The sequence below is a fragment of the Nocardioides sp. NBC_00368 genome (assembly GCF_036090055.1).
Lineage (GTDB): Bacteria > Actinomycetota > Actinomycetes > Propionibacteriales > Nocardioidaceae > Nocardioides.
This window is the reverse complement of record NZ_CP107970.1, coordinates 4253551-4365838: the sequence shown is the minus strand read 5'-3', so window position 1 is coordinate 4365838 and position 112288 is coordinate 4253551. Positions and strand designations below refer to the sequence as shown.

The window sequence follows — 112288 nt, the reverse complement described above, 5'->3', positions numbered from 1 at the left end:
CGCGACGATGCCGAGATCACCTACAAACCGGTGGTCGAGCTTGTCGAGACCACCACCCCGAGCGTCGAGTCCCTTCGCGAGGCGATCCTCGCCGAGCTCGCCCGCCGCCAGAAGGACGAGCTCGACCGCGGCATCAGCCTGGTCGGTCCCCACCGTGACGACCTGCTCCTCCACATCAGCGCCGGTGCCGAGCGCCTCCCGGTGAAGGGCTATGCCAGCCACGGCGAGTCCTGGTCGTTCGCGTTGGCTCTCCGGTTGGCGGCGTACGACCTGCTACGGGCCGACGGCGACGATCCGATCCTCATCCTCGACGACGTCTTCGCCGAGCTCGACAGCCAGCGCCGGGTGCAGCTGGCCGAGCTGGTCGCCGACGCCGAGCAGGTCCTGGTCACCGCCGCGGTCCCCGAGGACGTACCCGCTGCTCTGGCCGGTGCCCGCTACCACGTCAAGGCCGGCGAGGTGACCCGCGGTGAGTGACGAGCCGGTGGTCGAGCCGGTGGTCGAGCCGGTGGTCGAGCCTGTCGAGACCACCGCGGAGGAAGAGGAGCCCGAGAAGCGCCCCGACGGCCTGGATCTCGCCCGGTCCCTGACCCGGGCGACCGCGAAGATGCCCGCGCCCAAGGCAGGGATGCGGAAGAAGCGGCGTCCGCCCGACGGCGCGACGCGACGCGGCATGGTCTCCGGCGCCCGCCCCGACGACCGCGACCCCCAGCTCATCGACTCGGTGGTCAGCCGGATGGTCAACGACCACGGCTGGGACACCTCGCTCCGGGTCCACGGCGTGATGGCCCGCTGGCCGGACATCGTCGGCGAGGAGATCGCCGACCACACCACCCCGGAGTCGTACGCCGACGGCAAGCTGTCCGTCCGCACCGACTCGACCGCATGGGCCACCCAGCTGAAGCTGCTGGCGCCCAACCTGGTCAAGCGGCTCAACGAGGAACTCGGGCACGGAACCGTCCTCGTCATCGAGGTGCTCGGCCCGCACCTGCCCTCGTGGAAGAAGGGTCCACGCGGCGTACGGGACGGCCGCGGACCACGCGACACCTACGGCTGAGGGCAGCGTCGGAGCGGGCCATGAACAGGTGTTCGAGGCTCATCGCATGAGCCGCGATCTGCCGCTCTGAGCGCCCCGTGGACGTATAGGGACTCACCGAGCCCCCTGCTGAGGGCGCAGAGACACCGTCAGGAGACGTACAGACGGCTATTTCGGTCACAGTTGCCCCTCAGGACAGGCCGCGTGCGTGGAATCCGGGGTTCTACGGGGTAACATAGAGGTTGGGTCGATCGTCCTGGGTTTTACTTCCGCGGCGCTGGTCGGCCCGTTGCATGCCCGACCGACACCACGTCCGTATCCGGACCGAAATGACAGGTGGATCGCACCGGTGACCGCTGCCGACCAGACGACTCCCATGCCGGACGACCAGACCGCAGACGGAGTCGCATACGACGCGTCTGCCATCCAGGTTCTCGAAGGACTCGAAGCGGTCCGCAAACGACCGGGTATGTACATCGGGTCGACCGGGGCCCGCGGCCTGCACCACCTGATCTGGGAGATCGTGGACAACGCGGTCGACGAGGCGCTCGCCGGCTACTGCGACACCATCAAGGTGACGCTGCGTGAGGACGGCTGGGTGAGCGTCGCCGACAACGGCCGAGGCATCCCGACCGACACCGCGGCCGGGCAGGAGATCCCCGCGGCGACCCTGGCGCTGACCGTGCTGCACGCCGGCGGCAAGTTCGGCGGTGGCGGCTACAAGGTCTCCGGTGGTCTGCACGGTGTCGGCTCCTCCGTGGTGAACGCGCTCTCGACCAACCTCCACATGGAGATCAAGAACCGCGGTCGCCTGTGGGAGCAGGAGTTCACCCGCGGCGTCCCCGACTACGACCTGCGCGAGGTCCGTGAGCTCGAGGAGGGTGAGCGCACCGGCACCACGATCTCGTGGAACGCCTCCGCCGAGATCTTCGAGTCGACCGACTACAACCTCGAGACCATCTCGAGCCACTTCCGCGAGACCGCGTTCCTCAACAAGGGCCTCCGGATCGAGCTGCGCGACGAGCGTCCGCAGGCCTCCGCGATCGCCGAGGCCGTCGAGGACGGCACCGTCGAGCAGGACACCGACGGCGCCGACGAGCTGCACAGCTCCGGCAACGGTGAGCGGGTCCTGGAGCAGTCCTTCTACTACGAGCGCGGTCTGGCCGACTACGTCGACCACCTCAACAAGCGCAAGACCCCGGTCTCCAGCATCATCGCCTTCGAGGCCGAGACCGACGACAAGGCGCCCAACCCGATGAGCGTCGAGATCGCGATGCAGTGGCAGGCCTCCTCCTACAACGAGTCGGTCCACACCTTCGCCAACACGGTCAACACCCCGGGCGGCGGCACCCACGAGGAGGGCTTCCGCGCCGCGCTCACCACCCTGGTCAACCGCTGGGGCGAGGAGTGGGGTCTGATCAAGAAGAAGGAGGACCGGCTCACCGGTGACGACATCCGGGAAGGTCTCACCGCGATCATCTCGGTGAAGATCAGCGAGCCGCAGTTCGAGGGCCAGACCAAGGACAAGCTCGGCAACACCGAGGTCAAGGGCTTCGTGCAGGGCGCGGTCAACGACCAGCTCGGTGCCTGGCTCGAGCAGAACCCGGCCGAGGGCAAGGAGGTCATCCGCAAGTCGATGGCCGCCGCCTCGGCGCGGATCGCGGCCCGCAAGGCCCGCGACCTCGCCCGCAACCGCAAGGGCATCGGCGGCGGTGGCGGTCTGCCCGGCAAGCTCGCCGACTGCCAGTCGACCAACCCCGAAGAGTGCGAGATCTTCATCGTCGAGGGTGACTCCGCGGGTGGCTCGGCCAAGTCCGGCCGCGACCCGCGCATCCAGGCGATCCTCCCGATCCGAGGCAAGATCCTCAACGTCGAGAAGGCCCGGATCGACAAGGTGCTCGCCAACCAGGAGGTGCAGTCGATCATCTCCGCGCTCGGCACCGGCGTGCACGACGACTTCGACATCAACCGGCTGCGCTACCACAAGATCGTGATGATGGCCGACGCCGACGTCGACGGTCACCACATCAACACGCTGCTGCTGACGCTGCTGTTCCGGTTCATGAAGCCGCTGATCGAGCAGGGCTACGTCTACCTCGCCCAGCCGCCGCTCTACCGCCTGCGCTGGAACAAGCCCGCCGAGCACGAGTTCGTCTACTCCGACGCCGAGCGCGACGCGCTCATGCGCGACGGCCTCGAGCAGGGCAAGAAGCTCCCCAAGGAGAACCCGGTCCAGCGCTACAAGGGTCTGGGCGAGATGAACGCCGACGAGCTGTGGGAGACCACGATGGACCCCTCGCAGCGACTGCTGCTGCAGGTCACCCTCGAGGACGCCGCGCACGCCGACGAGATCTTCTCCATCCTCATGGGTGAGGACGTCGCCGAACGGCGCTCCTTCATCCAGCGCAACGCCAAGGACGTCCGATTCCTCGATATCTGAGTCTCGCCGAGGCCCTAGATACCGATAGACGCACGCAGAAAGTGAAATCGTGACCGAGACTCCTCCGGAAGGCCCCGGGCAGACCTCTGCCGGCGGCCGGATCGAGACCGTCGAGCTGCAGTCCTCGATGCAGGCCAGCTACATCGACTACGCGATGGCCGTCATCGTCGGCCGAGCGCTGCCTGACGTACGAGACGGCCTCAAGCCCGTCCACAGGCGGGTGCTCTACGCGATGTACGACGGTGGCTACCGCCCCGACCGCGGGTTCTCCAAGTGCGCCCGCGTCGTCGGTGAGGTGATGGGTAACTACCACCCCCACGGCGACTCGGCGATCTACGACACCCTGGTCCGGCTGGCGCAGCCGTGGGTGCTGCGCTACCCGCTGATCCACGGCCAGGGCAACTTCGGTTCGCCCGGTAACGACCCGGCCGCGGCCATGCGTTACACCGAGTGCCGGATGGCGCCGCTGGCGCTGGAGATGGTCCGCGACATCACCGAGGACACCGTCGACTTCGGGCCCAACTACGACGGCCGGTCGCAGGAGCCGTCGATCCTGCCGAGCCGGTTCCCGAACCTCCTGGTCAACGGAAGCGCCGGCATCGCGGTCGGCATGGCCACCAACATCCCGCCGCACAACCTGCGTGAGGTCGCCTCGGGCGCGAAGTGGGCGCTCGAGCACCCCGACGCGACGCGTGAGGAGCTCCAGGACGCGCTGATCGAGCGGGTCAAGGGCCCCGACTTCCCCAACGGCGCGCTGATCGTCGGTCGCGAGGGCATCGAGCAGGCCTACCGCACCGGTCGTGGCTCGATCACCCAGCGTGCGGTGATCGACGTCGACGAGGACAACAAGGGCCGCACCACCCTGGTCATCACCGAGCTCCCCTACATGGTGAACCCGGACAACCTGGCCCAGAAGATCGCCGACCTGGCCGACACCGGCAAGGTGCAGGGCATCGCGGACGTCAAGGACAACACCTCCTCCCGCACCGGGCAGCAGCTCGTGGTCGTGCTCAAGCGCGATGCGGTCGCCCGTGTCGTACTCAACAACCTGCTCAAGCACACCGAGCTGCAGACCAACTTCTCCGCCAACATGCTGGCGCTGGTCGACGGCGTGCCCCGCACGCTGAGCATCGACCAGTTCATCTCCAACTGGGTCGAGCACCAGATCGACGTCATCCGGAGGCGTACGGCCTTCCGGCTGCGCAAGGCCGAGGAGGACGCCCATATCTGGCGTGGCCTGGTCAAGGCCCTCGACCAGCTCGACGCGGTCATCGCGCTGATCCGCTCCTCCCCCGAGGTCGACGACGCCCGCCAGGGCCTGATCCGGCTGCTGGAGATCGACGAGATCCAGGCCAACGCGATCCTCGACATGCAGCTGCGTCGCCTCGCCGCGCTGGAGCGGCAGAAGATCATCGACCGCCTCGCCGAGCTCGAGCTGATCATCGCCGACCTCGAGGACATCCTCGCCAACGTCGCCCGCCAGCGTCAGATCGTCGGTGACGAGCTCGACGAGATCGTCGCGAAGTACGGCGACGACCGGCGTACGCAGATCATCGCCGCCGACGGCGACCTCTCTATGGAGGACCTCATCCCCGATGAGGAGCTGGTCGTCTCGATCACCCGCGGCGGCTACGCCAAGCGCACCCTCGCCAACGAGTACCGCACCCAGAAGCGTGGTGGAAAGGGCGTACGCGGCGCCACCCTGCGCGGCGACGACGTGGTCGAGCACTTCATCGCGACCACCAACCACCACTGGCTGCTCTTCTTCACCACGGCCGGACGGGTCTACCGGATCAAGGCCTACAACCTGCCCGAGGCGGCGCGGGACGCGAAGGGCGGTCACGTCGCCGGGCTGCTCTCGTTCCAGCCGGACGAGTCGATCGCCCAGGTGCTCGCGATCCGCGACTACGACCAGGCGCCCTACCTCGTGCTGGCGACCCGCTCCGGCCTGATCAAGAAGACCCGCCTCGGCGACTACAACTCGCCCCGTCAGGCCGGTGTCATCGCGATCAACTTCCGCGAGGACGACGACGAGCTGATCGGTGCCGAGCTGGTCAACTCCGAGGACGACATCCTGCTGGTCTCCCGCAAGGGCCAGGCGATCCGGTTCCGCGCCGACGACGGCCAGCTGCGGCCGATGGGCCGGGCGACCTCGGGCGTCACTGGCATGAAGTTCCGCGAGAACGACTCCCTGCTGTCCATGTCGGTCATCCGGGCCGAGCACGTCGCCGCCGAGATCGCGGCCGGGCTCTCCGAGGCCAACGAGGACACCGCCGACGTCGCCGCTCCGGTCTCCGGCTCGGAGTCGCCGGACGAGGTCAAGGAGCAGTTCGTCTTCACGATCACCGACGGCGGTTTCGCGAAGCGTACGAAGATCTCCGAGTACCGGCTGCAGTCCCGCGGCGGTCTCGGCATCAAGACCATGGCCCTGGCCAACGCCGACCGCGGCGGTCTGGTCGGTGCGTTCATCGTGGTCGACGGTGACGAGGTCCTCTCGATCACCGCGTCCGGCCAGGTCGTACGCAGCCCGATCAACTCCGACTTCCGGGCCACCGGTCGCTCGACCCAGGGCGTCAAGTTCGTCTCGCCCAAGAAGGGTGACTCGGTCGCCGTCGTGGCACGCTCCGTCGAGGCCCGCGAGGTCGACGATGACACTGTCGCCGGGACAGAGGTTGCAGATGATGTAACAATCGGTGGTGACGACGAGCACGGAGCGTCGCCCGAGACGACTACGGAAGATGAATCCTGATGACGGACCGCACCGCCGACAGCACGACTGGGGGAGTCGCGATGACCGAGCGGAACGAGACCGCACAGCCGGTGACCCAGCGGATCACGGACACGGTGGCCAACGCGGCCAGGCGCACCACCTCGGCGGTCGCCTCGACCGCCCGCACCTCCGGCCCTGCCGGCGCGGAGCGGGACGCGGTCAGCGGCTCGGCCCGCCGGGCTCGACTGAGCCTGAGCCGGATCGACCCGTGGTCGGTCATGAAGATGGCCTTCCTGCTCTCGATCGCGCTCAGCGTCGTCGTGATCGTCGCCGTCTTCGTCATCTGGTCGGTGCTCGGCGCCGCCGGTGTCTGGGACTCGATCAACCAGGCGGTCCAGGACGTCGTCGGTGACTCCAGCGCCGGCTGGAACGTTCAGGACTACCTCGGCCTCGCCCGCGTCATGGGCTTCACCATGGTCGTCTCGGTGGTCAACATCGTCCTGATGACCGCTGTCGCGACCCTCGCCGCGTTCCTCTACAACATGGCCGCGGCCCTGCTCGGCGGCGTCGAGGTCGAGCTCACCGAGAACTGAGCCGCACCCACCCGCTTCTCTCGACCTGGGGAGGGTTATCCGAACGTGGTTCGGAAAACCCTCCCCAGGTTCATTTGCCAGAGGCTTCGCAGGTGTCGCCGCATGGGCCCAGGTTTCCGGGCCATCCGTTCTTGGTGAGGATCCGTCCGATGCGTGCTGCGGTCTGGCATGGGGTGCCGAAGACTTGATGGAACCTCAGTCTGGCCGTGACGGACCCCAGCTGAGCCAGATCGTCCAACGAGCGGTCCGCGTCGCGAGCCTGGTCTCGCCAGGAGTCGTGGCCGAGCGCACCATCGAGCTCGACCACGAGCCCGTACGCCTCGTACTCGACGTCGCGGTACTGGTTTCCCGTGGAACCGATCCGGGGAGATTGGCGCCTGCCCGCTGGCAGGTCGTGGGGCCGCTCGACCTTGGTGAGGTAGCCGTGCTCGAGCACGGAGTGCGCGCCTGACGCCAGGTCGTCCACCAATCCCTGGATGAGCTTGCGGCGGCGCAGGGAGTGCGCGCGGTCCAGCGCAGCCTGGAGACTGGCCGCCGTGACGTAGGACCTGCTCGCCACCTCGGCGACCCGCGCAATCGCGTCGATCTCGGACGTTGCCTCGTTCGCCATCGCCAGCGCGTTGTCCTCGACCTTGAGACGTGGCGGCGTGCCGCCATAGGCCTTGAGCTTCAGCCCCCGCATCCGGTGGACGACGACGCCGGGCTGAGGCATCACCTTGCGGGAGTGGTCGATCGCGACGTGGATCGGCCAACCGTCGTCACGACCTCGTGGTGCCTCGAGGCTCTCCCGGCAGAGCACAGCCGGATCGGCGTACAGCACCGCGGCCCAGGCGCGCTGCTCCCAGGTGAGCGGGCCGGTGTGGTCGATGTAGACGCGAGGGTGCACGCGGCGCAGCTCGTTGCGGCGTACGGCCCGCTCGATGTCGATCCGGCTGAGCCCGCCCGCGGTGAGCTGAGCATGGCTCGCGACCCCGTGCTGCATCCGTCGCTGAGCATCCAGCATCCGCGCCGCATCCTCACGCGCGAAGATCGCCTCGAGGTCCTCCGAGTCGGACATGCTGGCACCCTAACCCTGGGGAGGCTCATCCGAACCGGGTTCGGACTGACCTCCCCAGGGTGGTCAGGGTGTCACCGTTTTGGTTCCGCGGGCGGCGGGCGGGTAATGTTTCCTCTCGCCTGCTGGTGGGGCTTCCACCCCCAGTTGGCGCCTGCGCTTATAGCTCAGACGGTTAGAGCACCACACTGATAATGTGGGGGTCGGAGGTTCAAGTCCTCCTAAGCGCACAGCAGTTTCACCAGGTCAGAGGCTCCTGTCGGGGGCCTCGACTTCGTTTTGGGGCTGTCGTCTTCGTCAGATGCCCCGAGGGCGATCTATTCACTGCTGCATGGCCCGCCGCTACCGACGAGTAAATAGATGGAGTCAAGCGAGTCCGTCTAATCCACTGACGGATGCCCGCAGGGGTGTTTCAATGCAGGCGCGCCGCATGTCGCAGCGCCTCGACTTCGAAAGAAGAACCCCATGCTCCGCAAGTTCACGCTTGCTGCCGCCGCCCTTGCGCTCGGCGCAGCGACCCTGTCACTCGGTGGTTCCGCGCAGGCTGCGACCACCCCGTCTATCAATGTCACGAGCGCCTGCGAGGGCGGCGCTGGTGTCATCACCGTCGGCGCCCGGCGCTCGCCCACCGGCGGCACCATCGGAACGACCGTGATCCGTGACGTGAAGAGGCCCAACTGGTCCGGATTCACGATGGTCGGCAACAGCGAGCCATCCGATCCGTCGACTGAGCCGGCGACGCTTCACCCGGTCGACGGCGTCGTACGCGACACCACGAAGTCCACCCTCGCCTGGCCGAAGCCGGTCATGGGCATGTACTTCTCGGGTGACTACTCGGTCTCGTGCGTCGGACGTGTCGACCAGAACCCTTACCGAGTCATCGGCATGGGCCCGTCCTCCCAGATCACCGTACGCCGCGACTCCGGCGTTGTCCGGGTCGAGGGCGTGGCGAACCGGCTCGGCAAGTACCGCCTCACCGTACGGCTGTGGACTCCGGCCGGCTTCCAGGAGAAGTCGAAGGTCGTCAACGTGGGCGTTGACACGAACATCGGCGAGTTCCGGCACCGCTTCACCGGATTCCAGCGGACCAACAAGTTCACCAAGGCCGTGCTGATCGCCAAGAACCTCCGAAGCGGCAAGACCACCACGGTCACCGTGCGACGTACGTTCTGATCTTCAAAACTGCTCGTGGCCCCGTCGATCCGGCGGGGCCACGATGTCTGAGAAGGCTCAGGCGCGGCGAGCGAGAGCCGCAGGTCAGAGGCTCCCGTCGGGGGCTTCTTCCTCGTTGGGAAGTCGGCTGGACGCGTCGTGGTCGTGCGTCGGTACGACCCGCATCAGATGGCGAGCCAGGTGCAGGCGGTGGAGGGTGGCGAAGGCTGCGTCGCGGTCCTCGTCGACGAGGTCGCCGGGGAAGGCCGGCTTCTGCCTGATCAGATCGACCTGGTCGTAGTGCCAGGCGGCGTCGCCGGCGATCAGGACCCAGCCGGAGGCGGTGCGGGCGAGGACGCCGATGCTGCCGGGCGTATGGCCGGCGAGCTCGACCAGCAGGACGGAGCCGTCCCCGAACAGGTCGTGGGAGGCGGTGAAGGTGGCGACGGGCGGGCCGTCGAGGTCGTACGTCTCCACCGGCCGGCCATCGGTCAGAGCCGGGCGTACTCCCCCGACGGGCGGCCGGCCGGGGCCGAGGACCCAGTCGCGCTCGGTCGTCCGCATGTGGACCGGGAGGCCGGGCAGGTCGAGGAGGCCGCAGACGTGGTCCCAGTGGGCATGGGTCGGGAGGGCGAAGTCGGGCGTGACCTGCGCGGTGAGCAACGAGTCGACGGTCGCGACGGTGTCCGACGGCGGCGTCACGAGCCGGCGCAGCATCCCCGGGAGCTCGCTCAGGGCTCGCTCGGGTGCGTCGCGGCAGTAGGACGGGTCGACGACGAACGTCGCCTCGGGGTGACTGACGATGAAGCAGGTCATCGCGTTGCGTACGGACCGGCGGAGGCCGGCGCCCTCGATCAGGCCGCCGGCGGGCAGCGTGCGCGGCACCTGGGGCATCGTGCGTACGGTCACCGTCCGGTCGCCCTGGGGCAGGCCGGCGTCGGTGATCGAGGCGAGGAGTCGCTGGTCGGGTCGCCGCGGGCGCAGCAGACCGCGGCCGAACCCGGTCAGGGCGCCGATCAGCTCTCGAGGGGTCGGCGTGGCTGGAGAGGCAGTGGGATCGCTCGTCACAGAGGGAACGTATCGGCCGTGAGCCGGTACGCCATCCGACCACGGTAGGAACCGCATGCGAACATCACCATCATGACGAAGATCGACCTTCCGTTCGACCTCGACTCCATCCCGGGACGTACGCGGCGATGGGTCAGGGGAGGGATGCGGCGCACCGAGAGGTGGGGGCAGCGGATGGGTGGGCGCGTCGGCCCGCTCATCCCCAACACGCTGGCCACCGGTGGCACCGACGACTGGACTCCGCAGGGGCTTGGCTACGGCCCGGACACCAACCTTCTGGCTCAGAGCTACTACTCCCATGACAAGGGCTCGGCGCTCGTGCTGGTCGACCTGAAGAGCGGCAAGACCGTCGCCGAGGTGCTGCTGGTGGGACACAACGGCAAGGCGGGTCCGGGTCACGCCGGCGGCGTTGCGGTCGACGGCGACGACGTCTGGGTGTCCAAGGGCGCCGGCGGCGGCACCGGCAAGCTCTACCGCTACTCGCTGTCGAAGATCCGCAACTCGGAGAAGGCCGCCGAGGTCGAACCCCTCGAGACGCCGGCGAAGGTCGCGGCCGGCTCCTACTGCCGGATCCGTGGCAACCAGCTCTACGTCGGTGGCTTCGGAAACCAGACGCTGTTCGCCTACGAGAAGGGCGAGAACGGCGAGTGGGACTTCTCCCAGCCGGTCGTCTCCACCACCACCCCGCCCAAGGTCCAGGGCGTCGTGGTGCGCCGCGACGAGTACGTCTTCTCCTCCTCGTTCGGCCGCCACCGCCCGAGCACGATCTTCATCTGCGAGCGGAAGCCCGGCGGCCGGGTCGGCGCGGTGCAGCGCAAGTACAGGTTCCCCAACATGGCCGAAGCGATCGTCGAGGTCTCGGGCGAGCTCATCACCACCTACGAGTCCGGCGCCTCCCCCTACAGCCGGCCCTCGGCGTACGGGTTCGGGCTCCTGACCGGCCGGATGTGGGCGAGCACCCACATGACCCTCACCCCCATCGCCTCCCTCGGCCTGGCGCCGGACCCCGAGGCCGGTTGATTTCGTGCGCCTCATGGCGGGCCGGTACGCTTTCCTGGTCTAACGGGCAGCGATGCTCACCACGACTCGCAGGAGAAGACATGAAGAAGATCGTCCTCGTACTGCTGGCCGCGGCTGGCATCGTCCTCGCCAAGAAGAAGCTCGACCAGTCCAACCCCGAGAAGGGTCACTGGGCCGCGGCGACCGACAAGGTGAGCTGACCGACGGACACCCGTCCGGGGCGTTGGCGCAATTGGTAGCGCACCTGCTTTGCAAGCAGGGGGTTAGGGGTTCGAGTCCCCTACGCTCCACCACAGAAACCGCAGGGTGACCTGCGGTTTCGCTGCATTTGTCACGAGATCAGGGCGGCGTACGCCGGGCGCAGCTCGTCGGTCTGGGCCATGACGCGCTGGACGACGTCGGCCGGGGATTCCTCGGCCGGGGGTTCAGGTGCGTCGAGGAGGCCGGCCAGCTGGTCGAGGCAGACGTGCCAGCCGACGGCGGTGTCGGTGTTGCCGGTGGGGCCGCCCAGCCAGGTGGTGAAGGTGAGGCGGGTGCCGTCGTCGGTGGGCTCGAGCTCGAAGCGGAGCAGGTCGGTCAGGTCCGTACGACCGTCCATCCCCCAGGTGAACTCGAAGGTCCGGGGCGGGTCCCACACGCGCAGCTCCCCCTCCGACACGTAGCTGTCCGGGTCGACTCCCATCTCCTCGATCGCCTCGGTGGTGCTCGCCAGCTCCAGGCCCTCGGGCCAGAACGGGAGGCTCAGCCGAGCCCCGGCGACACGCTCCCCAACGATGTCGGTCGGGAACCAGTGCCGCAGGCCGTCCGGCTCGGTCAGCGCCCGCCACACCTTCTCGGGCGAGTGGCGCAGCAGGCGTACGTAGCGAAGGCCCGTCCTCTCGCCGTCGCGAAACACCTCGCCCATGGGTCCGGTCGTCGTGGTCATCTCAGTCCTCCTCGTGATCAGGGTCGTCGTGCTGGTCCAGGTGACGCTCGAGCGCATCCAGCCGGCCGGCCCACATCCGGCGGTAGGGCGCCAGCCACTCCTCCAGCTCGCGGAGCCGCTCGGGACGCAGCCGGTAGTGGCGGCGCGGTCCGTCGATGCGTACGTGGACCAGGTCTGCCTCGCCCAGCGTCCGCAGGTGCTTGGACACGTTCGGTTGGGCGAGCCCGAGGGTCTCCACCAGCTCGCCCACCGCCATCTCGCGCTGGCAGAGCAGATCGAGGATCTGTCGACGGGTCGGGTCGGCGATCACGCTGAAGACGTCTCGGGTGGGCACTCCCCAAACATGCCTTAGTCGGCATATGCCCGTCAAGGCATGTTTTCTCAGTGCACGAGCTGGTCGATGACGAGCCAGAGGGCGAAGATCGCAAACCCGCCGGCCAGGATCCCCAGCCCCACAGATGCGTACGCCCGGAGCGGCGTGGACGAGCGAACCCGTGCCGGGGCAGACCATGGTGGTGAGAGGATCGGCGGCTGGACCGGGGGCCGTGCGCCGGGCGTGACGGGTCGATGGTCGCCCGTCCCGAAGATGTCGTCCATGGTCGCGGGTCCGCCGTCAGCGGGCTCGAGTGGTCCGTCGGGGAGCGGCGCGGGGGCGAACGACGGCGTCGCGCCGGTCAGGGCGCTCAGCTTCTTGGCCTCGGCGGCCAGGGCGGCGTCGAGATGGACCCGCGCCGGATGGCCGTACGGAATGTCTTTGAGGATCTGGGTGTAGCGCTCGATCCGGGAGAGGACGCGGGCCCGTCGGCTGCCGTTCTGCAGGGCCCAGGCGACGCAGGCGAGCACCACGGCGAAGAGTCCCGAGATGATCGCGGTGCCCATGGTTCGGAGCGTAGTGCTCCGGGGTGGTTCACGCTATCCGACTGCGATCGCGATCAGTGCGATCGCGGGGAGTGCGGAGGAGGCGACCGTTCCTTTGATGCTGCCGCCGCGCGGAAGCCAGAAGCCGAGGGCGTCGGCGATGCCCATGAACAGCGAGGCGAGCAGCATGTAGATGCAGGCGACGACCACGACGGTGACCCCGGTGGACTCGTCCCCGAAGTTGACGATCCAGAGACCGATGAGCGTGCCGACCCCGGCGAGAGCGTTGCGGGCGCCGATGCAGAACGACCACAGGTGGACGTTGCGGATGCCGTGCGGCTCGATGCCGAGGAAGCGTTGGACCGCCGGGCGGTCGATGAGGAAGGCCTCGAACGGGAAGACGGCGATGAGGATCAGGGCGGAGATGCCGGCGCTGAGCTGTGCGACTGCGTTCATGGTGACCTGCTCGGGACGGGCCTCGACACGCGAGGCAGTGGAGATCGTGAAGGCAACACGCGTCCGGCAGGGCCCCGTGAGTAGACGGCTGTCTGGACACCGGAGAGCGGTATGATAGTCAGTCTTACTGACCATATTGACCAGGGTGCCGAACAGTGTCAAGGGGCTCGATGGACGTCGCCACGCTCATGCTCATCGCCTACCGGGCGATGGACGAGCGCGTCATCTCCGCGATGCGGGAGGCGGGCTACAACATCACCGTCGCGCAGGCTCGGCTCGCCCAGCGGATCGCCGAGGACGGTTCGCGCCTGGTCGACCTGGCCGAGCAGGCCCAGGTCACCAAGCAGACCGCGAGCATGCTGGTCGCGGCGCTCGAACGGGAGGGCCTCGTCGAGCGCGTCCCGGACCCGACCGACGGCCGTGCTCGGCTCATCAGGTTCACCGCGGAGGGGCAGGCCGCTGCCGACCGCGCGCGGGAGGTGGTGATGGGTGTCGAGCAGGAGTGGAACGAGCACCTCGGGCCGGAGCTGGCGACGGCGTTGCGCGAGGCGCTCACGTCGCTACGTGAGCTCGTCGATCCGTACCGGTGAACGTCCTGCGTTCGATTTCCGAAAAGCCAGGCTGAGCGGGCAAATCTCTGGTAACTGGGATACCGCAAGGGAGATACATTCCCTAAACAGGTTCACGCCGTTTGCGCAAGGGGCCTAATACCTATCGTCTCGCCATTTGGACCTATCACTCGTTTGAATTCCGTACGGCGGAACAAAGTGAGTCTTGAAAGTTAGGCAATCCTTTGGCGGGCGCCAGAAATAGCTCTGACGAAACCCTCCACCGCAAAGTCCGAAAGGTCAATGTTGTGGGCGCACAGTCCGTAGTCACCCGGGTCGAGATGACCCCAGCAGAGTCCCAGGCGGCAGCAGAGCTGTCGGAGAGGTTGCTCACCCGGTTCCGTGATCCGGTCTCCTCGGAGTTCCTCGAGACGGCGCCGTTCCTCGGTGGTGAGCTTCCCGAGAGCGTCGCCCGGGCGATCCGTGCGTTCCGCTACGGCGATGCGACCGATGCGCTGGTGATCAGCGGCCTCCCGGTGACCGCCGGACCGACCCCGCCGCACTGGAACCACCCCGACGCCCAGGCGCCGCACGCCGCCGACTTCTGGCTGGCCCTGATCATGGCCCAGCTCGGCGACGCCGTCTCCTGGTCCTCGCTGCAGGGTGGCCAGCTGGTCAACAACATCCTGCCGATCCAGAAGCAGGAGAGCCTGCAGACCGGCCACAGCAGTGACGTCGTGCTCGACCTCCACATCGAGGACGCTTTCAGCAACCTGCGCTGCGACCACCTCGGCCTGATCTCGCTGCGCAACGAAGACATGATCCCGACCACCGCGGTGGGGATCAGCTCGATCGACGTGAGCGGCCCGGAGTACGCGCCGCTGTTCGAGCCGCGCTACGTGATCCGCCCCGACGACGAGCACCTGCGCAACCTCCGCGAGGCCGGCGTCAACGAGGGTGAGCTGCTCGCCGCACCCACCGCCGTGCTCTCCGGCTCTCCGCAGGCTCCCGACGTCCGGCTCGACCCGCCCTACATGGAGGCGCTGCCGGGTGACGTCGAGGCCGACCGGGCCCTTCAGCTGCTCATCATGGAGCTCTCCGCGAACGTCGAGGACGTCGCGCTGGCCCCGGGCGAGATCCTCATCGTCGACAACCATCGTGCACTGCACGGCCGCAAGCCGTTCAAGGCTCGCTACGACGGCACCGACCGTTGGCTGCGCCGCCTCACGACCGTCAAGGACCTGCGCCGCAGTCGGGTCGCTCGGTCGGAGGCATCGTCGCGGATCATCGACCCGGTGCTCGAGCCTCTCCCCGCATCCCTTGAGCTCACAGGCGCTGGTCGCTGACGCTCGGGATCCAGGAGGCCGCAGGCAATCTGCCTGCGGCCTCCCTCTATGTGGCGCCATCTCGCCGGGACAGATGTGCCACATACCGTGACGGGGATCGGGAATACTCGTTGGGGTGAACGTGAGGCGATGGGGCGTCGGGGTGCTGGCCATTGGCCTGGCAGTTGCGCTGGTCGGCTGCGGGGACGACGGCGAGCCGAAGAAGCCGGAGGCGGCGCCGACGGAGGACGCCTACCCCGCGTACGCCCCGACGATGAGCCCTGTCGAGGCCGCCATGACGTTCGTGCCCGCGGGTGCGAAGACGCTGGCGGTGACCGACTACGACGAGGTCAAGTCGCTCTTCGGCCTCGACGACGTCACCAGCAGGTCGAGCCCGGCGGACCAGAGCGACCTGTGGAGCCGGGCCGACAAAGGCGCGGCCCAGGTCAGCGGCGGGCTGCTACGTGGCGTCGACGAGCGGCTGCGTGATACCTACCAGTGGGGCGCGGCCGATGTCGTCTGGGAGGCCAGGTTCACCGGTGCCGGTAAGGAGGGGTTCGTCATCAGGGTCGCCGACCGGGTGAAGCCGGGCGAGGCGATCAAGGCCGGCGTCGGCCCTCTGAAGGGCGCGAAGTTCGACCCGAAGACCCACCTGATCACCAAGAACACTGCAGCCGTGGATGCCGAGAACTGGGCGGCCCAGGAGGCGCTGGTCGCCGTCGCCGGAGGCCCCGCCACTTCGACGTACGTCGTCAACGGCTGCGCCGAGGGTGGGCCGAAGGAGAAGACCCGACTGGCCCCGGTCGAGGCCTACTCGGTCGAGTTCGGCGGCGGGCTGGCCACGCTGCGACTCGGCGAGGACCGCGACGATCTGTTCTACCGGCTGAAGCTGGGTGATCAGGATGCTGCGTACAAGAAGGTCTTCACCAACGGTGTCGCGGATCCGTCCACGGGCCGGATCGGTTTCCGGGTGACCAGCCCGGTGACAGCGGCCACCCTGGTCACCAGCGAACGCGTCCCATTCGCGGTCTGCGACTAGGCCCCCGTACGCTGGGACTGCTATGGCCGCCCAGACCAGACCCCCGCGAAGCATCTTCTCCCCCAGGATGTGGGGTGCGCACGCGCTGGTGGTGATCTTCGTGACCGGCGCGGTGCTGCTCGGGGTCTGGCAGTACGAGTCGAGCCAGCAGGACAAGCAGGACCAGGTGGCGGAGCTCGTGCACGCGAAGCCGAAGGCGTTCACGGACCTGATCGGGCCCAACGACGCCTTCCCGTGGGAGCAGATCGGCCGTCCGGTGACCGTCTCCGGGATCTGGATGCCTGAGGAGACCATCTTCATCGACGGGATGGAGCGGGGCTCTCAGGTCGGCTTCTGGGCCGTGACGCCGGTGCTCGTCGAGGACACTGAGTCGGCCGTCTACGTCGTGCGCGGCTGGACGCCGGAGGTCGGCACCGCACCGCCCGCGCCGCGCGGCCACGTCACCGTCACCGGCTGGCTGCAGCCGAGCGACTGGACCAACGTCGCCGACGACCGCAAGTCCGACAACGTCTTCCCGCAGCTCGACATCTCCGACCTGATCTCGCGCACCAGCTACGACCTCTACAGCGCCTACATGGTGCGCTCGCCGATCGAGGACAACTGGCCGGCCAGCTCGATGCCGGTCAACGACGGTGCCACCGACGTCGCCGACGTGCCGGCTCCGCAGCTGCCCGAGCCGGAGGCCACGACCGGACTGCGCAACCTGCTCTACGCGATCGAGTGGTGGCTGTTCGGCGTCTTCGGGATCTACGTGTGGTGGCGCTACGTGCGTGACACGCTCCGTCCGCGGACCGATGACGATGATGCTGATCACGGGGTCGATGCGTCGGGACAGATGGTCTCGACAAGCTCGACCACCGGGGGCGTACCCTCGGACGCGTGAACAAGCTGTTCGGCACCTACAAGGTGCTTGCGTACGTTGTCGGTGTGCTGCTGCTCGTCGGCACCATCTCCTCGCTGTTCAAGTATCTGCTCCCCGAGGGCACCGCTCTGCAGTCCTTCGGCGAGACGATGACGCCGCTGTGGGTCGCGCACGGCTGGATCTTCATCATCTACGTGATCGTCGCGTTCCTGCTCACCCAGAAGGCCCGCTGGACGATCCCCGAGTTCCTGCTGATGATGATCGCCGGCCTGATCCCCGGGCTGATCTTCTGGGTCGAGCGCCGCGTCGCCGACCGGATCGCTCCGAAGCTGGCTGACGCGGCCTCCTGACCTCGGGTCCACGACCGACCCTGTGGGAGGATCGAGGAGTTACATCCCGTACCAATCCCAATGTCGGAAGGGCAGGTCATGGCTGACCAGAAGGCCATCCTCCACACCAATCACGGTGACATCACGATCACCTTGTTCCCCAACCACGCTCCGGAGACGGTCGCCAACTTCGTCGGGCTCGCGACGGGGACCAAGGAGTACACGGACGACGCCGGCCGCTCCGGTGTCCCCTACTACGACGGTCTCGGCTTCCACCGCGTCATCGACGGGTTCATGATCCAGGGCGGTTGCCCCCTGGGCACCGGTACGGGCGGCCCGGGCTACACCTTCAAGGACGAGCCGCACCCCGAGCTCACCTTCGACAAGCCCTACCTGCTCGCGATGGCCAACGCCGGCCCCGGCACCAACGGCTCGCAGTTCTTCATCACCACCGGCCAGGCGCCGTGGCTGAACTTCAAGCACACCATCTTCGGTGAGGTCGCCGACGAGGCGTCGAAGAAGGCCGTCGACTCGATCTCCGGCACCAAGACCGGCGCGATGGACCGCCCGGTCGAGCCGGTCGTCATCGAGACGGTCGAGATCGTCGAGGGCTGATTGTCCGAGACGACCCCGGTCGGGGTGCCGGTCTGCTACCGCCACCCCGGCCGTGAGACTCACATCAGCTGTCAGCGCTGTGGGCGTCCCATCTGCCCTGACTGCATGACGGCCGCCTCGGTCGGCTTCCAATGCCCTGAGTGCATACGTGAAGGCCACAAGTCCGTACGCCAGCCCAAGCGCTTCACGGGCGCGCGGGTGAGCTTCCGGGCGCTCCCGGTGACCTTCTCGCTCATCGGCGTCAACGTCGCGGTCTGGTTGAGCATCGTCCTCACCGGATGGCACTCGTCGGTGCTTACACAGGTGCTCCCGATCCGCTTCAGGCAGTTCTGCCTCGGGCCGGACGGGCAAGCGGTCGTCGTGCCGCAGGCATCATGCACTCAGGCGTCCGAATTCGGTGCCAGTTGGTACCCCGGGGTCGATGACGGCGCGGTGTGGCAGGTGCTCACCTCCGTGTTCACTCACATCGACGTCCTGCACATCGCCGTCAACATGCTCTCGCTCTATATGCTCGGCTCGTTCCTCGAGCCGATCGTGGGGCGGCTCCGGTTCCTGGTCTTCTACGTGATCTCCGGCATCGCTGGGTCGGTGCTGGTGCTCTGGGCGAGCGATCCGAATGCAGCCACCCAGGGCACCGTCGGCGCCTCCGGCGCGATCTTCGGGCTCCTGGGCGTTCTCGTGGTGCTCTTCGTCCGGGCCGGGCAGTCGCTCTCCCCGCTGCTGCCGGTGCTGCTGATCAACGCGGGCATCACCTTCTTCGGCAACGGCATCTCCTGGCAGGGGCACGTCGGCGGGTTCATCGGCGGTCTCGTCGTCGCGTGGATCTTCACCTCGCTCCGGGCCGACCGGAAGGCGCCGTTGCAATGGGCTGCTCTGGGCGGGTTCACGTTGCTGCTGCTTGCGCTCGTCGGCGTACGGATGTTGGTGTTCTGAGGCCTTCGAAGCAGGTGTTTTCGGGGCGTTTTCACGGCGTGGACAAATCCACAGGTGTGGAAGACCCTGTGGAGAACTACACCCGTGTAACGCAAAGAGGCGCAACCGCAAGGGTTGCGCCTCTTTCGGGGTCTAATGCAGGGATCACTCCCACTTCGTGGCGAAGGTGAAGCCCACCGCCATGAAGCCGATGCCGACCAGCAGGTTCTTCTGACCCAGGTCGTTGAACACCCAGATCTTGTCCAGGTGGTCGTTGGCGAAGACGTAGAAGACGCAGATCCAGATCAGGCCGATCACGAAGCAGCCGAGCATGCCGACCACGACGCCGCGGCCCCGACCCAGCGGGGTCTTCGGGTGCGCGGAGACGGCCAGGCCCAGGAAGAGCAGGACGAAGCCGATCAGGTAGTTCCACCCCTCGAGCTTCTGCACCGGCTTCGGCCCGGTGAAGTCGCCACCGATCTCGTTGGGGCGGACCCCGACGTAGTAGTAGACGATCCAGCCGATGCCGAGGGCGATCAGCAGCAGGGCGATCCCGAAGCGCGGAGTGAAGATCGGGTCCTTGGGCAGGTCGAGATCACTCTTCTTCGAGAGCTTGAGCTTGGCCACGGGTGATGCTCCTCAGACAAATGTGATTGCTGCGCATACCCTAATGGTCGTGAGCTCCGGAACCCAGGCTAACCCCACTTCTAAACCAAAGCGCTGGACCCGTGCGACCTCCTGGAGGTTCGGTACACCCGTCGTGGTGCTGCTCTGTGGCGGCCTGCTGGCGGTGAGCTTCGTGAACGCGGACGGCACCGATCTGCGTCCAGGGCGCTACGAAGATCTGGCGACGCTGGTCGACGGCGAGCGGATCCGCTACAACCGCCTCGAGGCCCAGCTGGCCGACCTACAGAGCGAGGTTGACCAGCTCACCAGCGGGGTCACCGACAAGGACGTCAAGAAGCTCCAGCACCAGTCTGCGCGTCTCGCCGACCCAGCGGGCACCTCCGACCACAGCGGCGCCGGCATGCAGATCGTGCTGGGCGACGCGCCCTCGGAGGTCCAGGAGAGCTACACCGGCGACGACCCCAACTCGCTGGTCGTGCACCAGCAGGACATCCAGGCCGTCGTCAACGCGCTCTGGGCCGGTGGTGCCGAAGCGATCACGATCGCCGGCAAGCGGATCATCACCACCACGGGCATCAAGTGCTCCGGCAGCACGGTGCAGCTCGACGGTGTGCCCTACCCCCAGCCGTACGTCATCGAGGCAGTCGGCGACCCCGACCGTCTCCAGGCGGCGATCGACCGGGACGACCATGTGCAGAACTACCGGGACGACGCCCGCGACCCCAATGTCCAGATCGGCTGGTTCCTCAAGCCGCTGACCTATCTCACCGCGCCGGCCTACGACGGCCTGCTCGACGTGAAATACGCGAAGCCCCTGCCTCAGGACAAGTGAGACAGGGGCTTCGGCGAGCGGTCGGGGCTACGGCGCGGACGGGGTGCTCGGCGGGAGCGCCGGGTCACACGTCGGCGGGTCGCCCGGCTCGGCCGTCTGGGTGGCCGAGGCCGACGGGTTGGCCGGATCGGTCCCGGGCACGAGCGTCTGACAGCTCGGCAGGGCCTCCTCCTTCGTCGAGACGAAGATGATCACCTGGCCGTCCTGAGCCAGCGGCGTGCCCTTGGCCGGCGTCTGCTCGACGACGGTGCCCTTGGGCTTGTCGGTGTTCGGCTCGTCCTTGCGGACCGGCGTGAAGCCGGCGTTGCGGAGGATCTCCTCGGCCTGCTCGGCGGTCTTGCCGACGACGTTGGGGACCTTCTTCGGGCCCTTGGAGACGGTCAGGAGGACCTCGGTGGTCTTGCCGGTCGTGACGCTCTGGTCCGCGACCGGGTCGGACTCGATCACGGTGCCCTTGTCCTCGTCGGAGGCGGCCGTCTCGATCTTCACCGTGAAGTTGTAGGGCGCGCCCTCGAGCAGGTCCTTCGCCGCCGCCTGTTTCATCCCGACGACGTTGGGCATCTCCCGGTTGGGTGGGCCAGTGGAGACCGTCAGGGTGACGGTGCTGCCCTCCTCGACGTCCTGACCGGCGGGTGGGTCCTGGGAGATCACGACGCCCACTGCGACGGTGTCGCTCGGCTCCCGCTTCACCTCCCCCTTGAGCTTGGCCGCGCTGAGCTCGGTCCTCGCCTTCTCCTCGGTCAGGCCGGTGACGTCGGGCGCGGGCGTCGTCTGCGGGCCGAGGGCTGCAGGCAGGAAGTAGGCACCCAGCCCGATGAGGCCGATGATGACGAGTCCGAGCAGGACGAGAACCCACGGGCGCGGGCCCTGGGGCCGGTCGTCCTGGGGCGGGTAGTAGCCACCGTTGGTGGGGTCGCCGCCGTAGGGGGCGCCCGCGACCGTGCGGTTCTGGGCGACCTGGGTCTGGTCGATGCTCGGCGGCACGGTCGCCTGGACCGGACGTCCGGCGAGATAGCGCTCGATGTCGGTGCGCATCGCCTGCGCCGACTGGTAACGGTCCTCGACCCGCTTGGCCAGCGACTTCATCACGATCGCGTCGAGCTCACGGGGCAGCGACGGGTCGTGGGCCGAGGGAGGCTGGGCGTGCTCGCGAACGTGCTGGTAGGCCACCGAGACCGGCGAGTCGCCGACGAACGGAGGACGGCCGGTCAGCAGCTCATAGAGCAGGCAGCCGGCGGAGTAGACGTCGGAGCGGGCGTCGACCTGTTCGCCACGGGCCTGCTCGGGGCTCAGGTACTGCGCGGTGCCCACGACGGCCGCAGTCTGCGTCATCGTGGACTGGACGTCGTTGAGCGCCCGGGCGATGCCGAAGTCCATCACCTTCACGTCACCGGCCGGCGTCAGCATGACGTTGCCCGGCTTGATGTCGCGGTGGATGATCCCGTTGCGGTGGCTGTAGTCGAGCGCGTTGAGTACGTCGGAGCTGATCTCCAGCGCTCGCTCGGGCAGGATCTTGCGACCCTCACGGAGCACGTCGCGCAGCGTGCGGCCGGCGACGTACTCCATCACGATGTAGGGCTGGGCGACGCCGTCGTCGGACTTCTCCTCGCCGGTGTCGTAGACCGACACGATCGAGGGGTGGTTGAGCTTGGCCGAGGACTGCGCCTCGCGCCGGAAACGCGCCTGGAAGGTCGCATCGCTGGCGAGGTCCATCCGCAGCCGCTTGATCGCGACCACGCGGCCGAGCCGGTGGTCGGTGCCCTTGCGGACCTCCGCCATCCCGCCTCGGCCGAGCAGCTCGCCGACCTCGTAGCGACCGGCGAGGAGCGCTCCCTCAGCCATTGCCGCCCCCGTTACCGTTGCCGTTGCCACCGTCGGTGTTCTCTTCGCCGGGAATGTCGGGGAAGACCCAGCCGTCGGAGGACTCGCCGTCGGTCGGCTCCTCCTCGTCGGTCTCCTCCTCGTCGGGCTCTTCCTCGGTGGGAGTGGGGTCGACCTCCGGACGCTCGCCGTAGTAGCGGATGGTGATCGGGTCGCCCTCGTAGAGGTTGCGGGTCGGGTCGAGGCCGGCGACCGTGTCGGGCTCGTTGCTGCCGTCGTTGTCCTGGACCGCCACCTTGACGTTCAGGCCGAGGTCACTCAGCTCGGACCGCACCTCGTCGACGTTGCGGCCGATGTAGGCGTCCTCGTCGATCTCGACGGGCTTCGGCTCCTCTTCGGCCTTCTCCGTGGGCGTGGGCGTCGGGGAGGCCGAGGGTGTGGTGGAGGTGTCGTTGGCCGGAGGCGTCTCCGGGTCGGCGGCGAGGGTCGAGATGATCCAGATGATCGCGACGATCACCGCCACCAGCATCACGAGCACGACGATGTTGAACGGCTTCTTGTACCAGGGCCGCTGGTCTTCGTCCTCGTCGTAACGGTCGTAGGGGTCCTGGTAGCGAGGCGGAGTCGGACCCTCGGGACCGCCCGGACCACCCTGCATGCCGACGAAGTTCTGAGTGCCAGCGGGCGAGGGGACCGGGTCCATGACCGACGTCGCGGTCGCGTCACCGGGCGCGGCGGCGACGACGGTGGTGGCGTCGGCGTCGGGGTCAGCGGCGGCACCGTGACCGACCATCGCGGCCGTGAACGCGGCCGCGTCGGCGTAGCGGAGGCTCGGGTCCTTCTGCAGGCTCCGCATCACGATCGCGGCCAGGTCGGCGGGGACGTGGTCGGGCAGCGGCGGCACCGGGTCGTGCAGGTGGGCGATCGCGGTCGCGACCGGGGTCTCCTTCTGGAACGGCCGGTAGCCGGCCAGGCACTCGAAGGCGACCACGCCGAGGGAGTAGACGTCCGAGGCCGGCGTGGCCTTCTCGCCACGTGCCTGCTCGGGGCTGAGGTATTGAGGCGTGCCCATCACCTGGCCGGTGCCGGTGATGCCGGTCGACGCCTGGGCGCGGGCGATGCCGAAGTCGGTGACCTTCACCTTGCGCTGCGGGGTGATCAGCAGGTTGGCGGGCTTCACGTCGCGGTGCACGATGCCGGCCCGGTGGGCGGCGGCCAGCGCGTCGCCGGCCTGACCGAGCAGGTCGCGTACGACCTCGGGGGCCAGGGGACGACCGTCACGGAGAAGCTCGGAGAGCGGCTTGTGGTCGACCAGCTCCATCACCAGGAACGGGCGCATCAGGCCGGACGCGGTCGGCATCTCGCCGACGTCGTAGACGGCCACCACGTTGGGGTGATGGAGCGCGGCGGCATGCTTCGCCTCGGACTCGAATCGGGAGCGGCCGATCGGATCCTCGGCGTGCTCCGGCTTGAGGAGCTTGATCGCGACCTCGCGGTTGAGCGTCGTGTCGGTCGCCCGCCACACCTCGCCCATCCCGCCGGTGCCGATGAGCTCGTGGAATACGTAACGACTCATGAGATCGCTGCCTCCATCATGGCCTTCGCGATTGGGCCGCCCAGCCGTCCGCCGGCGATTTCGCTGCGTTCGGTGCCGCTCTTCTGGACCATCACGGCGACCGCGATGGACGGGTTCTCCGCCGGGGCGAAGGAGGTGAACCAGGCGTACGGCGGCTTGTCCGGCGTCGTCTGGGCGGTGCCGGTCTTGCCGGCGACGCTCACGCCGTCGATGGAAGCCGCCTCGGCGGTGCCGTTGTCGACGGTGCTGACCATCATCTGGGTCAGGATCTCGGCGGTGTCCTGCGAGACCGCGGGCTGGTTGTCGATCGCGGTCGGGTTGCCCTGGTCGATGACGTCGAGCGAGGAGGAGGTGACGCGGTCGACGAGGTAGGGCTTCATGACCTCGCCGCCGTTGGCGATGCCCGCGGAGACCATCGCCATCTGCAGCGGGGTCGCGATCACGCTCTGCTGACCGATCGCGGCCCGGGCCTGCTCGGCCTTGCCGTCGTTGGCGGGGTACTGGCTCTTGGCCAGCGGACCGAGGTCGTCGAGGTAGTCCTGGCCGAAGCCGAACGCCTCGGCCTGGTCCTGCATCTCCTCGTCGGAGAGCTCCATGCCGAGCTGGCCGAAGGCGGTGTTGCACGAGACCTCGAGCGCCCGGGTCAGCGTGATCTGCTCGCCGCCGCAGCTGGTGCCGTTGAGGTTGGGCAGGTCGGTGGTGGTGCCGGGCAGGTCGAGGGACGCACCGCCGTAGACCTTGCTGTCGCCGTCCATGTCGAGGTTCTCGATCGCGGCCGCGGCGGTGACCAGCTTGAAGGTCGAGCCCGGCGGCAGCGCGGTCTGGATGGAACGGTTGAGCAGCGGCTCGTCGTCGTCCTTCGAGAGCTGGTTGTAGGACTTCGTCGCGTCGGAGAAGTCGTGGGTCGCCAGCCGGTCGGGGTTGTAGGTCGGCGTGGAGGCCATTGCCAGGATCTTGCCGGTGCTCGGCTCGATCGCCACCGCGGCCGCTTGGACGTCGTCACCGAGCGCCGTCAGGCCCTCGTACGCAGCGTCCTGGACCTTCGGGTCGATGGTGAGCTCGACGTTGCCGCCGGCCGGCTCGGAGTTGGTGACCAGGTCGACCAGGCGGTTGGTGAAGAGCTTGTTGTCCTTGCCCGACAGCACCGAGTCCTGGGACCTCTCGATCCCGGTCTGGCCGTAGGAGTAGGACATGAAACCCGTGATCGGGGCGTACTTCTTGCCGCCGGGGTAGGTGCGTTGCCACTTGAAGGTGTCGTCGCTCGGCTTGCTGGTGGCGATCGCCTTCTTGCCGACCAGGATGTCGCCGCGCTGCTGCGAGTAGGCCTCCTCGGTGACCCGGCGGTTGTCGGCGCGGTTGTTGTACCAGCTCGCCTTGAAGAACTGGACGTACGTCAGGTTGAGCATCAGCGCCACGAACAGGATCAGGCAGCCGACACTCAACGTGCGGATGGGGCGGTTCACTTGTTCATCGCCCCTTTGTCGAGCTTGACGATCTGGGTCTCCTCAGCGGCGAGGTCTTCATCGGACGGCGCAGTCGGCAGTGGACGGCGCGACTGGTCCGAGACGCGCAACAGCAGGGCCACGATCACCCAGTTGGCGACCAGCGAAGATCCACCATACGAGAGGAACGGTGTGGTCAGACCGGTCAGCGGGATCAGCCCGGTCACGCCACCGACGACCACGAAGGTCTGCAACGCGACCGAGGTGGCCAGACCGACGGAGAGCAGCTTGCCGAAGTCGTCGCGCGCCACGATCGCCGTACGCAGGCCGCGCTCGACGATCAGGCCGTAGCAGAGCAGCAGCGCGAGGAGCGCGGTCAGACCGAGCTCCTCGCCGATCGCCGGGACGATGAAGTCGGAGTTGGCATAGGGGATCCGCCAGGGCTGGCCGGAGCCGAAGCCGCGGCCGATCATGCCGCCCCAGGCCATCCCGAACAACCCCTGTACCAGCTGCTCCGAGGAGGTGCCGTTGAGGGGCTCAGGGTAGTAGTCGAACGGGTTGAGCCAGGTCAGCACGCGGACGCGGACATGGCTGAAGAGGCTGAGAGCGGCGAAGACCCCACCTGCGAACAGCAGGCCGCCGACGACGATCCAGCCCTTGCGTTCCGTCGCGACGTACAACGTCACCACGAAGAGGCCGTAGAAGAGCAGGCTGGAGCCGAGGTCGCGCTGCAGGACCAGGATCGCGAGGCTGATCACCCACATCATCAGCAGCGGGCCGAGGTCGCGGCCGCGGGGCAGATCGATGCCGACGATGCGGCGCCCGGCCAGGGCGAGCGCGTCGCGGTGGACCGCCAGGTAGCCGGCGAAGCAGATCACCAGCAGCACCTTGGCGACCTCACCGGGCTGGAAGCCCACCGGGCCGAGGTTGATCCAGATCCGGGCGCCGTTGATCTCCTTGCCGATGAGCGGGAGCATCGGCAGGATCAGCAGGACCACCGCGGCGAGGCCGGCCGTGTAGGTGAACCGCTGCAGCATCCGGTGGTCGGGGACCACGAAGAGCGTGATCAGGAACAGCACGATGCCGATGGTCATCCAGATCAGCTGCTGACGGGCGAAGACACCGTCACCGGCCTTCATGGCCAGGTCGAGCCGGTGGATGACCGCCAGACCGAACCCGTTGAGCATCGCCACCAGGGGAAGCAGCACGGGGTCTGCGTACGGAGCCAGCAGACGTACGCCGATGTGGGCCGCCACCAGGAGCGCGACCAGCCACGTGCCGTAGCCGACGAGGTCGACCGGCATCTTCTCCTGCACCCCGAGGCCGACCGCGGCGTAGGCCCCGATCCCGACCGCGAGAGCCAGGAGCAGCAGGACCAGCTCCGCCCCCCGACGTGACCGGTGGACGAAGACCGGCATGGAACTAGCCGGAGTGAAGCCGCTCATGACCCGCTTCCCGCGTCCGCGGCGCTCTGGTCGGCCAGCGACTGCACCTTCTCCTGGGCGCCGGCCAGGTCCTTGCTGTGGATGCCGTCCTCGAGCTGGTTCTGGTAGGTCTCAGCGAGGTCGGCGACCTTCAGATCCGAGGTCTGGTAGGGCTCGGAGAGGTCGAGGCCGATCATCGTGGTGGGTACGCCACGGAAAATCGTGACGTTGCCCTCCTGCTCACCGATGTACCACTGGTTCTGCGACCAGACGAACGCGGTGGCAACGGCGACCCAGACGACACCGAGGAGGGTCAGCAGCCCGAAGGCCCAGCGCAGCTTCAGATACTTGGCCGGCGCCTGGAGGGCATAGCGCATCTCCTCCGGGTCGGCGGCGATCGCGCCGTCGGGGATCTCCTCGTCGATCGGGTCCAGCTCGCCGGTGTCGCCCATCCGGTGGCCGCGGAACAGAGCGGTCATCTGACCGGTCTTGGTGGTCCGCCGCTTGAGCTCGGCCGCGGCACCCACCATCTGGGCCTCGAGGCCGGCCGACGGGACGGTGTCGCTGGGCACCACGTCGGCGACCACGCAGGTCACGTTGTCGGTGCTGCCGGAGTCGAGGGAGACCCGGACCAGCTCGACGGCGGCGTACTCCGGGGTGCCGGTGGCCAGGATGTCGGCGATCCGGGGATCGTCCACGTAGCCGCAGACACCGTCGCTGCAGAACATCAGCCGATCGCCGGCGGCGAGGTCGACGATGAACAGGTCGGGCTCGAGCTCGCGGGTGCCGTCGAGGGCCTTGAGGATCAGGTTGCGGTGGGGGTGGGTCTTGGCCTCATCCTCCGTGATCCTCCCCTCGTCGAGCAGCGTCTGCACGAAGGTGTGGTCGTGGGTGACCTGGTGGATCGCGCCGTTGCGCAGGAGGTAGGCGCGGCTGTCACCGACGTGGCCGACGGTCAGCTTGGAGCCGTCGAAGAGGCCGACGGTCGAGGTCGTGCTCGTGCCGTTGAGCGTCGGGTCGTGGTCGACCAGGTGGCCGATCTCGTCGTGCGCCATGTGGAGCGCGTGGGAGACCAGGCCGATCAGGTCGTCGTCGACCAGGCCAGGAGCAGGCTCCTCGTCGAGCTTGCGCAGTTGCTGGACGGCCGTGCTGGAGGCGATGTCGCCGCGCGCAGCGCCGCCGACGCCGTCGCAGACGGTCAGCAGCCACGGGCCGGCGTACCCGCTGTCCTGGTTGTCCTTGCGGACCCGGCCCACGTCCGAGATCGCCGCGAACTCGAGGCGAAACGGGCGTCCGTCGGCAGAGCCACGGACAGGAGCGGGGTCGGGGGTGGGGTCGGTCGCAGCGGTCACTTGCGCAGCTCCAGGATTGTTTTACCGATCCGCACCTGGGTCCCGAGAGAGATGGCGGTCGGCTGATTGATCCGGACGGACCCGATGTAGGTGCCATTGGTCGATCCGAGGTCCTCCACGAACCACTGGTCGCCGGAGACGGCGATCCGGGCGTGGCGGGTGGAGGCGTAGTCGTCATCGAGGATGATCGCGGCATCGCTGCCGCGGCCGATGACGATGGGGGCCTGCGAGAGGGGCACGGTCACGCCGGCGTTGGAGCCGGTGGTGACCGCGACATGCGTGGGTACGCCGCGCCGCGGTGCCCGCGGCGCGGGAGACTTGCCGCGGCCCGGTGCGGCGGCGGGCTGGCCGGCGGAGGCGTTGGTGACTCGCGCGCCGAACATGTCGGAGCGGATCACCGACAACGCGGCCAGCACGAAGATCCACAGGATCGCCAGATAAGCGACCCGGATCAGAAACAGAGTCAGCTCGCTCAACGGCGCTCCTCCACGATGTGCGCGGTGATGACGGTGGTGCCGATGCGCACCTGAGAGCCGTCGTCCAAGGTTGCACTCGCCATCTTCTGCCCGTTGACCAGCATGCCGTTGGTCGAGCCGAGGTCGTAGACCTCGACGCGTACGCGGTCGCCGGCCTGCTTCGAGCGGAACTCGATGTGGCGGCGGCTGATACCAGGGTCGTTGATGCGCAGATCGGCGTCCGTGCCCCGGCCCACGACGAGGTTGCCGTGGAGCGGGTGCCGGGTGCCGTTGATCTCCAGGTAGGCCTGCGCACGGCTGACCTGGGTGTCGCTCATGTCGCCGCCCGAGACCGCGGCCTGGGCACGGCTCCGCACCCGGAACCGACCGATGGTCAGGTCCTTCGCCTCGCCGAACTCGATGCTCACACGGCCCGGGAAGACGAATCCCTGCGCCTCGGCGTGGTCCATCAGCTGGCGCTTCAGCTCTTCCTTGAGGTGGGGTCCGTAGGACTCCAGCTTCCCCAGGTCGCTGGAGGACAGCTCCACGAAGAAGTCGTTGGGGACCAGGCGCCGCTGGCGGCTGAGCACCTGGGCGTTGTTGTCGATCTCTCGCTGGAGCGCGGCGACGATCTCCACCGACTTCACCTCGGACCGGAACGCCTTGGCGAAAGCGCCTGAGATGAGCTGCTCCAGCTTCTGCTCGAACTTCTGCAGGCCGCTCACGTTGTTGCGCTCCTCTCAGGTGCCGGGTAGGCCGGGCGGGTTGGGTGTCAGTCGCGTACGGGCACAGTGGTCCCCGGATTCGGCCCGATCGTATCGGTGCACCCCAGGGGATCTGCCACTTCCCGCATTCTGCGTGGTTTCGATCCTCCCACGATCGGGTGACCGCCAGCGTCAAGGCGAGCGGGGTGCCGTCGTTTTGGGCGGGCGGACCCGTGTGGGCTAACGTTTCCTCTGTTGCACGCGCGAGTGGCGGAATAGGCAGACGCGCACGGTTCAGGTCCGTGTGTCCGAAAGGACGTGGGGGTTCAACTCCCCCCTCGCGCACCACCACAGACAAGCCCCGGATCCGATGGATTCCGGGGCTTGTCGATTATATGGACGTCACTTCACGGCCGGGACGTAGGGAAAGACCGCGGTGGGTTGGGCGGTGACCGACTCCTTGCCGATCCCGAGAGCGACCGGGGTGTTGGCAGCGATCGAGAACATCACGTCAGGCGCGTTGTCGGTCAGCGTGCGGCCGTTCCAGCCGTTGAAGCCGAAGCAGGCCGTGGTCCCCACGACGTACGGCAGCACGTTGGGCATGAACCGGCGGGCGACGCCGGCCGCGTACTCGTCGGGATCGACGGCAGTGCCGTAGGCCTTGACCACGCTGGCGATCTCGCTGGTCAGCCGGGCGCCGTACGTCGCCGCGTCCTCGCTGGGACGGCCGCCGTTGAGATCATCGCCGAGCTGCTCGTCGTACTGAGTGAACAACGGGTGGATCATCGGCAGCCCGACCCGGTTGATCGAGCGCCAGCCGCCCGCATCGGTCGCGAGGCTGGCCACCGCCCAGACGCCGATCGCCCGCGTCGTACGTCCCGGTTCCAGCAGGTCCGCGTCGGGGATCTCCAGGACGATCGAGTACACCGTGTGGCCGGCGAAGAGGTTCGTCGCCTGGTCAGGCGTCCAGGTCCCGACGTCGATCGTCGTCCCGTCCTGGAAAGCGTGACCGACGGCGTGCAGCACGTCGGGCTCGATCCAGAACGGGTCACCAGCCTTGCCGGTCCACACCCGCAGCCCGCGGTCCGTCACGATCGTCCCCTTTGTGGTGCCCGTGGCGAGCACCGTCCCCTCGGCGAACGGGTCGGTGGCGGCGTCGCCGTCGATCTGGTGGACAGCGACGTCTTGGTGTCCGGTCTCGTCGCGTGGGCCGAAGACGAAGCGATAGGTCCGCTCCTCGACCGCGTCGCCGTCGACGTCGATCTTGAACTCGTACCTACCCTCGGGGTGGAAGCCGGGCGTCGGGATGTCTCCGGCCAGCGAGTGACACACGTTGATGACCAGCACGGTGCCGGTCTCGCCGCGGAAGACGTACAGGTCGGTGATGTCGAGCCGCACGTCCTGGCGGGCCAGCGGCGAGTCGAGATGGTGTGACATGAGTTCTTGGTCCTTTCCGATCAGGAGTCCGCGAGGAATGCGAGCAGGGTCTTGTTGACCTCGTCGGCGTGGGTCCACAGCAGGCCGTGCGGCGCGCCGTCGATCTCGACGTAGGTGGCGTCCGGAAGGGCCGTCGCGAACGGGCGCCCGGTCGCCTCGATGGGCAGGATCCGGTCGGCGGTCCCCTGCAGGATCAGTGCCGGTACGTCGATCATCGCGATGTCGGCCCGGAAGTCCTCGTGCCAGGTCGCCACGCACGCGACCGACGCGTACCAGGAGGCGCCGGCGGCGATGTTCCAGCTGTTGCGCACCGCCTCCTGGCTGATCCGGCTGCCGAGGAACTCGTCGAGGTTGTAGAAGTTCTCGTAGAAGGTGGTGAAGTAGGCGTAGCGGTCCGCGGTGGCTGCGGCCGCGATCTCATCGAAGACCGACTGCGGCAGTCCGGTGGGGCTGTTCTCGGTCTGCAGCAGGAACGGCTCGAGCGGGGCCAGGAAGGCGACCTTGCGTACGTTCTCGCTGCCGTACCGGCCCAGGTAGCGCGCGACCTCGCCGGTGCCCATCGAGAATCCGACGAGGATCACGTCCCGGAGCCGAAGAACGTCGAGCAGGACGTCGAGGTCGTTGGCGAACGTGTCGTAGTCGTAGCCGATGGTCGGTTGGCTCGATCGGCCGAACCCTCGCCGGTCGTAGGTGATCACCCGGTAGCCGGCGGCCAGCAGCACCCTGGACTGCTGCTCCCAGGAGTGTCCGTCCAGTGGATAGCCGTGGATCAGTACGACGGCCTGGCCGTCGGGGTCTCCGTGATCCTCGTAGTAGAGGTCGATGTCGGCCGAGTTCTCCTTGGCGACGGTGATGTAGGGCATGAGTGCTCCTCTCAGGTGGAGTTGCTTGCCCGATCACTGTGGCTGTCGCGGGGCCGGTCCGGATGAGTCATCTGACTCGATCGTGGGTGATCGAGTCATCGCCGCTCGATAGACTCCGAACCGCGGTCGAGGAGCTGATCGCGTACGGGGGTGACGATGCGCGATCAGCCGGTGGAGCGGCTGATCGGCCGCGCCCAGGAGCTCCGGATCCTCGAGTCGTTCGTCCGCGCGGCGGTCGTCGACGGAGGCGCGCTGCTGCTCTCCGGTGACCCCGGCGTCGGCAAGACCGCCCTCCTCGACGCGGCCGAAGCATATGCACGCGCCGCCGGTGCGACCGTCCTTCGGATCGAGGGCACAGAGCAGGAACGCCAGCTGAGCTATGCCGCCCTCAACCAGGCGCTCTACCCGTTGGCCGACCGATTCGAGGATCTCGGCGCCGACCAGCGGATGGCGTTGGAGGTGGCTCTCGGGTTCTGCGACGGGCCACCGCCGAACCGGCTGCTGGTCTCCAATGCGGTGGCGGTGTTGCTGCGTACGGCCGCGGAGCGCTCGCCGCACGTGCTCCTCGTCGACGACGTGCAATGGGTCGACCGAGCCAGCGCAGGCGCGTTCAGTTTCGTGGCGCGTCGGCTGGCCGGCAGCCGGGCCGGGCTGCTCGCTGCAGGGCGCGGCGGCGAGGACCAGGGTTACTTCGACCGGGCCGGTCTGCCGACTCACGAGCTGAAGCCGCTGACCGAGGAGGCTGCCGATCGACTCGTCTCCGAGCACTTCGTCGGCATCGATGCGGTCGTCAAGGCCCGCATCCTGCGCACCGCGAACGGCAACCCGCTGGCTCTCCTCGAACTGCCACGCTCCCTGACCGTCTCCCAGCGGAGCGCGGCCGAGCGCCTGCCCGCCGTGCTCCCGCTCGGCGAGCGACTGAACAGGTCCTTCGCCTCGCGCGTGCTGGTCCTCCAGGAAGCGACCAGGCGGCTGCTGCTTGCAGCCGCGCTCGAGGGCACGGGTGAGCTCGGCGTCCTGGAGGCCGCAGGATTCGATGCCGACGACGTCGCTCCGGCCGAACGCGACCGCCTGGTCGAGGTCAACGACCACCGGGTCAGGTTCCGTCACCCGCTGATCCGCTCGGCGGTCGTCGAGGCGGCCACCGACGCCGAGCGCCGCGCCACACATGCAAGGCTTGCTGCAGTCCTCCTCGACCAGCCGGAGCGGCGGGCCTGGCATCTCGGAGAAGCGACGGTGGCGCCCGACGAGCAGGTCGCCACCGCCTTGGAGGGGGCGGCGCAGCACATCCTGGCCCGCGGCGACCACCAAGCCACGGTGGCCCTGCTCATCCGCGCCGCCGACCTGAGCCCGGAAGCGGCGGAGCGCAGCCGCAGACTCGCCACGGCCGCGTTCATCGGGGCGGAGGCGATGGGCGAGACCAGAAGCGTGGCGGAGCTGCTCGCCGACAGCCGACGGGCCAGCAGCAGCGCGCAGGCCTCCCTGCACTACGCCTCCGCATCCGCCCTGGTCATGCTCGACGACGACGGCCATCTCGGCACCATCCACCACCTGCTGGCGCGCGCCATAGAAGGCCACCCCCAGCGCCACGACGCCGGCGATCCCGAGATCGTCAACGCGCTCTGGACGCTGGCGCTGCTCAGCTTCCTGGGCGGTCGAGAAGAGCTGTGGACGGAGCTGTACGTCGCCCTCGACCGCCTCACCGAGGGGCCGCCCGCTCTGTTGCGTCTGGTGGTGGACCTGTTCGCGGACCCGGTGCGGACCGGGCTGGCGGCGCTTCCCCGGCTGGAGTCAGAACTGCTTGCCGTACGCCACGACACCGACACCGAGAAGGTGCAGAACCTGGCCGGTGCCGCGATGTACGTCGACCGGCTGGCCCAGGCCCGTGACGGACTCTGGCGGCATGTCGTCCAGGGGCGCGAGGGCGGACCGGCCAGAAGACAGCTGGTCGCGCTGATGGACCTCTGCGTCGACGACTTCCACCGTGGGCATTGGCAGGAGGCCGCCGAGCTCGCCGAGGAGGGACTTCAGCTGACCGAGCACCGGGCCGGCCGGTTCTTCGCCTTCTACTTCCGCTACCACCAGGCTCTGCTCGCCGCGGTCCGGGGCAGGGTCGAGGAGAGCCGGGAGCTGGCCGAGCAGATGATCGGCTGGGCTGGTCCCCGCGATGTCGGCGTCGCCCGGACGTACGCTCAGCACGCTCTGGTGCTGGCGGCCCTCGCCGACGCCGACTTCGAGAGCGCCTACCGGCACGCCTGCGCGATGAGCCCGGCCGGGACGCTCGCCTCGCACGTCCCGCACTGCCTGTGGATCGCGATGGATCTCGTCGAGGCTGCGATCCGCACCGATCGCAGGGTCGATGCCGAGCGGCACGTGCGCGCCCTGCGAGAGGCGAAGGTTTCGGAGCTCTCGCCCAGGCTGGCGATCCTGGTGACGGCCTCAGCGGGCCTGGTGGCGGCGGACGATGACGCTCGGACGTACTTCGAGCAGGCCCTGACCTCGCCAGGGGTGGAGCAGTGGCCCTTCGACGTCGCCCGCGTCCGGTTGCTTTACGGCGAGCATCTGCGGCGGGCGCGCGCGATCGCCGAGGCCAAGATCCAGCTCCAGGAGGCGCTCGCCACGTTCCGGACGCTCGGCGCCGAGCCGTGGGCCGCGCGGGCCGAGCGTGAGCTCCGCGCGGCCGGCCTCGCCGCGGCGCCGGCCTCCCGCGCTGCGGCGGTCCTCACTGCGCAGGAGCTCCAGATCGCCCGGCTCGCCGCGTCCGGCCTGACCAACAAGGAGATCGCGGCCCGGCTCTACCTGTCCCCGCGCACGGTCAGCGGCCATCTGTACCGGATCTTCCCAAAGCTGGGAATCACCACCCGTGCGGCCATCCGCGATGCCCTCGGTCCTTAGCCGGATCGGCGCTCGATGTCACAGATTCACCAGGTGCTCCGTCGGAGGGATTGAACTTCGAGATCATCTGAACACAGGGAGACATCATGAACATCGCGCTCTGGATCGTCGCCAGTGTCTTCGCCTTCGGCTACATCGTCGGCGGCATCGTCAAGCTGACCATGCCCTATGAGAAGTACACGGCCAAGACGCACTGGCCCGAGGACTTCACGCCAGGCAACGTGCGGTTCATGGGTGTCGTCGAGGTGCTCGGCGGCATCGGGCTGGTCGTGCCAGGGCTGGTCGGCGTGGCGCCCACCCTCGTGCCGGTCGCGGCGTCGTGCATGGCGCTCTACATGGCCGGCGCGGTCACCGAGCGGATCCGGCGAGGGGAGTACAAGGAGCTGCTCGGCGACCTGGTGTTCCTGGCGGCGATGGTGTTCATCGCGTGGGGGCGCTTCGCGATCGAGCCGTTCTAGCCGTTCTAGCGATCGGTGAACGAGGACAGCAGGGTCTCGATGGTCGCCATCAGGCGGTCCTTGTCGTAGCGATCCGGGTCCTCGAGCGTGAGCCGGGCGAACTCCTCGGCGGTGACCAGCGTCAGGTGGGCAAGGAGGTCGACATCGACCTCCTTGCTGTCGCTCCTGGTGTCACCGCGGCGCTCGAGACCCTCCTGGAAGGCATCGGAGAGGTAGCCGCGGATCAGCTCCCGGGTGGCGTCGATGCGGTCGCGTACGACGGCGGGTGCGTTGCGGGTCAGGCCGAGCACGGGTCGCCACACGTCGGGCTCCTTGCGCACGATGTCCAGCAGCGCGGCGTACGCCTCGAGTGCCCACTCGGCGACGTCCTGGTCGCCTCCGGGCTGCGGCATCAGGCGTAGGGCAGAGGCGAGGGCGCGCCGCTGGGTGCGGTCGAGCAGCGCATGAAGGAGCGGCTCGAGGCCGTCGTACGCGCTGTAGACGACGGGCCGGGTGACCTCCGCCTCCTGCGCGATCGCCTCGATGGAGACCGACTCGTAGCCGTCGCGCGCGATCACCCGCAGAGCCGCGTCGAGGAGGTGCTCCCGCCGCTGCTCGACCGGAAGCCGGCGTGCATAGCGGCGCTTCGGCCGTGGAGATGTGTCGGGCGCCACGTGCACACAATATTACAGAGGTGTAGATTACGCTGAACCTACAGTGGTGTAGCAAAGGAGAGAACGATGGTGCTCGGCGTGAAGACTCGCAAGCAGCTGATGAAGCAGTACGAGCCGATGGCCGACTACGGGTTCCTCGGGCCGGACTCGGTCGCCTGGAAGGTGTGGGGCCACCCGACGTCGTACGTCCTGGGCTTCGCCCGCTCGGTCACGATCGAGCACTTCGACCCGAACCTCGCCGCCGCCGTCGTCCAGTCCGGCGGGGTGAAGTACCGGCCCTCGACCCGCTATGGCCGCACGCTGCGCTACTTCGCGATGCAGCTCTTCGCCGGCGCCGAGCAGACCTGCCGGGCGGCCGACGTGCTGGTCAAGGTGCACTCGAAGGCGATCGGCCACGACCCGGTGACGGGTGGTGAGTACGACGCCAACAAGCCGTCCTCGCAGCTCTGGATCCACATGACCGCGTGGCACTCGATCCTCAAGTGCTACGAGATGTTCGGCCCGGGCCGTCTCTCCGAGGACGAGGAGAACCAGTTCTGGGCCGAGTGCCGCGAGATCGCCAAGCTGCAGACGATCGATCCCGCCACGGTGCCGACCAGCCGCGACGAGGTGCACCAGTACTTCGAGGACTGGCGCCCGCACCTGGCTGCGTCGGAGGCGGCCCAGGACATGATCCACTTCATCATCCCGCTGAAGGTCGCGCTGCCACCGGCGATGCCGGCCTGGCAGAAGGCGCTTCTCGCCCCGACGATGTGGGTGATGAGCAAGGGGGTCATCTCGACCTATCCCCGCTACATGCGCGAGATGGCCAACCTCCGCCAGGGTCGCCTGCTCGACGCCCTCGTACGGATCCCGAACCGGCTCCTCCACGCCCTCCTCTTCCGATCCCTCAACGCCCGGCTCGCCCTCTTCGGCCTGCTCGCACCGCAGGCCACCCCGGTCGCCGCCCCGGCCATCCTCCGCATCCCGCCGCTGAGCGACAAGGTGTGGGAGGTGCGCGAGGCGCAGGCCCATTTCGGCTTCGACGTTCCCAGCGCCGCGCACCCCGACCTGCGGGCCAAGCAGCGCGAGCGGGTCTTCGACAAGGGCGAGAGTCCCAGCGACGAGGGCCTGGTCGAGTCCGAGCAGCACATCGGCACGATGGACGTGCACCGCGCGGCCCGCGTCTGAGGCGCGTCCTGGAAGAGCCGGCACGGCGCTCCGCCACGCAGGGGGTGGCGGAGCGCCCGGTGCCGCCGATGCCGCATTTTGAGTGATGCGCCCGCGGAACCGAGTGGCTAGCCTGACGCCATGGAGCGGCCGTGGCCGCTGACCGGGCGGGACGAGGAGCTGCGCAGGGTGGCGACGGCGGTCCGGCCCGGTGCGGCGGGCGTCATCGTTGCGGGTCCGGCGGGGGTGGGGAAGACCCGTCTCGCCCGCGAGGCGTTGGCGGGCTGCGTACGCCGCGGGGAGACCGTCGTCTTCGCCCAGGGCAGCTCGGCCGCCCGTCCGTTCCCGCTGGGTGCGTTCGCCGGACTGCTCGACGTGCCACCGGGGGAGGCGGCCGAGACGATCGGGCGGGCGCTGGACCAGCTCGCCCGCGGCCTGCCGCTGGTGCTGGCGGTCGACGACGCCCATCTGCTCGACGAGCACTCGGCGATCGTGGTGCACCGGGTGGTGGCGCGTCGGTTGGCGCCGGTGCTGATCACGCTGCGTACCGGCGAGACCGCGCCCGACATCGTGATGTCGCTGTGGAAGGACGATCATCTGCCGCGCCTCGAGCTGGCGCCGCTGGAGGCCGAGGAGAGCACCCAGCTGATCGCCCGGGTGCTCGGCGGCCCGGTCGACACGGCCTCCGCACACCGGCTGTGGACGATGACCGAGGGCAGTCCGCTGTTCCTGCGGCACCTGCTGGCCGGGGAGGTGGCTTCCGGGCGGTTCACGGCGGCGTCCGGGATCTGGCGGTGGACCAGTGAGCCGGCGATCTCCCCCGAGCTCGCCGGTCTCCTGGAGCGGGAGATCGGCGACCTCGCTGCGGGCGTTCAGGACGTCGTCGACGTGGTCGCCCTGGCCGAGCCGGTGGCGGTGGCGACGCTGTCCGAGCTGACCTCCGCGGCGGACGTCGAGGAGGCGGAGAGTCGCGGGCTGGTGCGTACCGACGGCCTGGTCGCCCGGCTCGCGCACCCCCTCTACGGCGAGGTACGCCGCGCCGCGATGGGAACGCTGCGCGCCCGCCGCCTCCGCGGGCGGGTGGCGCAGACCCTGGACCCCGAGCCGGACCCCATCCCGCGGGCGGTGCTCACCCTCGACTCGGACCTGCCACCGGAGCCGGCGCTGTTCCTGCGTGCCGCGGAGGCGGCGACCCGGATGTACGACCTGCCGCTGGCCGAGCGGCTGGCCCGTGCCGCAGCCGCCACCGGCGCGGTACCCGCCCGCATCGTGCACGCCGCCGCGCTCTCCTGGCTCAGCCGCGGCGAGGAGGCCGAGGCGATCCACGTAGACCTTGTCGAGGGTGCGCCTGATCCCGGGACGCTCGCGCTGGTGCAGCTGCATCGCGCCGGCAACCTGCTCTTCACGATGGCCCGGCCCGAGGAGGCACGCCTGGCGCTGGCCGCGGCCGAGGCCACCGGCGCGGCACCGGCCCACGCCGCTGCGATGTCGCTCGTTCTCGACGTGGCAGAAGGCGACTTCGCCGGCGTGATCGATCGCGCCCCGCAGCTGCTGCGAGGCAGCCTTCCCGACGATCTGGCCGGCATCCTGGTCGCCAGCGCCGCCTCCGCGGCGGCCGCCGTCACCGGCGAGCACGACCTCCTGGACGAGGCCGCGGTCGTGGGCGGGCTCACCGCCGACCGCGCACCGACCGTCATTCCCGGCTTCGGGCTCGCCGACTTCCAGGTGCTCGGGCACCGGCTCGCCGGCACCCCGGACCGGGGCGCCGACCTGGCCGGAAGGATGCGAGCCGCATCGGCCGACCTCCCGGGGCCGGCCCGACTGATGGGACTCGTCGTCGCAGGTCACGCGGCCCTCGCCTGCGGCCGGGTCGACGACGCGCTGGTCTCGCTACGGGAGGCATGGGCGGGGTTCGACGGATCGGGCCATGAGTTCGGCTTCCGCTGCCGTACGTTGCTCGCCACCGCCCTGGCGCAGGCCGGTCGACCGGCCGAGGCGGCTCCGCTGCTGTCCGGCGTGGCTGCCGGGCACCATCCGGCGTACCGGCTCTACCTGCCGGACGACCTCCTCGCCCTGGCGTGGGGTGCCGCCGCGGAAGGAGCGACGACGGAGGCGATCGGACGTGCGGCCGAGGCGGCGGACCTCGCCCGCGAGGCCGGCTCTCCGGCGTACGAGGTCCTGGCCTGGCAGACCGCGGTCCAGCTCGGGGGCGCGACCGCGGCGGCCACGCGGCGGCTGACCTCGCTGGCCGGGCTCGGCCCACGTGTCGAGGCCGCCCTGGCCCATGCCAGGGCGTGGGCCGCCGAGGACGGAGACGCGCTGCTCCAGGTCGCGCACGTGTGGGCCGGGATCGGCGATCTCGTCGCCGCGGGCGACGCGGCGGCGCAGGCCGCCGACGTACAGCGTCGTGCGGGCCGGCAGGGGTCGGCCCTGTCCGCGGCTGCCGCTGCCGAGAAGCTGGCCGAGAGGTCGGGTGCCTGCACTCCGGCGCTGGTGGTCGCGTCCCGGCCGCTGCCCCTGACCGCCCGCGAGCGCGAGATCGCCGCCCTGGCCGCCAGGGGGCTGTCGAACAAGGACATCGCGGCCCGGCTGACGCTGTCGGTACGGACCGTCGAGGGGCACCTCTACCGGGCCGGGCACAAGCTCGGCGTCTCGGAGCGGGCGGCGCTGTCCGATCTCCTCGGAGTCGAGTAGCGCACTACTCGTGCCGTGCTCGTTCCGGCGGCGGATGCTCAAAGGCACCCAGTCGAAGGAGGACTCATGAGCACCACCTATGTACGGCCCGACGAGGGCCGACGCTACCCGATGATCGATGGCGACCACGTCGCGAAGGCCGCCGTCAAGGACGACCTCGGGGCCTTCGAGGTCTTCGAGGTGACCGCCCCGGCCGCGCCGATGGCGCCCCCGCACGTCTCACCGTGGAGTGGGGTGCTGTATCTGCTCGAGGGCCGGGTCACGGCGTACGTCGACGGCAAGCCCTACGACGTCGAGCCGGGCGGGCTCGTGGTCTGCCCGACCGGTACTCCGGTCACCTTCGAGGTGGTCGGCGACGCCGCCCGCTTCCTCGCGATCGTCACCGGCGACCGTGCCGGACGCTTCTTCGCCGACTTCTCCAGCTCTGTCCGTGCGGACCTTCCGCCGGCGGACTCGATGGCCGCGATCCTCTCCGTCACCGAGCGCCACGGCGTCGGGCTCGCGGGCGGATGATCCGCGTGGCATGACGAAGGGCCTGCCCCGGACCGTGGCTGTGCGCCGCGGTCCGGAACAGGCCCTGGATCGGGTCGATGGGACCCCTCAGAGGTCGCGCTTGATCTCGTCCGTGTGCGGAAGGTCGGGGCTGCGTCGCAGGTTGACGACGGCGAGGGCCAGGCCTCCCCAGATGATCAGCATCGCGACGAGCATCATGACGATGGCGGTGCCACTCATGACCGTGCTCCCTTCTCGTTGAAGTGAACCTTGGACAGGGCGTCAGGGTGACGCCACTTGGCCTGAGCGGCCAGGAAGCCGAAGACGATGACGGCCGCGGCCGCACCCCAGCCGAAGACACCCAGCATCCAGGCCGGGTATCCGCCGTAGGGGGTCTTCACGTCCTCCCAGAAGGCGAGCCCGAGGACGAGCACCAGGCCGATCGGGGCCACGATGCTGACCAGGATCCGCCACCAGGCGCCGACGACGATCGAGCTGCCGTCGGAGAGATGGTCGCTGAACATCGGCAGCACGCGCAGGCCCCAGCTCAGGACCAGCATCGAGATCACGGCGACGAGCAGGATGCCGAACTGGTTGATGAAGTGGTCGAGGATGTCGAGCACGTAGAGCCCGCTCGTGGTCGAGAAGAACACCAGGCTGATCACGGCCATCGGCACGGTGACGGCGATGGTGGCGCCCTTGCGGGTCATCTCGAACTTGTCACGCACGCCGGAGATCACGACCTCGATCACGGACACCAGCGACGTGAAACCGGCGACGACGAGCGAGAGGAAGAAGAGCACGCCGATGAGCGCACCAGCCGGCGCCTCGCTGATGATCGCCGGGAAGGCGACGAACGCCAGACCGACGCCCGAGGTGGCCACCTCGTTGACGGCGACGCCGTTGGCCTGCGCCATGAAGCCGAGCGCGGCGAAGACGCCGATACCTGCGAGCAGCTCGAAGCTGGAGTTGGCGAACCCGACCACGAGCCCCGAGCCCGGCATGTCCGTGTGCTTGTGGACGTACGAGGCGTAGGTGATCATGATGCCGAAGCCGATGGACAGCGAGAAGAAGATCTGTCCGTACGCCGCCGCCCAGACCGTCGCGTCGGTCAGTGCTCCCCAGTTCGGGGTGAAGAGAGCGTCCAGGCCTTCTGCCGCCCCCGGGAGGAACAGCGAGCGCACGACCAGGATCCCGAAGGCCACGATGAGGATCGGGATGAAGACGACCGAGGTCGCGCCGATGCCCTTCTGGACACCGAGGAGCATCACGATCAGGATCGCGGCCCACACCAGGAGCAGCGGGATCAGCACGCCCCACACCGGGGTGGCGTCGACGCCCGGATCACCGAGCTGGAGGAACTTGCCGAAGAAGAACCCTTCGGGGTCGTCTCCCCAGGCCTTGTTGACGCTGAAGATCGTGTATCGCACCGCCCACGCCATCACTGCTGCGTAGTAGACGGCGATCATGAAGCAGATGCCGACCTGCCACCAGCCCAGACCCTCCGTGCCGCGGCGGAGCCGCGCGAAGGAGAGGGGTGCCGAGCCGCGGAAGCGGTGGCCCAGTGCGTAGTCGAGGAACAGGAACGGGATTCCCGCCGTCAGCAGCGCCACGATGTAGGGGATGACGAAGGCGCCACCGCCGTTCTCGTAGGCGACGTAGGGGAAACGCCAGATGTTGCCCAGGCCGACCGCTGAGCCGATCGCCGCGAAGATGAAGACTTGTCGCGAGGAGAATGCCCCTCGTTTCGCTGCCGCATCGTCGTGCACGCTCTCTGGTGTCGTGCTCATATCCGCCTCCTTGTTCGGTGATGCGTGTGACGCTTGTGGCGCCAAACTATCGCTGACGACGCTTGTGACGCCGATCACAGCACCATAGTCGCCAGACCGTCGGGAGTTGACCTCGGGGTTGGTCGACGGGCGCCGGCATCGTCGACCCATTGACAAGATCGGTCCAAGTGTTGATTGTGTGAGACATGAACTCAGATCTGTATCACGGTCGTGCGGCGTATGTTCCGCCGTCCGGCGTGACGTGGGTCGACCCGTGGCCGATGTACGCCGCCCTGCGCGAGCACGACCCGGTCCATCACGTCTCCCGGGGCGACTACTGGGTCCTGACCAGGCACGACGACGTCTACGCAGCGGTCCGTGACCACGAGACGTTCAGCTCGACCGGGGGTCTGACGACGGCGCACGACGAGCTCGAGCGGATCGGGCTGACCGAGAACCCGCCGATGGTGATGACCGATCCCCCTGCCCACACCGCGTTCCGGAGGCTGGTGAACCGCGGCTTCACGCCCAAGCAGGTCGAGGACGTGACTCCCCGGGTCACCCGGTTCGTCATCGAGCGCATCGACGCGATCAGGGAGGCTGGCGGCGGCGACATCGTCCAGGAGCTGTTCAAACCGCTGCCGAGCATGGTCGTGGCCCACTACCTCGGCGTTCCCGAGGAGGACTGGGGCCGATTCGACGTCTGGACCGACGCGATCGTCACGGCCAACGCGGCGCAGGACGAGAGCATCGGAGCCGGTGCCGCCGCCGAGCTCATGGGCTACTTCGCCGAGCTCATCGAGCGTCGCCGGCGAGAGCCTGGTGACGACACCGTCTCCCACCTCGTCGCCGCCGGGCAGGCCGACGACGACGCCGGTCTGCTGCGGGTGCTCGCGTTCGCGTTCACGATGGTCGCCGGCGGCAACGACACCACGACCGGTTTGCTCGGCGGCGGGCTGCCGCTGCTGGCGGAGCGACCCGACCAGCGCGAGCTCGCCGTGCAGGACGTCCCGGCCACCGTCGAGGAGCTGCTGCGGCTGACCTCCCCGGTCCAAGGTCTCGCCCGGACCACCACCCGCGACGTCGCTCTCCACGACGTCACGATCCCTGCGGGGAAGAAGGTCTTGCTCTGCTACGCCGCCGCCAACCGCGACCCGCGCGTGTTCGGCGCCGATGCCGAGGAGCTCGACGTCACCCGTGACCCCCGGCAGATCCTGACCTTCGCCCACGGCGCGCACCACTGCCTGGGCGCTGCTGCCGCCCGGATGATGGGTCGGGTGACCCTCGCCGAGATACTCGCCCGGATGCCTTCCTTCACCGTCGACCACGACTCTGTGGTGTGGGCGCCGGGGAGCTACGTACGCAGGCCCGTGAGTCTCCGGGTCGAGGTGACCGGATGAGCTGGCTCGAGGCGGAGCGGACCGAGCTCGCCGCCGAGCGGATCCTCGACGCCGCGGGCGCGCTGTTCGTGGAGCGCGGCGTCGACAAGCCCGGCATGGACGAGGTCGCCCGTGCGGCCGGCTGTTCGCGGGCGACCCTGTATCGCTACTTCGAGAACAGGCAGGCCCTGATCCACGCCTTCGCCCGCCGCGAGGCACGGCTGATCACCGCGCAGGTCGCCGAGGTTGCCGCCGGTGTGACCGACCCCCGACGGCGCGTCGTCGAGGCCGTCATCGCCTGCCTCGCGGCCGTGCGCGAGCGTCCTCACCTCGCCGCCTGGTACTCCGGCGACAGCACCCTGCTGCGCGAGGTGCTCCGCGACTCCCCGATCATCCGCGGCGTCGCGCAGAGCTACCTCGCCCCCGGTGCCGAGGACCCCGACCTCGCCGACTGGGTCCTGCGCATCATCCTGTCGTTCCTGACCGAGCCCGGCGAGGACGCCGCCGCCGAGCGCCGCCTGCTGGAGCGGTTCCTCGTGCCGGCGTCTTCAGGTCGTCCGGCCGCGTCGCCGTGACCGGACGCTCGGCACCAGCAGGCTGAGCAGGATCTGGCGGGGCGTGAGGGGTGGGACGTCGATGGGGTGGGCCGCCTCCGGGCGGAACGCGTCGAGGTAGAAGGCCAGGTTGCGCCGCCATGCGTCGGGGGCGGCTGCCCCGGTCACCTCGATGACCTTGCTGTGGGAGAGGACCACGAAGAGCAGGTCCTCGGGGGCCAGGTCGGAGCGGACCGCACCTGCGTCGAGGGCACGGTGCACCACGGCCTCGACGGTCTGCTGGATCTCCGTACGCAGCACCGCGAGCTCGGAGCCGCCCTCGAAGTGCGTGGACATCAGGTTCACGTAGCCGGAGGCCGCGGCCTCCAGCTCGCAGCTGGAGGTGAGGTAGGCGACGAGGCCGTCCCACGGGTCGTCGGCCGACAACGCCGCCTGCGCGGTGGCGAGATGGGTCTGCAGGGGTTCGATGAGGACCGACGTCCACAGCGAGACCCGGTCTGGGAAGTGCCGGTAGAGCGTGCCGGAGCCGACGCCGGCCTCCGCCGCGATGTGGTCGAGCGGCGCATGGATCCCGTCGCGCTGGAAGACGGCCTGGGCCGCCGCGACGATCCGCTCGCGGTTGCGGATGCTGTCGCGCCGCTCCGCACGCGCCGGCCGGCGGGGTCGTTCCTGGGCTTGCTCCGGGCGTTCGTCGCGATCGTTCGGGCACCCCATGGCGTCAGCCTACGACGGCTCCGGGAATACCGGGGAAAACTCCCCGCTTCCTATACCGGAGACATCAGTCCGGATCATCTAGGAGACCATCGCCATGTTCATCGCCACGCTCGTCCTGAGCATCCTGTTCGCCCTGCTGCTGCTGTTCTCGGCGTACGGAAAGCTCACCCACAACCCCGCCCAGGCCGAGACCCTGGAGAAGGTGGGCGTCACCCGGATCGTGCCGATCCTGGCGCTGCTCGAGATCGCCGGCGCGGCCGGCCTGATCATCGGCCTGTTCTGGTGGCCGCTCGGCGTCGCCGCCGCGATCGGCACGACGTTGTACTTCCTCGGCGCGGTCATCGCGCACGTGCGCGTGCGGGACACCGCGATCGCACCGGCTGCCGTCTTCGCGGTCGTCTCGGTCGCGATCATCGCGCTGCGCACGGTCTCGGCCTGAGTGTCGCCGGGATGCGCGCGGGCTACCCGCGCCGCTCAGCCGCTGCGAACTCCGCGCGCATCCAGGCACACCACTCCAACGCCGTACGCCGCGACCGGATGCCGCCTTCGAGCGTGATCCGACTGGCGAACAGCGGGTTCGTGGGATCGAGAGCGCCCGGGTCGTCGGCGATCTCGGCCAGCTCGGCGAGGTAGCGGTCGAGGACGCTCCGGTGGGTGGCCTCGAGCCGGCCGACCAGCTCGTCGGCCGCGGCGGGCTCCACGGTCCAGATCGACCACAGCCGGAGGACCTCGAGGTCGCGGACCGGCTGTGGCTCGAGATCGCCGACGACCCAGGCCGCCAGAGCGGCTTGCCCGGCATCGGTGATCCGGTAGCGCTTGGTCGGCCGCGGACCGGCGCCCTCGATGACCTCGTGCTCGACCAGCCCGGCGGCATCGAGTCGATTCAGCTCCGGGTAGATCTGCGAGTGACGTGCGGTCCAGAAGTAGCCGATGGGCTGGCGCATCCGCTGCGCGACCTCGTAGCCGGTGCACGCGCGTCGCGCGAGCAGGCCGAGGATCGCGAACCCGAGGTTGGAAGTGGCTGCACCGACGTCTGGCATATGTCAATATTGACATATGAAGGACGTGAAGCGGGCAGCGGTCTGTGCGGCGGTCGCGAGCGTGCTGCTGGTCGGCTGTGGGGTCGAGGGCGATGACAGGGACGGCGACGCAGGGGGTGGGGAGAGCAGTGCGGCCTCGGCGAAGGAGTCGGGGCCTGTCCTGCCCTCGAAAGGCCCGTACCTCAAGGGTGAGCTTGCCGGGTGCTTCCTGGCCGAGACCGATGCCGGGGTGGAGCCGATGCAGGTCACCGGCCCGAAGCTCACGCTGCCGGCCATCCGCTTCTCGCCGCCGGAGGGCACGGATCCGTCGGCGGTGCTGGTGATGCTGCATCAGACCGACGGCGACCGCTGCGGATGGGGTGACTTCGCGATCCTGGCGGCTCTGCAGGGCGTCGCCGGCCTCTCGTACGACCAGTGCGGCTACGCCGCCGCCCGCTGCTCCATCGAGGATCTCGACGACCCGGTGCCGCAGGTGCGGGCCGCGCTGAGCGAGGCTGAGAAGCAGTGGCCGGGGGTGCCGGTCGTGCTCGTCGGAGCCTCGATGGGAGGCAGTCAGACCGTGCGAGCCGTTGCCGCCGGCGTGGACGTCGACGGCTGGGTGGACCTTTCGGGACCGTCGACCTGGGCCGACGTGGAGCTGGCTTCGGTCGCCGGCAACATCCGGACGCCGGGTCTGGTCGCCATCTCCGAGGACACCGACGGTGCCGAGGAGGCGGCCGCCGCCCAGGCTTTGGCACAGGCCACCTCCTCGACGTTCGTGCCCGCCGAGGTGGGCCACGGCTGGGATCTCGTCGTCGAGGACGACCGCCTCACCGAGATCGGTCAGCAGATCGTCACGTACGCCGCGAGGTGATCGGGAGCACGACCGCGAGGTGCTGGGCGGCGGCCCGCAGGTGCGGGAGCAGCTCGACCATCCGGTCCATCTCCATCCGGTAGGACGGCGCGGCGATCGACACGGCGGCGACGGCACGGCCGTCGGGATCGAGCACGGGGACGCCGAGGGCGCGGATGCCGATCTCGTGCTCCTCGTCCGCGACGGCGTACCCCTGCTCGCGCACCTGCTGGATCATCTCGGCGAACCCGGCGCGGTCGGAGATCGTGCGGGGCGTCTTCGCGACCAGGTCGAGGTCGTCGATCAGCCGCTTCCGCTCTGAGTCGGGGGCGAACGCCACCAGTACCTTGCCCATCGAGGTGCAGTGCAGGGGGCCGAGGCCGCCGGGCGTGCCGATCACGCTGACCTGCTGGGGCCCCTGGACGTGGTGGACGTAGAGCTGGTTGTGGTCCGAGCGGACCGACATCAGCGACGTCTCCCGGGTCTGCTCGGTGAGCTCCTCCAGCGCGGGCAGGGCTGAGCCCGCGAAGCCACGGCGGTGGGCGACGTACTGGGCCAGCGAGAAGACCTTGAGCCCGAGGGAGTAGCGCTTGCTGTCCTCGTCGAAGGCCGCGTAGCCGTCGCGGATCAGCGCCGCCGCCAGCCGGTGGCAGGTGCTGAGCGGGAAGCCGGTCTCGCGGCTGAGCGTGGAGAGCGGTACGCCGGAGGGATAGGTGCTGAGCCGGTCGAGCAGCAGCAGCGCCTTGCCGACCATGTCGCGCTTGGCTCCGGCCTCGGTCGTGTCGTCCATGACCGTGATTCTTCCATATGGTGGAAGCGATATCTGAAAGATGGAAGGAATTCGTTGACGGGGAGATGTGGCCGCCACCACACTCGCATGGTGAAAGTGACTTCCGCCACGCGGGAGTGGAGCGAAAGGAATCCCCCATGACCACCTCCGACGCGCGCGTCGACTCCGGCGCGACGACGCTCGGCACCCAGCGCTGGGCGCGCCTGCTGCCGATCGTCTTCATCACCTACAGCCTCGCCTACCTCGACCGCTCCAACTTCTCCATCGGCATCGCCGGCGGTATGGCGGAGGACCTCGCCATCACGCCGGCGGTCTCCGCGCTCATCGGCGCGGCCTTCTTCCTCGGCTACTTCGCCTTCCAGATCCCGGGCGCGATCTACGCCGAGCGGCGCAGCGTACGGTCGCTGATCTTCTGGAGCCTGATCGCCTGGGGCCTGCTGGCCTCGGTGCAGGGACTGCTCAGCTCGGCGACCGCGCTGATCGTCGTACGTTTCCTGATCGGTGTCGTCGAGGCCGCCGTGCTGCCTGCGATGGTGATCTTCCTCAGCCACTGGTTCACCAGCCGCGAGCGGGGCCGCGCCAACACCTTCCTGATCCTCGGCAACCCGGTCACCGTGCTGTGGCTGACGGTCGTGTCCGGCTTCCTGATCGAGGCGACCGACTGGCGGTGGATGTTCATCATCGAGGGTCTGCCCGCGGTCGCCTGGGCGTTCGTCTTCCGGGCGATGGTCAGCGACCACCCCGAGCAGGCGACGTGGCTCAACGCGCCCGAGCGCGACGCGGTCGTCGAGCAGCTCAACCAGGAGCAGCGGGCGTTGACCCCGGTCAAGGGCTACGGCGAGGCCTTCCGGTCGCGCAACGTCATCCTGCTCTCGCTGCAGTACTTCCTGTGGAGCGTCGGCGTCTACGGCTTCGTCTTCTGGCTCCCCTCGATCGTGAAGGCGGCCTCCGGTGAGGGCATCGGGATGTCCGGCCTCATCTCCGGGATCCCGTACGTCCTCGCGGTCGTGCTGATGATCGTCAACAGCCGTGCCTCGGACCGTGCCGGGACGCGCGGGCGGTTCGTGTGGCCGTGGCTGCTGGTCGGTGCGGTGGCGTTCTACGGCTCCTACCTGCTCGGTCCCGACCAGTTCTGGCTCTCGTTCATCCTGCTCACCCTCGCCGGTGGCGCGATGTACGCCCCCTACGGTCCCTACTTCGCCCAGATCCCGGAGTTCCTGCCGCGCAACGTGGCCGGAGCGGCGATCGCGCTGATCAACTCCTTCGGTGCGCTCGGCGGGTTCGCGGGCAGCTACCTGGTCGGCTGGCTGAACGGCACGACCGGGAGCACCGACGCGTCGTTCCTGCTGATGGCGGGCTGCCTCGCGCTGGCCGCCGTGGTGATGCTGCTGGTCAAGGCGCCGGCCGCGGAGACCTCCTCGCAGAACGCTTCGGAGACCGCTCGATGAGGATCGCCCGGATCGAGCACCCCGACGGAATCGACCATGCGGTGGTCGAGGCCGACGGCTACCGGCTGATCGAGGACGTGTTCGCGGACGAGATCCGGTGCCTGGACAGGAGGGTGGGCTTCGCTGCTGCCCGCGTGCTGGCCCCCGTCGAGCCGCGCACGGTGGTCGGGATGGCGCACAACACCGGCCCGGCCGACCGGCTGCTGCCGCCGCAGGCCTTCCTCAAGCCGGCCCGGTCGGTGATCGGCCCCGGTGACCCGGTGCCGGTGCCGGCCGGCCTCGGGCTGGTCCACGCGGAGGCCGAGCTCGCGGTCGTGATCGGGAGCTCGGGCAGGGTGCTGGGCTACACGGTCGCCAACGATGTCACCGCGCGCGACCTGCAGGTCCAGGACTCGCTGTGGACGCAGGCCAAGGGCCAACGCGGCTTCACCCCGCTCGGTCCCTGGATCGAGACCGACCTCGACCCGGCGGGCGCGGTCGTCGGCTTGGAGGTCGAGGACGCTGCTGCAGCGCCGGCCGACACGGGTCAGCTGGCCCGCACCGTCGCCGAGGTGGTGGCGTGGGTCAGCGGCTTCCTCCCGCTCGGGCCGGGGGACGTGATCCTGACCGGTGCCCCCGGGGCCAGTCTCCCGATCCGGCCCGGACAGCAGGTCACGGCGAGCGTCGCGGGCATCGGGGAGCTGATCAATCCGGTGATCGAGGGCGTGCGGGAGCGACGTACGGAGAGGGGTGCGGCATGACCGACATCGACACCGGCCTGGACGCGGTCACCTTCGGTGAGGCGATGACGATGTTCGTCGCCCGCGAGAGCGGGCCGCTGCACCGGGCGGCGACGTTCGGCCGGGCGACCGCCGGGGCCGAGACCAACGTCGCGACCGGGCTGGCGCGGCTGGGCCATCGGTCCGGCTGGGTCGGACGTCTGGGCGACGACCCGCTCGGCCTGTTCGTCGAGGAGGAGCTCCGTGGCTGCGGGATCGACCTGTCGCGGGTCGAGATCGACGACACCGCCCCCACCGGCTTCCAGCTCAAGTCGAGGGCCGACGGTGGCGACCCCGAGGTGGTCTACTTCCGGCGCGGGTCCGCGGGGAGCCGGCTGGCGTGGAGCGAGCCGATGGGGACGTACGTCTCCTCGGCCCGTCACCTCCACCTGACCGGCATCCCGCTGGCGATCTCCGAGTCGGCCCGGGACTTCGCGTTCCAGGCGGTGGCGGCGGCCCGGGCGGGCCGCGCGAGCGTGTCCTTCGACCCGAACCTGCGGCCGTCGCTGTGGGCGAGCGAGCAGGAGATGGTCGCCGTCGTGAACGAGGTGGCCGCGCTCGCCGACTGGGTGCTGCCCGGCGTCGAGGAGGGCCGGGTGCTGACCGGTCATGGCGACCCCGCGCGCATCGCCGAGCACTATCTCGCCGCGGGCGTCGCGCGGGTGGTCGTCAAGAACGGCTGTCACGGAGCCGTCGCGTTCGGCCCGGACGGGGCCGTCCGGCAACCTGCGTTCCAGGTCGAGGTCGTCGACACCGTCGGCGCCGGCGACGGCTTCGCCGCCGGACTGATCAGCGCCCACCTGGACGGGCTGGAGCTCGGTCCGGCGCTCGAGCGGGCCGCCGCGGTCGGTGCGCTGGCCACCACCTCCACCGGCGACAAGGACGGCCTTCCCGACCGGGAACAGCTGGACCACTTCCTGGCGACCAGCTCGGTGGCCGCCTGACCGATGACATCAGCGAAAGGAAACAGCTCGATGCGCGTACTCGTGCCGTGGGCCCACCTGGAGGACCAGATGGGTGGCTGGCCCGACGGCCTGCAGGTGGAGGTCTTCGACGGCGCCGGCTCACCGCCTGCCGATGTCTCCGACGTCGCGTTCTACGTTCTCCCCTACGGCGTGAGCGCCGGCCGTGACCTGCTGCCGCGGATGCCTGCGCTCCGTGCCGTCCAGAGCCTGAGCGCCGGGGTGGAGAAGGTGCTCCCGCTCATCGGGCCGGAGGTCACGCTCTGCAACGGGCGGGGGCTGCACGACGCCAGCGCCGCCGAGCACGGGCTCGGCCTGATCCTCGCCGCCCAGCGGGAGCTGCCCCGCTGGGTGCGCGACCAGGACGCCGGCCGGTGGCAGCCCGAGCACACCCGGTCGCTGGCCGACTCACTGGTGCTGATCGTTGGGTACGGCTCGATCGGCGCCGCGCTCGAGCAGCGCCTGCTCGCCTGCGAGGCCGAGATCGTGCGGGTGGCGTCCAGGGCGGACCCGGGCAGGAACGTTCACGGCGTCGACGAGCTCGCGAACCTGCTGCCCACCGCCGACACCGTGGTGCTCACGCTTCCGGAGAAGCCCGGCACCATCGGCCTGATCGGCGCCGAGCAGCTGGCGCTGCTGCCCGACGGCGCGCTCGTGGTGAACATCGGTCGCGGCCGCACGCTCGACACCGACGCGCTCCTTGCCGAGCTCTCCACGGGTCGACTCCGCGCCGCGCTCGACGTCGTCGACCCCGAGCCGCTCCCCGCCGGCCACCCGCTCTGGTCGACGCCCGGCGCGATCGTGACCCCGCACGTCGGCGGCGGTGCGGCGACGTTCTACCCGCGTGCCGAGCGCCTGGTCGCCGAGCAGCTGCGACGCTTCGCCGAGGGCCGCCCGCTGCTCAACGTGGTGCCTCGATCGGGCGTGGCCACACCTCCCTGATCCTGCCCGCAAGACTCTCCGATCGGGGAGGTTGCTGCGCTCACGCCGTTACTAATGTGCGAACGGTCACAACGTGAGAGGAGCAGCAGATGGAACCCCAGAACGAGTCGAACCCGACCGACGTCGCCACCGAGGACCTCATCGAAGAGGTCTCGATCGACGGAATGTGCGGCGTCTACTGATGTCCGACCGCATGCTCGAGGAGCCGTGGACACTCTCGCCCTCGGTGGCGTTGCGTCCTGAACCGTTCGGGGCCCTCGCCTACCACTTCGGCAACCGGAAGCTGACCTTCCTCAAGCGTCCGGAGCTGGTCGAGGTGGTGCGGCTCCTCGAGCATCACCCCCGTCTCGGCAGCGCGCTGGACGCCGCCGGCATCCCGCCGGAGCAGCACGACGCGTACGCAGTGGCGCTCCGCGCCCTCGCCGAGACCGACATGATCCGCCCCCGCGACCAGGAGGCAGCGTGACCATCGCACCTGAACGCCCCACCACTCCCCAGGGCCGCCCCGCAGGCGGCAGCCTCGTCGAGCAGTTCGAGTTCGGCCTCGACGCCCCGATCTGCCTGACCTGGGAGCTGACGTACGCCTGCAACCTGGAGTGCGCCCATTGCCTGTCGAGCTCGGGCCGGCGCGACCCGCGCGAGCTCAGCACGGAGCAGTGCAAGGCCGTCATCGACGAGCTGCAGCGCATGCAGATCTTCTACGTCAACATCGGCGGCGGCGAGCCGACGATCCGCCCCGACTTCTGGGAGCTGGTGGAGTACGCCGTCGACCACCAGGTCGGCGTGAAGTTCTCCACCAACGGCTTCCGGATCACTCCCGAGCGCGCCGCGTTCCTGGCCTCGACGGACTACGTCGACGTACAGATCTCGCTCGACGGCGCGACGGCGAAGGTCAACGACCGCGTCCGCGGAGCGGGGTCGTACGACACCGCACTCAAGGCGCTGGCGAACCTTCGCGACGCCGGCTTCACCGACGCCAAGATCTCCGTGGTCTGCACCCGGGAGAACATCGGCCAGCTCGACGACTTCAAGGCCATCGCCGACGAGTACGGCGCCACCCTGCGCCTCACCCGGCTGCGCCCCTCGGGTCGCGGCGCGGACGTCTGGGACGAGCTGCACCCGCTGCCGGAGCAGCAGCGCGAGCTCTACGACTGGCTGATGGCGCACGGCGACAACGTCCTCACCGGCGACTCCTTCTTCCACCTGGCCGCGTACGGCGAGTCCCTCCCGGGTCTCAACCTGTGCGGCGCCGGCCGGGTGGTGTGCCTGATCGACCCGGTCGGTGACGTCTACGCCTGCCCGTTCGCGATCCACGACCAGTTCCTGGCCGGCAACCTGCTCGGCGAGGGCGGGTTCAAGGAGGTGTGGCAGTCCTCGCCGCTGTTCACCGAGCTGCGCTCGCCGCAGACCGGCGGTGCCTGCACGAAGTGCCAGTTCTTCGACGCCTGCCGCGGCGGCTGCATGGCCGCCAAGTTCTTCACCGGACTGCCGTTGGACGGCCCGGACCCCGAGTGCGTCCAGGGCTACGGCGAGACAGCATTGGCCGGCGACCGCCAGGTACCGCCGGCGAGCAAGGACCACTCCCGCAGCCAGGCCAGCCGCAACGCGCCGGTGCTGCTCAATCTCGGTGCCACCAGGCGGCGCCCCGTCTCCGCCTGCAACGAGGACCCGCTCGCCGGAGGTGATCTGTCGTGAAGAACCCGTGGAAGAAGAACCCGTGGTTCGAGTCGGTCGCGGTGGCCCAGGAGCGGGCCCGCCGCCGGCTGCCGAAGCCGGTCTACGGCGCTCTGGTCGCCGGGTCCGAACGCGGCCAGAGCATGACCGCCAACCAGGACGCCTTCGCCGACCTCGGCTGGGCACCCCACGTGGTCGGGCAGCACGCCAAGCGCGATCTCGGCACGACCGTGTTCGGCCATGCGATCCCGTTGCCGGTCCTGATCAGCCCCACCGGGGTCCAGGCGGTGCACCCCGACGGTGAGGTCGCGGTCGCCCGGGCTGCCGCGGCCCGCGGCACCATCATGGGGCTGTCCAACTTCGCCTCCAGGTCGGTGGAGGAGGTCGCGGCGACCGGCGCGACGACGTTCTTCCAGATGTACTGGACCGGCGACCGCGACACCATGGTCCAGCGCATGCAGCGGGCGCACGCCGCCGGCGCCCAGGGCCTGATCGCCACTCTCGACTGGTCCTTCTCGATCGGCCGCGACTGGGGCAGCCCGGAGATCCCCGAGAAGGTCGACCTGCGCACGATGATGAGACTGGCCCCGCAGGTCGCGGCCCGGCCCCGGTGGGCGTGGCAGTTCGGGCGTACGGGCTCCTTCCCCGACCTCACCGCACCCAACCTCGCCCCGCCCGGCGGCAGTGCGCCGACGTTCTTCGGTGCCTACTACGAGTGGATGACCACTCCGCCGCCGACCTGGGACGACGTCGCCTGGATGCGCGAGCAGTGGCATCAGATCAGCGGCACGCCGTTCGTGCTGAAGGGTGTGTGCCGGGTTGACGACGCGCTCCGCGCCGTGGACGCGGGGGTCGCGGGCATCTCGGTCTCCAACCACGGCGGGAACAACCTCGATGGCACCCCGGCCGCGATCCGGATGCTCAAGCCGATCGCGGACCGTGTCGGTGACCAGGTCGACGTGGTGATGGACGGAGGCGTACGCCGCGGCTCCGACGTCGTCAAGGCGCTCGCGCTCGGCGCCAAGGCGGTGCTGATCGGCCGCGCCTACCTGTGGGGACTGGCGGCCAACGGCCAGGCCGGGGTCGAGAACGTCCTCGACGTGCTCAGCGGTGGCATCGACTCGGCCCTGCGGGGGCTGGCGGTCGGGTCGGTCGCTGAGCTGCGGCCGGAGCATCTGATCGTCCCGGACGGCTTCCATGTACGCACTGGGTGACGCCACCTGGCCGCAGGTGCGCCGGGGAACGGTTCTGCTGGTTCCCGTCGGCTCGCTGGAGCAGCACGGACCGCACCTGCCTTTCGACACCGACACCACCATCGCGTCGGCGGTCACGCAGGGGGTGGCCGCCCGGCTCGCGGAGCAGGGTGTCGAGAGCTGGGTCGCGCCACCGATCGCGATCGGCTCCAGCGGCGAGCACCAGTCCTTCGCCGGCACCGTGTCGATCGGGAGCGATGCGCTCCACCTGGTCGTGGTCGAGCTGGTCCGCTCGGCCCGTACCTGGGCGGAGCGGGTCGTGCTCGTCAACGGCCACGGCGGCAACGCCGCGGCGCTGACGAGCGCGGTCAACCAGCTCGCCTTCGAGCGGCAGCCGGCCTGCTGGCTGCCGTGCCGCACCGAGGACTTCGACCTGCACGCCGGTCGCACCGAGACGTCCCTCATGCTGCACCTGCGCCCGGAGGCCGTACGCATGGACCTGGCCGAGCCGGGCGACACCCGGCCGCTCGCCGAGATCCTGCCGGCGATGCGGGCGGGTGGCGTCGCGGCGGTCTCGGCCAACGGCGTCCTCGGCGACCCGACGGGCGCCACGGCGGCGGCGGGAGCGGAGGCGCTCACCATGATGATCGAGCAGACCACCATGGACGTGCTGGCTCCCGGCGGCGTGGCAGTGGGATGAGCACCTCCCGCCCGGTGGCGGTGGTCACGGGTGCCGCTCGCGGCATCGGCGCGGCCACGGTCCGCCGGCTGGCCGCCGCGGGCTACGCCGTGCTCGCGGTCGACGCCTGCGCCGGGCCGGATGCGGCGCCCTACCCCATGCCCACGCCGGACGACCTGGAGGCCGTCGCCGCCGGGTGGCCGGAGGTCGGGACGTACGTCGCCGACGTCCGGGACCGCGAGGCGCTCGTCGCCGCCGTGACGAGCGCCGAGGAACGCTGGGGACAGGTGGACGTCGCGGTGGCCGCAGCGGCTGTCGTGGCGGGCGGCCGGCCGTTGTGGGAGACGCCGGAGGACGAGGTCGAGCTGCTGTGGGAGACCGACGCGAAGGGCGTCTGGAACCTCGCCTCGGCGGCCGTGCCCGCCATGCTCCGCGGCCCGGATCCGACGCGCTGCCGCTTCGTCGCGGTCGCCTCGGCGGCCGGCACCCACGGGCTGTTCCGGCTGGCCGGCTACACGATGGTCAAGCATGCCGTCGTCGGTGCGGTGAAGGGCCTCGCCGCCGACCTCGTCGGCACCGGTGTCACCGCCGTCGCGGTCTCTCCGGGGGCGACCTCGACCGACATGCTGGACCAGACCGCCGCGCTCTACCCCGGCACCACCGCGGCCGACCTGGCCGCCCATCAGCTGCTGCGCCGGCCGCTCGAGCCCGACGAGGTCGTCGCGGCCATCGCCCTCTGCTGCTCGCCCGAGGGGTCCGCCCTCAACGGCAGCGTCGTGCACGCGGACGGAGGCTTCGGCGGATGAGATTCCCGATCGGCTTCCGGGCCCGCATCCGTGCTGACGTACGCCGCGTCGACGGCCGCCTGCTGGTCGGCGGTTCGCCGCTGCGTGCCGTCCGGCTCACCAAGGCGGCGCGGGCGCTGCTGGCCGAAGGCGAGGTCACCGTGGTCGACGCGGCGACCGACGCGCTCGCCGCCAGGCTCGTCGACGGGAACCTGGCCGACCCGGTGCTCGACGGATCCGGCGTGGAGCCGGCGGAGCTCACCGTCGTGATCCCGGTGCGCGACCGCCCCGACCAGCTCGACCGTGCGCTCGAGCCGCTGAAGGGCCTCCATCGCATCGTCGTCGACGACGCCTCGCTCGATCCCGACGCCGTCGCGAGGGTCGCCAACCGGCACGGCGCCCATCTCGTGCAGCTGCCACAGAACCTCGGCCCCGCCGGCGCGCGCAATGCCGGCCTGCGGGCCGTCCGCACCCGGTTCGTTGCGTTCGTCGACTCCGACGTCACCGTCCGGGCGAGCACGCTCCTGAACCTCACCCGGCACTTCGCCGACAGCCGGGTCGCGCTGGTCGCGCCGCTGGTCCGCAGCCGCGCCCGCAGCCGGGCACCTCGGTGGTTCGAGCGCTTCGACGAGGACGACTCCTCCCTCGCCCTCGGCACCCGCGCCTGCGTCGTACGCCCCGGGGCCGCGGTGGGCTGGCTGCCCAGCGCCTGCCTGGTGGGACGTACGGACCGGCTCGGGAAGGGCTTCGAGGAGACGATGCGCGTCGGCGAGGACGTCGATCTCGTCTGGCGGCTGGTCGAGGCGGGTGAGGTCGTCCGCTACGACCCCGACCAGGTCGCCTGGCACGACACCCGCACCACGGTCCGCGGCTGGCTGGGTCGCAAGTACCTCTACGGCACCGGCGGCGCCGACCTGGCGGTCCGCCACGGCCGCAAGGGCGCCCCGGCCGTGATGACGGTGAGCATGGCGGCCACGGCCGCCGCGCTGCTGGTGCAGCGGCGGTGGTCGCTCCCGGTGGCCGCCGCCGGGATCGCCTATGGCGTCCTCTCGCTGCGAAGGCGGCTGCCCGAGACCCCCGGACGCGACCGGCTCGCCGTCCAGCTCTGCGCCCAGGGCCTCGGCTGGACGGTCCGCCAGGAGGCCGCGCTGCTGCTGCGGCACTGGTGGCCGCTGACCGTGCTCCTCGCCCCGCGCAGCGCTCTGCTGAGGCGTGCGCTGGCGGCCTCCCTGCTCGTCGACGTGGTCGTCGCCCAGGTCGACAACCCCGGCACGAGATACCGGCCGCTGGCCCGGCGACTGGACGACCTGGCGTACGGAGCAGGGCTCTGGGCCGGCGCGATCAGAGCACGTTCGGTGACCTGTCTGCTGCCGCGCCGACCTGGCCAGAAGACCGGCCAGGGAGGCACCTCTCCCAACGGGTAGGTAGGCCCCTCCCAGGCCGGGCTGTTTCCCGTTCCTCGCCTGTTCGCGGCCCTTTCGCCGTACCTAATGTGCTGAGCGTCACACACCAACGGAGGTTTGCCATGCAGGTCGACGAACTACTCAAGCCCTTCCCGATCAAGGAGTTCCACCCCTTCCCACGCGCCCTCATGGGCCCCGGCGCTCACGAGATGATCGGGCCCGAGGCTCTCAAGATGGGCTTCCGCAAGACCCTGGTGATGACGTCCGGCCTGCGCGGCACGGACATCGTCAACAAGATCGTCGAGTCGATGAAGTACCACGGCCTCGAGGTCGTCGTGTACGACAAGGTCGAGTCCAACCCCAAGGACTACAACGTCATGGACTCGGTCAAGCTCTACCAGGAGAACGAGTGCGACTCGTTCGTCTCCATCGGCGGCGGCTCGTCGCACGACGCCTGTAAGGGCGCGCGCATCTCGGTCGCCCACGACGGCCGCAACGTCAACGAGTTCGAGGGCTTCAACATGTCCGAGAACCCGAAGAACCCGCCGCACATCGCGGTCTCGACCACGGCCGGCACCGGTTCGGAGACGTCCTGGGCGTACGTCATCACCGACACGACCACGGACCCCGACAACCCGCACAAGTACGTCGCCTTCGACGACGCCTCGGTGGCCAGCCTGGCGATCGACGACCCGGTGCTCTACTACGACTGCCCGGTCGACTACACCGCGCAGTGCGGCTTCGACGTCCTGGCGCACGCCAGCGAGCCGTACGTCTCCCGGATCAACTTCCAGCCCTCGCTCGGCAACGCGCTGCACGCGATCAAGCTGACCTCGGAGAACCTGCGCCAGGCGGTCTGGAACGGCCAGGACCTCAGCGGTCGTGAGGGGATGATGTACGCCCAGTACATCGCCGCCCAGGCGTTCAACTCCGGCGGTCTCGGCATCATCCACTCGATCAGCCACGCGGTGAGCGCCTTCTACGACACCCACCACGGCCTCAACAACGCGATCGCGCTGCCGCGGGTGTGGGCGTTCAACATGCCCACGCACTACAAGCGGTTCGCGGACATCGCTCGCGCAATGGGCGTCGACACCCACGGCATGACCGACGTGCAGGCCGCCGACGCGGCGCTCGCCGCGGCCATCCGTCTGCTGCGCGACGTCGGCATCACCGAGCGCTTCGTGGACGTCAAGCAGGACACGTACTCGAAGAACCGGCTGGGCCAGGGCCCGACCGCGTACTACGCGAACGCCAAGGAGATCGTCGGCGACGACGCGGACGTCGACCGGATCACCAACCACGTCCTCGGTGACGCCTGCACGCCGGGCAACGCCAAGGAGTGCACGTTCGAGACCGTACGTCCGGTGGTCGACCACTGCCTCAACGGCGACCTGGACGACCTGCTCGGCTGATCGATCCGTCTGATCGATCCCAGCGTGGCGGGCCCGGCGACCGGGCCCGCCACCTCGGCCCCACCCACCACCTCGAGGAGTGCACGTGTCGACCACCACCGAACCGATCCAGGGCTTCACCGACGTCGAGGACACCCGCGCCCAGCTGGCGGCGTGCGGCTACCTCGCCGACGACCGGCTCGCCACCACGGTGTTCCTGCAGACCCGGCTGGAGAAGCCGGTCCTGCTCGAGGGCCCGGCGGGCGTCGGCAAGACCCAGCTGGCCGAGAGCCTCGCGACCGCGACCGGGCGGCGCCTGATCCGGCTGCAGTGCTACGAGGGCCAGGACGAGACCAAGGCGCTCTACGAGTGGGACTACGGCAAGCAGCTGCTCTACACCCAGATCCTGCGCGAGAAGATCGGCCAGGTCGTCGAGGACGCTGCCGACCTGAACGAGGCCGTCGAGCGGATCGCCAAGCAGGACTCGGTGTTCTTCTCGCAGCGCTTCCTGGCCGCCCGGCCGCTGCTCGAGGCGATCGACTCCGACACCCCGGTCGTGCTCCTCATCGACGAGGTCGACCGGGCCGACGAGGCCCTGGAGGCGGTGCTGCTCGAGCTGCTCGCGGAGTTCCAGATCTCCATCCCCGAGGTCGGCACGGTGACCGCCAAGACGATGCCGTACGTCGTCCTCACCTCGAACAACACCCGCGATCTCTCCGCCGCGCTCAAGCGCCGCTGCCTGCACCTCTTCCTCGACTACCCCGACGCCGTCCGCGAGCTGGAGATCATCCGGTCCAAGGAGACCGGCCTCGCCGACTCGCTCGCGGCCCGCCTCGTCGATATCGTCCGCGGCATCCGCGAGCTCGAGCTGCGCAAGGCGCCGAGCATCTCCGAGACCGTCGACTGGGCTCGTACGCTGGCAGTGCTCGGCGTCGAGGAGCTCACCGCCGACGTGCTCTCCACGACGCTCAACGTGGTCGTGAAGTACGAGCGTGACCTGAAGCGGGTCATGGAGGCGCTGCCGCGGCTGGTCGACCCGAACGCCGAGGTGCCCGACCACCTGCACGGCCATGGTCACGGCCATGGTCACGGGCATGGGCACTCCCACGCCGCCCCGGCCGCATCCGACCGCGGGGATGACGACGACGTCGACGGCCGGGCCGAGCGAAAGGCGAAGGACCAGCCCGGCCGGCACAACGCCGGCTACTACGGCGGCGCCGGCGGCACCGGGCCGCGTACGGCCCCGGCGGTCTCGACGAGCCAGGGCAACCGGGCGTTCCCGTCGGCCCGCAAGCGTCCGCTCTGAGCCGGGATAGAGGCCCGACATGGAGACCGCACTGCACCGCTTCATCCGGCTGCTCCGGCTCTACGGCGTACGCGTGAGCACCGCCGAGGTGATCGACGCGATGCACGCGGTCGCCCAGCCCGGGGTGCTCGAGCAGCGCCACCTGCTCCACGCGGCGCTGACCGCCAGCCTGGTCAAGGACCGCCGCGACCTGGACACCTTCGACCTCGTCTTCGACCGGTTCTTCGGGCTGCGGCCGGTGGTCGAGGAGGAGGACGAGCACGGGCACACCCACGACGACCTCTCCGACGAGGGGCAGCTGACCGACTTCACGCTCTCCGAGGAGCCGGGTGAGGTGCCGGAGGACGGGCACAGCCACGGCAAGCCGGACGACATCAAGGAGTACTTCAAGCCCGAGGACATGGCGCAGCGCTACAACCTCCACCAGGAGGCGAACAAGATCGACATCGCCGCCCTCACCGACGAGATCGTCCTCTCCAACGACCCTAAGTCGAGCCCCGGTGAGGCCGCCCGGGTCCAGCTCTCCACCAGCCGGATGCACAACCCGGGCAACCCCGGTGACCTGATCCGCGACGCCGGGATGCAGCTCGACACCGAGCTGTCCGTGCAGGAGGAGATCGCGCTGCTGAGCTGGCTCGAGGAGCGCGAGCCGGACAGCGGCATCGACGACGACGATGCCCTCGCGGAGCTCCGCAAGGCGCTCTCGCCGTGGCTGGCCACGCTCCCCGAGCGGATCCGCGACCACCTCGAGCGGCTGATGAGCATGGAGCGCGAGATCGAGTCGCGTGAGATCCAGGCGGCGCAGGCCGAGACGGTCGCCGAGCACGACCGGGCCGCGCTCGAGGAGTCGCTGCGGCGGCTGCTCAGGAAGCTCCACGGCGCCCCGCGCCCGCGGCGTACGGTCGCCGCGCGCGGCATCGTCGACGGCCGCCGGACGATGCGCACCAACATGAAGTACGACGGCGTGCCGTTCCGCCCGGTCACCGTCGCCAAGGCGCACGACCGGCCCCGCCTGCTCGTGCTCTGCGACGTCTCCCTGTCCGTACGCTCCACCGCCCGCTTCACGCTGCATCTGCTGCACAGCCTGCAGTCGGTGGCCACCTCCGTCCGGTCGTTCGCCTTCGTGAAGGACCTGGTCGAGATCACCGACCTGTTCGCCGAGCACCGGATCGAGGACGCCTTGTCCCTGGTGCTGTCGGGTCTGCCGGCCGGCGGGGTGCTAGACGTGGACGCGGACTCCGACTACGGCTCCTCGTTCGAGCAGTTCCTGGAGCAGTTCGGCTCGGCGGTGAACCGGAGGACCACGCTGGTGATCCTCGGCGACGGCCGCGGCAACGGCAAGGACCCGGGCTTCGCCGCGTTCGAGGAGCTCACCCGGCGGGCCCGGTCGACGATCTGGCTCACGCCCGAGCCGCGCTACTCGTGGGCGCTCGGCGGCTGCGACCTGCCGGAGTACGCGGAGTGGTGCGACAAGGTCCAGGTGGTCCGCAACCTGCGCGGGCTCGACAACGTCACCCAGACGATGCCGGCCGGACGATGACCACCCCGCCCGGCGAGCTGGCCGTGATCGACGCGCTCCGCCCCGGTCCCGAGGCGGGGGTCTACCGCGACGAGGTGGTCAGCGTCCGGGCCTGGCAGGGCCCTCGCCCGCGGCGGCATCTCGGGACGATCCGCACCCGCCACTTCGACGTGCACCGCGAGGGCCACCAGGTCCATCTGGTCCACTGCCTGCGGGCGGAGCAGATCGACGACGACCTTTCCGGGCTGCTGGCCGAGGAGCTGTTCCAGCCGGGGTGGCTGCGCGGTCCAGACCTGTTCGAGCGGCTCTTCACCGGTGTCGTGGTCAGCAGCGCCCCGGACCCCGGGCAGGCGTGGGCCGCGTTCTACCGCAACACCCTGCGCCACGTGGAAGAGGCGCTGGAGCGCCCCGGTCCCACCCCGGCCGGTCACGGGACCGTCGCCGAGTACGCCCCCGTCTACCGCTTCGTCGAGCAGCAGCTGGCGCGTGGCTCCGTCCTCGAGGTCGGCTGCTGCTTCGGGTTCCTCTCGCTGCGGCTGGCCGCCGCGGGACGGGACGTGACCGCCTCCGACCTCTCCGCGGGCACCGTCACGCTGCTGCGCGCCGCCGCGTCCCGGCTGAAGGTGCCGCTGGCCACGCGAGCCGCCGACGCCACCCGGCTGCCGTGGGCCGAGGACGCCGCCGACAACGTGCTGCTGATCCACCTGCTCGAGCACATCGAGCCGAGCCTCGGCGACCGGGCGGTCGCCGAGGCGATCCGGGTCGCGCGCCGCCGGGTCGTGATCGCCGTACCTCTCGAGGACGAGCCCGACGAGACCTGGGGCCACGTCCGGACCGTGTCGCTGGACGACCTCGCCGCCTGGGGCGAGGCCTCGGGACACCCGCACCGGGTCGTCGAGCACCACGGTGGCTGGCTCGTCATCGACACCGACCGCTGATCGCTCCTCGCCGGTCGACCTGTCCGTCGACGACGCGGACGCGCATCGGTCGCCTCCGCGCCGCGTCAGCCCTGGTCACAGGCCGGTCCGACCTGTCCGTCGGCCGCACGCACCCGGGTAGGAGGCCTACCCGCGGGCAGGTGCGCGACCGCCCACTCGGCGGGTCTGTCGGTGTGTCGTACGTCACTACTTTGAGAGGACCGTAGCCCAGCCCGGACGACGGCTGACTCCCTGGAGGAACTGATGACGAACACATCCATCGATGCAGAGGTGCCGACCGTGCAAGGCACCACCCCGACGGCCTGGGGCGACCCGTTCCCGCTCGGCCTGGCCAGCTTCGGGATCTCGGCGCTCGTGCTGTCCAGCGTGATGTCGGGACTCGTGGACGCGGCCGCCCTGCCGGCGGTGCTGCCCCTCGCGCTGGCCCTGGGCTTCGCCACCGAGCTCCTGGCCGGTCTGGTCCACTACCGGCGCGGCGAGACGTTCCCGGCCCTGGTGTTCACCGCGTACGCCGGGTTCTGGCTCTCCTATGCCCTGCTGGTGCAGTTCTACGGTCCGATGGTGACCGCCGACGGCGCCGCGATCACCGGGATGTTCCTGCTCGCCTGGGCGCTGTTCACGTCCTACATGCTGCTGGCGGCGCTGCGCACCAACACCACCACGATCGTGATCTTCGTGCTCCTGGCCGGGGTCTTCTACCTGGCCGCCTTCGGGTCGTTCCTCGGCAGTGCCGCTCTCGGCCGCACCGCCGGCTACGTGCTGATCCTGGACGCCGTGGTGGCGCTCTACGCCTCGGCCGCGATCATCGTGAACACGACCTGGGACCGCACGGTCCTGCCGGTGCCGTGACCTGCGTCAGCCGCCGGGCCGTGCGGTCAGAGGAGCCCCATCTTGGACGCCTCGTACACCGCCTCGGCCCGGCGGCTGACGCCCAGCTTCCGCAGGATGTTGCCCACGTGGAACTTCGCGGTGGTGTCGGAGATGTAGAGCCGGTGGCCGATGGCGCGGTTCGACAGCCCGTGGGCGAGCAGCTCCAGCACCTCGAGCTCGCGGGTGGTGAGCTCGGAGTCGTCGCTGGTCACCGGCATGTTCACGCCGCGGATCATCGCCGCGGCGGAGCGCGCGTCGAAGGCGCTGCCGCCGCTCGCGACGTCCCGGATCGCCCGGACCAGCCCGGTGGTGTCGACGTCCTTGACGACGTAGCCGCGGGCGCCGGCACGGATCGCCTGCATCACCAGCTGCTCGTCGAGGAACGTCGTCAGCACCAGGATCAGTGCCTCCGGGTGGCGCTGGGTGAGCGCCGCGCAGAGCTCCAGCCCTTCAGCGTCCGAGGACGAGGAGAGCTTCAGGTCGAGCAGCACGATGTCGGGACGGGCGCTGTTGACCCGGGCGAGCGCCTCGGCCGCCGTCGCCGCCTCCGCGACGACCCGCAGCCCGGGCTCGCGCTCCAGGATCGACCGCAGACCCTGCCGCACGATCGCGTGATCATCGACCAGCAGTACGTCGATGCCGGCCGTGGCCTGGGCGGGGACCGTCTGGGCGGGGACCGTCTGGGCGGGGACCGACTGGGCGGGGACCGCCTGCGGTGGGCTGAGCGTGTTCATGGTTCCTCCTCGAAGCGGCTACTGCGGGTCCTCGATGAGCCCGCAGATTGTTCCCCGGCCGCGGTCCACGACCGGCAGCGGCACCCGGAGCTCGACCCGGACACCGCCGAGGTGCGAGCGCCGGAACGCGACGGTGCCGCCGAGCTCGCTGATCCGGGTCTCGATGTTCGCCAGGCCGCGGTGGCGCCCGTCGATCGAGGCGCCACGCTCGAGACGCAGCTTCCGGGCCAGCAGGCCCGGGTCGCCGCGGCCGTCGTCGGCGACGCCGACGTAGAGCTCGTGCTTGCGGTAGCGGAGCCGGAGCACGGCCTGGCTGGCCTCGGCGTGGATCGCCACGTTGAAGAGCGCCTCGCCGACCGCCCGGGCGATGTCGTGCTTGGCCTCCGCGGGCATCGGGCACACCTCGCCCTCGACCCGCACGGACACGTCCAGGTGCGGGCGATGGTGCTCGGCCACCTCGTGCAGCAGCTCGGGCAGCGAGGAGACCGTGTCGCGATGCGGCTGGTGCAGGGCGTAGATCGCGCGGCGCAGCTGCTCCACGGCGTCCTGGGTGAGCTGCTTGGCGGTGTTGAGGAGCTCGCCGATCCGCTCGCCGGCCGGGCCCAGCTCCTCGGTCTCGCCGCGCGCGACCTCGACCGACATCCCGGCCGAGAGCACGAACTGGGTCACGCTGTCGTGGAGCTCCCGCGCGATGCGGTGCCGCTCGTGGTCGACCAGCTCGCGCTGCCGGGCCACCAGCAGCCGCTCCTCGGCCTCCCGCAGCTCGCGGGTCCGCTGCTCGAGGTCCCGCTCCCGGGCACCGACCTCGTCGTAGAGCCGCTGGGCGCGCCGGTGCTGGGCGAGCCCGGCCTGGTACTGCTCGGAGGTGTGCAGCGCCACCGCGGCCTCGTTGGCGAGGATCCGCAGCACCGACAGGTCTCCGGGCTCGGGGTCGTCCGCGAGCCCGTGGAGGCCGACCAGGCTGCCGATCATGACGCTCTCCAGCGTCATCGGCACCCGCACCCAGCGAGCCGGTCCCGGCGCCCCGGTGGCATGGCCCGCCCGGATCGCACCGAGCTCGCGACGTACGACGCCGGGGAGGTCCTCCTCGTCGCCGACCACCCGGCCGTCGTGGTCGACGACGATGAACCTCGGCCTCGCCCCCGTCAGATGCCCGTCCGCCAGCGCCAGGATCGTCCACTCCGCGGCGAGGTGCACCGCGGCCGCGCGGGCGACCTCCTCCAGGAGCGCCCGCGGACCCTCCACCGTGCGCACCAGCGCCCGCGAGATCGAGTCCATGGCGCGTACGGCCTGCTGCATCCGCTCGTCGGAGCGGAGGAACGCGCGGTAGTAGGACCGCTTGCCCGAACGTACGCCGGTCAGTGCTGCCAGATCGGGGGCGCTCACGGGACCGCCTTCACAGGGCTTCTCGGAAGAGCGCGTGGATCTCGGCGCGGCTCGCCGGTCGCGGGTTCGTCGTCAGGCAGGCGTCGTCGAGGGTCGTCACCGACAGGGTGTCGAGATCGGTGTCGGTCACCCCGAGGTCCCGCAGGCCTCGGGGCACGCCGACGTCGTCGGCCAGGCGCCGCACATGGTCGGCGAGCATCTCGGCCGCGACGTACCCGGGGACACCGTCGACCGGCAGGCCGGCGGCCCGGGCGAGACCGACGAACCGCTCGGGGACCGAGCGGGCGTTGTAGCGGATCACGTGCGGGAGCAGGACGCCGTTGACCACGCCGTGCGGAGCGTCGAGAAGACCGCCGACCTGGTGACTCATCGCATGGGTCGCGCCGAGGATCGCGTTGGTGAAGGCCAGTCCGGCCTGCAGGCTCGCCTGCGCCATCATCGCGCGGTGCTCCATCGCGCCGGGGTCGGTGATCGTCGAGCGCAGGTGGCGGCAGACGAGGGCGACCGAGCTCATCGCGTGCCCGTCGGCCAGCGGGTTGTGCGCCAGTGACACGTACGACTCGATGCCGTGGGTGAGCGCGTCCAGGCCGGTCGCGGCGTTGAGCGCCTCCGGCATCGTGGTCAGCAGCCGCGGGTCGGTGATGGAGACGTCCGGCACCAGCGCCCGGCCCATGATCGTGAGCTTCACCCGGCGGTCGGTGTCGGTGACGATGCAGAACTGGGACACGTCGGCCCCGGTCCCCGACGTGCTCGGGATCATCAGCATCGGCGGGATCGGCCGGGCGATCTGGTCGATCCCGGCGTAGTCGAGGATGTCGCCGCCGTTGCCCGAGAGCACAGCGACGCCCTTCGCGGCGTCCATGCAGGAGCCGCCGCCGATCGCCACGATGACGTCGGCCTCGGTCTCGACGTACCTCTCGTAGGCGCGGCGTACCTCGTGGTCCTTGGGGTTCGGCGTGACGTCGGTCCACAGCACCGGGGCGAGCCCCTCGGCCCGCAGCAGCCGGAGCAGCTCGTCGACCCAGCCGGCCTCGACGATGCCGGGATCGGTGACGACGAACGGCCGACGGGCGCCGAGCCGGGCGGCGGCGTAGCCCGCCTCCGCGAGCGAGTCGGGTCCGAAGACCACCTCCGGTGCCTGGAACTTCACCACCTGGTCGAGCGGGGCGGTGGTCGGCGGGACGGGCTCCTGTCGGGGAGCGGCCTCCCTGGTGCGGGCGATGACTGCTGTCGTGGTTCCGGCTCCGGCGCTCATCTCAGAGACCCACCTCGCGGTCCAGCCGGGCGATCTGACCGTCCGCGAGCGCCATCAGCGGGGAACCGGGCGGCAGCAGGTCCTGGAGGCGAAGCCACATCTCGTAGTCGTCGGCGCCCCACGCCGACCGGGTCCAGGTCGAGACCAGGTCGGGCTGGCCCGACTGGAGCACCGCGGCACGCAGCTGCTGCGCCAAGGTCTCCCGCAGTCGTACGACGCCGGGTGCCACCGAGCGCGGCAGGATCGGACCGCGATAGCAGCGGAGCGCCCCGGCCACGTCGCCCACCGCGAGTCTGGCCTCCACGCCGAGCCAGTCGCCGGTCACCTCGGTGGTGAGCCGGTAGGGCCGGGAGGCGAGGAACTCCTCGCCGAGGAGGTTGCGCAGCCGGTTCAGCTCGGCGCGGAGCGTCGAGGAGCCGCCGTCGTCCTCGTACAGCAGGACCGCGAGCTCGTCGCCGGAGAGCCCTCGCGGGGTGCTGGCGAGGAGCAGGAAGATCTCGCTGTGGCGAGGGGACAGCCGCAGCTGTGCGCGATGGCCGCGGCCGTCGTCGATCGAGAGCAGCAGGTCCTGGCGACCCAGCGTCTCCACGGCGATGCGCGCCCAGCCCGGCCGGGTCTCCGGCTGCCTCGGCAGCAGCTGCTCGCGCGCGAGCTCGGACTCCGCGAGCCTGGCCGCGGCGCGCACCATCGCCATCGTCTGGGGCACCACGATGGAGTCGCCACCGGTGATGTCGAGGACGCCGAGCAGGCGCGAGTCGCCCGGGTCGTGGATCGGGGTGGCGGCGCAGCTCCATGGCTGCACCGAGCGCCGGAAGTGCTCGGCGGCGATGACGCTGGTCGGCCGGTCGAGCCGCAGCGCCAGGCCGGGTGCGTTCGTGCCGGCGAGCCGCTCGTCCCAGTTGCTCCCCTCGACGAAGCCGATCTGCTCCGCGCGCCGGAGCGCCGCCGGCGCACCGCACACCCAGAGCAGCTGGCCGGCCTCGTCGGAGACGGCCATGATCGCGTCGCAGTCGCGCGCTGCCTGGCCGAGCACGTCGTCGAGGAGCGGGAACACGCGCGCCAGCGGATGGGCAGCACGTACGTCCCGCAGCTGGTCCTCGGGGAGGGTGATCGGCGCGCACGTGTCGTCCGCGGTCACCCCGGCGGCGGCGGACCGGTGCCACGAGTCCGCCACGGCTGCGCGCATCGAGGCGCTCTGCTTCGTATCGCTCATCCGGACCTCCTCTGGTGACGAGGGTCACATTTGAAGGTTGCATTCACGTTGCATCGGTCGCGCAACGTGGCTGCAACCTCGGCGTTTCTAGCGTCTGTGACCACGATCACGCCCCAATGCCTGACTTTGCCTGAGGAGAATTCCCGATGACCGTATACGCAGCTCCCGGCCAGCCCGACTCGCTGGTTTCCGTCCAAGGCCGCTACGGCCACTACATCGGCGGCCAGTGGGTCGACCCGGTCAAGGGCGCCTACTTCGAGAACATCTCGCCGGTGAACGGCAAGCCGTTCACCGAGATCGCCCGGGGTACGGCCGAGGACATCGAGGCCGCCCTGGACGCCGCACATGCTGCCGCTCCGTCGTGGGGGAAGACCTCGACGACGGAGCGGGCCAACATCCTGCTCAAGATCGCCGACGTGATGGAGGAGAACCTCACCGCCATCGCCGTCGCGGAGACCTGGGAGAACGGCAAGCCGGTCCGCGAGACCCTGGCCGCGGACATCCCGCTCGCGATCGACCACTTCCGCTACTTCGCCGGCGTGCTGCGTGCCCAGGAGGGCACCATCGGCGAGATCGACGAGAACACCGTGGCGTACCACTTCCACGAGCCGCTGGGCGTCGTCGGCCAGATCATCCCGTGGAACTTCCCGATCCTGATGGCCGTCTGGAAGCTCGCCCCGGCACTGGCCGCCGGTAACGCGGTCGTCCTCAAGCCCGCCGAGCAGACCCCGTGGTCGATCCTCAAGCTCGTCGAGCTGGTCGGCGACCTGCTGCCCGCCGGTGTGCTCAACGTCGTCAACGGGTTCGGCGTCGAGGCCGGCAAGCCGCTCGCCTCCTCGCCGCGGGTCGCGAAGGTCGCCTTCACCGGTGAGACCACGACCGGCCGCCTGATCATGCAGTACGCCAGCCAGAACATCATCCCGGTGACCCTGGAGCTCGGCGGCAAGAGCCCGAACATCTTCTTCGACTCCGTCGCCGCCGAGAAGGACGCCTTCTACGACAAGGCGCTCGAGGGCTTCACGATGTTCGCCCTCAACCAGGGCGAGGTCTGCACCTGCCCGTCGCGTGCGCTCGTCCAGCGCTCGATCTACTCCGACTTCGTCGGCGACGCGATCGCCCGGGTCGAGAAGATCAAGCAGGGCAACCCGCTCGACGACACCACGATGATCGGCGCCCAGGCCAGCAACGACCAGCTCGAGAAGATCCTGTCCTACATCGAGATCGGCAAGGACGAGGGTGCGAAGGTCCTCACCGGTGGTGAGCGGTCGATTCTCGAGGGCGATCTCGCCGAGGGCTACTACGTCCAGCCGACCGTCTTCGAGGGCGACAACTCGATGCGGATCTTCCAGGAGGAGATCTTCGGCCCGGTGGTCTCGCTGACCGGCTTCGACGACGAGGCCGACGCCCTCAAGGTCGCCAACGACACCCTGTACGGCCTCGGTGCCGGCGTCTGGTCGCGCGACGGGTCGCAGGCCTTCCGGGCCGGCAAGGAGATCAAGGCCGGTCGCGTCTGGACGAACTGCTACCACGCCTACCCGGCCCACGCGGCCTTCGGTGGCTACAAGCAGTCGGGCATCGGTCGCGAGACCCACAAGATGATGCTCGACCACTACCAGCAGACCAAGAACCTGCTCGTCAGCTACAGCCCCGACGCCCTCGGGTTCTTCTGATGAGCGCGACCCACGCCTCCTCCCTTCCGGCGCGGGTCGCCGTGACCGACGAGGCGGCGGACCTGCTCCGCCGTCTCGTCGGTAACCACGGGCCGGTCATGTTCCACCAGTCCGGTGGATGCTGCGACGGCTCCGCCCCGATGTGCTACCCGAGCGGCGACTTCATGCTCGGCGACGCCGACATCCACCTGGGCGACCTGGACATCGGCCTGGACGACCGGGTGCCCGTCTGGATGTCGCGCTCGCAGTTCGAGTACTGGTCGCACACCCACATCACCATCGACGTCGTCCCCGGACGCGGCGCCGGCTTCTCCCTCGAGGCGCCCGAGGGCGTGCGGTTCCTGATCCGGTCGCGACTGTTCACCGACGATGAGGCCGCCCTGCTCGGCTAGCCGGTCTCCTCCGCAATCCCCTCCCGCCCCCGAAGGAAGCACGACGCCATGACCGACCTGACGATCCCCAGCAAACCGACCCGCTTCGACCCGCCGGCCGAGCTCGCCGCTGCCGCCAACGTCACCGCCGAGGCGTACGCCCGTGCCGACTCCGACCTCGAGGGCTTCTGGGCCGAGCAGGCCGAGCGGCTGACCTGGGCCGAGCCGTTCACCCAGGTGCTGGACTGGTCCGACGCACCCAGGGCGCGGTGGTTCGCGGACGGGAAGCTCAACGCGGCGTACAACTGCGTCGACCGTCATGTCGAGGCCGGTCGCGGCGACCAGGTGGCCTTCCACTTCGTCGGCGAGCCCGGCGACACCCGAGACCTCACCTACGCCGACCTCAAGGACGAGGTGTCCCGAGCCGCCAACGCGCTGACCGGCCTCGGCGTGGGCAGCGGCGACCTGGTCGCGATCTACCTGCCGATGATCCCGGAGGCCATCGTCGCGATGCTGGCCTGTGCTCGCATCGGCGCCACCCACACGGTGGTCTTCGGCGGGTTCTCGGCCGAAGCGCTGGCCTCGCGGATCGAGGACTGCCGGGCCAAGCTGGTCATCACCTCCGACGGCGGCTACCGCCGTGGGGCCCCGTCGGCGCTGAAGCCGGCCGTCGACGCCGCCCTGTCGCGGCTGGGCAGCCAGAGCCCGGTCGACCACGTCCTCGTCGTACGCCGCACCGGGGAGTACGTCCCCTTCGACGACGCCACCGACCTGTGGTGGCACGACGTCGTCGACAGCGCCTCCCCCGAGCACACGCCGGAGGCGTTCGACGCCGAGCACCCGCTGTACGTCATGTACTCCTCGGGCACGACCGGGAAGCCCAAGGGCATCCTGCACACCACCGGCGGCTATCTGACCGGCGCGGCCTACACCCACCATGCGGTCTTCGACCTCAAGCCGGACACCGACGTCTATTGGTGCACCGCCGACATCGGCTGGGTCACCGGGCACAGCTACATCGTCTACGGCCCGCTCGCCAACGGCGTCACCCAGGTGCTCTACGAGGGCACGCCGGACAGCCCGCACCGGGGTCGCTGGTGGGAGATCATCGAGCGGTACGGCGTGACCCTCTTCTACACCGCCCCGACGGCGATCCGGACGTTCATGAAGTGGGGCCGGGAGATCCCGGACACCTACGACCTGACCTCGCTGCGGCTCCTCGGATCGGTCGGCGAGCCGATCAATCCCGAGGCGTACGTCTGGTACCGCGACGTCATCGGCGGCGACCGCTGTCCCGTCGTCGACACCTGGTGGCAGACCGAGACCGGCCAGATGATGATCAGCCCGCTCCCCGGGGTCACCGCCGGAAAGCCTGGCTCGGCGATGAGGCCGCTGCCCGGCATCGGCGCCGACGTGGTCGACGAGGAGGGTCGCTCGGTGCCGAACGGGTCGAGCGGCTACCTGGTCCTCACCAAGCCGTGGCCCGCCATGCTGCGCACGCTGTGGCAGGACGACGAGCGCTTCGTCGAGACGTACTGGACCCGCTTCGCGGACCTCGGCTACTACTTCGCCGGCGACGGCGCCAAGAAGGACGAGGACGGCGACATCTGGATCCTCGGCCGCGTCGACGACGTGATGAACGTGTCCGGCCACCGCCTCTCCACGAGCGAGATCGAGTCCGCCCTGGTCTCCCACCCGCGGGTCGCTGAGGCAGCCGTCGTCGGCGCCGCCGACGAGACCACCGGTCAGGCCGTCGTCGCGTACGTCATCCTGCGCTCCGGGGACGGCAACACCGGTGAGGCGCTGATCCAGGAGCTGCGCAGCCATGTGGCCAAGGAGATCGGGGCCATCGCCAAGCCGCGGCAGATCACGATCGTCCCGGAGCTGCCCAAGACGCGGTCCGGGAAGATCATGCGCCGCCTGCTGCGCGACGTCGCCGAGGGCAGAGATGTCGGAGACACCACCACGCTGAGCGACCCGAGCGTCATGGCCCTGATCGCGAACCGCGAGACCGAAGCGGCGGAGGCATGAGATGGCCGTGCCCGCCACCGGCGTCGACCCCCGGACCATCGGGCAGAGCTGGGTCATCGTGGCCCGCCACCGCCAGCCCGCGGGCGCCAAGGATCCCGCACCGTGGGGCGAGGCTCATCTCAAGCGGATCGGCACGTCCACGACCATCTGTGGTGCGCCGGCCCAAGGCTGGCACGCGTTCTGGCATCTGCGCTCCGAGGACGTCCGCCGATGGTGCACCGAATGCTCCGCTGCGGCACGCCCCACCCGTACGGTGTCGGGAATCCTGAGCACCAAGTGACCCACGAGGAGGTAGCGATCGATGACGACCGTGACCCACACCTGCCGGTGCCCCCAGGCGTTCCACGAGCTCGGGCTGCACACGCGTGAGGGCGTGCTGCCGGGCCCACGCTGGCTGCAGGTGTTGGCGCAGCTTCTGCGCTGAGCGTGACGAAGGCGCGTACGACTCGGGCCCTACTCCTTTGCAGACTGAGCCTGTAAAGTGGTGATTGCAACGGCCTTGTAGGCCCGCGAAGTAAGCCCGGCAGTCTTCCGGACGGTGGACGAGCCGGGCTCGCGCCATTTCTGTGGCCGTTTCCTCCGCCAGCTCGGTGGGTCAGACCACGAGGTGGCGGACCTCGACGACCAGCGGCCGAGCCGCGTCGATCCAACGACCGCCGCGCTGGTAGCACCAACACACGGCGTCGCTGATCCACAGGAGCGGTTCGCTGCGAGGGACGTCGAGGCGGTACGCCGGCTTGTCGGTCACCGGGTAGAGCAGGTCGGAGATCAGCTCGAGATCTGAGCGCATGAGGCTCTCGTCGCGCTCGATGACCAGGTGGGCCGCCCGATCTTTGAGAACATCTTCGACCACAGCGGTCAGGCAGGCAGCACGTCCAGCACGTTGGTCCCTGGTCTTCGCGATGTAGAGAGTGACCTGAACCTCGAGCCCACACATCACGTGAAGAACCCGGTCGCGATAGGCGTCCTTCTCCTTGGCGAAGTGGATGCGGTCCTGCCGAGGCAGGAGTACTCCGCGTAGCGCCTTGCGCGCCTGCGCGACTTTGCCTGCCGGCAGCGTGGCCGCTGCGACGACGTAGTCCCTCGTCTTTGTTTCATCGACGAAGACGTGACCGCGCAGGTAACGGTTGAGGTCGTCTGCGGGTCGAAAGGTCACCGCTCCATTGTCGAGGACAGCACCGACAGTGTGTTCGAAGGTGGCGTGAGTGTCGCGGCGTCCCGACCTGCGCCGGGGTCAGTCCCTGACCTCGGACGGCGCGGTGCCGTAGCGCCGGCGGTGGGCGGCCGCGAACCTGCTCGCGGAGGAGAAGCCCCACCGTGCCGCGACGTCGCCGACGGCGAGCGCCGCGTCGCCGGTCAGGTCGGCATGGGCCCGCTGCAGCCTGATGTCGAGCAGATACTGCGTCGGGGACTGGCCGATCCAGCGCTGGAAACCCTCCTGGAGGCGGCGCACGCTGGTGCCGGCGAGGACCGCCATGTCCGCAGCGGTCCAGGCCCGGGCCGGGTCGTCGTGGAGAGCCTCGACGACGGCCCGGATCATCCGCGGCTGCGCCGCCGGGCGGACTCCGCCGTCGGGACAGCAGGCCTCGAGCAGACCGACCGCCACCGCGCCGGCCAGCTGGCTGCGTACGAGCTCGCTGTCGCCGAAGACATCCGGGTCGTGCAGGTTGGTGGCCAGGCTGGTGATCAGGTGGTGCCAGGCCCGCGCGCGGCCGTGCTGCACGGACAGCTGCTCCGGCAGCAGCGTGCGTACGTTGACCCGGTCGGTGCCGAGGACGCGTTCGGCCTCCACCTCCAGCCAGGTGCTGTCGAACTTCACGCCGAGCACCGTGCAGGTCGCGTCCCAGTGACTGATGAGCGAGGGGGTGTCGGGGCGGAAGACCGTGCCCTGACCGGTCACCGAGGTGATCTCCCCGAACCGTCCCCTGCTCGCGAGATGCCCGGTGATCGGCATGTTCACCTCGAACGCGCCGGGGTAGTCGCAGTCGATCGCCACGTCGGCGCCCCAGCCGACGTGGCCGATCAGCACCGGCCCGAGGTCGAGCGTACGCAGCGTCAGCCGAGGCTCGTGGCTGCCGCCGAGCGGCCTCAGCTCATGCGGGAAGTACGCCTGGGCGACCACGTTCGAGGCCTGGCCCCAGTCCCGTGGGGCGGTGCGCCGGCGACCGGACATGGCGCGGAGTCTACCTGAGACGTCCGTCACAAAATGGTCGCGCATCCGGTGCCGAGACCGCGCAATCCGTGTCGCTGGTCTGCTGTGACGCACCTAACTTCGGGATCTCAGTGCCGACCCGTTCAGCCTTTCGAGGAGCACCCGATGACCACCACCCAGCAGGACCTGTCCTGGCTCGACGACGTGACGATGAGCGACCTCGAGCGGAATCCCTACCCGACCTACGAACGTCTCCGCCGCGAGGCACCGCTCGCCTTCGTCCCGGTCCTCGGGTCGTACGTCGCCTCCACCGCGGAGATCTGCCGCGAGGTCGCGACCAGCCCCGACTTCGAGGCCGTGATCACCCCGGCCGGCGGGCGCACCTTCGGCCACCCCGCGATCATCGGCGTCAACGGCGATATCCACGCCGACCTGCGCGGCATGGTCGAGCCGCAGCTGCAGCCGGCCGAGGTCGACAGCTGGGTCGACGACCTGGTGCGCCCGATCGCCCGGAGCTACGTCGAGCAGTTCGAGGACCGCGGCAGCGCCGAGCTCGTCGCCGAGTTCTGCGAGCCGGTCTCGGTGCGTTCGCTCGGCGACCTGCTCGGGCTGCAGTCGGTCTCCTCCGACAAGCTCCGCGAGTGGTTCCACAAGCTGAGCGTCTCGTTCACCAACGCCGCGGTCGACGAGAACGGGGAGTTCACCAACCCGGAGGGGTTCACCCCGGGTGACGAGGCCCGGGCGGAGATCCAGGAGGTCGTCGACCCGCTGATCGACCGCTGGATCGAGCACCCGGAGAACACGGCCATCTCCCACTGGCTCCACGACGGCATGCCGCCGGGCAAGACCCGTGCCCGCGAGTACATTTACCCCACCATCTACGTCTACCTGCTCGGCGCGATGCAGGAGCCCGGCCACGGCATGGCCTCCACGCTGGTGGGGCTCTTCAGCCGTCCCGAGCAGCTGGAGGAGGTCGTCGACGACCCGTCGCTGCTGCCGCGGGCCATCTCCGAGGGCATGCGCTGGACCTCGCCGATCTGGTCGGCGACCGCGCGGATCAGCACCAAGCCGGTCACGATCGCCGGCGTGGACCTGCCCGCCGGCACCCCGGTGATCCTCTCCTACGGCTCCGCCAACCACGACACCGGAAAGTACGACGCTCCCACCGAGTACGACCTGCACCGGCCGCCGCTGCCGCACCTCGCCTTCGGCGCCGGCAACCACGCCTGCGCCGGCATCTACTACGCCAACCAGGTGATGCGGATCGGGCTCGAGGAGCTCTTCGAGGCGATCCCCAACCTGGAGCGCGACACCGGCGAGGGCGTGGAGTTCTGGGGCTGGGGATTCCGCGGTCCGACCAGCCTGCACTGCACCTGGGAGGTCTGAACCGTGCCCGCCGCGATCAGCGTCGCCGGCCGCCGTGTCGAGTGCACCGAGGACCAGTCGATCCTCGAGGCGTTCCTCCGGGCCGGCATCTGGATGCCGAACTCCTGCAACCAGGGCACCTGCGGCACCTGCAAGCTGCAGGTCGTCTGCGGCGAGGTGGACCACCGTGAGTCCCCGCTCGACACGTTGACCGCGGAGGAGCGTGCTGCCGGGCTGGCGCTGGCCTGCCAGGCCCGGCCGCTCGCCGAGACCGAGGTCGCGCTGCGGGGCTCGGAGACGGGACGTACGACGCATGTGCTCCGCGACCTCACCGCGACGATCATCGCGGTCGAGGAGATCGCCCGGGACACCCGGCGGGTCCTGCTCGGCCTCGAGGAACCGCTCGCGTTCTCGGCAGGACAGTACGTCGAGCTGCTCGTCCCCGGCACCTCCGAGCGCCGGCCGTACTCCCTCGCCAACACGGCAGAGGAGGACAAGGTCCTCGAGCTCCACGTACGCCGGGTCCCCGGCGGCGTGGCGAGCGAGTGGCTCTTCGGGCCGGTGAGGGTCGGTGACCGGGTCGAGGTGCGTGGCCCGCTCGGTGACTTCCACGTACCCGACGCCGACCAGGACGCGGGCGAGCCGATGGTGCTCATCGGCGGCGGCACCGGCCTGGCGCCGTTGCTCGGCATCGCCCGCACCGCCTTGGAACGTCACCCCGACCGGGTGGTGGTGCTCTACCACGGCGTACGCGTCGAGGCGGACCTCTACGACGCCGACCGCCTCGAGGAGCTGGCCGCCGGCTATCCGGGTTTCAGCTACGTCACCGTGCTCTCCCGGGAGTCCGTGCCGGGCCACCGCAACGGCTACGCCCCCGACGCCTTCGTCGAGGACGTGGCCAGTGCCCGTGGCTGGTCCGGCTGGCTCTGCGGCCCGCCGCCGATGGTCGAGGCCGGGGTCAAGGCGTTCAAGCGCCGGCGGATGGCGCCGCGGCTGATCCACCGCGAGAAGTTCGCGGCCGCGGACGCACCTGCGCCGTGAAGCTGCTGCCGGCGAGCGCCTCGAGCAGGTCGGTGGCGGAGACGTCTCCGGTGACGGTGATCTCGCCGGTCTCGCGGTCGGCGGTGAGGATGGCGACGCCGGGGAGATCCCGGAGCCGGGCGGTGGCCTCACGGACGCATCGAGGGCAGCGCATGCCCTCGACGTACAGCTGAATGGTCTGCATGGCGGTCTCCTTGGTGGTCTCGCAGTGCCGTCGTGGCCCCGGACGGATCCGGGGCCACGACGGAGTCGGACGGGCTAGCGGCCGGCGGGGACCGACTCGGCCGCGGTCTCGGTGCGGACCGGCTTCCAGCCGATCCCGGTGACGACGGCACCGGCGAGGGCGATGCCTGCCGCGCCGAGGAACCCGGCCGAGAAGCCGTCGGTCGTGGCGGCCAGGTCACCGACCTGGTCGGATCCGTACGCGGCCGCGACGACGGTCATCGCTGCCAGCCCGAGCGCGGAGCCGACCTGGTAGCTGGTGTTGACGATCCCGGCTGCGAGGCCACCCTCCTCAGGAGCGGCAGCGCCGAGCGCCGTGCTCAGCGACGGGATGAAGGCCAGCGCCATGCCTGCAGCGGTGACCAGCGTCGCCGGGAGGACGTCGACGGCGAAGCTGCCGTCGGCGTCGATCCGGGAGAGCCAGACCAGGCCGAGGCCGAGGACGATGAGGCCGCTGACGGTCATCGCCTTCGGTCCGAACGCCGCGGTCAGCCGCGGGGCGACGGCGACCATGCCGAGCATGATCGTCACCGTCATCGGCAGCAGGGCCGCGCCGGACGCGAAGGCGCCGAGCCCGAGGACCTGCTGGAGGTAGAGGTTGATGAAGAAGAACATCGGGATCCAGGCGGCGCCGAGGAGCAGCTGGGCGATGTTGGCGGCGGCCAGGTTCGGGGCCTTGAAGATGCCCAGGCGCATGAGCGGCGCCGAGGAGCCGGCCTGCAGGGCCACGAACGCGACGAGCAGGGCGATGCCGACGGCACCGGCGACGAGCGTGCTGGGCGATGCCCAGCCGACCTCGGGCACACGTACGACCGCGAAGACCACCGCGGCGAGACCCAGGGTGACGGTCAGCGCGCCGAGCAGGTCGATGCGACCGCGCTGCGCGGTGCCGGCGGGCATCGTGCCCGGCGTCAGGGCGAGGACGACGAGGGCGATCGGGATGTTGATGAAGAAGACCCACGGCCAGGACAGGTACTCGGTGAGCACACCGCCGAGGAACACGCCGGCCGTGCCGCCGGCCGGGGCAGCCGCGCCGTAGAGCGCGAGCGCCTTGGTCAGCTCCTTCGGGTTGGCCCCGAAGTTCATGAACAGGAGCGTCAGCGCCGAGGGTGCGATGAGCGCGGATCCGGCGCCCTGGACGGCGCGGCCGGCGATCTCGACGGCGCCGGTGTCGGCCAGTCCGGCGACGAGCGAGCCGACGCCGAGGACCAGCCAGCCGATGGCGAAGATCCGGCGGGCGCCGAGCAGGTCGGAGAGCCGGCCGCCGAGCAGGAGGAGGCCGCCGAAGGCGACCACGTAGGCGTTGAACACCCAGCTGAGGTCCTGCGGGGCGAAGCCGAGATCACGCTGTATCTCCGGAAGGGCGACGCCGATGATGGAGGTGTCCATGATGACCATGAACTGGGCGGCGGCGATGAGGCCGAGGGCGAGCCAGCGGCGGCTGTTGGCACCCGCCGCCGGGGATGCTGTGGAAGACATGGTTCTCTCTTTTCGTCAGGGCGGCCGTCCGGCCGCGTGAGAGAGAACCTGTCCGGAGTCACTGTCCCTGGTCTGTCCGGCCGCCGTCCGTCCGGGACTCGTTCAGCCGGGCCAGCGCCTCGCTCGCCTGGTCAGCGAGGGCGGCCTCCCCGGCGGCGAGGCCGAGGGTCCGGGCCTCGTCGTAGCGCTCCGCCGCCGCTTCCGTCTCGGACAGCTGCTCGTGGCACCGGGCCAGTGCGAGCGTCGCCTTCGCCGTCATCGCGGGCGTCTGCAGCGTCTCGAAGCCCTGGATCGCGGTCGAGAGCAGATCGATGGCCGTCGACCAGTCCTCCTGACGCTCGGCGAGCCGGCCACGTCCGTACGCCGCCAGGATCGACCCGGCCCGGTCGCCGACGTGGCGCGATGCCAGCTCCGCACGGCGGAACGCGTCCTCGGCCGATTCGAGGTCCCCCAGGCCCAGGTGGGTGATCCCGAGGTCGGCGAGGGCCCACTGCACGGTGTTGTGGATGCCGGCGGAGGCGGCCACGTCGATCGCCTGCTCGAGGGTGCGGGCCGACTCCCGCAGGCGTCCGAAGTGCCGCAGGCCGTAGCCGAGGTGGTACAGGACGGCGCTGTGGCCCCAGGGGTCGTCGAGGTGACGGAACTCGGCCGCGGTGGCCCGCCCGAGCCGCGTCGCCGTCGGCTCGTCCCTGGCCTTGAGGGCGGTCTCGAGCCGGACGAACCCGGCGACCGCGAGCCCCCAGCGGTCGCCGCGGTCGCGGAACCATCCCTCGGCGGCATCCAGGAGTGCCGGCGCCTCCTGGTCGTGCCCGTTGACGCCTTCGACGGCGAGCAGCACCTGGGAGACCGCAGCTCCGTCGGCGTCGCCGGCCTCGGTGAAGATCGCCAGGCTTTCGCGGGCCGCCTCGGCGCAGCGTGGATGGGGGTGGACGACGCATGCCCGGGGTCGCTCGACGAGCGACACCGCCTGCAGGGCAGCCGCCCGCGCGGCGGGCGTCCCGCGGTCCTGCTCGAGGAGGCGACGCAGGATCCGGCGCCCCTCGAGGTGGCGGCCCTGGTGCCAGAAGAGGCCGAGGTGGCCGGCCAGCCGCAGTGCGGCGTCGATGCGATGTCCTGAGCTTGTCGAAGGGCCGCCGGCCGGGCCCTCCAGCCAGGCGATGGCCGATCGTACGTTGGCCTGCTCGTCGACCAGGAGGTTCCGCGCGCGGGGGTCGCCCTGACCGCGCAGCGCCCGCGCCGACCGCTCCGCGACCTGGGCGAAGTGGTGCGCGTGCCGGGTGGCCAGCGCGTCGCCCCGGCCGGTGCTCGCCAGCCGGTCGGCGGCGTACTCGCGTAGCGTCTCGAGCATCCGGTAGCGGGTGACCGGGCCGCGTTCGGCGACGATCAGGGACTGCTCGACCAGCCGGCCGACCGCGTGGATGACCTGGCTCGGGTCGGTGTCGTCGTCGGCGAGGACCTGCTCGGCGGCGGTCAGGGTCCAGCCGCCGTGGAACACGGCGAGCCCCTCGAAGACGCGTTTCTCCAGGTCGTCGAGCAGGTCGTAGCTCCAGTCGACGGTCGCGCGGAGCGTGCGCTGACGCTCCTCCGCGGTGCGAGGTCCCGAGGTGAGCAGCGTGAACCGCTGGTCGAGCCGGTCGGCGAGGTCGCTGGGGGACAGCGCGGACGCACGGGCCGCGGCGAGCTCCAGCGCCAGCGGCATGCCGTCGAGCGCGCGGGCGATACGGCCGAGCGCGACGTACGCCTCCGGGTCGGTCTCGACCCCGGGCACGACCGTCGCGATCCGGCGGACCAAGAGCTGCACCGATGGCGACGACGCGGTCGTCTCGGGGTCGTCGTCCTCGAGCGGTGTCGGGAGCGGCCCGACGAGGGTCTGCACCTCGCTCGGCAGGGCGAGGGGCTCGCGGCTGGTGGCGATGACGGTGAGCTGCGGACAGCGGGTCAGCAGCTGCTCGACCAGCGTCGCGACCGGGTCGACGAGGTGCTCGCAGTTGTCGATGACCAGGAGCAGGTGCTTGTCGGCGAGGAACTCGACCAGCCGCGTCTGGAGGTCGATGGCCGAACCGTCCTGCGGCATCGCCACCGCCGTGGCGACGGCCGGCACGATGTGCTCGCGGCTCCGGATCGCGGCGAGGCGGACGAGGAAGGTGCCGTCCGGGAACCGGTCGGCGAGCGCGTGGGCGGCGTGCAGGCCGAGGGCGGTCTTCCCGGAGCCGCCGGGGCCGACGAGGGTGGTCAGTCGGGAGGTGCCGGCCTGCTCGCTCAGGGCCTCCATCAGCTCCTCGCGCCCGACGAGCGGGGTCAGGTCCGCCGGAAGGTTGGAGAGCTGCGCTCCGGACCGGGCGCGGTGGGGAGCGGTCGCAGGGGTGGACAGGGTGACCTCGCCGGAGGAGCCGAGCGACGGGTCCTGCCGGAGCACCCGCTCGTGGAGCGACCGCAGCGAGGCCGACGGCTCGAGACCGAGGTCGGCGTCCAGCGTCTTCCGGGTGCGGGTGAAGACCTCGAGGGCGTCGGCCTGTCGGCCGGCGCGGTAGAGCGCGACCATCAGCAGACCGGCCATGGCCTCATGGGTGGGGTCGGTACGCAGCAGCGGCTCGAGATCGGTGACGACCTCGGCATGGCGGCCCAGCGACAGCGCGATCTGGGCACGCTCGGCGTACGCCGTCCTACGGAGGTCCTCCAGCCGCACCGACTCGGGCACCGCCCACGGCTCGGTGGCGAAGTCGGCGAGCGCGTCTCCGCGCCAGAGCCCGAGCGCCTCGTCGTAGGTGGCCAGATCCTCCTCGGTCGGGTTCCCGGACCCGGCGACCGATGCGCGGACCTCGCGGATCCGTCGCTCGAAGGCCTCGGCATCGAGGCTGCCGGGGTCGACCGCCGCCCGATACCCACCGCCGTCGCGCTGCAGCAGGTCGAGCCCGACGGACTTGAACACCCGGCGCAGCTTGGAGACGCGGAGCTGGAGTGCGTTCAGCGGGTCGGCCGGCAGCGCCGCGTCGGCCCACAGCCGGTCGATCAGGGCGGACGCCGGCACGATCCGCCCCCGTGCCAGGAGCAGCACCGCGAGCAGCGCCCGCTCCGCCGAGCCGGGGACCTTGACGGCCTCACCGTCGACCGTCGCCTCGAACGGGCCGAGCAGCCCGAATCGGATGTCACGCGAGGTCGGGGTCGGCAGCACAGCCAAAGCGTAGTCAGAGCCGGCACGGACCGCCGAGCGGATATCTGTCCGGGCCCGACAACGCCGGGACAGTACGCAGACAGATCGCCCGAGCAACCTCTGGCACGTCAACGAGAGTCATCGAGATTCGAGCCAGGAGAGATCACATGAACGCCATCGTCAAGGTCGGTGTGTTCGCCGGAGCCGTCGTTGCCCTCGGCGGCCTGGGTTCCGCCGTCGGCGCCTCCGTCGGACCGATCGAGGAGCCGGAGCGCCGGACCCATCAGGAGCACGAGGCCGCGAGCGGCGGCCACGGTGGCCAGGCCGGCCACGGTGGTCACGCCGGGCACGACACGAAGAAGGCGCCCGAGGCCACCGGGCTCAACGTCAGCGAGGCCGGCTACACGCTCGACCTCGTCGAGGACCGCTACGAGAGCGCGGCCGCCGCCACGCTGCGGTTCCGGATCCTCGGCGCCGACCGCGAGCCGGTGACCCGGTTCGAGACCGCCCACGGCAAGAAGCTGCACCTGATCGTCGTACGCCGCGACCTGTCCACCTTCCAGCACGTGCACCCGGTGATGGCCGCCGACGGCACGTGGTCGGTCGACGCCGATCTCACCGAGGCCGGGACCTACCGCGTCTTCGCCGACTTCCAGCCGGCGACCGAGGACGAGGGGCTCACGCTGGGGCAGGATCTGTTCGTCGCCGGCCCCTACGAGCCGCAGGCGTTGGCGCCGGCCGCCACCACCAGCACGATCAGCCCCTACCAGGTGGACCTGGACGGTCACCTGGTCGCCGGGAAGACCTCGCGTCTCACCCTGACCGTGACGAAGGACGGCGAGCCCGTCACCGACCTGGAGCCCTATCTCGAGGCGTACGGCCACCTGGTCGCGCTCCGCGACGGCGACCTGGCCTACCTCCACGTCCACCCCGAAGGAGCCCCCGGCGACGGGCGCACCGAGCCCGGCCCGGAGATCACCTTCTCGGCCGAGGTGCCCTCGGCCGGGACGTACCGCCTGTTCCTCGACTTCCAGCACGCCGGCGAGGTGCGTACCGCGGCCTTCACCGCGGTCGCAGAGGCCCACTGACCCCCTGCCTGAGCAGGGTCCACCACAGAGAGAGGAAAGCACCATGTGCAGCACCACCTACACCGTTTCCGGGATGACCTGCGGCCACTGCGTCAGCTCCGTCAAGGAGGAGGTCACCCAGATCGCGGGCGTCTCCTCCGTCGACGTCGACCTGGCCACCGGCCAGGTGACCGTCACCTCCGAGAACGAGCTCGACCCCGCGCAGGTTCAGCGCGCGGTCGAGGAGGCCGGCTACCAGCTGGCCGGCTGAGACCCGCGCCGGCTCCCCCTTCCTGGGAACGGGGAGCCGGCGCGTACGCCGATCCACCCACCCGAAGGACACCTGATGACCGTCTCCGGAACCTCTGCACCCACCACCGACTTCGAGCTCGAGATCAACGGCATGACCTGCGCGTCGTGCGCGAACCGCATCGAGCGCAAGCTCAACAAGCTCGACGGTGTGGCCGCCACCGTCAACTACGCGACCGAGAAGGCGAAGATCTCCGTCGCCGCGGACCAGACCGACATCGACGCGGGCGTACTGATCGCGACCGTCGAGAGCGCCGGGTACGGCGCGAAGGAGCCTCGCCGCGAGACGGCTCCGTCGAGCGGCTCCGCCGCTGACGCAGACCCTACGGACCCGGTCACCCTCCTCCGGCGACGGTTGCTGATCTCGGCGCTGCTCACCGTCCCGGTGGTGTTCCTGGCGATGGTGCCGGCATGGCAGTTCGAGAGCTGGCAGTGGCTCTCGCTCACGCTCGCCGCCCCGGTCGTCGTCTGGGGTGCTGCGCCGTTCCACCGGGCAGCCTGGACCAACGCGCGTCACGGCGCGGCGACCATGGACACGCTGGTCTCCATCGGCACCCTGGCAGCCTTCGGCTGGTCCCTGTACGCCCTGTTCCTCGGCACAGCCGGCGAGCCCGGCATGACCCACCCGTTCAGCTTCACGATCGAGCGAACCGACGGGCTCGGCAACATCTACCTGGAGGCGGCCGCCGGCGTCACCACGTTCATCCTCGCCGGCCGCTACTTCGAGGCCCGCTCGAAGCGCCGCGCGGGAGCCGCGCTCACCGCGCTCCTCGAGCTCGGTGCCAAGGAGGTCGCCGTCCTGCGCGACGGGACCGAGACCCGGATCCCGGTCGACGAGCTGGCCGTCGGCGACCTGTTCGTCGTACGTCCCGGGGAGAAGGTCGCCACCGACGGCATCGTCGAGGACGGATCGTCGGCCATCGACGCGGCGATGCTGACCGGTGAGTCCGTGCCGGTCGAGGTCGCCCCCGGTGACGCGGTCACGGGGGCCACGGTGAACGCCGGCGGACGCATCGTCGTCCGGGCGACCCGGGTCGGCGCCGACACCCAGCTCGCGCAGATGGCGCGTCTGGTCGAGGAGGCGCAGACCGGCAAGGCCGCGGCGCAGCGGCTCGCCGACCGGATCTCGGGGATCTTCGTACCCATCGTGCTCGCCCTCTCGGCCATCACCCTCGGGTTCTGGCTCGGTGCGGGCGCGGGTGCCGCCACCGCCTTCACCGCGGCGGTCGCGGTGCTGATCATCGCCTGCCCGTGCGCCCTCGGTCTGGCCACACCCACGGCTCTGATGGTCGGGACCGGACGTGGTGCCCAGCTCGGCATCCTGATCAAGGGCCCGGAGGTCCTCGAGAGCACCCGCCGGATCGACACGATCGTGCTCGACAAGACCGGTACGGTCACCAGCGGCACCATGACCCTGACCGACGTGATCGCCGCTCCCGGCGAGGACGTCGACGAGATCGCCCGGCTGGCCGGCGCCCTGGAGTACGCCTCCGAGCACCCGATCGCCCGCGCGATCGCGTCCGGGGCCGAGGAGCGCGTCGGCAGCCTGCCCGCGGCCGAGGACTTCGCCAACGTCCCGGGCCTGGGTGTGCAGGGCATCGTCGACGGCCACGCCGTCCTCGTCGGCCGGGTCCGGCTGCTGGAGGACTGGAGCCAGTACCTTCCCGGCGACCTCGCCCTCGCGATGGCCGAGGCCGAGAGCGAGGGCCGTACCGCCGTCGCCGTCGGCTGGGACGGGCAGGCGCGCGGCGTCCTGGTCGTCAACGACGTGATCAAGCCGACCTCGGCCGACGCGATCGCTGAGTTCCAGCGCCTGGGCCTGACCCCGGTCCTGCTCACCGGCGACAACGAGACGGTCGCCCGGAGCGTTGCCGCCGAGGTCGGCATCCCGGTCTCCGCGGACACTGTCATCGCCGAGGTGCTCCCCGAGGACAAGGTCGCCGTCGTCCGCCGGCTGCAGGAGGAGGGCCGCGTGGTCGCGATGGTCGGCGACGGCGTCAACGACGCGCCGGCCCTGGCCCAGGCCGACCTCGGCCTCTCGATGGGCACCGGCACCGACGTCGCCATCCAGGCCAGCGACCTGACCCTGGTACGCGGCGACCTGCGCGTCGCGGCCGACGCCATCCGGCTCTCCCGGAAGACGCTGGCCACGATCAAGGGCAACCTGTTCTGGGCGTTCGCCTACAACGTCGCGGCCATCCCGCTCGCGGTCGCCGGGCTGCTCAACCCGATGCTCGCCGGTGCCGCGATGGCCTTCTCCTCGGTCTTCGTGGTGAGCAACAGCCTCCGGCTGCGACGCTTCCGCTGATCACCGGCTCAGATCCCAGCTCCGCCCCGATCGCACTCTTAGGCTCCTGACCATGGACCATCGGGTGTTGTTGATCGTCGGGGCGGCGCTGGTGATCATGATCGCGGCGTCGGTGTTCGCGCGGCGTACGGGAGTGGCGGCGCCGCTGCTGCTCGTGGGGCTCGGGATCGGGGCGAGCTATCTGCCGGGTGCGCCGGAGATCGAGCTGGATCCGGAGCTGATCCTGGCCGGCGTACTGCCGCCGTTGCTCTACTCCTCGGCGGTCAACCTGCCGGTGATCGACTTTCGGCGGAACTTCCGGCTGATCAGCTGGCTCTCGGTGGTGATGGTGATCGTCTCGGCGCTGGTGATCGGGGCGGTGGTGCACTGGCTGTTCCCGGACATCTCGTTTCCGCTCGCGGTCGCGCTCGGGGCGGTCGTGAGCCCCACCGACGCGGTGGCGGCGACGGCGATCGGGCGCCGGGTCGGGCTGCCGCCGCGGGTGATGACGGTGCTGGAGGGGGAGAGCCTGGTCAACGACGCGTCCGCCCTCGTCGTGCTCCGGACGGCCGTCGCGGGGATCGCGGCGGCGAGCTCGTTCTCGCTGGGACGTACGGTGCTGGAGTTCGGGTGGGCGGTGCTCGGTGCGCTCGTGATCGGAGGTCTCGTCGGCTGGCTGACCGTGCTGCTCCGGCAGCGGCTCGACGACCCGGTGCTCAACACCACGATCTCGTTCGCGGTGCCGTTCATCGCCTACTTCCCGGCCGAGGAGCTGGACGCGTCCGGCGTGCTCGCCGTCGTCGTCGCCGGGCTGGTGACCGGGGGTCTCGGCAGCCGCCGGTTCAGCGCGCGCGACCGGCAGACCCAGGCCACGACCTGGACCACGTTCAACTTCATCCTGGAGAGCGGCGTCTTCCTGGCGATGGGCTACCAGCTGCCCGACTTCGTCGACGCGGCGCAGGGCGAGTCCACGCCGGGCGAGATGGCCGGGCTCGTCCTGCTCGTCGTCGGCCTTCTGGTCGTGCTCCGGTTCGCCGGCCTCGCCGTGCCCGCGCTCCGGGACCGGGAGGAGGGCAAGGAGGAGGTACGCAACCGCCTGGACCAGTTCGAGGAGAAGCTCGACTCGCTGACCCCCGCCGACGACCGGGAGGACGCCCGCATCACCGCGGCCCGGCGCCGGCTGGCACGGGGCCGGGCGGACATCGACTTCGAGGAGCGCGAGCCGATCACCAGGCGCGGCTTCCTGACCATAGGCTGGGCGGGCATGCGCGGGGTCGTCACCGTCGCCGCCGCCCAGACCATCCCGGCCGGCACCTCCCACCGCGCGACCGTCGTGCTCGCCGCCTTCCTGGTTGCGCTCATCACGCTCGTGCTCTTCGGCCTCACCCTCCCGGCCCTGATCCGCCGGTTGCGCTTCTCCCCGGAGAGCGCCAAGGACAGGCACGACGCATTCCGCGCCCTGTTGCGCCAGGTCGGCGAGTCGGCCGTCGACACCCTCGGACCGCTCGAGTCGCAGACCATCGACGGCGAGCCGATCGACCCGCAGCTGGTGACGAAGCTCAAGGACCGCATCCTCCCGCGGGTGCTCGCGGGCGTGCAGGAGGCACCGCGAGTGCGGCCGGCGGTGAGGGAGCAGACGATGATCCTGCAGACGCGCTACCTCGACGCGATGCGCGAGGCGCTCGCCGCCGAGCGCAGCATCGGGGCCTACAGCTCCCACACGTACGCGAGGGTCGAGTCCATCCTCGACGACATGGAGAAGCGGCTCGAGGTCTAGTCAGTTCTGACGAGCGTCGTAGGAGCGTCGGTTCTCGTCGATGAGCGGGTTGTGGCGGATCGCCCACTCGGCCAAGGAGACCGCGGGGCCGACGAGCGTCCTGCCCATGCCGGTCAGCTCGTACTCCACCCGCGGTGGCACCTCGGGGTAGCTCGTGCGGCTCACCAGCCCATCGCGCTCCAGATGGCGCAGGGTGAGCGTGAGCATGCGCTGCGAGATGCCCGGGACGCGCTGCTTGAGATCGCCGAACCGCAGCCGACCGCCGTCCAGCGTGGCGATCACCAGCAGGCTCCACTTGTCGCCGATGCGGTCGAGGATGCCGCGGATCGCGCTCCCGCCGTCACCCCTGATCAGACAGGCCTTCTCGTAGTCCGACATGTGCCGCTCCCGCCGCTTCTCAGGCACACCGATGTGCCTTTTGTACGCCTCTCGAAACCCGGCCATGCTGGGTGCTCGATCGGTTAGTTACTCATCGTAACCAAGGAGTTCGACATGGTGGTCGCGTACTGGATCGTCGCGGGGTTGCTCGCGGTGTTCTACCTCTACTCGGGCGGAATCAAGGTCGTTCGGAGCCAGGAGCAGCTGGCGCCGATGATGGGGTGGGCCGGCACGGCGATCCCGATGGCCGGCGTCCGGGCCATCGGCGTGGTCGAGGTGGCCGGCGCTCTCGGCCTCGTCCTCCCGCCGCTGACCGGCATCGCCCCCAGCCTGGCGATCTGGGCGGCGGGAGGGCTGGCACTGGTGCAGGTGCTCGCCGGGATCTTCCATCTCTCGCGCGGAGAGCGCGGGGACCTGTGGCTCAACGGTGTGCTGGTCCTGGTCGCCCTGGCCGCGCTGTTCCTGGCCGTCGGCCGCTAGCTGTGATGTCCAGCCAGGTGTCCGCCCAACCGAGGAGGTCGGTCCGTGGAACCTCGCCGCCGTGATGGTTACCTTGGCGCCTGCGGGCCCGTCATCACCATGACGGAGTTCCCGCGAGGAAGGTAACGACATGACCGGATCAGGTCCTCACGAACCACTGGCGGAGGCCTTCGAGCAGCAGCGCGAGCGCTTGGTGGCGGTCGCCTACCGGATGCTCGGATCGAGGGCTGACGCCGAGGACGCGGTGCAGGAGGCGTGGCTCCGGCTGGCGCGGCAGGACGAGGCCACGATCGACAACCTGGCCGGCTGGCTGACGACCGTGGTGGGGCGTGTCTGCATCGATGTGCTCCGATCGCGCAGGTCTCGGCCGGCACTGTCGTACGAGGACCGTCTGCCCGAGCTCGTGGTGGCCGTCGACGACGGTGCCGCCCCCGAGGACGACGCGATGCTCGCCGAGTCGGTCGGGACGGCACTGCTGGTGGTGCTCGACTCCCTGACGCCCACTGAACGGGTGGCGTTCGTCCTGCATGACATGTTCGCGGTGCCCTTCGCCGAGATCGGCGAGATCATCGGTCGGTCCCCCGACGCCTCCAAGATGCTCGCCAGCAGGGCACGCCGGAAGGTGCGGGGCACACCGCAGCCAGCGGAGGAGCCGCGGCGCCAGCGCGCGGTGGTCGACGCCTTCATGGCCGCGGCACGGAACGGGGACTTCGAAGGGCTCGTCGCGGTGCTCGATCCGCAGGTGACCTGGCGCACGCTCCACCCGCAGGGCGTGACGACCACGGTCGGGGCGGCCGAGGTGGCCGAACCGGTCCTGCGCGGCGCACGCTCGATGACGTCCGTGCTCCCGGTCCGGGTCAACGGTGAGCCCGGTTTCGTTGCCTGGGGTGCCAGCGGCAAGGTGCTCGGCCTGGTGGCGTGCACCGTGGTCGAGGACCGGATCGTCGAACTGCTGACCGTGAGCGACCGCAGGCGCCTCGACGCCATGGGTCTGCCTCCTCGACCCGCGTAGGGCAGGGCTGTTACCTCGTGAAGACCGGCTTCGTCGTAGTGGTGCAAGCATCCGAAGACGAAGGAGATTCACGATGGAGACCCGGATCAACCCCATGGCCAACGAGATCGGTGCGAGGTTCGCGAAGCACATCATCTCGTCGAACAGGGTCATCGCGGACTCGACGCTGCCGGCGGCGCTGCAGGAGCTGGTGAAGATCCGTGCCAGCCAGATCAACGGCTGCGGTGGCTGCCTCGACATGCACACCAAGGACGCCGCGGCCGCCGGTGAGAGCGCCGTGCGGATCAGTCTCGTCGGGGCGTGGCGGGAGACGACGGTCTACAGCGAAGCCGAACGCGCGGCGTTGGAGCTCACCGATCAGGGCACCCGCCTCGCCGACTCCAGCGGGGTCACCGACGAGGCCTGGGCGAACGCGGCGAAGCACTTCGACGAGGACCAGCTGATGGCCCTGGTCGCCCTGATCTGCGTGATCAACGCCTTCAACCGGCTGAACGTGATCACGCGTACGCCCGGTGGTGACTACCAGCCCGGTCAGTACGCCTGACCTGGCGATTCCTCCAGGCGTGGCGGACCGCTCTCGGGTCCGCCGCGCCTGCCACCTCGCAGACAGACATCGTTCTCAGGAGAAGACTCATGAACATCGCACTGTGGATCACCGCCGGCCTGATGGCCGCCGTCTTCCTGCTCTCCGGCTTCGGGAAGCTGTTCGTCCCGCGGGAGAAGATGGCCGAGATGGGCAACGCCGCGCGTTGGGTCCTCGACTTCAGGCCCGGCACCCTCAAGGCCATCGGAGCACTCGAGATCTTCGGCGCCGTGGGCCTGGTCCTGCCCGCCGTGCTCGACATCGCGCCGATCCTGGTACCGCTGGCGGCCAGCGGCCTGGTGTTGATCATGACCGGCGCCACGATCCTGCGGATCCGCCGCGGCGAGCGCAAAGCCGCGCTGGGGGATGCGACCTACCTCGCCCTGACCGCCTTCGTGGCCATCGGCCGCTTCGCCGTCGAACCTTTCGTCGGCTGAACAGGCTGAGTCACACCGTCTCGAAACCGGCCATCATCGCCATGTCCTCGTGCTCGAGGTTGTGGCAGTGGATGAGGAACCGGCCGGCGTACCTCTCGAACCTGACCCGGACCCGGACGGCCTCGTAGGGACGTACGTCGACGGTGTCCTTCCAACCGTGGTCCATCGGGCCCGGGCCGCGGTTGCCGCGGCGCAGGACCTGGAAGGGCGAGAGGTGGACGTGGACGGGGTGGTGCGCGTCGGTGAAGAACTCCCAGATCTCCGTGGAGCCCAGCGGCACCTGGGCCTGCGGGACGGCCGGGTCGAACGGCTTGCCGTTGATCCCCCAGCCGCGGCGACCGTGCACGCTCGCCTGGCGGAAGTGCCACCTGCGGACGACTGCCCCGTCGGGCTTCTCGGGCTCTGGTACGTCGGCGAGCCTCTCGGCCAGTCGATCGGCCAGTCGGACGTCGTCGGTCGCGCGGCGGTTGATCCGGAACCGCATCACCTGGGCGGTCCGGCCGGTGCCGAGACCGTTGCGCATCTCGACCGTCGTGCCCGGTGCGAGGGAGCGGAAGTCGACGACGACGTCGAACCGCTCGCCCGAGGCCATCGTGATCTGGTCGTGCTCGACGGGGGCGGCGAGCAGTCCGCCGTCGGAACCGATCTGGGTGAACGGCACAGGCGTGCCGGAGTCGGTGCGCAGGGTCAGCGCGTAGCGGCGCGCGTTGGAGGCGTTGAGCAGCCGCAGCCGATACTGCGCCGCCTCGACCTCCGCCTCCGGCCACGGGGCGCCGTTGACGAGGATGACGTCGCCGAGCACGCCGGCCATGTAGCGGTCCTCGACGCCGGGCTCACGCAGAAGCTCCGGGTCGAGCGCGGGGTAGCGCAGCGCGCCGTCCTCGTCGAAGGCCCGGTCGGCGATCATCAGCGGGAGCTCCCGCTCGCCGCGCGGCAGCGAGAGCGCGTCCTCCTCGTCGTCGCGGACGATGTGGAACCCGGCCAGGCCGCGCCACACCTGCGGGGCGGTGAAGTCCATCCGGTGGTCGTGGTACCAGAGCGTCGTGGCGGGCTGCTCGAGCGGATAGCGGTAGTCCCGTTTTCCGGTTCTGACCTGCGCCTCCGGGTCGGCCATAGCCTCATGCCCGCCCCCATGGCCACCTCCGTGCCCGCCTCCATGGCCACTCCCGTGCCCGCCGCCGTGTCCGCTCTCGTGCCCGGCAGGATGAGCAGGAGCCTCGAACCCCGGCGGCACCAGCAGATCCGTCGGCCAGCCGTCGCTCTCGGCGGGGGTGTGCCCGCCATGGAGATGTGTCGCCGTCGGCAGCGCGAGGGAGTTGGTGTGGCGTACGGTCACGGCCTGGCCGCGCCGGGTCTCGAGCGTCGGCCCGGGAAAGACCCCGTCGTACGTCATCATCTCGGTCCGCAGCCCGGGCAGGATCTCCACCGAGGCAGTGCGCTGCTCGATCGAGATCAGGCCGCCCGAGGGGCGCTTGACGGGCGGCAACGGCAACGGCGTGGCGTACGCCTTCGGCAGCCGCGCCGCGCTGCGCAGGATCCGTCCGGTCTGCCAGGGGGCATCGCCGCAGGAGGCCAGCGATGCGGCGAGCGGAGCCGCCAGTCCGGCGCCGAGGAGGGTGCGTCGCCCGAGTCTCATCGCCGGACCTCCCGCGGGCTGCCGGCGCCGCGACGCAGCGAGGCGATGGCGAGGGCCACCGCGATCCCGACGGTGAGGACGCCGACCGGGACGTGCAGCTGGAGGACCCGGGTGTAGCCGAGGACCGCCTGCACGTGGATGAGGAGGAACAGCACGACCGACCAGACGAGGAACCACCAGCGGCCGCGCATCGCGACGACGGCGCCGGCGGCGATCGGCAGGAGCAGGCCGAGCGCCTGCAGCGCCGCCGCCCCGGCGGAATGGAGTCCCAGCGCCTCGAAGGTGCCGGAGAAGTAGGAGCCGATGAAGATCGGTTGGCCGATCGCGAAGAGCGCGATCAGCACCGCGACGGCTCGGAAGCAGAAGAGGCTGATGCGTGGTCGACGTTGGCGTATCTCTGGGGTCACCCCTCGACGATATGTAGCCGAGGTACATATGACATCCGGCGTTCCCCTGATCGCCGGAGCACGCTCGTCGGGGTCAGCCCTGGTTGGAGAAGACCTCGTCGCGGGCGGTGTCGAGGCCCATCTGCAGGGCGCCGCGGAGCACCGGGTCGCCGGAGATCTCGGTGGGGACGACCGTGGGGACGTTGGGGCCGAGGGAGGCGATCGCCTTCTGCACGCGGTCGGCCAGGACCGACCCGCCCGCGCGCCCGACCTCGCCCGCGAGCACGCACAGCTCGGGATCGAGGACCACGCAGATGCCCGCGAGCCCGAGGGCGAGCCTTCGGGCCAGCTCGTCGAGGAACGGCTCGGCATCGGGGTCGCCCTCGACCGCGGAGCGTACGCATCCGACACCGTCGCCGCTCAGCCCGAACGCGCGGGCGAGGGTGTCCATGGCCTCGACGCTGACCAGTGACTGGAAGGCCGCGTGCTGAGGGCTGTCGGTGCCGTGCGGCGTGGAGGCGCCGGGGACCGCCAGATAGCCGATCTCGCCGGCGCCGCCGCCGGCGCCACGGTGGAGGCGGCCGTCGACGATCACTGCGAGCCCGAGGCCGCGGTCGATCCAGGCGAGCACCGAGTCCTTGACGCCGTGGGACGCGCCGGCGGACTGCTCGGCGAGCCCGGCCAGGTTGACGTCGTTCTCGATCAGTATCGGCCGCTGGAAGCTGCGGCGGAGGTCCTCGAGCACGCCCGTGCGCCAGTCGGGCAGGTCGTTGGCGAACCGGAAGTCGCCGGTGCGCGGGTCGATCATCCCGGGGGTGCCGATCGAGAGGCAGCGGAGCTGCGTCATGGTGATGCCGGCGCTCCGGGTGGCGTTGGCGACGGTGGCCCGCACGGCCTCGACCGGGTCGGAGGCCTCATGGGGGTCGAGCTCTCCGGTGGCCAGCTCGGTGCCGGTGATGTCGGCGACCGACGCGGTGATCCGGTCGGGCCCGATGTGGAGGGCGGCGACGTAGCCGGACGACGGGACCACTCCGTAGAGCGCCGCGTTGGGGCCGCGACCGCCCTGCTGCGCTCCGACGACCTCGACCAGGCCGCGCTCACCGAGCCGGGTCAGCAGCTGTCCGGCGGTCACCTTCGAGAGGCCGACGAGCTCGCCGAGCCGGGTCTTCGTCACCGGTCCGTTCGAGAGCATCAGGTCGAGCGCCGCGCGGTCGTTGGTGTCGCGGATCAGGTGTGTCTTGGGTGCTCTCGACATCGGCGGCGCTCCTTTCGTGGGTGAGGGTGGCGTACGGAAAACCAACCTAACAATTGCAGCGCTCCCACCGGTGTCTGTCCACGCCGGGTCTAGACGGTAACTGTAAAGGAACCTTACAGTAGGGGCTTCGATCGCCATCCATCTCAACCCCCTCAAGGAGTTTGGAATGCGTACTACAACGAAGATCGCCGTTCTCGGCGGGATCTTGCTGGCGCCCGTCCTGGCCATGGTGCCGACGAGCCCCGCAAGTGCGCACGGCTACATCTCGAACCCCCCGAGTCGGCAGGCGCAGTGTGCTGCCGGCACCGTGGAGTGCGGGGAGATCAAGTACGAACCGCAGAGCGTCGAGGGCCCCAAGGGCCTGACCAGCTGCTCCGGCGGCAACACCCGATTCGCCGAGCTCGACGACGACTCGAAGAACTGGCAGGTCACGCCCGTGGGCAAGACCCAGACCTTCAGGTGGTCGCTGAGCGCCCGACACCGCACGAGCACCTGGCAGTACTTCATCGGTGGCACCAAGATCGCCGAGTTCGACGACGGCGGCGCGCAGCCGCCGGCCACCGTCGAGCACCAGGTCGACTTCGGGTCCTTCACCGGCCGGCAGAAGGTGCTCGCGGTCTGGAACGTCGCCGACACCGCGAACGCCTTCTACGCCTGCATCGACGTGAACATCGGCGGTACCGCCACCGACCCGGAGTCGCCGGCGCCGGTGGCCGGAGAGTTCCCGGTCAGCGAGGCGCAGTTCAACCAGCTCTTCCCCAACCGCAACCCCTTCTACACGTACGCAGGGCTCGTCGAGGCGCTCAGCGCCTATCCGGAGTTCACCAATGCTGGGGACGAGGCGACCCAGAAGCGCGAGGCGGCCGCGTTCATCGCCAACGTCGCCCACGAGACCGGTGACCTGCAGTACGTCGTGGAGCAGAACCAGGCCAACTACCCGCACTACTGCGACACGTCCCAGCCCTACGGTTGTCCGGCCGGCAACGACCAGTACTACGGCCGCGGTCCGGTCCAGCTGAGCTGGAACTTCAACTACAAGGCCGCCGGGGACGCGCTCGGCATCGACCTGCTGAACAACCCCAACCTGGTCGCCACCGATCCGGCGGTCGCCTGGAAGACCGGGCTCTGGTACTGGAACACCCAGAACGGCCCGGGCACCATGACCCCGCACGCGGCGATGGTCAACGGAGCCGGCTTCGGCGAGACCATCCGGTCCATCAACGGATCCATCGAGTGCAACGGCGGCAACCCGGCCCAGGTGCAGAGCCGCGTCGACAACTACCGCGAGGTCACCTCGCTGCTCGGGGTCGACCCGGGCGGGAATCTGTACTGCTGAAGCGGAGCCCGAAGCGATAAGCACTGCTGACGCCACACCCTGCACAGAAACCGGCGGCGTACGCAGCCCCACCTGCGTACGCCGCTTGTTTCTGTTTTGTGACAGCCGCCCAAACAGGTTCTGCCTCTGTGCCGGTGCCGGGTTCCCGCCGACGCCCCTACCTTCGAGTAGCAACCGGAACCCCGGACAGCCCGGGGCCGGATGGACGAAGGAGCATGCTCGGTGCTCAGATCACTCACTCTCCGAATCGCCGCGGTCGCCGCGGCCGTCACGCTCCCCCTCTTCGGCCTGGTCGCGCCGGCCGAGGCGGAGAGCCCCTACGAGCGCGGGCCGGACCCGACGTCCGCCAGCGTCCTCGACAACGGCACCTTCTCGCTCTCCTCGACCTCGGTCTCCTCGCTGGTGACCGGGTTCGGCGGCGGCACGATCTACTACCCCACCTCCACCACTGCTGGGACGTTCGGCGGTGTCGTCCTCGCCCCCGGCTACACGGCCTCCTCGTCGTCCTACTCCTCGGTCGCGCGCCGGGTGGCCTCGCACGGGTTCGTGGTCTTCGCGATCGACACGAACTCCCGCTACGACCAGCCCGACAGCCGCGGCTCGCAGATCCTGGCGGCGGTCTCCTACCTGAAGAACAGCGCCTCCTCGACGGTCGCCTCGCGACTGGACGAGACCCGGATCGCGGTCTCCGGCCACTCCATGGGCGGAGGCGGGACGCTCGCGGCGGCCAACCAGGACTCCTCGATCAAGGCCGCGGTCGCGCTGCAGCCCTGGCACACCGACAAGACCTGGCCCGGCATCCAGATCCCGACCATGATCATCGGCGCGGAGAACGACTCGGTCGCGCCCGTCGCCTCGCACTCGATTCCCTTCTACACCTCGATGACCGGGGCCCGGGAGAAGGCGTACGGCGAGATCAACAACGGCGACCACTTCATCGCCAACACCGACGACGACTGGCAAGGGCGCCTGTTCGTCACCTGGCTGAAGAGGTACGTCGACGACGACACCCGCTACTCGCAGTTCCTCTGCCCGGCACCGTCCTCGATCTACCTGTCCGACTACCGCAACACCTGCCCGGACTGACCCCTCGGTCCTGACCCCAGAACCGGCCACCCCGGGGGAGGTGGCCGGTTCTTCGTGGTCCACGTTGGAAGATGGGTGCATGACCGGAAATAGTGGAAACGGCGGAAACAGCTCAGGCATCCGCGTCGCCTCCCTCGACGACATCCCGGAGGGCGAGGGCATCGCGATCTCCTCGAAGATCACCGGCACCGAGGACGACATCGCCATCCTGCGCGACGACGACGGCACCTGCTGGGCTCTCAACGACACCTGCACCCACGAGACCGCATCCCTGGCCGAGGGCTGGGTCGAGGACGGCGACGTCGAGTGCCCGCTGCACTCCTCGCGGTTCAACCTCAAGACCGGCAAGGTCGACGGCCTCCCCGCGACCCGCGACACCGTGCCGCATCGGGTCGAGGTGCGTGACGGGGAGATCTACCTCTTCCCCGGCGAGAGGCCGTGACGGTCTCCTCGGTTGTCGTCGTCGGCGGGGGCATCGCCGGTGTCTCGACGGTCGCGGAGCTGCGGAAGAACGGGTACGCCGGTGAGCTGACGCTCGTCAGCGTCGACCCGTTCCCCTACGACCGCCCGCCGTTGTCCAAGGAGTACCTCGCCGGTGGCCGCGACCTCGACTCCATCGCGCTGCAGGCTCCGGGGTGGTACGCCGAGCAGCGGATCTCGTTGATCGGGGGCGCCGTCGCCGTCGACGTGCGCGCTGACGCAGGGGAGGTCGAACTCGCCGACGGCCGCGTGCTGACCGCCGACCGGATCGTGCTCGCCACGGGTGGTCGCGCGATCCGGCCCGCACTCGGGTCTCCGAGCCACGTGCTGCGGGACGTCGCGGACGCAGACCGGCTGCGTACGCAGCTGGTTCCCAGGGCACGGTTGCTGATCGTCGGCGGTGGCCTGATCGGGGCCGAGGTCGCTTCGACCGCGCGCGGGCTGGGGGCCGAGGTCATGCTGGTCGACCCGCTCTCGCCGCCTCTCGCCGCTGCTGTCGGGATCGAGGTGGCGACCTGGCTGCACGCCCTGCATGCCGACCACGGCGTCGAGACACTGACAACGACGGTCGAGACGCTGCTCGAGACCCCGACCGGCGTCGCGGCGCAGCTGAAAGGCGAACCGGACTCGCGCGAGTTCGACGCCGTGCTCCTGGCCGTCGGCCTGGTCCCCGAGACGGCACTGGCCGAGGCAGCGGGCCTGGAGACCTCGCGCGGCATCCTCGTCGACGCCGGCCAGGTGACCAGCCACCCGGCGGTGCTCGCGGTCGGCGACTGCGCCCGGCTCCGCGACCACCACCGGCCCGAGCACTGGGAGGCCGCCCAAGTCGACGGGGCGAGGGCGGCGGCGACGATCCTCGGCGTCGCGCCCGCGCCCGACACGGCGCCCTGGTGGTGGTCGGACCGCTACGGTCTCCACGTCGAAGGGGTCGGCGAGATGCGCTCGCCGGACGCCCAGCACCAGACCGTCGTACGCGGCGTGGTCGGCGAGCCACCCTTCGCCGTGTTCACGCTCCGCGGTGAGCGCGTCATCGGCGCGGTCGCGGTCGACGACCCCAACGCCGTGCGCGCGGCACGCCGGATGATCGACCGGGGTGTCGACGTACGGGCGTCTGATCTTGCCGATCCCACGCAGAACCTTCGGAGTCTGCTGCGGAGGTAGTGGACAGCGAAGGACGGCGCCCCGCGGAAGTCGCGGGACGCCGTCCTCAGGGAAAGATCAGACCGTCAGCTGAGCGGGCTGGGACTGGTTGGCGACGCGGTTCTCGGAGTCGATGAACCAGGCCAGCTGCTCGACCCGGGTGATGATCGCGTGGAGCAGGTCGGCGGTCGTCGGGTCCTCTGCGTCGATGTCGTCGTGGATCTCGCGAGCGGTCTTCGACGTGGCGTAGAGCGCGGCGGCGGCCAGGTCGGCGGCGGTCGCGGTGTCGACCTCGGTCGCCGGGAGCGGCGCGAGGGTGGTGTCCTCGGCGACGGTGCCGGTGCGGCCGTCGGGGAGGATGTAGAGCGCACGCATGCGCTCGGCGACCTCGTCAGTGAAGTCACGCGCGGCGTCGACGACCTCGTCGAGGACGAGGTGCATGTCGCGGAAGTTCTTGCCCACGACGTTCCAGTGCAGCTGCTTGCCCTGCAGGCTGAGCTCGGTCAGATCGACGAGCAGACGCTGCATCTGGGTCGCGAACGCCGGGCTCGGGATGAACGCGGGGTGCGAGGTGTGCGTGGCGCTGCTCGTGTCGGTCTTCGTGGCCATGTTCGGTGGGTCCCCCAGATTGAAGTGTCGGACTTTCGTGGTGACACCCACTGTGCCACCTTTTCTTGAACGATTCCAGAAAGGTAAGTCTTCCCTAAGTCATCGCCTCCGGGCACGGGCACGCCGTAGAGTCGTTTCGTGCCGCAATCTCCCCTCGTCGCACGGGTTCGTCGCCCTGAGGTCTTCGAGACCAGCCGGCTGAGCGCGGATGCGCAGGTCGAGGCCTGGGAACGCCACAACGCCTGCGCGCTGGTCGCGCTCTCCTGCCGGCCCATCGACGGACACGGGTTCGACGCTCAGGAGGTCAACCTGCAGCTCGACGAGGTCCATCTGGCGCGAGTGCGCGCCACGCGCCACGTCGTCGAGCGACCGGCCAGCCTCGTGAAGGACATCCCGGCCCGGTCGATCGCCGTCTACGCCAGCCTCCGAGGCGAGGCGATCCTCGAGTACGCCGGCCGTCGCCAGGTCATCCGCCCCGGACAGCTGATCGTGTGCGACGTCGACGCGCCCTTCCTGCGCGGCTTCGGGCACGGGCTCGAGGAGCTCGCGGTCAAGGTGCCGGTGGACGCCTTCGCCGCCCGCACCGGGATCGCATCGATGCCCTCGCCCCTCGTCCTCGACGCCGGTCGCGGCCAGGACCCGCACGGCCGAGCGCTGGTGCAGATGGTCGGCCGCGCGCTTCGGCCCCGCGACCCGGTGCCCGCCGACGAGGGCGCCGTACTCGACCTGATCTCGGTGATCGCCACCGGCGGAAAGGTGTCCCTGGCCACCGCCCACCGGGCCGCGGCGAAGGCGTTCATCGAGGACCATCTCGCCGACCCCACCCTGTCCGCCACGGCGATCGCCGCGGGCGCCGGCATCTCCGAGCGTCACCTGTCCCGGCTCTTCGCCGACGCCGGCACGAGCGTCCCCCGCCACATCCTCGGCCGCCGCCTCGAGCTCGCCTACGCGATGCTCGCCACCGGCTCGGACCCCAGTATCCGCACCGTCGACGTCGCCGAGAAGTGCGGCTTCACCTCGGCCTCGCACTTCTCGCAGGCCTTCCGCAAGCGTTTCGGCGTCGCCGCCGGAGACGTACGCCGCGCCGCCCGCGCCTGACCTCAGCCGAGTCCGCACTTGTGGCGGCCGAGTCGTCAGTTGTGGCGTACGAAAGTCGAGTTTCGTACGCCACAAGTCACTTCTCGGCGCCCAGAAGTCACTTCTCGGCGCGAAAGGGTGACAAGTCCACCAAAGATCCGATAGGTCTTCCATGCGATTTTCCGCCAACCGGACCCTGCTTCCCACCCGTAGGGACCGTGACGGACGACACTCTCGAACACCCCACACTCTCTAAGGAGACGTACGTGCGCAACGGACTCACCACCGGACGCGGCCTGAGCTTGGCCGCCGCCGGTGTCGCAGCGATGGCGCTGACCTTGACGGCCTGCGGGTCGGGCGGCATCGACGACGAAGGCGGTGGCGGCGAGGACACGCTCACCATCGGGTTCGTCTCGACCGAGACGGGCTCCTCGGCGCCGTTCGGCGAGGCGAACAGCTTCGTCGTCGACGAGATGGAGGCCTACTTCAAGGACCACCCGGTCAAGGTCGGCGACAAGGAGCTCGACGTCGAGATCGTGGTGCGCGACGCGCAGAGCGACACGACGAAGGCCGGGGCGGTGGCCGGCGACCTGATCAACAAGGACGGCGCCGACATCATCGTCGCCTCCTCGACGCCCGACATCGTCAACCCGGTCTCGGATCAGTGCGAGGCCAACTCGATCCCGTGCATCACGACGGTCGCCCCGTGGCAGCCGTTCGCGATCCGCAGCGGCGACAAGCCGGCCGAGCTGAAGTACAGCTACCACTTCTTCTGGGGCCTCGAGGACGTCGCGACGGTCTACGCCGACATCTGGGGCAAGGTCCCCAACAACAAGAAGGCCGGCGGCCTGTTCCCGAAGGACCCCGACGGCGAGGCCTGGGGCGCCAACTTCCCGGCGCTCACCGAGGCGTCCGGCGTGAAGATCGACAACCCGGGCAACTACCCCAACGGCACCAAGGACTTCTCCGCCCAGATCAGCGCCTACAAGGGTCACGACGTGCTCGTCGGTGTCCCGATCCCGCCGGACTTCACCACGTTCTGGCAGCAGGCGAAGCAGCAGGGCTACAACCCGAAGGTCGCCACCATCGGCAAGGCGCTTCTCTTCCCGAGCAGCGTCGAGGCGCTGGGCCCGATCGCCCACAACCTCTCCACCGAGGTCTGGTGGACCCCGACCGCGCCCTACAAGTCCTCGCTGACCGGCCAGTCGGCGCAGGAGCTGGCGGACGCGTACGAGGAGAAGACCGGCAAGCAGTGGACCCAGCCGCTGGGCTTCGCGCACGCGCTCTTCGAGGTCGCGACCGCGGCGGTGACCGAGGCCGGCTCGACCGACGCCGACGCGATCACCGAGGCGCTGTCCGGCCTCGAGGTCTCGACGGTCGTCGGTGACGTCGCCTGGGGCAAGGACGAGAACGTCCCGCCGTATGTCGCCAAGACCTCGCTCGCGGGTGGCCAGTGGCGCCAGGTCGAGGGCGGGGAGCACCCGTTCGAGCTGGTCGTCGTGCAGAACTCGCTGGCTCCCGACGTACCTCTCGGGGGCGAGCCCGAGGCCCTCAAGTGACCTCTGCCCCACTGTCGGTCGAGGCCTTCAGCAGCGTGCCCGGCGGCGCGCTGCTGGAGGCCGAAGGCCTGGCCAAGGCGTTCGGCCAGGTCGTCACCGCCCGCTCCGTCTCCTTCCACGTCGCCGCGGGCGAGGCGCTCGGGATCGTCGGTCCCAACGGCGCCGGCAAGTCCACGCTGCTCAACCTGGTGACCGGCACCCTCCCGGTCGACGCCGGCACCATCCGCTTCGACGGCACCGACGTCACCCGGACGCCGGCCGCCCGGCGTACGGCCCTCGGGATCGGACGTACGTTCCAGGTCCCCCGCCCCTTCGAGGGGCTCACCGTCTTCGAGAACGTGCTGGTCGGGTCCACCTTCGGTGCGGGCACGCACCGCCGCGAGGCCAACGACCTGGCCTGGCAGGCGCTGGAGACCGCCGACCTGGCCCGTCTGGCCAACACCCCTGCCGGCTCGCTGCGGCTGCTCGACCGCAAACGGCTCGAGCTCGCCCGCGCGCTGGCCACCCGCCCGCGGCTGCTGCTGCTCGACGAGATCGCCGGCGGCCTCACCGAGCACGAGCTGCCCGCCCTGATCGAGACCATCTCGGCGATCCGCGACGGCGGCACCGGCGTCGTCTGGATCGAGCACATCGTGCACGCGTTGCTGCAGGTCGTCGACCGGTTGATGTGCCTGGCCCAGGGCGACGTCGTCGCCACCGGCGACCCCCGCGAGGTGATGGCGAGCGACGCCGTCGCCGCCGTCTACCTCGGCTCGCCTGATCTGGAGGGCGCGTGAGCCCGCGGAATGCTCACCGAGGTAACTCGGTCGGCGGTCGCTTCCTTCGTGGAGTTCCACGAGGGAAGTGCGAGCTCAGCGACGTACCTCGGTCAGCATCCCAGGACGACTCGCGGAATGCTCACCGAGGTAACTCGGTCGACGCTCACTCCCCGCGCGGAGTTCCACGAAGCAAGTACCCATTCACCGAGTTACCTCGGTCAGCATTCGAGGGAGACCGATGACCCTGCTCGAAGTCGACACGATCGACGTGAGCTACGGCGACTTCCGTGCCCTGCACGGCATCACCCTCACCGTCGCCGAGGGCGAGACCCTGGCCGTGATCGGCGCCAACGGCGCCGGCAAGTCCACGCTGCTGAAGACCATCGCCGGCCTGCTCCGCCCGAGCGCGGGCCAGATCCGGTTCGACGGTCACAACGTCTCTCACACCCCGGCTCACCGGCGCGTCCGGGAGGGGATCGCGCTCACCCCGGAGGGCCGGAGGATCTTCGGCTCGCTCACCGTCGAGGAGAACCTCAAGGTCGGCGCGCACGGCCGCCGCCCCGGCCCCTGGAACCTCGCCACCGTCTACGACGCCTTCCCGCTCCTCGCCGAGAAGCGGGGACGCCGCGGAGCGCACCTGTCCGGCGGCGAGCAGCAGGCCACCGCGATCGGCCGGGCGCTGATGTCCAACCCGAAGCTGCTCCTGCTCGACGAAGTTTCGCTCGGTCTGGCGCCGGTCGTGATCGCCGACATCTACAAGGCGCTCCCCGCGATCGCCGAGAAGGGGACGACCGTGCTCGTGGTCGAGCAGGACCTCACTCAGGCCCTCGCGGTCGCCGACCGGGTGCAGTGTCTGCTCGAGGGCCGCACGGTCCTGGAAGGCGCCGCGGCAGACGTGACCCGCGAGCAGGTCCAGGCGGCGTACTTCGGGGTCGACGCCGCGGACGGGAGAGAGGTCGGCTGATGGATTGGATCAACGCGGTCCTCCAGGGACTCCTGCTCGGCGGGCAGTACGCGCTGCTCGCCTGCGGTCTGAGCCTCATCTTCGGCGTGATGCGGATCGTCAATCTCGCCCACGGCGTCCTCGCGGTGGCCTCGGCCTACCTCGCGCTCTGGCTCGTCCAGCAGACCGGAATGCCCTCGTTCCTCACGATCGTCATCGTGATCCCGGTCCTCGCCGCGGTCGGCTACGCGATCCAGCGCGGCTTGTTCAACGCGGCCCTGCGCCACGGCGAGCTGTCGCCGCTGCTGGTCTCGTTCGGCCTGGCCGTGATCGGCGCCAACCTGCTCCAGGAGATCTTCACCGCCGACTCCCGCAAGATCTCGATCGACACGTTGTCGACGGCGTCGGTCGAGCTCGGGCAGCTCAGGCTCGGCGTCTTCTCGCTGCTCACCCTCGTGGTGGCGGTCGGCGTCATCGTCGGTCTGCAGCTCTACCTCTCCCACACCCGCATCGGCCGCGCCATGCGCGCGACCAAGGACGACCCCGAGGCGGCGACGCTCATGGGGATCGACGAGAGACACATGTACGCCCTGGCCACCGCGATCGCGATCGGCACCGTCGCACTGGCCGGCGTGTTCCTCGGCATGTCGACACAGTTCAGCCCGACGTACGGGGATCTGGTCCTCATCTTCGCCTTCGAGGCGGTCATCATCGGCGGGCTCGGCTCGCTGTGGGGCACCCTCCTCGGCGGCCTCGTGCTCGGCGTCGCGCAGACCGTCGGCGCCCAGATCGACCCGGCCTACGGCGTCCTCGCGGGTCACCTGGTCTTCCTGGTCGTGCTCCTGTTCCGGCCCCAGGGCCTGCTCCCGAAGGCGGTCGTCGCATGAGCCCTACGACAACCCTGAGCCCGACGACAACCCTGAAGGTCGTACGCGGCGGCTGGCCGTCGCTGGCCGGCGGCGGTTTCCTGGCGGCGGTCGTGGTGTTCCTGGCCGCTGCGCCCTGGTTCGTCTTCAGCCCGGGCGACGTGACCAACCTGGTCGCGCTCTTCGCCCTCATCATCCTCGGCACGACCTGGAACCTGATGGCCGGCTACGGCGGGCTGGTCTCGATCGGGCAGCAGGCGTTCATCGGCGCGGGCGGCTACGGCGTGATCAAGCTCGCCGACGTGGTCGGCCTGCCGATCCCGGTCGCCGTCGTGGCGGCCGGAGTGGTCTGCGCCGCCCTGGCCGTCCCGACCTCGTTCCTGCTGTTCCGGCTGGTCGGAGGCTACTTCGCGATCGGCACCTGGGTGATGGCCGAGGTCTTCAAGCTGGTCACCCAGGAGCTGCCGGGCTTCGGTGGTGGCTCCGGCCTCTCGCTGACCGCCTTCCAGGGCGTCGACCGGGTGACCCGGATCGCGACCGTCTACTACCTGGCGCTCGTACTGGCCGTGCTCGTCGTGCTCGCGACGTACGCCCTGATGCGCTCGCGCGTCGGGCTCGGCCTGACCGCGATCCGCGACGACTCAGTGGCCGCGGCCTCGCTCGGCGTCGCGGTGCGGCGCTCGCAGCGCCTGGTCTACGTCGCCGCTTCGGGAGGTGCCGGCCTGGCCGGCGCGCTGATCGCGGTCAACGGCCTGCGGGTCTCGCCGGACTCGATGTTCTCGGTGCAGTACACCGCGTTCATGATCTTCATCGTCGTGATCGGCGGACTGGGGACGATCGAGGGCCCGATCCTGGGCGCGGTGATCTTCTTCGCGCTCCAGCAGCTGCTGGACTCCTACGGCACCTGGTACCTCATCGCGCTCGGAGCCGTCGCCATCGCCGTGGTGCTGCTGGCGCCGCGCGGGTTGTGGGGTCTGGCGACGCGGGGTCGCTACGAGGTCTTCCCCGTCGGTCACACGGTCCTGACCGATAGTCGGGGATCAACCGGTCGCTCTACTGGCGAGTAACCGACTGTTTGATCCCCGACTATCCACCGCTCTCGAGAGTTATCCACAGGGTTGTGCACAGGTGGGGGATTTTTGTGGATCGCTGGATGGCGGCTGATCGATGCTGTTGGCGTGGCTGCCCGACCTCCTCACTTCCGACCGCCGGAGTACTCCTCCGCCCGCCCTTCTTTGGTGCGGCCGGTGCGCCTCGACCCGAGCGGGGAGACCGGGCCGACGCCGCGTCAGGCTCGGGGGCGTGGGTGGCGGCGGAGCAGCCACGGGTTCTATGTGCCGGCCGACGTCGATGCCGATGCACCGATGCAGCGCGTGCTCGAGGCATCTGTGCGGCTCCCTGCGCATGCGGCGGTGACGGGGTGGGCGGCGTTGGCGTGGATGCGATGCAAGTGGTTCGACGGCTGCGATGCGTCCGGTCGGCCGAGACCGGTGACGGTCGCGGCCACCGCTCACTCGTTGGCGTCACGTCCCGGCCTCACCGTATGCGGTGAGCGACTCCTCCTCCCCGACTGCCAGGTGGTCGACGGCGTGCGGGTGACGATCCCGGTGCGGTCGGTGACCTTTGAGATGCGCTACGCCCACGACCGCCGGGCGGCCGTGCGAGCCCATGACATGGCGGCGCTCCATGACTTGGTCTCCATCGCGGAGATCTCCGCATGGGCGGATGCGCACCGCGGCTGGACCGGAATCGCGAAGGTCCGGGATGCGCTCCCCTTCCTCGACGAGAACGCGTGGTCACCGCCTGAGGTCGATCTCCGACTCGTGTGGGAGGAGCTCGGCATCCGAGAGGTCGTGTGCAATCACCCGGTCTTCGACCACGCCGGCCGGCATGTCGGCACGCCTGACGTGCTCGACCTGGAGTCCGGTGTCGTGGGCGAGTACGACGGCTCCTTGCACCTCGAGGGCAAGCAGCGCGCCAAGGACATCAGGCGGGAGGGAGATCTGCGTGGTGTCGGTCTGGAGTACGTCACCATGGTCTCCGCCGATCTGCGCGATCCGTCGGGATTCAAGGCCCGCACCCTGGCTGCGCGGAAGCGGGCGCGAGCAATGGCGGGGCCGAGGCGCTGGACGCTGGACCCGCCACCGTGGTGGACCCCGTCCACGACGGTGGCCGAGCGACGAGCACTCTCGAGTGAGGAGCGCCGCCGTCTGCTGAGCCATCGGTGGGCGGCCTGAGCCGGTAGTCGGGGATCAAACGGTCGGTCTACTCGCGCGTAACCGACCGTTCGATCCCCGACTACCTGAGGTTGCTACTCATAAGTAACATTGCCCGGGTGACCGAGACTTCGTTCCCCACGACCACACCCGAGGCGTACGCCATCGAGCGTGCCGAAGGCACCAGCTTCACGCTGACCGTGGTCCGTGCGGCGGACCCTGACGCGGCGACGGTGCTCGTGGTGCCGGCGATGGGCATGCCGGCGGGCTACTACGACAAGCTGATCGTGGCCTTCGCCGAGGCCGGCATCAACGTCGGGCGGATGGAGCAGCGCGGCCACGAGGAGCTCGGTGGGCGGGTCGCGGGCTGGGGCTACGACTTCGGCTACGCCGACCTGGTCGACGACATCGCCGCCGCGGTCGACCGCCTCGGCGAGCTGGTACCGGCCGCGGCCGGGGCGACGTACGTCCTCGGGCACAGCCTCGGCGGCCAGGCCGCCAGCGCCTACGCGGCGCTCCACCCCCACCGCGTCGCCGGGCTGATCTACGTCGCGTCGCAGACGCCCTTCTGGCGCAACTACGGCCCGGGTTTCCTGGTCGCCAGCCAGGCGATGGGCCTGATCGGCCGGGTGGTCGGCCACTTCCCCGGCAAGCAGCTCAAGTTCGCCGGGCGCGAGGCGCGCACCCTGATGAAGGAATGGGCCCGGTACGCCCGCACCGGCCGTCTCCGCCTCGGGCGCCCCGCCCGCGACATCACCGCGGAGATGCGAGCCCTGGAGAAGCCCGCGCTGGTCGTCTCGATCGAGGGCGACTGGCTGGCACCCAGCGAGACCGTCGACGAGATCCACCGGCGGATGCCCGGGCTCGAGGTCGAGCGGGTCCACCTGGACGAGCCCGGCATCGACCACTTCAAGTGGGCCCGGAAGCCGGACTCGACGATCGCGGCCGTCCGGGAGTGGCTCGCGCGCTAGTCGCGTACGCATTTCCGCCAACCAGCGGGTCCACCTTTGATGCCGCCCGCGCGGGCCGGTAAGACTCGCCCTGAGACTGCGATCACACACCCCACCGCGGTCTCGGAAAGGTGAGGAAATGCCAGTCTTCGACGACGGCCAGAAAGAGACCGAGATCCCCGAGACCGAGGATGTCGTGACCACCGACGTGCTCGTCGTGGGTTCCGGTCCGGCCGGCGCGTCCGCCGCGCTCTTCCTGAGCGAGCTCGGTGTCGACAACATCATGATCACGAAGTACCGCTGGACCGCGAACACCCCGCGGGCGCACATCACCAACCAGCGCGCGATGGAGATCTTCCGCGACCTGGGCATCGAGGAGCAGGTGCTCGCCGACGCGACGCCGCACGAGCTGGTCGGTGACACCGTCTTCTGCACGAGCATCGCCGGCGAGGAGATCGGCCGCATCCGCACCTGGGGCACCCGCCCGGACCGCGAGGCCGACTACCAGCTGGCGAGCCCGTGCCTGACCGTCGACATCCCGCAGACCTACCTGGAGCCGATCCTGGTCCGCAACGCCACCGAGCGCGGCACCCAGACCCGGTTCTCCACCGAGTACGTCTCGCACGTCCAGGACGAGGACGGCGTCACCACGATCGCCCGTGACCGGTTGACCGGTCACGAGTACAAGATCCGGTCGAAGTTCCTCATCGGCGCCGACGGCGCCCGCACCCAGGTCGGCGCCGACATCGACCTCCCGCTCGAGGGCGCGATGGACATCGCCGGGTCGATGAACATCACGTTCAAGGCCGACCTCTCCGAGCTCGTCGACCACCGCCCCTCGGTCCTCTACTGGGTCATCCAGCCGGGCTCGAACGTCGGTGGCATCGGCACCGGCCTGGTCCGGATGGTCCGTCCGTGGGACGAGTGGCTGATCGTGTGGGGCTACGACATCAACCAGCCGCCGCCCGAGCTGACCGAGGAGTACGCGGTGAAGGTGATCCGCGACCTGCTCGGCATGCCCGACCTGGAGCCGGAGGTGACCGGCTACTCGCTGTGGGGCGTGAACGAGATGTACGCGACCCACGCCCAGAAGGGCCGCGTCTTCTGCGCCGGCGACGCCATCCACCGGCACCCGCCGTCGAACGGCCTCGGCTCCAACACCTCGATCCAGGACTCCTACAACCTGGCGTGGAAGCTCGCCGCGGTGCTCCAGGGCTACGCCGAGCCGTCGCTCCTGGAGTCCTACTCCGCCGAGCGTGCCCCGGTCGCCAAGCGCATCGTCACCCGCGCCAACCAGTCCGCGCGCGAGTTCGGCGAGCTCTTCGAGGCGCTCGGCGTCGTCGGCCTCGAGGGCGAGGAGATGGCCAAGGCCATCGAGGAGCGCAAGGCCAACACCCCCGAGGGTGCCGCCAAGCGCGCCGCCCTGGTCACCGCGATGGAGCGCAAGAACTACGAGTTCAACGCCCACGGCGTCGAGCTCGGCCAGTTCTACGAGTCCAACGCGATCCTCGCCGACGGCACCCGGCCCGCCCCGACCGAGGACGAGGACCTTTACCACCGGATGTCGACCTCGCCGGGTGCGCACCTGCCGCACGCCTGGGTCGGCGACAACGTCGAGAAGCACGCGATGCTCGACCTGGCCCCCTACACGCAGTGGACGCTGATCACCGGCATCGCCGGCGAGGCGTGGGAGGACGCGGCGGAAGCCGCCCGGACGAAGTTCGGGATCCCGCTCCAGACCGTCGTGATCGGCCCCGGCCGGCCGGTGACCGACCTCTACTTCGACTGGGCCAAGCTCCGTGAGGTCGAGGAGTCGGGCGCCCTCCTCGTCCGCCCCGACAAGCACATCGCCTGGCGCGCCATGTCGCTGCCCGAGGACCCCGGCACCGCGCTGGGCGAGGCGGTCGCGACGCTGCTGGGCAAGGCCTGAACGCTCCGGCTGAGCGGGGGAATCTCATGAAGTTCACGCATGAATCGCTGCCGCAGCGGGTCCGCTTCGCCACCGGCGAGGCGCCCGCTGCGGTGGCAGCGGAGATCGAGACGCTCGGGGCAACCCGGGTGATGGTCATCGCCGGCGAGCGCGAGGCCGAGCTCGCCGCCCGGGTGACCGCCGACGTACCGGTCGCGCTGCGCCACGACGAGGTCGTGATGCATGTCCCGGTCGAGGTCGCCGAGAGGGCTCGCGAACGGGCGGCCGAGGCCGCCGTCGACGCGCTGGTGTGCGTCGGCGGTGGCTCGACCACCGGCCTGGCGAAGGCGGTCGCGCTCACCACGGGGCTGCCGATCGTGGCGGTCCCGACGACGTACGCCGGGTCCGAGGCGACCAACGTCTGGGGCCTGACCTCGGGCGAGACGAAGACGACGGGCGTCGATGCCCGGGTCCTGCCGCGGTCGGTCGTCTACGACCCCTCGCTGCTGACCACGCTGCCCGGCGAGATGACCGTCGCCAGCGGGCTCAACGCGCTCGCGCACTGCGTCGACGCGATGTGGGGCCCGCGGGTCGATCCCATCGACCAGGTCAACGCCGCCGAGGGGATCCGCGGACTCGCAGCCGGGCTCCCCCTCGTCAAGGCCGACTCGGAGAGCATCGAGGGGATCGAGCAGACCCTCTATGGCGCCTACCTCGCCGCGGTCTCGTTCACGTCGGCCGGGTCGGGGATGCACCACAAGATCTGCCACGTGCTCGGCGGCATGTTCAACCTGCCCCACGCCCAGACCCACGCGGTCGTGCTCCCGCACGTGCTCGCCTTCAACGCGCCGAACGCCCCCGAGGCGGAGGCGCGGATGGCGGCCGCGTTCGGAGCGTCGAGTGCCGTGGCGGGGCTGGCTGAGCTGCGTAGAACGCTCGATGCGCCGAAGGCGCTCGAGGACTATGGCATGCCCGAGGACGGCATCGCCAAGGCGGTGGCGCCGATCATGGCCGCCATCCCCGACAACAACCCGACCCCGGTCACCGAGGAGAACCTGACCGCGCTGCTGACCGCGGCGTGGGCGGGAGAGGAGAGCTGATGAGCGACGGAGCCGACGTATCGCCGGAGCAGCAGGCGGTCGAGCAGACCCTGGTCGACACCGTGGTCGCGTCCTTCGACGCCTGCGAGGACCCGCGCCTGAAGGAGGTCATGGTCTCGCTGACGCGTCACCTGCACGCCTTCATCCGCGACGTACGCCTCACCGAGGAGGAGTGGGGCGCGGCCATCGCGTTCCTGACCGCGGCCGGCCACATCACCGACGACGTACGCCAGGAGTTCATCCTCCTCTCCGACACCCTCGGCGCCTCGATGCAGACGATCAACATCAACAACGCCGCGTACGCCGACGCGACCGAGGCCACGGTCTTCGGACCGTTCTTCGTGGAGGACTCCCCGGCGATCGAGCTGGGCGGGGACATGGCCTTCGGCGCCCCGGGCGAACCGTGCTGGGTCGTCGGCACCGTCACCGACACGGACGGGAAACCGCTGGTCGGAGCCAAGATCGAGGTCTGGGAGGCCGACGAGGACGGGCTCTACGACGTCCAGCGCGACGCGGGCGCCCGGGCCGCGCGGGCGCACCTGTTCACCGACGCCGAGGGCGGCTACCGGTTCTGGGGGCTGACGCCCACGCCGTACCCGATCCCCGACGACGGCCCCGTCGGCAAGATGCTGGCCGCGGTCGGGCGATCGCCGCTGCGGGCCTCGCACCTGCACTTCATGGTCACCCACGAGGGCTGTCGCACGCTGGTCACCCACATCTTCCCGGAGGGCGACCCGATCGGTTGGAAGGACACCGTCTTCGGGGTCAAGGAGTCGCTGATCAAGAAGTTCGAGCGCCAGGCCGCGGGGACGCCGACGCCGGACGGGCGGTCCCTCGACGGCACCTGGTCGAAGGTGCGCTTCGACATCGTGCTCGCGCCTGCGGGCGCCTGAAACGTCCCTGGCGTGATTCGGGCACAGGGGTGTTGCTCCGACACGTCAGGGACTCTCGGGGACCCTCAGGGGGCCGGACGGACGACGTAGGTGAAGTCCTCGTGGAGCAGGACGTTGCCGGCGGAGTCGGCGATGGTGAGGTGGTCCGTCACCCGGGAGTCGGGTGGGTACGGGTGGTGATAGATCGTCACCTCGGTCCAGGTCCCGCCCTCGGGGATGATCGAGCCGTTCACGTCGAGCCCGCCCGGCGGCGCCGGATGGTCCAGCGTGATCCGCAGGGTGCCGCGCACCCAGCCGTCGGTTCCCTCGGGCGTCAGCACCGGCTCGTTGACCGTGAACCGGTCCCCGGCCCGGAACGGCCGGATCTCCGGCCGCACCTGCATCACCCGGGCCGCACTCTTCCGGTTGCGGGTCGCCCGGATCGTCACGTCGAAAGCAGGCAGCGACCCGGTCGACGGCGCCTTCGTCACGGCCCGGAACGACGCCGTACGCCGCCCGGCCGCGACCGTGATCGTCCCCGGCACGCTGACCCAGGACGAGCTCGAGGAGAGGCTCACGGCCAGCGAGGTCTTGGCGACGCAATCGAGCGTCACCGTGCCGGTGGCGGTCTGGCCGGCGTGGACGTACGCGGGCAGCGCCACGGATGTCGGCACCGGCGTGGGGTAGCACGGCGTGACTGTGCGGACCAGCGTCGCGCGGCGTACGACCTGCCGGTGGACGGCCTTGACCCTGCCGCTGCTGCGGACCGTCGTCGGTGAGGTCCGGACGGTGACCGTGGCCGTGCTCCGGCCCCTGGTGACATAGACGTACGCCGGCACGCGGATGCCGGTGCTCGCCCACAGCAGCACCTGGGTGCGCCTCGGGGTCCGGCAGGTGAGCCGGACCGTGGCGGTGGTCGACGTGCCGCCGGCCACGGTGCCCCTCGCGAGCGTCAGCGACTTCAGTGCCGGCCGACAGGCCGCCTCGGCAGACGGCGTCGTCACCGAGGCAGGGACGGTGACGACCGCGGTGGCCAGGACCATGCCGAGGACGAGTCGGGCGAGACTGCGAGGCATCCTCGGAACGTAGCGAAACCGCCGGCACGTGCTCTTTGCTCGTGCCGACGGTCCCTCAGATCAGGTAGCCCATCTGTCCTGCTACTGCTTGGCGTCGGCCTCGGCCGCGTCGAAGTCGACCTTGAGCGAGTCGAGGATCGAGGTGATGCTCTGCTCGGCCGCCTCCTTGTCGACACCGGCGTCGTGGAGGATCCCGGCGCCGTCCTCGTGCTCGAGGAGGGCGAGCAGGATGTGCTCGGTGCCGACGTAGGAGTGCTCGAGCCGGAGGGCCTCGCGGAAGGTCAGCTCGAGCACCTTGCGTGCGTCGGCGGTGAACGGGATCATCTCGCCGACCTCGCCGTAGGGCTCCGGCGTGGCGGCGGTCGCCACCTCACGGACCGCCTCGAGGGTCACTCCCTGCGCCCGGATCGCGTGGCCCGCGACCCCCTCCGGCTCGGAGAGGAGACCGAGCACGAGATGAGGTACGCCGGTCTCCGCGTTCGCGGCCTTCCGTGCCTCCGCCTGGGCGGCAACCACCACCGTGCGGGCCCGCGGCGTGAACTTCGCGAACCCGGCGTTCGGGTCGAGCGACTGGTCGCCGGCCTTGGGGACGTACTTCTTCTGTGCCGCCTGCTTCGTCACCCCCATCCGGGTCCCGATCTCGGTCCAGGAGGCACCCGAGCGGCGAGCCTGGTCGACGAAGTGCCCGATCAGGTGGTCGGCCACCTCGCCCAGGTGCTCGCCGACCACCATCGCGTCGGCGAGCTGGTCCAAAGGCTCGGACCGAGCCTTCTTGATCGAGTCGATCAAGGTGTCGAGGCGTACGGCCTTGAGGGCAGGGTCTGCATCGCGGGGAGTCATACGTCAACTCTAGGTTGACGACGACCGGGCGTCAACCTTTGGTTGACGACTTGGTCGTCCGCTCCGGCTCTTGCGTGCGTCGGCCATTCTGTCTAGTCTGTCTAGATAGAGGAGGTGTCCCCATGTCATGGCAGGTGCAAGAAGCCAAGCAGCGATTCAGTGAGGTGCTTCGCGAGGCGACTGCTGGCGGCCCGCAGCTGATCACCAAGCACGGCGAGGAGATCGCTGTCGTGCTGAGCATCGATGACTACCGACGGATCGCTCAGCCACGACGGCCACTGTCCGAGTACTTGCTGGATGTGCCCAAGGGCGACGACCTCGATCTCGATCGCGACCGTTCAGATTTCCGAGAGCTTGACCTCGAGGGGCTGGCGTGAGGTATCTGATCGATACGAATGTGGTTTCCGAGCTTCGGAAAAAACGCCCTGACCCGGCCGTCGTCGCGTGGGTGAACGGGCTCGGAGCCGACGAGGTTCACCTGTCCGTCCTGACGGTTGGAGAGCTGCGAGCGGGAGCGGCTCGCCTGGCGGCACGAGGTGACGAGGCCGCTGCGCAGGCGCTGACGGTCTGGATCGAAGGGCTCGTGGAGCAGTACGACGACCAGGTGCTGCCGATCACTGCCGGGGTGGCAGATCGCTGGGGCGAGCTGAACTCGGTGCGACCGCTGCCGGCTGTGGACTCTCTTCTGGCCGCGACTGCTCTCGAGCACGGGCTCACGATCTCGACCCGCAACACCAAGGACTTCGCATCGACGGGGGTCGACGTTCACAACCCGTTTTCTGCCGAGGCTTAGCCGCGAACAGAAGCGGGGCCGGCCATCCCTTGGATGGCCGGCCCCGCGGCGTACGCCGTGCGTCAGTGGGTGGCGTTGGAGATCTGGATCATCTCGTCGCGCGGGACGACCTTGATCCGCTCGCGGCCCTGCGCCTCGCCGAGGGAGCGCTCGTGGTTGTCGAGCTTCTCCCAGCCCTCGATGGTGGTGAACTCGACGCCCTTGCCGGACAGGTGCTCGAGGACCGCCGCGGGCGA

Annotated in this window: 112 protein-coding genes and 3 tRNA genes (2 of these 115 running past the window's edge); 76 read left to right on the top strand and 39 right to left on the bottom strand. The window is 69.9% G+C overall.

Annotation, left to right across the window (positions count from 1 at the left end; genetic code table 11):
* From recF to OG984_RS20785, 5 genes are all read left to right on the top strand, one after another.
* Positions 1–477 carry the end of a DNA replication/repair protein RecF gene (gene recF / locus OG984_RS20805; RefSeq protein WP_328528095.1) on the top strand. Its footprint begins 672 nt before the window's first position, so only the last 477 of its 1149 coding nucleotides appear in the window; its start codon lies beyond the left edge, outside the window; its stop codon occupies positions 475–477.
* On the top strand, positions 470–1057 hold the full coding sequence (locus OG984_RS20800; RefSeq protein ID WP_328528094.1) for a DUF721 domain-containing protein: 588 nt from the start codon (positions 470–472) through the stop codon (positions 1055–1057). The genes recF and OG984_RS20800 overlap by 8 nt, the downstream gene beginning before the upstream one ends.
* Before the next feature lie 355 nt (positions 1058–1412).
* Positions 1413–3476 carry a DNA topoisomerase (ATP-hydrolyzing) subunit B gene (gene gyrB, locus OG984_RS20795; protein WP_328532379.1) on the top strand — a complete coding sequence of 688 codons (2064 nt, stop codon included), beginning with the start codon at positions 1413–1415 and terminating at the stop codon, positions 3474–3476.
* Positions 3477–3525: 49 nt separating this feature from the next.
* Positions 3526–6225 carry a DNA gyrase subunit A gene (gyrA, locus tag OG984_RS20790; protein WP_328528093.1) on the top strand — a complete coding sequence of 900 codons (2700 nt, stop codon included), beginning with the start codon at positions 3526–3528 and terminating at the stop codon, positions 6223–6225.
* On the top strand, positions 6225–6779 hold the full coding sequence (locus OG984_RS20785; protein WP_045547274.1) for a DUF3566 domain-containing protein: 555 nt from the start codon (positions 6225–6227) through the stop codon (positions 6777–6779). Before gyrA ends, OG984_RS20785 begins: the two co-directional genes overlap by 1 nt.
* 70 nt (positions 6780–6849) lie before the next feature.
* Here OG984_RS20785 and OG984_RS20780 read toward each other — a convergent pair whose 3' ends face one another.
* Positions 6850–7836: a type IV toxin-antitoxin system AbiEi family antitoxin domain-containing protein gene (locus OG984_RS20780; RefSeq protein ID WP_328528092.1), complete on the bottom strand. Its 987-nt coding sequence runs from the start codon at positions 7834–7836 to the stop codon at positions 6850–6852.
* A 153-nt stretch (positions 7837–7989) separates the two neighbouring features.
* Between OG984_RS20780 and OG984_RS20775 the strand changes: the two genes are divergently transcribed.
* Together OG984_RS20775 and OG984_RS20770 are read left to right on the top strand one after the other, a co-directional pair.
* Positions 7990–8063, top strand: a tRNA-Ile gene (locus OG984_RS20775).
* A 235-nt stretch (positions 8064–8298) separates the two neighbouring features.
* A complete protein-coding gene (locus OG984_RS20770; protein ID WP_328528091.1) occupies positions 8299–9006 on the top strand; it encodes a hypothetical protein in 708 nt (235 codons plus the stop codon).
* Positions 9007–9090: 84 nt separating this feature from the next.
* Here OG984_RS20770 and OG984_RS20765 read toward each other — a convergent pair whose 3' ends face one another.
* Positions 9091–10053, bottom strand: coding sequence for an MBL fold metallo-hydrolase (locus OG984_RS20765; RefSeq protein ID WP_328528090.1), 963 nt, complete (start codon positions 10051–10053; stop codon positions 9091–9093).
* Between the two features lie 72 nt (positions 10054–10125).
* Between OG984_RS20765 and OG984_RS20760 the strand changes: the two genes are divergently transcribed.
* The 3 genes from OG984_RS20760 to OG984_RS20750 all read left to right on the top strand — a co-directional run bounded on the left by OG984_RS20760 (position 10126) and on the right by OG984_RS20750 (position 11366).
* Positions 10126–11073, top strand: a complete 948-nt coding sequence (locus OG984_RS20760; protein WP_328528089.1) for a hypothetical protein — start codon at positions 10126–10128, stop codon at positions 11071–11073.
* Positions 11074–11153: 80 nt separating this feature from the next.
* Positions 11154–11273 carry a DLW-39 family protein gene (locus OG984_RS20755; RefSeq protein ID WP_328528088.1) on the top strand — a complete coding sequence of 40 codons (120 nt, stop codon included), beginning with the start codon at positions 11154–11156 and terminating at the stop codon, positions 11271–11273.
* Between the two features lie 17 nt (positions 11274–11290).
* A tRNA-Ala gene (locus OG984_RS20750) sits at positions 11291–11366 on the top strand.
* 38 nt (positions 11367–11404) lie between these two features.
* Here OG984_RS20750 and OG984_RS20745 read toward each other — a convergent pair.
* The 4 genes from OG984_RS20745 to OG984_RS20730 are packed head-to-tail and all read right to left on the bottom strand — an operon-like array spanning position 11405 to position 13312.
* Positions 11405–11998, bottom strand: coding sequence for an SRPBCC domain-containing protein (locus tag OG984_RS20745; RefSeq protein ID WP_328528087.1), 594 nt, complete (start codon positions 11996–11998; stop codon positions 11405–11407).
* Between the two features lies 1 nt (position 11999).
* The gene (locus OG984_RS20740) at positions 12000–12332 is read right to left on the bottom strand and encodes an ArsR/SmtB family transcription factor (protein ID WP_328528086.1); all 333 of its coding nucleotides are present in this window, start codon (positions 12330–12332) and stop codon (positions 12000–12002) included.
* A gap of 47 nt (positions 12333–12379) precedes the next feature.
* Entirely contained in the window at positions 12380–12877 is a 498-nt protein-coding gene (locus OG984_RS20735) for a hypothetical protein (RefSeq protein ID WP_328528085.1), read from the bottom strand.
* A gap of 33 nt (positions 12878–12910) precedes the next feature.
* On the bottom strand, positions 12911–13312 hold the full coding sequence (locus OG984_RS20730; protein ID WP_328528084.1) for a DUF1304 family protein: 402 nt from the start codon (positions 13310–13312) through the stop codon (positions 12911–12913).
* 170 nt (positions 13313–13482) lie between these two features.
* Here OG984_RS20730 and OG984_RS20725 point away from each other — a divergent pair, with 170 nt between their 5' ends.
* From OG984_RS20725 to OG984_RS20695, 7 genes are all read left to right on the top strand, one after another.
* Entirely contained in the window at positions 13483–13902 is a 420-nt protein-coding gene (locus OG984_RS20725; RefSeq protein WP_328528083.1) for a MarR family winged helix-turn-helix transcriptional regulator, read from the top strand.
* Positions 13903–14168: 266 nt separating this feature from the next.
* Positions 14169–15206: a TauD/TfdA family dioxygenase gene (locus OG984_RS20720; protein ID WP_328528082.1), complete on the top strand. Its 1038-nt coding sequence runs from the start codon at positions 14169–14171 to the stop codon at positions 15204–15206.
* A 115-nt stretch (positions 15207–15321) separates the two neighbouring features.
* On the top strand, positions 15322–16224 hold the full coding sequence (locus OG984_RS20715) for a hypothetical protein (protein WP_328528081.1): 903 nt from the start codon (positions 15322–15324) through the stop codon (positions 16222–16224).
* Between the two features lie 22 nt (positions 16225–16246).
* Positions 16247–17107 (top strand): SURF1 family protein, encoded by an 861-nt coding sequence (locus tag OG984_RS20710; RefSeq protein WP_328528080.1) that lies wholly within the window; start codon positions 16247–16249, stop codon positions 17105–17107.
* Entirely contained in the window at positions 17104–17436 is a 333-nt protein-coding gene (locus OG984_RS20705; protein ID WP_008355624.1) for a DUF3817 domain-containing protein, read from the top strand. Before OG984_RS20710 ends, OG984_RS20705 begins: the two co-directional genes overlap by 4 nt.
* 78 nt (positions 17437–17514) lie before the next feature.
* Entirely contained in the window at positions 17515–18030 is a 516-nt protein-coding gene (locus OG984_RS20700; RefSeq protein WP_008355625.1) for a peptidylprolyl isomerase, read from the top strand.
* Positions 18031–18135: 105 nt separating this feature from the next.
* Positions 18136–18963, top strand: coding sequence for a rhomboid family intramembrane serine protease (locus tag OG984_RS20695; RefSeq protein ID WP_328528079.1), 828 nt, complete (start codon positions 18136–18138; stop codon positions 18961–18963).
* Positions 18964–19107: 144 nt separating this feature from the next.
* On the opposite strand, the gene OG984_RS20690 is transcribed toward OG984_RS20695, so the two are convergent.
* On the bottom strand, positions 19108–19569 hold the full coding sequence (locus OG984_RS20690) for a cell division protein CrgA (RefSeq protein WP_328528078.1): 462 nt from the start codon (positions 19567–19569) through the stop codon (positions 19108–19110).
* A gap of 133 nt (positions 19570–19702) precedes the next feature.
* Between OG984_RS20690 and OG984_RS20685 the strand changes: the two genes are divergently transcribed.
* Positions 19703–20401: a DUF881 domain-containing protein gene (locus tag OG984_RS20685; protein ID WP_328528077.1), complete on the top strand. Its 699-nt coding sequence runs from the start codon at positions 19703–19705 to the stop codon at positions 20399–20401.
* Between the two features lie 27 nt (positions 20402–20428).
* Here OG984_RS20685 and pknB read toward each other — a convergent pair whose 3' ends face one another.
* Genes pknB through OG984_RS20650 form a run of 7 tightly spaced genes read right to left on the bottom strand, consistent with a single transcriptional unit; the run spans position 20429 to position 29196 of the window.
* Complete coding sequence (pknB, locus tag OG984_RS20680) at positions 20429–22243, bottom strand: Stk1 family PASTA domain-containing Ser/Thr kinase (RefSeq protein ID WP_328528076.1); 1815 nt, start codon at positions 22241–22243, stop codon at positions 20429–20431.
* On the bottom strand, positions 22236–23798 hold the full coding sequence (locus OG984_RS20675) for a serine/threonine-protein kinase (protein WP_328528075.1): 1563 nt from the start codon (positions 23796–23798) through the stop codon (positions 22236–22238). Before OG984_RS20675 ends, pknB begins: the two co-directional genes overlap by 8 nt.
* Complete coding sequence (locus OG984_RS20670; RefSeq protein WP_328528074.1) at positions 23795–25261, bottom strand: peptidoglycan D,D-transpeptidase FtsI family protein; 1467 nt, start codon at positions 25259–25261, stop codon at positions 23795–23797. Before OG984_RS20670 ends, OG984_RS20675 begins: the two co-directional genes overlap by 4 nt.
* Positions 25258–26658 (bottom strand): FtsW/RodA/SpoVE family cell cycle protein, encoded by a 1401-nt coding sequence (locus OG984_RS20665; RefSeq protein WP_328528073.1) that lies wholly within the window; start codon positions 26656–26658, stop codon positions 25258–25260. Before OG984_RS20665 ends, OG984_RS20670 begins: the two co-directional genes overlap by 4 nt.
* A 23-nt stretch (positions 26659–26681) precedes the next feature.
* On the bottom strand, positions 26682–28016 hold the full coding sequence (locus OG984_RS20660) for a PP2C family protein-serine/threonine phosphatase (protein ID WP_328528072.1): 1335 nt from the start codon (positions 28014–28016) through the stop codon (positions 26682–26684).
* Complete coding sequence (locus OG984_RS20655) at positions 28013–28492, bottom strand: FHA domain-containing protein FhaB/FipA (RefSeq protein ID WP_328528071.1); 480 nt, start codon at positions 28490–28492, stop codon at positions 28013–28015. Before OG984_RS20655 ends, OG984_RS20660 begins: the two co-directional genes overlap by 4 nt.
* Positions 28489–29196, bottom strand: a complete 708-nt coding sequence (locus OG984_RS20650) for a DUF3662 and FHA domain-containing protein (protein ID WP_328528070.1) — start codon at positions 29194–29196, stop codon at positions 28489–28491. The genes OG984_RS20655 and OG984_RS20650 overlap by 4 nt, the downstream gene beginning before the upstream one ends.
* 240 nt (positions 29197–29436) lie before the next feature.
* On the opposite strand from OG984_RS20650, the gene OG984_RS20645 reads away from it, so the two are divergent.
* A tRNA-Leu gene (locus tag OG984_RS20645) sits at positions 29437–29523 on the top strand.
* A gap of 54 nt (positions 29524–29577) precedes the next feature.
* Here OG984_RS20645 and OG984_RS20640 read toward each other — a convergent pair.
* Complete coding sequence (locus OG984_RS20640) at positions 29578–30612, bottom strand: DUF4331 family protein (protein ID WP_328528069.1); 1035 nt, start codon at positions 30610–30612, stop codon at positions 29578–29580.
* Positions 30613–30632: 20 nt separating this feature from the next.
* Entirely contained in the window at positions 30633–31475 is an 843-nt protein-coding gene (locus OG984_RS20635; RefSeq protein WP_328528068.1) for an alpha/beta fold hydrolase, read from the bottom strand.
* 156 nt (positions 31476–31631) lie between these two features.
* On the opposite strand from OG984_RS20635, the gene OG984_RS20630 reads away from it, so the two are divergent.
* Positions 31632–34370, top strand: coding sequence for an ATP-binding protein (locus tag OG984_RS20630; RefSeq protein ID WP_328532378.1), 2739 nt, complete (start codon positions 31632–31634; stop codon positions 34368–34370).
* Positions 34371–34456: 86 nt separating this feature from the next.
* Positions 34457–34828 (top strand): DoxX family protein, encoded by a 372-nt coding sequence (locus tag OG984_RS20625; RefSeq protein WP_328528067.1) that lies wholly within the window; start codon positions 34457–34459, stop codon positions 34826–34828.
* Positions 34829–34833: 5 nt separating this feature from the next.
* Here the strand turns inward: OG984_RS20625 and OG984_RS20620 are convergent, their stop codons facing one another.
* Positions 34834–35481, bottom strand: a complete 648-nt coding sequence (locus tag OG984_RS20620) for a TetR/AcrR family transcriptional regulator (protein ID WP_328528066.1) — start codon at positions 35479–35481, stop codon at positions 34834–34836.
* Positions 35482–35547: 66 nt separating this feature from the next.
* On the opposite strand from OG984_RS20620, the gene OG984_RS20615 reads away from it, so the two are divergent.
* The 3 genes from OG984_RS20615 (at position 35548) to OG984_RS20605 (ending at position 39837) form a co-directional block, all read left to right on the top strand.
* Positions 35548–36651: an oxygenase MpaB family protein gene (locus OG984_RS20615; RefSeq protein WP_328528065.1), complete on the top strand. Its 1104-nt coding sequence runs from the start codon at positions 35548–35550 to the stop codon at positions 36649–36651.
* Between the two features lie 120 nt (positions 36652–36771).
* Positions 36772–39324 (top strand): helix-turn-helix transcriptional regulator, encoded by a 2553-nt coding sequence (locus OG984_RS20610; RefSeq protein ID WP_328528064.1) that lies wholly within the window; start codon positions 36772–36774, stop codon positions 39322–39324.
* Between the two features lie 66 nt (positions 39325–39390).
* Entirely contained in the window at positions 39391–39837 is a 447-nt protein-coding gene (locus OG984_RS20605; protein WP_328528063.1) for a cupin domain-containing protein, read from the top strand.
* 87 nt (positions 39838–39924) lie between these two features.
* On the opposite strand, the gene OG984_RS20600 is transcribed toward OG984_RS20605, so the two are convergent.
* Both OG984_RS20600 and OG984_RS20595 read right to left on the bottom strand, forming a co-directional pair.
* Positions 39925–40056 carry a methionine/alanine import family NSS transporter small subunit gene (locus OG984_RS20600; protein WP_328528062.1) on the bottom strand — a complete coding sequence of 44 codons (132 nt, stop codon included), beginning with the start codon at positions 40054–40056 and terminating at the stop codon, positions 39925–39927.
* Entirely contained in the window at positions 40053–41606 is a 1554-nt protein-coding gene (locus OG984_RS20595; RefSeq protein WP_328528061.1) for a sodium-dependent transporter, read from the bottom strand. Before OG984_RS20595 ends, OG984_RS20600 begins: the two co-directional genes overlap by 4 nt.
* Positions 41607–41791: 185 nt before the next feature.
* Between OG984_RS20595 and OG984_RS20590 the strand changes: the two genes are divergently transcribed.
* Both OG984_RS20590 and OG984_RS20585 read left to right on the top strand, forming a co-directional pair.
* Complete coding sequence (locus tag OG984_RS20590) at positions 41792–42985, top strand: cytochrome P450 (protein WP_328528060.1); 1194 nt, start codon at positions 41792–41794, stop codon at positions 42983–42985.
* Positions 42982–43539, top strand: coding sequence for a TetR/AcrR family transcriptional regulator (locus tag OG984_RS20585; protein ID WP_328528059.1), 558 nt, complete (start codon positions 42982–42984; stop codon positions 43537–43539). Before OG984_RS20590 ends, OG984_RS20585 begins: the two co-directional genes overlap by 4 nt.
* Here the strand turns inward: OG984_RS20585 and OG984_RS20580 are convergent.
* Positions 43513–44232 carry a TetR/AcrR family transcriptional regulator gene (locus OG984_RS20580; RefSeq protein WP_328528058.1) on the bottom strand — a complete coding sequence of 240 codons (720 nt, stop codon included), beginning with the start codon at positions 44230–44232 and terminating at the stop codon, positions 43513–43515. The genes OG984_RS20585 and OG984_RS20580 overlap by 27 nt on opposite strands.
* A 94-nt stretch (positions 44233–44326) precedes the next feature.
* Here OG984_RS20580 and OG984_RS20575 point away from each other — a divergent pair, with 94 nt between their 5' ends.
* Positions 44327–44671: a DoxX family protein gene (locus OG984_RS20575; RefSeq protein WP_328528057.1), complete on the top strand. Its 345-nt coding sequence runs from the start codon at positions 44327–44329 to the stop codon at positions 44669–44671.
* Positions 44672–44693: 22 nt separating this feature from the next.
* On the opposite strand, the gene OG984_RS20570 is transcribed toward OG984_RS20575, so the two are convergent.
* Positions 44694–45272: a PadR family transcriptional regulator gene (locus OG984_RS20570; RefSeq protein WP_328528056.1), complete on the bottom strand. Its 579-nt coding sequence runs from the start codon at positions 45270–45272 to the stop codon at positions 44694–44696.
* Between the two features lie 16 nt (positions 45273–45288).
* Between OG984_RS20570 and OG984_RS20565 the strand changes: the two genes are divergently transcribed.
* The gene (locus tag OG984_RS20565) at positions 45289–46125 is read left to right on the top strand and encodes an alpha/beta hydrolase (protein ID WP_328528055.1); all 837 of its coding nucleotides are present in this window, start codon (positions 45289–45291) and stop codon (positions 46123–46125) included.
* On the opposite strand, the gene OG984_RS20560 is transcribed toward OG984_RS20565, so the two are convergent.
* Complete coding sequence (locus OG984_RS20560) at positions 46106–46894, bottom strand: IclR family transcriptional regulator (RefSeq protein ID WP_328528054.1); 789 nt, start codon at positions 46892–46894, stop codon at positions 46106–46108. The two genes, OG984_RS20565 and OG984_RS20560, sit on opposite strands and share 20 nt — an antisense overlap.
* A gap of 137 nt (positions 46895–47031) precedes the next feature.
* Here OG984_RS20560 and OG984_RS20555 point away from each other — a divergent pair, with 137 nt between their 5' ends.
* From OG984_RS20555 to OG984_RS20480, 16 genes are all read left to right on the top strand, one after another.
* On the top strand, positions 47032–48342 hold the full coding sequence (locus OG984_RS20555; protein ID WP_328528053.1) for an MFS transporter: 1311 nt from the start codon (positions 47032–47034) through the stop codon (positions 48340–48342).
* Positions 48339–49082 carry a fumarylacetoacetate hydrolase family protein gene (locus OG984_RS20550; protein WP_328528052.1) on the top strand — a complete coding sequence of 248 codons (744 nt, stop codon included), beginning with the start codon at positions 48339–48341 and terminating at the stop codon, positions 49080–49082. Before OG984_RS20555 ends, OG984_RS20550 begins: the two co-directional genes overlap by 4 nt.
* Entirely contained in the window at positions 49079–50044 is a 966-nt protein-coding gene (locus OG984_RS20545; RefSeq protein WP_328528051.1) for a sugar kinase, read from the top strand. Before OG984_RS20550 ends, OG984_RS20545 begins: the two co-directional genes overlap by 4 nt.
* 30 nt (positions 50045–50074) lie before the next feature.
* The gene (locus tag OG984_RS20540) at positions 50075–51004 is read left to right on the top strand and encodes a 2-hydroxyacid dehydrogenase (protein WP_328528050.1); all 930 of its coding nucleotides are present in this window, start codon (positions 50075–50077) and stop codon (positions 51002–51004) included.
* 89 nt (positions 51005–51093) lie between these two features.
* Positions 51094–51186: a mycofactocin precursor MftA gene (gene mftA / locus OG984_RS20535; RefSeq protein WP_141802062.1), complete on the top strand. Its 93-nt coding sequence runs from the start codon at positions 51094–51096 to the stop codon at positions 51184–51186.
* Positions 51186–51470: a mycofactocin biosynthesis chaperone MftB gene (gene mftB, locus OG984_RS20530; RefSeq protein WP_328528049.1), complete on the top strand. Its 285-nt coding sequence runs from the start codon at positions 51186–51188 to the stop codon at positions 51468–51470. The genes mftA and mftB overlap by 1 nt, the downstream gene beginning before the upstream one ends.
* A complete protein-coding gene (gene mftC / locus OG984_RS20525) occupies positions 51467–52699 on the top strand; it encodes a mycofactocin radical SAM maturase (RefSeq protein WP_328528048.1) in 1233 nt (410 codons plus the stop codon). Before mftB ends, mftC begins: the two co-directional genes overlap by 4 nt.
* Positions 52696–53892: a pre-mycofactocin synthase MftD gene (gene mftD / locus OG984_RS20520; protein ID WP_328528047.1), complete on the top strand. Its 1197-nt coding sequence runs from the start codon at positions 52696–52698 to the stop codon at positions 53890–53892. Before mftC ends, mftD begins: the two co-directional genes overlap by 4 nt.
* Positions 53876–54571, top strand: coding sequence for a mycofactocin biosynthesis peptidyl-dipeptidase MftE (gene mftE / locus OG984_RS20515; RefSeq protein WP_328528046.1), 696 nt, complete (start codon positions 53876–53878; stop codon positions 54569–54571). The genes mftD and mftE overlap by 17 nt, the downstream gene beginning before the upstream one ends.
* Positions 54568–55356 carry a mycofactocin-coupled SDR family oxidoreductase gene (locus OG984_RS20510; protein WP_328528045.1) on the top strand — a complete coding sequence of 263 codons (789 nt, stop codon included), beginning with the start codon at positions 54568–54570 and terminating at the stop codon, positions 55354–55356. Before mftE ends, OG984_RS20510 begins: the two co-directional genes overlap by 4 nt.
* Positions 55353–56759 carry a mycofactocin biosynthesis glycosyltransferase MftF gene (gene mftF / locus OG984_RS20505; RefSeq protein WP_328528044.1) on the top strand — a complete coding sequence of 469 codons (1407 nt, stop codon included), beginning with the start codon at positions 55353–55355 and terminating at the stop codon, positions 56757–56759. Before OG984_RS20510 ends, mftF begins: the two co-directional genes overlap by 4 nt.
* Positions 56760–56860: 101 nt before the next feature.
* Complete coding sequence (gene mdo / locus OG984_RS20500; RefSeq protein WP_328528043.1) at positions 56861–58153, top strand: NDMA-dependent methanol dehydrogenase; 1293 nt, start codon at positions 56861–56863, stop codon at positions 58151–58153.
* A gap of 85 nt (positions 58154–58238) precedes the next feature.
* Complete coding sequence (locus OG984_RS20495; RefSeq protein WP_328528042.1) at positions 58239–59438, top strand: AAA family ATPase; 1200 nt, start codon at positions 58239–58241, stop codon at positions 59436–59438.
* A gap of 19 nt (positions 59439–59457) precedes the next feature.
* Positions 59458–60978 carry a VWA domain-containing protein gene (locus OG984_RS20490; RefSeq protein WP_328528041.1) on the top strand — a complete coding sequence of 507 codons (1521 nt, stop codon included), beginning with the start codon at positions 59458–59460 and terminating at the stop codon, positions 60976–60978.
* A complete protein-coding gene (gene mftM, locus OG984_RS20485) occupies positions 60975–61895 on the top strand; it encodes a mycofactocin oligosaccharide methyltransferase MftM (protein WP_328528040.1) in 921 nt (306 codons plus the stop codon). Before OG984_RS20490 ends, mftM begins: the two co-directional genes overlap by 4 nt.
* A gap of 243 nt (positions 61896–62138) precedes the next feature.
* Positions 62139–62744 (top strand): acetate uptake transporter, encoded by a 606-nt coding sequence (locus OG984_RS20480; protein ID WP_328528039.1) that lies wholly within the window; start codon positions 62139–62141, stop codon positions 62742–62744.
* Between the two features lie 26 nt (positions 62745–62770).
* Here the strand turns inward: OG984_RS20480 and OG984_RS20475 are convergent, their stop codons facing one another.
* The 4 genes from OG984_RS20475 to OG984_RS20460 are packed head-to-tail and all read right to left on the bottom strand — an operon-like array spanning position 62771 to position 67353.
* Entirely contained in the window at positions 62771–63499 is a 729-nt protein-coding gene (locus tag OG984_RS20475; protein ID WP_328528038.1) for a MadR family response regulator transcription factor, read from the bottom strand.
* Between the two features lie 18 nt (positions 63500–63517).
* A complete protein-coding gene (locus OG984_RS20470) occupies positions 63518–64885 on the bottom strand; it encodes a MadS family sensor histidine kinase (protein ID WP_328528037.1) in 1368 nt (455 codons plus the stop codon).
* A gap of 10 nt (positions 64886–64895) precedes the next feature.
* Entirely contained in the window at positions 64896–66140 is a 1245-nt protein-coding gene (locus OG984_RS20465) for an iron-containing alcohol dehydrogenase (protein ID WP_328528036.1), read from the bottom strand.
* Position 66141: 1 nt separating this feature from the next.
* Positions 66142–67353 carry a helix-turn-helix domain-containing protein gene (locus OG984_RS20460; RefSeq protein WP_328528035.1) on the bottom strand — a complete coding sequence of 404 codons (1212 nt, stop codon included), beginning with the start codon at positions 67351–67353 and terminating at the stop codon, positions 66142–66144.
* Positions 67354–67499: 146 nt separating this feature from the next.
* Here OG984_RS20460 and exaC point away from each other — a divergent pair, with 146 nt between their 5' ends.
* The 5 genes from exaC to OG984_RS20435 are packed head-to-tail and all read left to right on the top strand — an operon-like array spanning position 67500 to position 71849.
* Entirely contained in the window at positions 67500–69023 is a 1524-nt protein-coding gene (exaC, locus tag OG984_RS20455) for an acetaldehyde dehydrogenase ExaC (RefSeq protein WP_328528034.1), read from the top strand.
* Positions 69023–69415, top strand: a complete 393-nt coding sequence (locus OG984_RS20450) for a DUF779 domain-containing protein (protein ID WP_328528033.1) — start codon at positions 69023–69025, stop codon at positions 69413–69415. The genes exaC and OG984_RS20450 overlap by 1 nt, the downstream gene beginning before the upstream one ends.
* A 48-nt stretch (positions 69416–69463) precedes the next feature.
* On the top strand, positions 69464–71425 hold the full coding sequence (acs, locus tag OG984_RS20445; protein ID WP_328528032.1) for an acetate--CoA ligase: 1962 nt from the start codon (positions 69464–69466) through the stop codon (positions 71423–71425).
* Between the two features lies 1 nt (position 71426).
* Entirely contained in the window at positions 71427–71705 is a 279-nt protein-coding gene (locus tag OG984_RS20440; RefSeq protein WP_328528031.1) for a hypothetical protein, read from the top strand.
* 21 nt (positions 71706–71726) lie between these two features.
* Positions 71727–71849, top strand: coding sequence for a hypothetical protein (locus OG984_RS20435; RefSeq protein ID WP_328528030.1), 123 nt, complete (start codon positions 71727–71729; stop codon positions 71847–71849).
* A gap of 171 nt (positions 71850–72020) precedes the next feature.
* On the opposite strand, the gene OG984_RS20430 is transcribed toward OG984_RS20435, so the two are convergent.
* A complete protein-coding gene (locus OG984_RS20430) occupies positions 72021–72581 on the bottom strand; it encodes a hypothetical protein (protein ID WP_328528029.1) in 561 nt (186 codons plus the stop codon).
* A 78-nt stretch (positions 72582–72659) separates the two neighbouring features.
* The gene (locus OG984_RS20425; RefSeq protein ID WP_328528028.1) at positions 72660–73598 is read right to left on the bottom strand and encodes a helix-turn-helix transcriptional regulator; all 939 of its coding nucleotides are present in this window, start codon (positions 73596–73598) and stop codon (positions 72660–72662) included.
* A 144-nt stretch (positions 73599–73742) separates the two neighbouring features.
* Between OG984_RS20425 and OG984_RS20420 the strand changes: the two genes are divergently transcribed.
* On the top strand, positions 73743–74963 hold the full coding sequence (locus tag OG984_RS20420) for a cytochrome P450 (protein ID WP_328528027.1): 1221 nt from the start codon (positions 73743–73745) through the stop codon (positions 74961–74963).
* Positions 74964–74966: 3 nt separating this feature from the next.
* Positions 74967–75983 carry an FAD-binding oxidoreductase gene (locus tag OG984_RS20415; RefSeq protein WP_328528026.1) on the top strand — a complete coding sequence of 339 codons (1017 nt, stop codon included), beginning with the start codon at positions 74967–74969 and terminating at the stop codon, positions 75981–75983.
* Here the strand turns inward: OG984_RS20415 and OG984_RS20410 are convergent.
* The 3 genes from OG984_RS20410 to OG984_RS20400 form a co-directional block, all read right to left on the bottom strand.
* Positions 75910–76167: a heavy-metal-associated domain-containing protein gene (locus OG984_RS20410; protein WP_328528025.1), complete on the bottom strand. Its 258-nt coding sequence runs from the start codon at positions 76165–76167 to the stop codon at positions 75910–75912. The two genes, OG984_RS20415 and OG984_RS20410, sit on opposite strands and share 74 nt — an antisense overlap.
* Before the next feature lie 74 nt (positions 76168–76241).
* Entirely contained in the window at positions 76242–77684 is a 1443-nt protein-coding gene (locus OG984_RS20405; RefSeq protein WP_328528024.1) for an MFS transporter, read from the bottom strand.
* A gap of 58 nt (positions 77685–77742) precedes the next feature.
* Positions 77743–80856 carry an AfsR/SARP family transcriptional regulator gene (locus OG984_RS20400; RefSeq protein WP_328528023.1) on the bottom strand — a complete coding sequence of 1038 codons (3114 nt, stop codon included), beginning with the start codon at positions 80854–80856 and terminating at the stop codon, positions 77743–77745.
* A 146-nt stretch (positions 80857–81002) separates the two neighbouring features.
* On the opposite strand from OG984_RS20400, the gene OG984_RS20395 reads away from it, so the two are divergent.
* The 4 genes from OG984_RS20395 (at position 81003) to OG984_RS20380 (ending at position 86275) form a co-directional block, all read left to right on the top strand.
* Positions 81003–81923, top strand: coding sequence for a hypothetical protein (locus tag OG984_RS20395; RefSeq protein WP_328528022.1), 921 nt, complete (start codon positions 81003–81005; stop codon positions 81921–81923).
* Between the two features lie 43 nt (positions 81924–81966).
* Positions 81967–82173, top strand: coding sequence for a heavy-metal-associated domain-containing protein (locus OG984_RS20390; RefSeq protein ID WP_196876030.1), 207 nt, complete (start codon positions 81967–81969; stop codon positions 82171–82173).
* A 75-nt stretch (positions 82174–82248) separates the two neighbouring features.
* Positions 82249–84519, top strand: a complete 2271-nt coding sequence (locus OG984_RS20385) for a heavy metal translocating P-type ATPase (RefSeq protein WP_328528021.1) — start codon at positions 82249–82251, stop codon at positions 84517–84519.
* Positions 84520–84571: 52 nt separating this feature from the next.
* Positions 84572–86275 carry a cation:proton antiporter gene (locus OG984_RS20380; protein ID WP_328528020.1) on the top strand — a complete coding sequence of 568 codons (1704 nt, stop codon included), beginning with the start codon at positions 84572–84574 and terminating at the stop codon, positions 86273–86275.
* Here the strand turns inward: OG984_RS20380 and OG984_RS20375 are convergent, their stop codons facing one another.
* Entirely contained in the window at positions 86276–86680 is a 405-nt protein-coding gene (locus OG984_RS20375) for a winged helix-turn-helix transcriptional regulator (protein ID WP_328528019.1), read from the bottom strand. It abuts the gene before it with no gap.
* 87 nt (positions 86681–86767) lie between these two features.
* Between OG984_RS20375 and OG984_RS20370 the strand changes: the two genes are divergently transcribed.
* From OG984_RS20370 to OG984_RS20355, 4 genes are all read left to right on the top strand, one after another.
* A complete protein-coding gene (locus OG984_RS20370) occupies positions 86768–87133 on the top strand; it encodes a DoxX family protein (protein WP_328528018.1) in 366 nt (121 codons plus the stop codon).
* A 130-nt stretch (positions 87134–87263) separates the two neighbouring features.
* Positions 87264–88145 carry a sigma-70 family RNA polymerase sigma factor gene (locus OG984_RS20365; RefSeq protein WP_328528017.1) on the top strand — a complete coding sequence of 294 codons (882 nt, stop codon included), beginning with the start codon at positions 87264–87266 and terminating at the stop codon, positions 88143–88145.
* A 73-nt stretch (positions 88146–88218) separates the two neighbouring features.
* Positions 88219–88689: a carboxymuconolactone decarboxylase family protein gene (locus OG984_RS20360; protein WP_328528016.1), complete on the top strand. Its 471-nt coding sequence runs from the start codon at positions 88219–88221 to the stop codon at positions 88687–88689.
* An 89-nt stretch (positions 88690–88778) separates the two neighbouring features.
* Entirely contained in the window at positions 88779–89165 is a 387-nt protein-coding gene (locus OG984_RS20355; protein ID WP_328528015.1) for a DoxX family protein, read from the top strand.
* A gap of 10 nt (positions 89166–89175) precedes the next feature.
* Here OG984_RS20355 and OG984_RS20350 read toward each other — a convergent pair whose 3' ends face one another.
* From OG984_RS20350 to OG984_RS20340, 3 genes are all read right to left on the bottom strand, one after another.
* Entirely contained in the window at positions 89176–90801 is a 1626-nt protein-coding gene (locus OG984_RS20350; RefSeq protein WP_328528014.1) for a multicopper oxidase family protein, read from the bottom strand.
* The gene (locus OG984_RS20345; protein ID WP_328528013.1) at positions 90798–91208 is read right to left on the bottom strand and encodes a hypothetical protein; all 411 of its coding nucleotides are present in this window, start codon (positions 91206–91208) and stop codon (positions 90798–90800) included. Before OG984_RS20345 ends, OG984_RS20350 begins: the two co-directional genes overlap by 4 nt.
* Positions 91209–91281: 73 nt before the next feature.
* The gene (locus tag OG984_RS20340; RefSeq protein WP_328528012.1) at positions 91282–92442 is read right to left on the bottom strand and encodes an ROK family transcriptional regulator; all 1161 of its coding nucleotides are present in this window, start codon (positions 92440–92442) and stop codon (positions 91282–91284) included.
* Positions 92443–92608: 166 nt separating this feature from the next.
* On the opposite strand from OG984_RS20340, the gene OG984_RS20335 reads away from it, so the two are divergent.
* From OG984_RS20335 to OG984_RS20320, 4 genes are all read left to right on the top strand, one after another.
* Positions 92609–93778, top strand: coding sequence for a glycoside hydrolase family 19 protein (locus tag OG984_RS20335; protein ID WP_328528011.1), 1170 nt, complete (start codon positions 92609–92611; stop codon positions 93776–93778).
* A gap of 222 nt (positions 93779–94000) precedes the next feature.
* Complete coding sequence (locus tag OG984_RS20330; RefSeq protein ID WP_328528010.1) at positions 94001–94864, top strand: alpha/beta hydrolase family protein; 864 nt, start codon at positions 94001–94003, stop codon at positions 94862–94864.
* 79 nt (positions 94865–94943) lie between these two features.
* Complete coding sequence (locus tag OG984_RS20325) at positions 94944–95306, top strand: non-heme iron oxygenase ferredoxin subunit (protein WP_328528009.1); 363 nt, start codon at positions 94944–94946, stop codon at positions 95304–95306.
* Positions 95303–96505, top strand: a complete 1203-nt coding sequence (locus OG984_RS20320; RefSeq protein WP_328528008.1) for an NAD(P)/FAD-dependent oxidoreductase — start codon at positions 95303–95305, stop codon at positions 96503–96505. Before OG984_RS20325 ends, OG984_RS20320 begins: the two co-directional genes overlap by 4 nt.
* Before the next feature lie 57 nt (positions 96506–96562).
* On the opposite strand, the gene OG984_RS20315 is transcribed toward OG984_RS20320, so the two are convergent.
* Positions 96563–97093: a Dps family protein gene (locus OG984_RS20315; RefSeq protein WP_328528007.1), complete on the bottom strand. Its 531-nt coding sequence runs from the start codon at positions 97091–97093 to the stop codon at positions 96563–96565.
* Positions 97094–97231: 138 nt separating this feature from the next.
* Here OG984_RS20315 and OG984_RS20310 point away from each other — a divergent pair, with 138 nt between their 5' ends.
* From OG984_RS20310 to OG984_RS20260, 11 genes are all read left to right on the top strand, one after another.
* A complete protein-coding gene (locus tag OG984_RS20310) occupies positions 97232–98191 on the top strand; it encodes a helix-turn-helix domain-containing protein (RefSeq protein ID WP_328528006.1) in 960 nt (319 codons plus the stop codon).
* A 245-nt stretch (positions 98192–98436) separates the two neighbouring features.
* On the top strand, positions 98437–99729 hold the full coding sequence (locus OG984_RS20305; RefSeq protein ID WP_328528005.1) for an ABC transporter substrate-binding protein: 1293 nt from the start codon (positions 98437–98439) through the stop codon (positions 99727–99729).
* Positions 99726–100505 (top strand): ABC transporter ATP-binding protein, encoded by a 780-nt coding sequence (locus OG984_RS20300; RefSeq protein WP_328528004.1) that lies wholly within the window; start codon positions 99726–99728, stop codon positions 100503–100505. Before OG984_RS20305 ends, OG984_RS20300 begins: the two co-directional genes overlap by 4 nt.
* A gap of 220 nt (positions 100506–100725) precedes the next feature.
* Complete coding sequence (locus OG984_RS20295) at positions 100726–101451, top strand: ABC transporter ATP-binding protein (protein WP_328528003.1); 726 nt, start codon at positions 100726–100728, stop codon at positions 101449–101451.
* Positions 101451–102317, top strand: coding sequence for a branched-chain amino acid ABC transporter permease (locus OG984_RS20290; RefSeq protein WP_328528002.1), 867 nt, complete (start codon positions 101451–101453; stop codon positions 102315–102317). Before OG984_RS20295 ends, OG984_RS20290 begins: the two co-directional genes overlap by 1 nt.
* Positions 102314–103363, top strand: a complete 1050-nt coding sequence (locus OG984_RS20285; RefSeq protein WP_328528001.1) for a branched-chain amino acid ABC transporter permease — start codon at positions 102314–102316, stop codon at positions 103361–103363. The genes OG984_RS20290 and OG984_RS20285 overlap by 4 nt, the downstream gene beginning before the upstream one ends.
* Before the next feature lie 450 nt (positions 103364–103813).
* Positions 103814–104533, top strand: a complete 720-nt coding sequence (locus OG984_RS20280; protein WP_328528000.1) for a hypothetical protein — start codon at positions 103814–103816, stop codon at positions 104531–104533.
* 98 nt (positions 104534–104631) lie between these two features.
* A complete protein-coding gene (locus tag OG984_RS20275; protein WP_328527999.1) occupies positions 104632–105483 on the top strand; it encodes an alpha/beta hydrolase family protein in 852 nt (283 codons plus the stop codon).
* Positions 105484–105601: 118 nt separating this feature from the next.
* Positions 105602–107392 carry an FAD-dependent oxidoreductase gene (locus OG984_RS20270; RefSeq protein WP_328527998.1) on the top strand — a complete coding sequence of 597 codons (1791 nt, stop codon included), beginning with the start codon at positions 105602–105604 and terminating at the stop codon, positions 107390–107392.
* 26 nt (positions 107393–107418) lie between these two features.
* Positions 107419–108471 (top strand): maleylacetate reductase, encoded by a 1053-nt coding sequence (locus OG984_RS20265; RefSeq protein ID WP_328527997.1) that lies wholly within the window; start codon positions 107419–107421, stop codon positions 108469–108471.
* Positions 108471–109364 (top strand): dioxygenase family protein, encoded by an 894-nt coding sequence (locus OG984_RS20260; protein ID WP_328527996.1) that lies wholly within the window; start codon positions 108471–108473, stop codon positions 109362–109364. The genes OG984_RS20265 and OG984_RS20260 overlap by 1 nt, the downstream gene beginning before the upstream one ends.
* Positions 109365–109429: 65 nt before the next feature.
* Here the strand turns inward: OG984_RS20260 and OG984_RS20255 are convergent, their stop codons facing one another.
* The gene (locus tag OG984_RS20255; RefSeq protein WP_328527995.1) at positions 109430–110419 is read right to left on the bottom strand and encodes a hypothetical protein; all 990 of its coding nucleotides are present in this window, start codon (positions 110417–110419) and stop codon (positions 109430–109432) included.
* 81 nt (positions 110420–110500) lie between these two features.
* The gene (locus OG984_RS20250) at positions 110501–111259 is read right to left on the bottom strand and encodes a Clp protease N-terminal domain-containing protein (RefSeq protein WP_328527994.1); all 759 of its coding nucleotides are present in this window, start codon (positions 111257–111259) and stop codon (positions 110501–110503) included.
* 122 nt (positions 111260–111381) lie between these two features.
* Between OG984_RS20250 and OG984_RS20245 the strand changes: the two genes are divergently transcribed.
* Together OG984_RS20245 and OG984_RS20240 are read left to right on the top strand one after the other, a co-directional pair.
* Positions 111382–111636, top strand: a complete 255-nt coding sequence (locus OG984_RS20245; RefSeq protein WP_328527993.1) for a type II toxin-antitoxin system Phd/YefM family antitoxin — start codon at positions 111382–111384, stop codon at positions 111634–111636.
* Positions 111633–112052 (top strand): type II toxin-antitoxin system VapC family toxin, encoded by a 420-nt coding sequence (locus tag OG984_RS20240; protein WP_328527992.1) that lies wholly within the window; start codon positions 111633–111635, stop codon positions 112050–112052. The genes OG984_RS20245 and OG984_RS20240 overlap by 4 nt, the downstream gene beginning before the upstream one ends.
* A gap of 62 nt (positions 112053–112114) precedes the next feature.
* Here OG984_RS20240 and OG984_RS20235 read toward each other — a convergent pair whose 3' ends face one another.
* Positions 112115–112288: the 3' portion of an FAD-dependent oxidoreductase gene (locus tag OG984_RS20235; protein WP_328527991.1), read on the bottom strand. 1176 nt of this gene lie beyond the right edge of the window; 174 of the gene's 1350 nt are visible here — the last part of the coding sequence; its start codon lies beyond the right edge, outside the window; its stop codon occupies positions 112115–112117.

Bases quoted from the DNA above. Each gene is read 5' to 3' on its own strand.
- OG984_RS20285 (WP_328528001.1), top strand. From the start codon at position 102,314: ATGAGCCCTACGACAACCCTGAGCCCGACGACAACCCTGAAGGTCGTA.
- OG984_RS20460 (WP_328528035.1), bottom strand. From the start codon at position 67,353: ATGAGCGATACGAAGCAGAGCGCCTCGATGCGCGCAGCCGTGGCGGAC.
- OG984_RS20545 (WP_328528051.1), top strand. From the start codon at position 49,079: ATGACCGACATCGACACCGGCCTGGACGCGGTCACCTTCGGTGAGGCG.
- OG984_RS20635 (WP_328528068.1), bottom strand. From the start codon at position 31,475: ATGCCCTACATCACCGTCGCCAAGGAGAACTCGGCCGACATCGACCTC.
- OG984_RS20385 (WP_328528021.1), top strand. From the start codon at position 82,249: ATGACCGTCTCCGGAACCTCTGCACCCACCACCGACTTCGAGCTCGAG.
- mdo (WP_328528043.1), top strand. From the start codon at position 56,861: ATGCAGGTCGACGAACTACTCAAGCCCTTCCCGATCAAGGAGTTCCAC.
- OG984_RS20710 (WP_328528080.1), top strand. From the start codon at position 16,247: ATGGCCGCCCAGACCAGACCCCCGCGAAGCATCTTCTCCCCCAGGATG.
- OG984_RS20480 (WP_328528039.1), top strand. From the start codon at position 62,139: ATGACGAACACATCCATCGATGCAGAGGTGCCGACCGTGCAAGGCACC.
- OG984_RS20410 (WP_328528025.1), bottom strand. From the start codon at position 76,167: ATGCAGACCATTCAGCTGTACGTCGAGGGCATGCGCTGCCCTCGATGC.
- OG984_RS20350 (WP_328528014.1), bottom strand. From the start codon at position 90,801: ATGAGACTCGGGCGACGCACCCTCCTCGGCGCCGGACTGGCGGCTCCG.
- OG984_RS20425 (WP_328528028.1), bottom strand. From the start codon at position 73,598: ATGTCCGGTCGCCGGCGCACCGCCCCACGGGACTGGGGCCAGGCCTCG.
- OG984_RS20565 (WP_328528055.1), top strand. From the start codon at position 45,289: ATGAAGGACGTGAAGCGGGCAGCGGTCTGTGCGGCGGTCGCGAGCGTG.
- OG984_RS20365 (WP_328528017.1), top strand. From the start codon at position 87,264: ATGACCGGATCAGGTCCTCACGAACCACTGGCGGAGGCCTTCGAGCAG.
- OG984_RS20250 (WP_328527994.1), bottom strand. From the start codon at position 111,259: ATGACTCCCCGCGATGCAGACCCTGCCCTCAAGGCCGTACGCCTCGAC.
- OG984_RS20735 (WP_328528085.1), bottom strand. From the start codon at position 12,877: ATGGGCACCGCGATCATCTCGGGACTCTTCGCCGTGGTGCTCGCCTGC.
- OG984_RS20315 (WP_328528007.1), bottom strand. From the start codon at position 97,093: ATGGCCACGAAGACCGACACGAGCAGCGCCACGCACACCTCGCACCCC.
- OG984_RS20260 (WP_328527996.1), top strand. From the start codon at position 108,471: ATGAGCGACGGAGCCGACGTATCGCCGGAGCAGCAGGCGGTCGAGCAG.
- pknB (WP_328528076.1), bottom strand. From the start codon at position 22,243: ATGGCTGAGGGAGCGCTCCTCGCCGGTCGCTACGAGGTCGGCGAGCTG.
- OG984_RS20560 (WP_328528054.1), bottom strand. From the start codon at position 46,894: ATGGACGACACGACCGAGGCCGGAGCCAAGCGCGACATGGTCGGCAAG.
- OG984_RS20395 (WP_328528022.1), top strand. From the start codon at position 81,003: ATGAACGCCATCGTCAAGGTCGGTGTGTTCGCCGGAGCCGTCGTTGCC.
- OG984_RS20595 (WP_328528061.1), bottom strand. From the start codon at position 41,606: ATGAGCACGACACCAGAGAGCGTGCACGACGATGCGGCAGCGAAACGA.
- OG984_RS20780 (WP_328528092.1), bottom strand. From the start codon at position 7,836: ATGTCCGACTCGGAGGACCTCGAGGCGATCTTCGCGCGTGAGGATGCG.
- OG984_RS20755 (WP_328528088.1), top strand. From the start codon at position 11,154: ATGAAGAAGATCGTCCTCGTACTGCTGGCCGCGGCTGGCATCGTCCTC.
- OG984_RS20335 (WP_328528011.1), top strand. From the start codon at position 92,609: ATGCGTACTACAACGAAGATCGCCGTTCTCGGCGGGATCTTGCTGGCG.
- OG984_RS20450 (WP_328528033.1), top strand. From the start codon at position 69,023: ATGAGCGCGACCCACGCCTCCTCCCTTCCGGCGCGGGTCGCCGTGACC.
- mftA (WP_141802062.1), top strand. From the start codon at position 51,094: ATGGAACCCCAGAACGAGTCGAACCCGACCGACGTCGCCACCGAGGAC.
- OG984_RS20770 (WP_328528091.1), top strand. From the start codon at position 8,299: ATGCTCCGCAAGTTCACGCTTGCTGCCGCCGCCCTTGCGCTCGGCGCA.
- OG984_RS20245 (WP_328527993.1), top strand. From the start codon at position 111,382: ATGTCATGGCAGGTGCAAGAAGCCAAGCAGCGATTCAGTGAGGTGCTT.
- OG984_RS20695 (WP_328528079.1), top strand. From the start codon at position 18,136: ATGACGGCCGCCTCGGTCGGCTTCCAATGCCCTGAGTGCATACGTGAA.
- OG984_RS20360 (WP_328528016.1), top strand. From the start codon at position 88,219: ATGGAGACCCGGATCAACCCCATGGCCAACGAGATCGGTGCGAGGTTC.
- OG984_RS20550 (WP_328528052.1), top strand. From the start codon at position 48,339: ATGAGGATCGCCCGGATCGAGCACCCCGACGGAATCGACCATGCGGTG.
- OG984_RS20270 (WP_328527998.1), top strand. From the start codon at position 105,602: ATGCCAGTCTTCGACGACGGCCAGAAAGAGACCGAGATCCCCGAGACC.
- OG984_RS20785 (WP_045547274.1), top strand. From the start codon at position 6,225: ATGACGGACCGCACCGCCGACAGCACGACTGGGGGAGTCGCGATGACC.
- OG984_RS20605 (WP_328528063.1), top strand. From the start codon at position 39,391: ATGAGCACCACCTATGTACGGCCCGACGAGGGCCGACGCTACCCGATG.
- OG984_RS20575 (WP_328528057.1), top strand. From the start codon at position 44,327: ATGTTCATCGCCACGCTCGTCCTGAGCATCCTGTTCGCCCTGCTGCTG.
- OG984_RS20585 (WP_328528059.1), top strand. From the start codon at position 42,982: ATGAGCTGGCTCGAGGCGGAGCGGACCGAGCTCGCCGCCGAGCGGATC.
- OG984_RS20370 (WP_328528018.1), top strand. From the start codon at position 86,768: ATGGTGGTCGCGTACTGGATCGTCGCGGGGTTGCTCGCGGTGTTCTAC.
- gyrB (WP_328532379.1), top strand. From the start codon at position 1,413: ATGCCGGACGACCAGACCGCAGACGGAGTCGCATACGACGCGTCTGCC.
- OG984_RS20390 (WP_196876030.1), top strand. From the start codon at position 81,967: ATGTGCAGCACCACCTACACCGTTTCCGGGATGACCTGCGGCCACTGC.
- OG984_RS20475 (WP_328528038.1), bottom strand. From the start codon at position 63,499: ATGAACACGCTCAGCCCACCGCAGGCGGTCCCCGCCCAGTCGGTCCCC.
- OG984_RS20380 (WP_328528020.1), top strand. From the start codon at position 84,572: ATGGACCATCGGGTGTTGTTGATCGTCGGGGCGGCGCTGGTGATCATG.
- mftF (WP_328528044.1), top strand. From the start codon at position 55,353: ATGAGATTCCCGATCGGCTTCCGGGCCCGCATCCGTGCTGACGTACGC.
- OG984_RS20700 (WP_008355625.1), top strand. From the start codon at position 17,515: ATGGCTGACCAGAAGGCCATCCTCCACACCAATCACGGTGACATCACG.
- OG984_RS20440 (WP_328528031.1), top strand. From the start codon at position 71,427: ATGGCCGTGCCCGCCACCGGCGTCGACCCCCGGACCATCGGGCAGAGC.
- mftB (WP_328528049.1), top strand. From the start codon at position 51,186: ATGTCCGACCGCATGCTCGAGGAGCCGTGGACACTCTCGCCCTCGGTG.
- mftE (WP_328528046.1), top strand. From the start codon at position 53,876: ATGTACGCACTGGGTGACGCCACCTGGCCGCAGGTGCGCCGGGGAACG.
- OG984_RS20745 (WP_328528087.1), bottom strand. From the start codon at position 11,998: ATGACCACGACGACCGGACCCATGGGCGAGGTGTTTCGCGACGGCGAG.
- OG984_RS20490 (WP_328528041.1), top strand. From the start codon at position 59,458: ATGGAGACCGCACTGCACCGCTTCATCCGGCTGCTCCGGCTCTACGGC.
- OG984_RS20420 (WP_328528027.1), top strand. From the start codon at position 73,743: ATGACCACCACCCAGCAGGACCTGTCCTGGCTCGACGACGTGACGATG.
- OG984_RS20730 (WP_328528084.1), bottom strand. From the start codon at position 13,312: ATGAACGCAGTCGCACAGCTCAGCGCCGGCATCTCCGCCCTGATCCTC.
- OG984_RS20760 (WP_328528089.1), top strand. From the start codon at position 10,126: ATGACGAAGATCGACCTTCCGTTCGACCTCGACTCCATCCCGGGACGT.
- OG984_RS20355 (WP_328528015.1), top strand. From the start codon at position 88,779: ATGAACATCGCACTGTGGATCACCGCCGGCCTGATGGCCGCCGTCTTC.
- OG984_RS20510 (WP_328528045.1), top strand. From the start codon at position 54,568: ATGAGCACCTCCCGCCCGGTGGCGGTGGTCACGGGTGCCGCTCGCGGC.
- OG984_RS20625 (WP_328528067.1), top strand. From the start codon at position 34,457: ATGAACATCGCGCTCTGGATCGTCGCCAGTGTCTTCGCCTTCGGCTAC.
- OG984_RS20640 (WP_328528069.1), bottom strand. From the start codon at position 30,612: ATGTCACACCATCTCGACTCGCCGCTGGCCCGCCAGGACGTGCGGCTC.
- OG984_RS20610 (WP_328528064.1), top strand. From the start codon at position 36,772: ATGGAGCGGCCGTGGCCGCTGACCGGGCGGGACGAGGAGCTGCGCAGG.
- OG984_RS20665 (WP_328528073.1), bottom strand. From the start codon at position 26,658: ATGCCGGTCTTCGTCCACCGGTCACGTCGGGGGGCGGAGCTGGTCCTG.
- OG984_RS20580 (WP_328528058.1), bottom strand. From the start codon at position 44,232: ATGGGGTGCCCGAACGATCGCGACGAACGCCCGGAGCAAGCCCAGGAA.
- OG984_RS20295 (WP_328528003.1), top strand. From the start codon at position 100,726: ATGACCCTGCTCGAAGTCGACACGATCGACGTGAGCTACGGCGACTTC.
- OG984_RS20435 (WP_328528030.1), top strand. From the start codon at position 71,727: ATGACGACCGTGACCCACACCTGCCGGTGCCCCCAGGCGTTCCACGAG.
- OG984_RS20675 (WP_328528075.1), bottom strand. From the start codon at position 23,798: ATGAGTCGTTACGTATTCCACGAGCTCATCGGCACCGGCGGGATGGGC.
- acs (WP_328528032.1), top strand. From the start codon at position 69,464: ATGACCGACCTGACGATCCCCAGCAAACCGACCCGCTTCGACCCGCCG.
- OG984_RS20325 (WP_328528009.1), top strand. From the start codon at position 94,944: ATGACCGGAAATAGTGGAAACGGCGGAAACAGCTCAGGCATCCGCGTC.
- OG984_RS20465 (WP_328528036.1), bottom strand. From the start codon at position 66,140: ATGAGCGCCGGAGCCGGAACCACGACAGCAGTCATCGCCCGCACCAGG.
- OG984_RS20405 (WP_328528024.1), bottom strand. From the start codon at position 77,684: ATGTCTTCCACAGCATCCCCGGCGGCGGGTGCCAACAGCCGCCGCTGG.
- OG984_RS20555 (WP_328528053.1), top strand. From the start codon at position 47,032: ATGACCACCTCCGACGCGCGCGTCGACTCCGGCGCGACGACGCTCGGC.
- OG984_RS20600 (WP_328528062.1), bottom strand. From the start codon at position 40,056: ATGAGTGGCACCGCCATCGTCATGATGCTCGTCGCGATGCTGATCATC.
- OG984_RS20340 (WP_328528012.1), bottom strand. From the start codon at position 92,442: ATGTCGAGAGCACCCAAGACACACCTGATCCGCGACACCAACGACCGC.
- OG984_RS20725 (WP_328528083.1), top strand. From the start codon at position 13,483: ATGGACGTCGCCACGCTCATGCTCATCGCCTACCGGGCGATGGACGAG.
- OG984_RS20570 (WP_328528056.1), bottom strand. From the start codon at position 45,272: ATGCCAGACGTCGGTGCAGCCACTTCCAACCTCGGGTTCGCGATCCTC.
- OG984_RS20540 (WP_328528050.1), top strand. From the start codon at position 50,075: ATGCGCGTACTCGTGCCGTGGGCCCACCTGGAGGACCAGATGGGTGGC.
- OG984_RS20615 (WP_328528065.1), top strand. From the start codon at position 35,548: ATGGTGCTCGGCGTGAAGACTCGCAAGCAGCTGATGAAGCAGTACGAG.
- OG984_RS20255 (WP_328527995.1), bottom strand. From the start codon at position 110,419: ATGCCTCGCAGTCTCGCCCGACTCGTCCTCGGCATGGTCCTGGCCACC.
- exaC (WP_328528034.1), top strand. From the start codon at position 67,500: ATGACCGTATACGCAGCTCCCGGCCAGCCCGACTCGCTGGTTTCCGTC.
- OG984_RS20265 (WP_328527997.1), top strand. From the start codon at position 107,419: ATGAAGTTCACGCATGAATCGCTGCCGCAGCGGGTCCGCTTCGCCACC.
- OG984_RS20630 (WP_328532378.1), top strand. From the start codon at position 31,632: ATGCGCGATCAGCCGGTGGAGCGGCTGATCGGCCGCGCCCAGGAGCTC.
- OG984_RS20590 (WP_328528060.1), top strand. From the start codon at position 41,792: ATGAACTCAGATCTGTATCACGGTCGTGCGGCGTATGTTCCGCCGTCC.
- OG984_RS20290 (WP_328528002.1), top strand. From the start codon at position 101,451: ATGGATTGGATCAACGCGGTCCTCCAGGGACTCCTGCTCGGCGGGCAG.
- mftM (WP_328528040.1), top strand. From the start codon at position 60,975: ATGACCACCCCGCCCGGCGAGCTGGCCGTGATCGACGCGCTCCGCCCC.